Source organism: Salinicoccus jeotgali, assembly GCF_039538805.1.
Taxonomy (GTDB): domain Bacteria; phylum Bacillota; class Bacilli; order Staphylococcales; family Salinicoccaceae; genus Salinicoccus; species Salinicoccus jeotgali.
The window spans coordinates 1-115,343 of the sequence record NZ_BAABCK010000070.1; the positions used below are offsets into that span (position 1 = coordinate 1).

Genomic DNA, 115,343 nt, shown 5'->3' on the forward strand with positions numbered 1-115,343 from the left:
CCTACCCTCAATTCCTGAATCATTTTCAGCTTTTCTTCAAATGAATAATATTTGTCAGTCATAAAAGAACCCCCTCCAGGTTTACAGATGTTTTATTTCATCTGTAAACCTGGAGGGGGTCAAATCACATTGGTGATAAGGCTTTTTTTGTTGTTACTGATATTAACCGATGGAACCTTCCATTTCGAATGAAATCAGGCGGTTCATCTCAACTGCATATTCCATAGGCAGTTCTTTCGTGAATGGTTCGATGAAGCCCATGACAATCATCTCTGTCGCTTCCTCTTCTCCAATTCCGCGGCTCATCAAGTAGAAGAGTTGCTCTTCTGAAACTTTGGAAACTTTAGCCTCATGCTCGAGGGAGATGTTATCGTTTAGGATTTCGTTGTAAGGAATTGTGTCTGATGTAGACTCGTTATCCATGATGAGTGTGTCACACTCGATGTTGGAACGTGCACCAGTGGCTTTTCTTCCAAAGTGGACTTGGCCACGGTAGGACACTTTACCACCTTGCTTTGCAATCGATTTGGAAACGATTGTAGATGATGTGTTAGGCGCCAGGTGAATCATTTTAGCTCCGGCATCCTGCAGTTGTCCTTTACCTGCAAGCGCGATTGAGAGCGTCATTCCGCGTGCACCTTCGCCTTTTAGGAAGACTGAAGGATACTTCATTGTAATCTTAGACCCAATGTTGCCATCTACCCATTCCATCGTACCATTGGCATCGACGAATGTACGTTTCGTAACAAGGTTATACACGTTGTTAGCCCAGTTCTGGATTGTGGTATAACGGCAGTAGGCATCTTTTTTGACGATGATTTCAACAACAGCCGAGTGCAGGGAATTCGTCGTATAGACAGGCGCTGTACAACCTTCTACATAGTGAACGCTTGATCCTTCATCACAGATGATCAGGGTACGTTCAAACTGTCCCATATTTTCAGAGTTGATCCTGAAGTATGCCTGGAGTGGCGTATCGAGTTTAACGCCTGGTGGACAATAGATGAATGAACCACCTGACCATACTGCAGAGTTGAGCGCCGAGAATTTGTTGTCTGTCGGTGGGATGACTGTTGCCCAGTATTCCCTAAAGAGGTCTTCGTTTTCACGGAGTGCGGAATCTGTATCTTTAAAGATTACACCTTTATCTTCCAGATCCTGCTCCATGTTGTGGTAGACCACTTCTGATTCATACTGTGCGGAAACACCCGCAAGGTATTTCTGTTCTGCTTCTGGGATACCCAATTTATCGAAAGTACGTTTGATTTCTTCTGGAACTTCGTCCCATGAACGCTCTGACTGTTCAGAAGGTTTCACGTAGTACGTGATTTCATCAAAGTTCAATTCTGAAAGATCTCCGCCCCATGTCGGCATTGGCATTCTATAGAAATGTTCCAATGATTTGAGACGGAAGTCCAGCATCCATTGCGGTTCTTCTTTCATGTTCGAAATCTCTCTTACTATTTCTTCTGTCAAACCGCGGTCCGAACGGAAAATGGAGACATCTTCATCATGGAAACCGTATTTGTAATCTTCCATTTCTAGTTCTTGTTTAGCCATTCAACTCACTCCTTCTCATAGTTTGCTGTCAGAGGATTTGACGCCTTTTTCAAGGGCCTTCCAAGATAGTGTGGCACATTTGATACGTGCCGGGAATTGGGTGACTCCGGACAGCGCTTCGATATCACCCATATCTTCAGTGATATCATAGTCTTCACCCAACATCATCTTGCTGAATTCATCCCCCATGGCAAGTGCTTCATTGATATTTTTACCGGTGATCGATTCAGTCATCATGGAGGCACTGGCCATTGAAATGGAACAGCCCTCGCCATCAAACTTGACATCCTCGACTATTTCATCGACGACGTTCAACGTAAGACGAATGCGGTCTCCGCATGTTGGGTTGTTCATATCTATCGTCATTGTACCGTTCTCAATGACCCCTTTATTGCGTGGGTTCTTATAGTGGTCCATTATGACTGACCGGTATAGTTGATTCAGGTTATTAAAATTCATAAGAGAAAAACTCCTTCGTACGCTTAAGGCTTTCGATCAAGCTGTCAATCTCTTCTTTCGTGTTGTATATATAGAAACTCGTGCGTGCTGTAGATGATACGCCCAGCCATTTCATAAGTGGCTGCGCGCAATGATGGCCCGCTCTGACTGCAATCCCTTCTGAATCAAGGGCGGTCGCAAGATCATGTGGATGCACATCGGTCAAGTTGAATGTAATCAACCCGGCACGGGAATCCGGACCATAGATTTCTATGCCCTCCAATGACTTCATCCGCGAAAGGGCGTAGTCCGCAAGTTCTTTTTCGTGAGCCAGAATCGTTTCCGGACCGATTTCCCTTATATAGTCGATAGCAGCGGCCAAACCAATTGCTTCAGCAATCATCGGCGTACCAGCTTCGAACTTCACAGGTAAATCTGTCCAAGTGGATGTTCTGAGATCGACGAAATCGATCATATCGCCACCATATTCTATGGGCGGCATTTCGTCAAGGAGTTCACTTTTGCCGTAAAGGACGCCGATACCGGTTGGGCCAAGCATCTTATGCCCGCTGAACGCATAGAAATCAACATCCAGATCCTGTACATCAACCGTCATATGAGGCACTGCCTGCGCACCATCGACTACAATATAGGCACCGTTATTATGGGCCGTTTCAGCGATGCTTTTGATATCGTTGATCGTCCCCAACACATTGGACACATGCGTGACTGCGACAATCTTCGTCTTATCGCCGATAGTGGCTTCGACACTGTCTTTGGTCAATGTGCCGTCCGCTGCCATCGGGATGAAGTTCAGTTCAGCCCCAGTCCGCTTGGCGAGCTCCTGCCATGGGACAATATTAGCGTGGTGTTCCATTTCAGTCACTACAATTTCATCACCCGGTTCAATGATCATATCACCGAAGCTCCGTGCTACAAGATTGATTGCTGCAGTGGTGCCTCTAGTAAAGATAATCTCTTCGAACCGTTTGGCATTGATGAAGGATTTCACTTTCATCCTGGCCTGTTCATAACCTTCAGTTGCATGAGTCCCAAGTGTATGGACACCCCGATGAACATTCGAGTTATATGACTGGTAATATTCGGTCATCGCATCGATGACAACCGACGGTGTCTGACTCGTCGCTGATGTATCCAGGTAGATGAGGTCTTTGCCGTTGACCTGCTGATCAAGGATTGGGAAATCCTTTCTGATATCATTCACGTTCATTCGGGAAAACCCCTTTAAAGCTTATTTTGAAAGTACTTTCAGTTCAATAACATCCCTGAGTTGGTTCTTGACGGATTCTATCGGCAGAGCGCGTACGACTGGATCCAGGAAACCGTGGATAACGAGCCTTTCAGCTTCTCTTCTGGATATGCCACGGCTCATGAGATAGAACATCTGAAGCGGGTCTACACGCCCGACAGATGCCGCATGGCCTGCAGTAACATCATCTTCATCTATCAGGAGAATCGGGTTCGCGTCACCCCTTGCGCGTTCACTCAGCATAAGCACCCTTGATTCCTGCTGTGCATCGCTGCGTGTTGCGCCGTGTTTAATGTACCCTATACCATTGAAGATGCTAGTTGCACTATCTTTCATTACACCATGCTTCAATATATGGCCTTCTGAATCTTTGCCGTAATGGATGATCTGCGAAGTGAAGTTGAGCACCTGTTCTCCGCGGCCAACAACAACAGTCTTCAAATCTGATTTTGAGTTGTCGCCCATCAGATATGTTGTGTTGTCTATGATTGCACTGGAGTCATTCATCTGGCCCAATGCCCAATCTATAAGTGCATCCCTACCGACTATACCACGTCGGTTGTTGTAGCCTGTAAATCCTTCAGTCAGGAAATCGACTGCACCATATGTGACTTTCGCATTATCTTTTGCAATGACTTCAGAAATGATATTGAACTGTTCTTTAGAGTGTTCGACTGTAGACAAATAGTTTTCCACATAAGTCAATTCGGAACCTTCGTCAGCTACAATCAATACATGGTTGAAGAACGATGCTTCTTCATCATCATGAAGGACTACCATCTGTACAGGGTCTTTCACCTGCACATTTTTGGGGATGTATACAAACAATCCGCCATTCAGCATTGCTGCATGGTAAGCTGCGAGTTTATGCTCATCTATCTTAACGCCTTCAGTCATGAAGTATTTTTCAACCAATTCCCTGTGGTTCTCGCTCGCTTCAATTATATTTTCTATAATCACGCCCTGGTCGAGGAGTTCATCAGAAACCTGAAGGAAGGCAGGCGTATTATTGTGCTGAACATAGATGTTTTTAGTATGCTCCTGGTCAAGAAGATTTTTGACCGCTTCAGGCAATTCTTCAAGCGAACTGTAGACATCGCTGTCCACTACGGGCTTGGAGTTCGTGAAGAAGTCCCATCTATTGATTTTGGTCTTATCCGGTTTTGGCATTTCAAGCGCTTCAATTTTATCGAGTGCTTCTTTCTTCTTGCTGATCAGCAGTTCAGACTCACCGCGTTCCTTTGCACGTGAAAGAACTTCATCAGCATTGATAACATATTCATTCAAATCAGTAGCCATGGTCATCCTCCTGTCTTATTCTGCGTCTGCAGCAATTGTTTCATCTTCGATGCCGAGTTCTTCCTTAATCCAGTCGTAACCCTCTTCTTCTAGGCGTTTAGACAACTCTGCGCCGCCTGACTTGACGACACGGCCCTGCATCATTACGTGGACATGGTCGGGCTCGATATAGTTCAACAGACGTTGGTAGTGGGTGATGATCAGCGCACCGAAGTTCTCTCCGCGCATTTCATTGATTCCTTTGGATACAACTTTCAACGCATCGATATCAAGGCCAGAGTCGATTTCATCCAGTATGCCGAATTTCGGTTGGAGCATCATAAGCTGGAGGATTTCGTTGCGTTTTTTCTCACCACCGGAGAAACCTTCGTTAAGGTAGCGTGTGGACATATCCAGATCCATCTCTAGGTGGTTCATGTTCTTGTCCAATTTTTTGATGAACTGCATCAAATTAATCTCATCGCCCTCTTCACGCTGTGCATTGATAGCAGAACGCAGGAAATCAGAGTTGGTTACACCGGAAATCTCTGATGGATATTGCATGCCGAGGAACAGGCCTGCTTGGGCACGTTCGTCCACTTCCATCTCAAGTACGTTTTCACCATCGAGAAGCACCTCGCCTTGAGTCACTTCATACCTTGGGTGACCCATGATCGCCTGGGCAAGCGTGGATTTACCTGTACCGTTTGGCCCCATTACAGCGTGGATTTCACCTTGCTTCAATACGAGATCCACACCTTTGAGAATTTCCTTACCTTCGATTTCAACATGCAGGTCCTTGATTTCTAGAACAGATGCCATTTATATTACCCTCCAACAGATTATTTTATAATTTATTTCTCCTTACTAGTTTATAATAATTCCAATTAATAGTCAAAGACTAGCAAGGGTTTTCCAACACTCCTACATTATAACGTAAACTCCCCCGACTTTAAACCTTTGCACCCTCCCAAACATGTATATGGACAAAAATAGACCCCACGACCGATGCGGGTCGTGGGGGATAAGCAGAATGACTTCTATTTTATGATGTCCAAGGTGAATGGCGGCTTGTAGATTTCCCCTTCATTTGCTTTAATGGCTCCGATTACGATGAATACGTAGAATGCGATGGTCAAAATAGGTCCTAGGATCAGACCAATCAGTATGAATGACGTCAACCAGGCTACAAACATATAGATCGTGTATGAAAGACCGAAGTTGGCCACCACCCTCAATGCCTCTCCCGTCGCCTTATCCTCATCCTTCTTCAACACCCATAGGATGATTGGGCCGATTACTGCAGTAAAAGCCGCAACTAGAAATGAAACCATGACGATGGATTTGTCGAACACTCCCTTTTCTTCGCTGTTCATTTTTACCCCTCCTGTAGACCGTATTTTATTCAGTATACTTTTACCCTTATTCTTAATATATGTAACATCATATGCTTTATACATGTTTCTGCTTCAAAAAAAGTGCTCCATTGAAAATGAGCGGGGCATTTTCTCAATTAAAGAAGCGACAGCCTATGCTGTCGCTACTGTGGCTACTCTGCCGGGATGACTGCTCCTTCATAGTTGTCTTCGATAAATTGTTTGATTTCCTCCCCTTGCAGCACTTCAATCAATTTCTTTATATCATCGCGTCCTGCATCTCCTGAACGTACTGCCACCAAATTCGCATATGGAGAATCGCCCTCTTCAATGGCGATTGAATCATCCACTGGATTCAAGCCTCCGTCAAGCGCAAAATTGGAATTGATGATTACTGCAGGCGCTTCATTATTATTGTACATTTCAACCAACAGTTCTGGTGCTGTCTGATTGTTGAATTCGAAATTCTTTTCATTTTTGGTGATGTCATCAAATGTTGCATCTTCAATATCGATGCCTTCTTCGATTTCGATCAGTCCTGTGTCTACAAAGAATGACAGGAAACGCCCCTCTTCAGCCGGGTTGTTGGAAACGAGGATGGTTGCGCCCTCTGGCAAGTCTTCTAGGGCATCATAGTCTTTCGAATAGACGGCCATAGGTTCTATATGAATGTTCCCTGCACTTTCTAGATCATAATCATGGGAGTCCTTTTCCGTTTTAAGATACGGTGTGTGCTGAAAGTAGTTTGCATCGACTTCCTCATCCGCTAAAAGACGGTTTGGGGTAGTGTAGTCATTGACGATTGAAATATCAAGTTCGATCCCTTCTGATTCAAGCAGACTGGCTGCCTTTTCAAGGATTTCGGCGTGTGGGGCGGGAGAAGCAGCTATCGAGAGTTTTCCGCCAGCCTCTTCAGTTTCTTCTTTTTCACTTGTTTCAGCATTCTCTGCACTTTCCTCGCTGTCATCTGAAACGGCATCTTTGGAACCACCGCATGCTGTCAGGAGAACTGCAAATGCCAGCAGGCTAAAAAACAATAGATATTTTTTCATGATTAATTCCTACTTTCCAAATGTATTTATAATGATGGCTATCTTTTATCCACAGTTTTGGCGGTGAAATCCCCAATGAACTGGATGATAAAAACGATCGCCAATATTATTATCGTTGCGACCAGAGTGACATCACTCTGGCTTCTAGTGAAACCGACCATGTAGGCAAGGTTGCCCAGCCCGCCGGCTCCGATGACTCCTGCAATGGCAGTGGAACCGACCAGCATGATCGCTGTGACTGTGATTCCTGATATCAAAGCCGGCAGAGATTCCGGCAGGAGCACTTTCCTGATGATTGTCCAAGTGCTTGCCCCCATGGACTCCGCTGCTTCAATTACACCTTTGTCAATCTCTTTCAGCGCTATTTCCACAAGCCTTGCATAGAAGGGGGACGCTCCAATGATCAACGCCGGCAGGGCACCTTGGGAGCCCATGATGGTACCCATCAACACTTTAGTGAATGGTATCAGCAATATGATTAATATTATGAACGGTATAGCCCTGAACAAATTGACGAGGAAAGCCGTTACGCCATAAATTGGTGCACTTGCTGCATGCTCTTTCTTGGATGACAAGAATAGGATGATGCCTAGGATCAGGCCGAAGACAAAGGTGAACGCGGTTGAAACTATCGTCATATAGAGAGTTTCCTGTGTAGCCGTCCACACATTCCCCCATCTGACATTCTCAAAAGAAATCATTTCCTGGAATGCTGTCACAAAATCCGTCATTGTTGCTCCACCTCCACTGTTACATCGTGCTCAGCAAGCTCCTCACCAAGAAATCCCAACTTCTCTTCATCTACTTCTATGGCAACGTAGAGGTGACCGTAGGATTCGTTATTGGTCCGTTTGATGTTGCCAGATAATATATTCAAGTCCAAGTTGTATTTTTTGATGACTTGGGAAACGATAGGCGCCTTGGACTGGGACCCGACAAATCCAAGCTTCAAAATCTTGGAAGCTGGGAACATCTCTTTTACCTCTTCAAAAGACAGTGCTGATTCTTCGTCATTGATATCGTCTTTAACAAATCGTTTCGTCACGCTATGTTCAGGGTTCTGGAATAATTTTATAATCGGGCCTGTTTCAACTACCTTACCGTTTTCCATGACAGCACCTCTATCACAGATTTTACGGATCACATGCATTTCATGGGTAATCAGAACAATAGTCAAGTCCATTTCATCCCGAATTCTGACCAGCAGCTCAAGCACCTCATCTGTCGTTTCCGGATCGAGCGCGCTTGTCGCCTCATCACACAGCAGCACTTCCGGACGGTTAGATAATGCACGGGCAATCCCCACCCGTTGCTTCTGGCCCCCAGACAACTGGCTCGGATGATTGTCTTCACGTCCTGTCAGTCCGACCAAAGCAATCAGTTCGGCGACTCTCTTCTCACGCTCCTTTTTTGGCACACCGGCAATTTCAAGCGGAAAACTGATGTTCTCGGCGACCGTCCTCGACCAGAGAAGATTGAAATGCTGAAAAATCATAGAAACTTTCTGACGTTTTCTCCGAAGTGCAGGGCGTGTCATCGAGGTGAGGGCATCTCCACTGATCACCACATCGCCTGAAGTTGGCTGCTCCAGGCCGTTGAGCAGCCGGATCAGTGTGGACTTCCCAGCCCCAGAGTAGCCTATCACCCCAAATATCTCGCCCTGACGGACATGCAGATCTACCCCATCCACTGCTTTTATATCTGCGGCTTTAGTCTTAAATGTCTTGGTCGCTTTTTTTATGTCTATCATCATGCTCCACTCCTGCCTATAAAAATAAGAAAGCCTACTCAAAAAATGAGTAGGCTTCTGGTATGATCCGCAGCCTCTCATCTTCGATCCTAAGATCTAGTGAATTAGCACCTTGTCATAATGACGGTTGCCGTGGCTTCATAGGGCACTTCCCTCCACCACTCTTGATAAGAGTCTTGTTATTCGATTGTTAACCATAATAGCACCAGTCGGTCTAGACGTCAACAAAAAATTCTTCTAATTTTTCAGTTAAATGGGGGACGGATTGAAATGCATAGATTTCTTCCTTCAACTCCCCATTTTTAAAAAGGAGAAGTGCTGGTGCAGAGCGGATCTGATATCTTTCAATCAATTCTTTTTCATAATTCAGATCCACTGCTGTATAGGAAAAACTTTTCATCTCCGCTACTACGTCCAGCATCTTTTCAGCAATCCTGCAATTGGCGCAAATTGGCGCGTAGCAGTAAAGGATGAAAGTGTCTTCAGCTTGAATATGACTGATTATATCGATTTTTTCGGAGGATTTCTTCATTTTCGAACTTACCTTTCATGAGCAGTCTTTCATCGACGTAAAATCCATGATGGGCGAGCAGCATCGCCAGATAATCGAGCGGACACCGGCTCACTTCACCATAATTCGAATCTATATAAACGTGCGTGCCCTCGCTAATATGCCTTTTGAACCACTGCCTGATCTTTCTTCCTTCGTTGTCTGAATCGGTCAGTATATAGACATCAGAGCCATTCGATTCTTCCAGAATGTCATCCAATTTGGAGATTCCCATGGTACCATGCGTACATATTATATGTACAGGTTCCACAAGTACTTCCTTGATGCGGTGCTTATCTGTTTTTCCCTCTACAATGAGTATTTTATCAGAAACATGCACAGCCATCACCTCTGGTTCATGATAGGTTTTAAAAAAACTCTGGACATTGTCCAGAGTTCAAGTGTTCTATGCGTCCACCATTTCATCATAAGCATCCGCATCCATCAGCTTATCGACCTGTGAATCGTCGGAAAGTTCGACAACAAGCATCCAGGCCTCTTCATAAGGAGATTCATTGACGAGTTCAGGGCTATCTTCCAGCTCTTCATTTATTTTTACTACTGTACCACTTACCGGTGCATATAATTCAGATACAGTCTTAACTGATTCTACGCTACCGAATGATTCCCCAACTGTAATATCGTCACCCTCAGCAGGAAGCTCGACGAATACGATGTCCCCGAGTTCTGATTGTGCAAACTCAGTGATGCCGAGTGTTACTTTGCCCTCTTCCACCTTGACCCATTCGTGGTCTTCTGAATACTTGAATTCTTTTGGTGATGCCACAATAAAAACCTCCTTTTTCTTATACATATATATATTCTCACATACTTTGCCATTTAAGCAAGGTTAATCATCCATGTCAAAAGTTCTCCTATACTCTGCCTCTTTAAAACCAAGCAGGATGGTTTCTTCACGATAGAGTAATGGTCGTTTTATGAGCAGCCCGTCCGCCTCCAGCAAGCTAAGCTTCTCATCGTCGGATAAAGTATCAAGGCGCGTCTTAAGATTCAACTCCTTGAATTTTTTCCCACGTGAATTAAAGAATTCGTTCAAACTTTTACCGGATTTCTCAGCCATCTCCGATATTTTTTCTCCAGATGGTGGATTTTTCACGAGATTGATGTCCTCAAAAGGGATATCATTCTCTTTCAAGAAGTTTTTGGCCTTACGGCAAGTCGTACATTTTGGATATCCATACAATATAGTCATCAATTTCCTCCAATAGTTCAATTATAAGATATTTCATTCAAATTTTCCATGGATGTTGGGGTCTGGCATAATTTCATATTATAAAAAAAGATGGTAGACTGAAACATATCGATATATAAAGGAGTATGATTATGAAGCCGATTACTGCATACGATGATTACAGCCAAAAAATTCAAGGTGATGATAAGATCATCATCAAGTTTTTCGCGGACTGGTGTCCGGACTGCACGCGTATGAATATGTTCATCGACCCTATCTTGGAAGAATACAATCACATTGATTGGTATGAGCTGAATCGGGATGATGTGCCTGAAGCTGCAGATGAAAATGATGTCATGGGGATTCCGAGCCTGCTCGTTTTTCAAAATGGCAAGAAGCTCGCCCACCTGCATTCTGCAGATGCCAAGTCGCCTGAATCCGTCCAGGAATTCCTGAAATCAAATATATAATCAAGTAAAGTGCCCTTCCGAGGCACTTTTTTTATTTACCTTCCTCAAACAACCTAAGGTTTTCCTTCAGATCCTCTGCATGAATCTGGCCAGGTGCAGCTTTGTGAAGTATGTAACCGTAGGTCAGGCATGAACCGAAAACTCCGCCGGCCACCCTAGTAATCTTTCCGAGTTCCCCCATGGCGATGCCGACCACCCTGCAATCAAACTGTTGACGGGCATCATGGACTGCACTCAATATGCTGAGGACGTCACGTCCCCCGCCCGGTTGGTAGGCCAGTTTTAAAATGTCTCCTCCGCTTTCGAGCATATCCCGATATGTTGCCATCATTTCGTCAAAGTGGGGAGTGTCCTGAAAGTCATGCTGACTGAGGATGATGCCTATCCCCTTGGATTTTGCACGTGCGACGAGGTTATCGATGATGTCTTCGTACATGAAAAATTCAATATCCACCATATCGATGTTGCAGCGTTCCATCACATCAGCAAGCAGTGATTCATATTCAGCTGCCGTCTTTTGTCCTTTCCCACCTTCTTTCAATGTCCTATAAGTATAAATGATCGGATACCCAGCCATATGACTCGTGATATATTCAACCATCCCTACATGGTCTTCACGGCTCAACGCATCAAATGCATCGCTTCTGATTTCAAGGATATCGAATGCACTGGTATTTCTCCTCGCCGCTTCCATTTCTTCATCAATCATTTTCTTTGAATTACCCGAGAAGGATACAACCACCTTCGGCATTCCTGCTCCGATATCTACACCTTTAATATTCATAGTAATCCCCCACGTATCTTCATTTACTTTATACATTAAATAAAATGGATAAAAATTTCAATTGTATATCCATTTTATTTTTTATTTGTTTGCATCCACACCATAATGGGCACAGTCATAATGAGGTGATATCATGTTGAAAACAAAAAGAGTCTATGATGACCCTTCATCCCAGGACGGAAAACGTATCCTCGTCGATGGGGTATGGCCAAGGGGCATCAAAAAGGAAGATCTCGGCCATGATGAATGGTACAAATCACTCGCTCCTTCAAATGATCTCAGAAAATGGTTCAATCACGATCCGGACAAATGGGAAACGTTCAAGAAAGACTATTTCAAAGAGCTCAAAGAGAACAAAGAGCTCCTCGAAACACTCCAGAAAGAAAGCGATGGCCATAATGTCACACTGCTATACAGTGCAAAAGACACCCAGTACAATCAGGCTGAAGCCATTAAGGAATACGTGGAAAATATGCGATAGGCCCTTTACTGAAGGGTCTATCCTTTTTTATTCAGATTACCAGTAACATATGATGAAATGAACTCCCGATCATCATGCGCCACCATCCCGCCCCGGTAGTTCTGGGGCTCGTTGATGCCTGTCAATAGAATCAGGGTATCTTCATCTGCGTGTTCAATCGCCTGTACAATACCTTCCTGCCTCGAGAATGCAGTGATTATGTTCATATTATTATAACTCTCCGGCAAATGCTTTCTCATCATCTGGACAATCATTTCCTCATCTTCGTAGCCGACTTGTTCTGCTGCCAGGATAAGGTACGGGATATCCTCAGGCAGCATTTCCATGGTCATTTTGATCTTATCCTGTCCCCTTAATCCGATGCCCGTCACCATGACCATCAGATTCTTACCTTTTGCCCGGGCGTATTTTAACGCATTTAATATCGCCTCATTGATGGCAACGGGTGTATGGGCAAAATCCAGTACAAAGTCATAAGATCCTTCCGAAAACAGCTCAAACCGGTGAACCGGTGCCTGGATACCTCTTGAAGCTTCTGTAACAGCAGCGGCAGAAAAACCTGTTTCCACAAGTCCGAAGACTGCAGTAGCTAAATTGATGTAATTATGCTCCCCGATGAATCCCGGTGATACCATATAGCTCGATCCACCGATGCTTAGATTGACGTGATCGAGCTCTGTCTGATAATGATAATAGGTTCCTGGACTCTTGGAAAAGTGTCTTCCTTGACCAGTCAATGCAGCGTACTCCGGTACATCGGCATTTGCAATGACACGTGTACTCCGCTCAGCCAATTTCAACTTCGCTGACAAATATGCCTCTACAGTTCCGTGATACTCGATATGCTCCGGACTGAAATTATTGAATATGGCCATATCATTCCAGATAAAATCAGTACGCTGCTGATCCAGGGCGATTGACGTCGCCTCATAGACAATGTAGTCATAGTCACGGTCGGCAAAATGCTTGATGATCTCAGCAAATTCCAGATGCATTGGTGTAGTTGGAGTAGTATGTCGAAACGGCACTTTCTGATAGGAATCGTCAAATATTCCAAGGGTGCCTACAGTTGCCGTTCTACACCCGAGGTTGGACAGCAGCCTGCCGATGAAATGACTGACCGTCGTCTTGCCGTTCGTACCAGTGACTGCTATATATTTGAGTTTTTTTATAGACTCACCATAAAAAAATTCTGCCATCTTATTCGCGGCTTTCATGAAATCCTCGACATATACTACAGGCACATCCCTGTCGTCAAAACGGCCGACCTCAAAATCTGTGATGATGAAAGCAGGGGTATTGGCTGAAGCAGCATCAAAATAATACGCTGAGGTTGCAGAGTTTTTGAGCATGAACACATGACCCGGTTCAATATCCTGGTACATTGATGTGATCCCTGACACCGACTTCTCCATACTATCCTGCATATTTATACTTTTTAACAATTGTTCTCCTAAAGCATCCACTATTTCATTTATCTTCATCTAAGACCCCTTTGTCCCTTCTATTCACTCATTTTACAACAATACCCCATTTCGTATTGGCAATAAACAGAATTTACTCAATTGAAAGCTGGAAACAGCATTGTGGAATCAAGCAGATATTTCTGTTGATAAAGAATCGCTAATGATTTCAGGTAGTCCAGCATTTCTTCTTCGGTAAGATTACCTGCCTTAAATTCCTTTTTCATGTTTGCATAGCGGTCTCGCTCTGCAACTATACACTCCTTTTTGAAGTATCCCCAAATGTGGTCGAATGCATTCATCATTGACCCTTTGGTCGGGGGAACGGCTACTGCGTCTTCTATCAAGCCCCTCACTTCTGTAATTCCGGCACCTCTCTTTAGTGCTTCCCTTAAACGATTATAATGCTGTTGGCTATGATACATGACCCGATATTTTTCACGGGCCCACAGCCGCTCGGTTTCTCTCCTTTCCTTCATAACGCATCCCTCTCCCTGTATTTTGAGAAAATAAAAGCCTGCAACATATAGTTGACAGGCTTTCAGATGGCTTTTTAAGCCTTCGTTCTACAGCATGGATTATTTGATGATCAAAACTGGCGTGTTTACGCGTTTGGCTATCTTATGGGTGACGTGGCCGAGGACGTGTTTTATATCGCGTTTAGAGCGCTTGTTGCTCATGACTACAACTTCATAATCATTTTCATTTATTTCCTCGAGCAGTTCATGAATAATCCTTCCTGCCTTGAATGTTGTAGTATAGTTCAAACCGAGCTCATCCAACTTCTCCAAAAAAGGCTTCAATTCCTTGATTTTATCTTCGGTGATGTCGTCAAAGTGTTTGCCATGATACTTCACGCTATCTGCCATTTCGCTTTCGGGGATTACATTTAATATTGTGATTTTGGCATCCTCACTGTTGCCCGTGAGTTTCGACAGTTGTTCAGGGACGTTAGTGAACGAGTTTCCAAAATCATATGGAAGCAGGATTTTTTTATACATGTCCATCCACCTTTCTAATCTGAGTCAAACATGACTTCTTTATTATAATTTAACAGTTTTCATCAGATTAATCCAAGCATCACTCGTCTTTATATGAATTTTTTAAATATGTAACAGCCATTTCTGACTAGGATATCCATCATTTAAGAAGAAGTGCATCTGATTGATTAAAAAAATGCTTCTACCTCGTCATGGGTAGAAGCATTTCTTTAGTACATTCCCAAATATGGAGACGGCGGGAGTCGAACCCGCGTCCAGGGACCTCGGCACAACTCTTTCTACGTGTGTAGTCCATTTTTTAATTTCGCATGGCTGTTGGTAATGGACGTACCACAGATCCATGCTAGCCTGATTAATCTCTTCACCGGGTTCTCCAGGCGGAAGAACCAGATGCGTATCCTGTTAAGGTTGAATCATCCAATCAAGACGCACAGGAAACGTCATGGGATGATGCAGTGTGCTCTTAGGCAGCTACTGCGAAATTGTCTTGTTTGCCAGTTATTATAAACTGTGTATCGTTGATGACGGAGCCGAAACCTCCGACACGCTTAAGTTGCTCAAACAGCCCCTGTCGAATCCGGAACGTCCCCGGATTTTAACAGCTCGCCTTCATCAGACGTATACTATATAATACCAGATTCCATACGTTTTTTCAAGAATATCACTTCATGCGATCCTTCAGGGCACGATCTACATCGCGCTTCATCTGTTTACGTTTAAGGTCTTCCCTTTTATCATATTTCTTCTTGCCGCGTCCCACTCCGAGCAGCACCTTACAGAAACCATGCTTGATATACAGTTTCAGTGGAATCAAAGAGTAGCCTGTCTCCTGGAGTTGTCCGGCAAGCTTATCTATCTCCTTTCGTTTGAGCAGCAGCTTGCGCGAGCGGAGTGGGTCATGATTATGCCGGTTCCCTTCTTCATAGGGGGCAATGTGCATGTTATAGACATACATCTCCCCCTTGTATACACGGGCATAGGCATCCTTCAAGTTCGCTGAACCGCGTCGGATGGATTTGATTTCTGTACCCCTGAGCTCTATACCCGCCTCGAGCGTATCTTCTATATGATAGTCATGGCTGGCCTTCCTATTTTGGGCTAATGGTTTATCATGTGTTTTCTTCATGGCTATTTCTTCTTCCTCTTACTGTTTTTTGCGCCTTTATAGAATGGTTTTTTATTGGTCTTACCCTTATCAAAGTGCTTCTTGCCATCTTTATCCTTACCTTTTTTCCCATTTTGTCGACGGTTGCCGGATTCAGATTTCGCTTTAATTTCAACCGGTCTGCCCCTTCTCTCGCGCGGTTGGCGAGCTGGCATTCCAACTATCTTAAAATCAATGAGACGCTCATGAAGATTGACATCCAGCACTTCCACTTCAACGGGATCCCCGATGCGGTATACTGTGCCGGTACGGTCACCGATAAGCGCCATATGGCGTTCTTGGAATTGATAGTGGTCATCCGTCATATGGGAGACGTGGACAAGCCCTTCGATTGTATTTGGAAGTTCAACGAACATGCCGAAATTCATGACGCCTGAAATGACGCCTTCGAAAGTCTCCCCGACATGCTGCACCATATACTCTGCTTTTTTAAGGTCGTCCGTATCTCGCTCTGCTTCCTGTGCCCGGCGTTCCCTGTTTGAAGTATGCTCAGCGATATCAGGAAGCTCTGACTCCATCCGCTTTTGGGTCTTCTGATCCGTCTTACCCTCAATTAGATATTTGCGGATCAGCCGGTGCACAACAAGATCCGGGTAACGTCTGATCGGTGATGTGAAGTGGGTATAGAAATCAGCCGCCAGACCGAAGTGACCCAAGTTATCTTCCGCATAGCGAGCCTGTTGCATCGAGCGGAGCATCAATGTACTGATCACCATTTCTTCAGGTCGTCCTTCGACTTCCTCAACTATCTCCTGCATGGCACGCGGATGGATTTCATTACCTTTACCTTTAACTACAATACCGAAATTCGTGATAAATTCGAAGAACTGGCGCAGTTTCTCTTCTTTTGGATCTTCATGTACCCTGTATAGGAAAGGCACTTCCATCCAATGGAAGTGTTCAGCTACAGTTTCATTGGCAACAAGCATGAACTCTTCAATCATGCGCTCGCCTACTGAACGTGTACGGAGGACAACATCGGACGGCGTACCGTCTGCTGCAACGAGCACTTGTGCTTCATTGAAATCAAAGTCGATGGCGCCACGCTTGTCACGTCGTCCACGCAATATCGAGGCAAGCTCGCGTGCTTTCTTGATCATTGGATAGACGTCAGGAAATTCTGCAATGAGCGCCTGGTCTTCATCATCAAGCATCCGGTTGACTGCATCGTATGTCATACGTCTATCGGAATGAATGACACTCTGGAAAATATCATGGTCCACCACTTTACCACCAGCATCAATCTCCATCCTGCAGCTCATTGTAAGACGGTCTGCACCAGGATTCAGGGAACAGATGCCATTGGACAGACGATGTGGAATCATCGGTATGACCCGATCTACGAGATAGACGCTTGTGCCGCGTTCATAGGCTTCTTTGCCCATCGCCGACGCCTCATCGACATAGTAGCTGACGTCAGCAATGCTGACTGTCAGTTCGTGGTTGCCATTATCCAATTTTTTGACGGCAATTGCGTCATCCAGGTCCTTTGCGTCCGCACCATCTATGGTGATCGTAAATTCATCACGCAAGTCCCGACGACCATCCAACTCATCCTGACTGATGGTATCCGGTGTCGCCTCCGCCTCTTTCATCACTTCTTCAGGGAATTCTATTTCAATTCCATGCTGATAGATTATGGAGAGGATATCGACGCCAGGGTCGTTCTTGTGTCCCAATATTTGAATGACATGCCCTTCTGGCTTGTCCTCACCTTCCCGGTACTTAGTCAGTTCAACAAGAACTTTATGGCCGTCTATGGCACCTAGGTTATGATTTTTTGGGATGAAGACGTCGTCTATCATCTTTTGGGAATCCGGTTCGACGAAACCGAAGTTTTTGCTCGCATGATACTCCCCGACGACTCGAGTTGTACCCCGGGTCAGAATAGTGGTGACCTGACCTTCTTGGTTATCACCTTTTGAATGTTTCTGCACTTCCACCAGCACTGTATCTCCGTCAAGGGCACCATTGATTGAAGTTGGCGGGATGAAAATGTCCTCCATATCCCCTTCTTCAGGACGCAGGAAACCAAACCCACGTTTGTGCATGGAGAGCTTGCCCTTGAGCATGTCGGTTTCACTCATCTTGATATATTTATCTTTTTTCGTCCTGTGAATTTCACCTTCTTCTTCAAGCGCCACAACGGCTTTCACCATTTCCTTGAAGTCGTCTGAGTCATGAGCCGAAAGTTCCTGTTTGAACTCCTCCATCGTCATTGGACGATAATCGTCAGCCTCAATAACATTTAAAATGCGTTCTCGATAGTTACCCATTACTTATCCCCCTATTACTCATTCCAATCCAACTGATCCATGAATGCATGCATATCCTCAAACAGTTGCTGTTTCTCTTTATCGATTGTCAATACATGTCCTGATTCTGGATACCATTCCAGTTTCTTTTCATCATTTTCAACCGAAGTTTCATTAAAGATGATGTTTGCCGAGTCCGGATTGATCATCTCATCCTGTTCCGACTGAGCCACAAATAAAGGTGCATATACATCCGGGAGATGATCACGGACCGCCTGGATCACATCCCGCACCTCGTCCAGCATGCCGGTCGGCCGGAACACCTCCATCTCACCATCTATTTCTTCCTGTGTCTTACCTTCCATCTTCTTGAAGCCTCGTGCATATTCCAAAACGCCCTCATACATTGTTTCACGGTCCTTGAGGTACATCGGACTGCATATGGTGGCGATGCCTACTACATCCCGCACAGTCGCCAATTTCAGCGCATAGACTCCGCCAAGGGATAGCCCTGCTACGAAAATCTTATCGTAGCCTTTAGAGATAAGGAAATCGTAGGCTTCAGTCACTTGCCTCCACCAGATGTGTGGACTTGATTCCAACAGATTTTCAGGAGGCTCCGCATGGCCTTCGTAATGCGGAGCGTAGGAAGTTATGCCGTGTTTTTGGAGATAGCGTCCAAGTTGCCTGACATCTGATGAGTTGCCTGTGAAGCCATGCAGCAACAGGACTGCTTTTTCGCCTTCCTCAAAAAAGAATGGTTCTGGTAATTGTATCTTCATTATTTATACCCTACTTTCTGCACATTAATTTCATTGTACGACAATTTAGGAGCATAGAAAAATAAAAAGAAACCCCCTATCAACAATAGGAGGCCATTATTTCTAATTTAGATATGTGAGCAGCAGCATGATCAGGAAGAACAGTAACGAAAGTATGACTGTTGTCCTATGCAGTACAAGATCCATGCCCCGCGCTTTTTGTTTACCGAATAATTGCTCAGCACCGCCACCGATTGCACCTGAGAGGCCGGCGCTTTTCCCTGACTGTAGCAATACCACTGCAATTAAAGATATACAAACGACAATCAACAATATGACGAGCAGTGTTTGCATGTGGTAATCCCTCCGAATATTAGTAACACAAGCATTTTATCAGATTAAAGAGGGAATTGCAAATGCCATACTAGCTAAAAAGCCTCCCTTAGGTCAAGGGAGGCTTGTGGATTATTTTAGATCCAGATTGTAGAAGGATGCAAGCCCTTCATATTTTGCCGTTTCAAACAGCTCATCTTCAATTCTGAGCAGCTGATTGTATTTGGCGACACGGTCTGTACGTGATGGCGCACCGGTTTTGATTTGTCCTGCATTAACAGCTACCGCAATATCTGCAATCGTAGTATCTTCCGTTTCTCCGGAACGGTGGGAGATGACTGCTGTGTAGCCTGCGCGCTTCGCCATTTCGATTGCTTCGAACGTCTCAGTTAAAGTACCGATCTGGTTGACTTTGATGAGGATGGAGTTTCCGACACCTTCTTCAATTGCACGTGCCAGCTTCTCAGTATTGGTGACGAAAAGATCATCTCCGACCAATTGTACTTTTGAACCGAGTTTTTCAGTAAGGAGTCTAGTACCTTCCCAATCATTCTCATCCAACCCATCTTCGATGGATATTATTGGGTATTTTTCAATCATCTCAGCATACCAATTGACCATATCTTCAGAAGTATAGGATTTGCCTTCTCCTTTTAGTTCATATTTACCTGTTGAGGCGTCGTAGAATTCACTTGAAGCTGCATCCATCGCTAAGCGGATTTCTTCACCTGGCTTATAACCTGCTTTTTCAACCGCTTCAATGATGGTCGACAAAGCCTCTTCATTGGAACCGAGGTTCGGTGCAAAGCCGCCTTCGTCTCCTACACCAGTATTATAGCCTTTTTCACTGAGTACTTTTTTAAGGTTATGGAATATTTCCGTGCCCATGCGTAGTCCTTCCTTGAATGTTTCAGCACCCACAGGCATAATCATGAATTCTTGGATATCCACGTTATTATCTGCGTGCTCGCCTCCATTGATGATATTCATCATTGGCACTGGAAGTTGGACTGCGCTGAATCCGCCTAAATATTTGTAGAGTGGCTGTCCCATAAAGTCAGCAGCTGCTTTTGCTACGGCCATAGAAACGCCTAGAATAGCGTTTGCACCCAATTTACCTTTATTGGTAGTGCCATCAAGGGCAATCATCATTCTGTCGATTGACACTTGTTCAAGGACGCTGAAATCACCCTCTACAAGCTCAGGCCCGATAATTTCATTAACATTTTCAACTGCTTTTTCGACACCTTTGCCAAGGAAACGCGTGTCATCTGCATCCCTCAACTCAACTGCTTCATGCTCTCCTGTTGAAGCACCGGAAGGTACAAGCGCACGGCCAAAGGCACCGCTGTCCGTCAACACTTCGACCTCAACTGTTGGATTCCCTCTTGAATCAAGCATTTCACGTGCATACACATCTATAATTAATGGCATAACGATATCTCCTTTTTAATTGATTTCTTTTTTTATCATTTTCAATCTTACCAGCACAACTTACTCCAAAAGGCTTTTGCCTGTCATTTCTTCCGGCTGTTCCAATCCCATTAATTCAAGTAGGGTCGGCGCCAAGTCAGCCAATCGTCCACTTCTAACCGCAGCATCTTCTTTAGTTACGATTATAGGAACCGGGTTTGTAGTATGGGCAGTCATCGGCTCCCCGTCCAAAGTGATTACTTCGTCCGAGTTGCCGTGATCGGCGGTTATGATGGCTGTACCGCCTTGCGCGATGATTTCATCTACAATAGGTCCTAGACATTCATCCACTGCTTCTATTGCCTTGACCGTCGGCTCCATTTTACCGCTATGACCCACCATGTCAGGATTTGCAAAGTTCATGAGTATAAGGTCAAGGTCTTCTTTTTCGAGTTCTTCAAGGCAACGTTCCTTCACTTCATACGCACTCATTTCAGGTTGGAGATCATAAGTTGCCACTTTAGGAGAATCTACAAGGACTCTGCGTTCTCCTTCAAACTCATCATGCTGTCCACCGCTCATGAAGTACGTTACATGAGGATATTTTTCTGTCTCTGCAATCCTCAGCTGCTTCTTGCCTGCTTTAGACACCACTTCGCCTATCGTGTTGATGATATCTTCTTTTTCAAAGACTACATCTGCATCGACTTGGTCACTGTATTTAGTGAAAGTGACGAATTTCAAATCTTTGATTCTCTTTTCGATATCAAAGCCTATGAATTCCTCATTTGTATATATTTCAGACAACTGGGCTGCGCGATCCGGACGGAAGTTAAAGAAAACGATCGCATCTCCGTCGACCACTCCTTTATCATAGCCTTCTTCTGTCTCGGCAATGATGAATGGTTTGATGAATTCATCGTATTCTTCCTTAGCATAGCTTGCCTGGATTCCTTCTTCGGCTGAAGCAAAACGTGGGGCTTCTCCGTACGTGATGGCATTGTATGCCATTTCTTCACGGTCCCACCGCTTATCCCGGTCCATGGCATAGTACCTGCCACTTACCGTCGCAAATTCTCCAATACCGATCTCCTTAAAACGCTTCTCCGACTCCTGCACATATTCGATTGCCGAATTTTGCACGACGTCGCGTCCATCCAGAAATGCATGTACATATACTTTTTCGACGCCTTTTTTCTTTGCGATTTCAAGTATTGCGAAGAGGTGTTCATAATGCGAGTGTACCCCGCCATCACTAAGCAGACCCATGATATGAAGGGTACTGTCATTAGAGTTTACGTGGTCCATCGTGTCCAGCAGTACCTCATTCTCATAAAAATCCCCGTCTTCAATGGACTTATTGATTCTTGTAAGACTTTGATAGACCACTCGCCCCGCGCCGATATTCAGATGACCGACTTCAGAGTTGCCCATCTGTCCTTCAGGCAGACCTACGTCAAGACCGCAGGCGCTGAGTGCATTATTCGGGTACTTCTCAAAAAAGCGGTCATAGTTCGGCTTATGGGCCGCTTTGACAGCATTACCTTTCACTTCGTCCCTGTTGGCAAAGCCATCAAGTATGATGAGAGCAACTGGTTTAGTCATTTTTAGCACCTTCCAATAGTTGCACAAAAGATTCAGGTTTGAGTGACGCGCCGCCTACAAGAGCGCCATCAATATGCTCCTGTGCCATATACTCTTTTATGTTTTCTGGTTTTACTGAGCCACCGTACTGGATACGGATTGCCTCTGCAGTTTCTTCATCATAAAGTGATGCCATTGTCTGGCGGATTACACCGCACATCTCATTTGCATCGTCGCTTGTCGCGGATTTCCCTGTGCCGATTGCCCAGATAGGTTCGTAGGCGATAACAGAGGTTTTAGCCTGGTCCTTACTTAGACCCTCAAACGCTTTGGCAACTTGCTGTTTCACTTTATCTTCTGCTTTACCGGACTCCCGTTCGTCATCCGTCTCACCACAGCAGATGATCGGCACGATGCCTTTTGAATGGAGCGCATGCGCTTTTTTGTTGATTGCCTCATCAGTTTCATTGAAGTGTTCGCGGCGCTCCGAGTGTCCGATGATCACATAATCGACTCCGAGGTCTTGGAGCATCAATGGGGAAACTTCTCCGGTGAAGGCACCATCATCTTCATAATGGCTATTTTCAGCACCTATGCCGAGCTCCATATCTTTAGCCTTTTCAACGAGCGACGGCAGATGGATGAATGGAGCGCAGATTGCACTCTCCACTTCAGTTTTGTTTGGCAGTTCGCCAAGTGCATCTATAAATGCCTCACCTTCTGAAATGGTTTTATTCATTTTCCAGTTTCCTGCAATAAATGGGGTTCTCATAATATTCCTCCTTGTTTTTTCCTTGTTTTTGTATAAGGCTCTAAACATTACTTCTCGTCAATTACAGACAAGCCTGGCAATTCTTGGCCCTCCAGATACTCGAGTGAAGCGCCGCCGCCTGTTGAGATGTGGGAGAAATCATCAGCATAGCCAAGATCCATTGCTGCAGCTGCGGAATCTCCGCCACCGATGATTGTCTTCGCACCTTCAAGTTCAGCGATCGCCTTGCATATACCAATCGTTCCGTGTGCAAAATTCTCCATTTCAAACACACCCATCGGCCCATTCCATACGACTGTCTTCGCACCTTGCAGTACTTCTTTAAAGGCAGTGATTGTATCCTGACCGATGTCAAGGCCCTCCATGTCGGATGGTATTTCATCGACGCCTACGGTTTTATGTTTGGCATCTGCGGCAAACTCTTCTGCGACGACTACATCCTGTGGCAGAACGATTTTATCTTCTGATTTCTCAAGAAGTTCCTTTGCCATTTCCACTTTATCTTCTTCGAGGAGCGAGCTACCTATTTCTTTGCCTTGCGCTTTCAGGAAGGTGTACGCCATACCACCGCCGATGATTACTTTATCAGCTTTTTCGAGCACATTTTTGATTACGCCAATTTTATCCGAGACTTTGGCACCGCCTAGAATAGCCACGAATGGACGTTCCGGCGAATCGATGGCACCTCCGATGAATTCAATTTCCTTTTGCATGAGGAATCCTGAAACTGTTTCGATATTGGCTCCGATGCCGACGTTTGAAGCATGGCTTCTGTGTGCTGTGCCGAATGCATCATTTACGAAGATATCACCAAGAGAAGCCCAGTATTTACCCAACGACTCATCGTTACCGCTTTCCTTTTTGCCTTCGATATCTTCGAAACGTGTGTTTTCAAACATCAGGACCTCGCCCTCTTTCAAATCATCGATGGCGTCTTCAAGCATTTCACCTCTTGTGTGGGGGATGAAGGTGACATCCTGCTCAAGCAGCTCCGACAACTTATCAGCGACTGGTTTAAGCGTCTTGTCTGTCTTGTCCGCTTCTGTCTTCACTTTTCCCAAGTGAGAGAAAAGGATCACTTTCCCTCCAGCTTCAATGATATGCCTAATCGTAGGCAACGCCTGGACGATACGATTATCATTGGTGATCTCACCTTCTGACATCGGAACGTTCAAATCAGCGCGCAACAATACCTTGCGCCCTTTCAATTCTACATCTTCTACAGTTTTCTTCATGGCTGTGCCTCCTATATTTTCTGCTCATTCCTATTATACCCATACCGATGTATGAATAAAATAAAAACGGGCGGAAAGTCCGCCCGTTCTTCTATGAGTTACTTCTTATTCGTTGCCATGTGATGAAGTGTTCTGACCAATTGGGCAGTATAGGACATTTCATTGTCATACCAAGAAACGGCACGTACAAGCTGTTTTCCGTCTACATCTACAACACGAGTCTGTGTCGTATCGAATAGAGATCCTTCTTTGATACCTATGATATCAGATGAAACAATCTCATCTTCAATGTAGCCGAATGATGGATTCGCCGCATTTTTCATTGCCTGGTTCACTTCTTCAACTGAAACATTTTTGCCGAGTACTGCAGTAACTTCTGTAAGGGAACCTGTCGCAACTGGCACACGCTGAGCGCCGCCGTCGAGTTTACCATCAAGTTCAGGCAACACGAGGCCAATGGCTTTCGCTGCACCCGTAGAGTTCGGGACCACGTTTTCAGCTGCGGCACGTCCACGACGGAAGTCACCTTTAGCATGCGGCCCGTCCAATGTGTTCTGGTCTCCTGTATAAGCGTGGATTGTCGTCATGAGGCCACGCTCAAGACCGAACTCGTCATTGAGTACTTTAACGACAGGGGCAAGACAGTTCGTCGTGCAGGATGCAGCTGATACTATTTCCTCTGAACCGTCAAGCACATCTTCGTTGACACCATAGACGATTGTTTTCATATCGCCTTTGCCTGGAGCTGAAAGCAATACCTTTTTCGCGCCTGCTTCGATATGTTTCCTTGCGTCTTTTTCGTTAGTGAAAAGACCTGTACACTCGAGAACGATATCGATATCCAAGTCTCCCCATGGAAGTTCTGCAGGATCTTTGACGTTGAAGGATTTCACTTCGTTGCCGTTAATTTTCAGCCCACCTTCGATGGCTTCCACATCACCGTCGAAACGCCCTTGAGTTGTATCGTATTTGACCAGGTGTGCCAAGAACTCATCATCTGTGAGATCATTGACTGCCACCAGTTCGATATCTTCATAATTGAGGATTTCCCTGGCTGCGAGCCTACCTATACGTCCAAAACCGTTGATTGCTACTTTAACCATAATTTATGGCCTCCTTGATTTTATATATTGAATTAATCAATCATTCTTCAACAAAAATTCCCCGATGGCTTCATCGATGAACAGAATAGTGTTCTTCGGAGCCACCTTCATATACGCACGGACTGCTTCCTTCTTGCTGCTTCCACCTGCCACTGCAAATATCGCTTTCTTCGATGCAAGGTCTTCCAACTGGATGCCGATGGTTTTGACCTTACGGACGATATCCCCCTCAGCGTTGAAATAGTAGCCAAAGGTTTCACCAACTGCACAATCGGCTTCCAGTCGGGAGAGGGTGGCGGCTTCCACATTTCTGCGACGCGCCATCATGAATGCTTCGCCGATGCCGTGCATGACATAGTCGGAACGGCGGTTGAGCTCGGCAATTTCTTTGATGGATGGCTCATCCTTCAAAGATTCATATGCCGAATCTCCTACACTATCAGGCGCATAGAGGACCCGGTGCTCACCGCCCGTCGCTTTTGCAAGACGGCTTGCAATCGAGTTCGCCTGGTTGCCCACTTCTTCACCAAGTCCACCCCGAGCCGAAACGAATAAAAGTTTCTCCGCTGCTGGTTTCAGATATTGGCTTACATTGGCCATCGTCGAACCACCTGCCACGGAAATGATGGCATTGTCGAAAACCATCTTTTGGAGTTCTTCGGCCATGAGTTGGGAAAGCTCCTGCTGGAGCTCGGGATCCTCATCGGCATCCCCACGGATGATATGGCAACCTTGCAGGTTATATTGCTGCTGAAGCTTAAGGGCCAGCCCGGAACGTCGATCAAGTGTTGTCATGAACGGTGAAAGTTCATCCAATACCTCAATACCCGTTTGGGAAATCGATATTCCTTTTTTATCGATATCGATCAGATCCAAATCATGTAATGCATCGACTTCCTTACGTAAAACCCTCTCGGTCATATTAAGTTGCTTTGCAAGTGGGCGTCGACCTATCGGTTGATAGGTCCTGATTTGTTTCAGGATAGTTGAACGCTTCTGCAATTCCGACACTACTTCCGGTGCGATACGCTTCTGGATGTCTAAAAGTTTTTGCCACATGAGTTTCGATACCTCACCATCATGAGACGTATTGCGTCCCACTCGGGACAAAAATAATTACATTCTAAATATATCATAAATATTCAAGAATGCAATTATTCCGCTTCAGCTATTTTATTGTACCCAAATACTCCTTGAGGTAATCATAGACATAGACAAAATCAATGATGCCTTCTTGAATCACCTGACTTTTATGGCACAAGACCGGGACGCGCATCATGTAGACTTCCTGCAGGGCATCGTCTTCATCGATATCTATCGCCGTCATCTTGACATCGCTATACCTCAATTCAGACAAGGCAAGCTTGATCTGCTCCATCCCTTCATCACAAAGCGGACATCTGTCCCTCGTATAATATACCAATTCGAGCATACTCATACCTCTTTCTTCTTCAATTTCTTCCTGATAGTCTGCAGAACCTGATCCGACATTTCTGTACTGATGATGCCGGTTGCGATCGCCAAGGAAATCAGTGCTGCTTCAAATCCATACTCGAGGGCCATCATATATTCCTGCAGCACAATCTGCCGCATTGAATCGTATGCCATACCTCCTGGAACAAGTGGGATGATTCCGCATGTAATATACAGGATAACAGGCATTTTTTGACTTCTCGAATTCAAGAGTGCCACTGCTGATAGAACGAGGGCGCTGATATAAGATGCAAGAACAAGGTCGACGCCCCCTTCCCTCAATATATAGAACACCATCCAACCGACTGCGCCTGTCAGCCCACATCTGATGATGGCGGCCCTTGGCGCATTGAAAAGTATGCCGAATCCTGCAGAAGCGAAAAAGCTAAGGATGAATTGATACAGATAAATCATCAGCATCCTCCTAGATCATCAAAAATACAAGGCCCACCCCAGCACCGATCGCAATGGCTGTCAGTGCTGCTTCAGTCCCCTTCATGATACCAGCCATCAAATGTCCCCGGATCATTTCGCGTATTGCATTTGTAATGAGGACACCGGGCACGAGCGGCATTACACTGGCGATGATGATGGTATCGAGCATAGTGCCAAAACCCGTATCGACAAAAATTATGGCTGTCAGTGCGATATATAGGGAGGCAAAGAATTCTGTAAAGAATTTGACTTTAGTGTAGCGGAGGATACCCTCCATTATAAAGACTCCCCCTGCGCCACCGACGAAGGCAGCGGGGAGATCGGCCACTACACCATCGAACAGCAGCAGGAACATCATTCCAATGATACCGCCCGATAATATAGTCAGCCAAAATGGAAAAAACCTGCTGTCGTGAATCGCCTCCATCCGGCGCAAAGCCTGATCAAGAGGCATACCGGCGGAAATGCGCCTCGAAAGTTCATTCACTGCCACAACCTTCTCCAAGTTGTTCGCCCTTTCTTCAATACGCAGCGTCTGAGTCAATGCATAATCATTCAAGGAAAAAATAATGACCGTGGGAGTTGCGAAAACTTGAGCATTTTCTATACCGTAACTGGATGCGATTCGCATCATCGTATCCTCTATACGGTAAGTTTCCGCTCCACTTTCCAACAGCATCTTGCCACAATTGATAACGATATAAAAAACATCGCGTACAAAATTTTCGCTAAGGACTTTTTCTGGAGCTTCTATGATCTCAAGTTCGCCACTCACACGGCCACCTCTATTTACACCCCCGGAGAGGATCGAACTCCCATCTCAAGAACCGGAATCTTACGTGTTATCCATTACACCACGGGGGTATGATAAAATTAATATCATTCTTCATAAAGCCTTATTTAGTATAGCAATAAACTTGAATAAATTAAAGGCCTAATTTAATCTTTATACCACAAACGTTTTCTTTTGACCTTATTTGACTAATGTGGTATAAATGAATTAGCCAATTAAGAGTACTATAATATCAGGAGGTAACACAATGAATTTAATCCCTACAGTTATTGAACAGACGAACCGCGGAGAACGCGCCTATGACATCTATTCCAGGTTGCTTAAAGATAGGATCATCATGATTGGTACGGGCATCGATGACAACGTGGCAAACTCCGTTGTCAGCCAGCTGCTTTTCCTGCAAGCTCAAGACCCAGAAAAAGATATCTTCCTCTATATCAACTCTCCTGGCGGCAGTGTGACTGCAGGCATGGCGATCTATGATACAATCCAGCACATCAAACCTGATGTACAGACAATCTGTCTTGGCATGGCCGCTTCAATGGGTTCATTCCTGCTTGCGGCAGGGGCAAAAGGTAAGCGCTTCGCTCTGCCGAACGCTGAAGTGATGATTCACCAGCCACTTGGTGGTGCGCAAGGTCAGGCTACAGAAATTGAAATAGCAGCCAAGCATATATTGAGAACACGCGAAAAACTCAACAAGATCCTTGCGGAGCGCACGGGTCAAACTCTCGATAAGATTGAAACAGATACTGACCGCGACTTCTTTATGACAGCAGAAGAAGCTAAAGAATATGGCTTAGTTGACGACGTAATGGAGCCTGAAAAATTACAGGGCTAAAAATATTGGAAAAGGGATGGAATATTGATTCCATCCCTTTTTTTAATTGCTTCATTTCATAACTCTTGGCAAAATTTTAAATTTCCGGATTATCATCACTACAGACAGGCTATAATGGTATTAAGGAGCGTGATGACATGAATGTATTAATTACAGGTGGATCTGGTTTTGTAGGATCAAGACTGACAAAAATTCTCCAGGAAGAGAATGATCATGTGTATATATTGACGCGGAGTGACAGAAAATCGGAACATCCTTTCGTACACTTCATTAAATACAATCCTGACGACCCGTCAGACGACAGTTGGATGCAGGATTTACCTTTAAAAGTCGATATCATCTATAACCTGGCGGGGGCCTCACTCCAAGAGAAATGGACAGATTCCCACAAAGCAGCCATCTACGAATCCAGAATGAAAGTGACCCGCATGTTGCGGATGTGGGCTGAGCAGGCCGAAATCACACCTCAGGTCCTCGTGAATGCCAGTGCAATCGGCTATTATCCAGTCAGCGAGAATGTCCAATATGATGAAGGTGATGCCTTTGTCGAACACGATTTCCTATCCGAAGTAGTTGTGGCGTGGGAGGCTGAAGCCAGGAAGTTTGAAGCTCTCGGAACCCGTACCGTCTTCACGCGGTTTGGCCTGATCCTCGATAAGGACGAAGGTGCCCTCCCTAAAATGGCCCTGCCATATAAGATGGGCGTGGGCGGCCCCATCGGAAGCGGAAACCAATGGTACAGTTGGATCCATATAGAGGATTTGTTGAATGCGCTGTTGTTCGTGGGCGTGCATTCGGAAATTTCAGGTCCGGTCAATCTTACCGCCCCAATGCCACTCAGACAAAAGCATTTCTCCAAATATTTGAGCACTGCACTCGGAAAACCTGACTTTTTCCATACCCCTTCTTTTCTGATCGAGAAGCTTTTGGGTGAACAGTCCATGCTTATATTGAAAGGCCAGTACGTGCTCCCGGAAGTACTGATGGAAAATGATTATAAATTCCTCTTTCCTACACTGGAAATCGCACTTGAAGATCTATATGAACTATAAAATGAAGAAAGCGTGCACTCTAGTGCACGCTTTCTTCATTAAAAGGTGATTTCTTCACCGCTTCTCACCTGATCCGCTATCTTATCCAGTTTCCTTAGGCGATGATTCACCCCAGACTTCGATATCGGACCTGTCGACATCATCTCCCCCAGCTCCTTTAAGGAAACTTCCTGGTGCTCAACCCTCAATCTTGCGATTTCCCTAAGGCGTTCAGGCAGCTCTTCAAGCCCTATCTCTGAGGCGATGAAATTGATGTTCTCAACTTGACGCATTGCAGCGCTGATTGTTTTGTTCAAGTTTGCTGTTTCACAGTTCACCAGTCGATTCACAGAATTGCGCATATCCCTGACAATCCGTATATCTTCAAATTTCAAAAGTGCCTGGTATCCACCAATCAGGCTAAGGAATTCTGCAATCTTCTCGGCTTCCTTAAGATAGGTGATGTAGCCGCGCTTTCTTTCAATGAATTTCGCATTCAGCTCATAGCCGTTCATCAACTCAGTCAAATTTCTGGCGTGCTCCTCATACAAGGAGAATATCTCCAGATGATAAGCTGAGGTTTCTGGATTATTCACCGAGCCACCGGCAAGGAATGCCCCCCTCAGATAGCTTCTGATGCAGCACTCCCTCTCTTTGATATCTTCACTGATGGCATGTTCAAGCAGACCACCCTTCATGATCTCCAAGTCTTCCAGTACTTTCTTGCTTTCTTTTTTTATCCTTGAAATATATACGTTGTTTTTTTTCAGTTTCATTTTCTTACGGACCAGAAGTTCTATCTCGACTCCGTACGTAGTCCGGATCAATGAGAAAATCCGGCGCGCAATCGCCGCATTCTCAGTCTGTATATTAATGATCCATTGTCCATTGGAATGGCTGAGTGCCCCGTTCATTTTGATGAGCGCTGAAAGCTCACTTTTCATACAGCACGTATCCACTTCGATTCTGGTCAATTCGTTCTTCATCTCAGAAGCAAATGACATGCGATCACGCCCCATTCTATTTTTTCCTATACTGCAACGTACTGATTTCCCTCAGCGCAATATCATAGATCATCTGCGCCAGTATTTTGTTGTTGTGCCGTACTGCACCTTCTTCGTCAATCTGGACAAGGCGGTGGTCTGTCATTACTTCAACTTCCATCTGTTTAAGCCTCTCTCTGTCACTCTCGACGATCTCCATATCATTTTCATGGTAATAATTGGATATGCGGCCTTTGATGTCTTCCTCATTCAAAATAATGAAGTCTGAAATATTCTGGCCGACATGGTGATGGATGGCTTCAAGATGATCTGCAGCGCTGTAATCTATCGTCTCGCCCGCCTGAGTCATGATGTTTGAAATATAGACCTTAATGCCGCGCGCTTTAATTATCGCTTCCTTCATGCCCTCAGGTATGAGGTTGGGGATGATGCTCGTATACAGGCTTCCCGGTCCAAAGACGATGACATCAGAAGATTCGATGGCTTTTATGGCCTCGGGGGTTGCTACAGTATCGTCCGGAATCAGATACATCTCCTCTATCTTCTGTCCAACTTCCGGAATATAGCTCTCCCCGACGATAATCGAGTTGTCAGCCATCCGTGCAGCCAGCTCCGGACTGATATTGGTCGATGGGATGACAGTACCCTTGACATTCAATATCTTGCTTAATTCCTTTACTGCCACAGCAAAATCACCGGTCATATCATACATCGCGGCCAGCATGAGATTGCCGAGCGCATGACCATCGAGTGCATCCTTATTGAAGCGGTAGGAAAAGAGGTTGTCCAATTTCGTCTCCACTTCGCTGAGGGCACTCATCACGTTCCGGATGTCTCCTGGTGCCGGCATATCAATCTTATCCCGGATGAGGCCGGTTGAACCACCGTCATCCGCTACAGAGACAATGGCGGTTATATCCACCGGATATCTTTTCAGGCCTCTGGCTAAAACACTCAAGCCAGTACCGCCCCCGACCACTGTAATCTTAATCTTCTTCATGTTCTACACCTTCTACCGGTGCATCTCTATGGACCGCCCGGATAGTAAAATTAAAGTCTTCACTCAAGTCTTCTGTGAGCTTCTCTACAAGCGTTACAGACCGATGCTTACCACCTGTGCATCCGATGGCGATGACCAGCTGTGCTTTTCCTTCTTTTATATATTGGGGAATCATATATTTAAGGAGATCGTACAGTTTTTTATAGAATTTTTTGGTTTCCTTCCATTTCATGACGTAACTCGAGACCGGTTCGTCCAGTCCTGTAAGCGGCCTCAATGCGTCAATGTAATGGGGATTCGGCAGGAAACGCACATCGAAAACCAAGTCCGCATCGATTGGAACACCATGCTTGAAGCCAAAGCTCAACACGTTTATATTGAAAGCTGGACCGTTATCTCCAGAACATTTTTCAAACATCAGATTCCTTAATTCTTTGGGAGTCATCTCGGTGGTGTCGATGATATGGGAAGCATGCCCCCGCAAGACGCTCAGGAGCTCACGTTCCTTCATGATTGCGTCCAGCAGGACCATCTCCCCATCAAGCGGATGCGCCCGACGGGTTTCTTTATAGCGTGAGACAAGGCGGTTATCGTCTGCATCCAGAAAAATTATTTCCAGTGCAATATCCGGGTGGTCCCTCAGTTGTTCTATTTCGTCGAGAAGCTGATCAAAGAACTCTTTACCCCTGAGATCTATGCCCAAGCCCACTTGCTCCATCTGCCCCTCTGTCGTTTCCATCAATTCCAAAACCTTTTGAAGCAGGATCGGTGGTAGGTTATCGATGCAGAAATAACTCATATCTTCAAGCGCTTCAATGGCCACAGACTTGCCGGCCCCACTCATGCCTGTCACTATACTCAGTTTTTTCATAGATCCACATCCTCTTAAGCGTTATTTGCCTCTTTCAATTAAACCATCTCGCATCTTCTCCCGCAACACTCAGTAAGTTTTCTAGCTGCTTGCCCCTATTAAAAAACCCAGGGTGACATAGCCGACGGCAGTTGGATAAGACATCCGGTTGCCGTCGACCCAAAACCCTGGGGTGGTCTTCTATTTACTTTCCTGCATATCTCCAAGCTTCTCGATATAGTGCTGGGCATTCTGGGCAGCTATACTGCCGTCCCCGGTCGCTGTGACGATCTGACGCAAGGTCTTGTTGCGCACATCTCCAGCTGCAAAGATGCCTGGAACTGATGTTTCCATTTCATCATTGGTGACTACATATCCCATTTCATTCAAGATGTCCAAACCTTCAAATGGTGCAGTCAATGGCTTCATGCCTACATAGACAAAGACACCATCTGCTTCATAATCGTACGTAGAGCCCGTATTCTTATCAAGCAGTGTGACGCTCTTCACTCTGCCGTCACCATTGATGGACTGGATCTCAGTATCCCAGATGAAATCCATCTTGTCGTTCTTGAACGCACGGTCTTGGAGGATTTTTTGAGCACGCAATTGATCGCGCCTATGCACTACAGTTACTTTGCTTGCGAATTTCGTCAGGAAGACCCCTTCTTCTACTGCAGAATCCCCACCGCCGATTACGACGAGTTCCTTCTCCTTAAAGAAAGCGCCATCACATACTGCGCAATAGCTCACGCCGCGGCCGCCGAGTTCTTCTTCGCCCTCGACTCCGACCTTCTTATATTCGGCACCTGTCGTTATGATGACAGTACGCGTGTAGATATCTTCATTGCCCGTTTTAAGCACTTTGACATCTCCCTGATCTTCGATGGATTTGATGTCACCATATTTATATTCGGCACCGAATTTTTGGGAGTGCTCAAACATCTTGGTTGATAATTCAGGACCTGTTATGAAGTCAAATCCTGGAAAGTTCTCAACTTCTTCCGTATTCGCCATCTGACCGCCCGGCATGCCGCGTTCAAGCATCACTGTCTTAAGGTTTGCCCGGGAAGCATAGACAGCAGCTGTCATTCCTGCCGGCCCTGCACCGATGATGACTACGTCATAAATATTTTTTTCTTCAGTCATGGTAAAAACTCCTTTTCCGTATTGTCAGCTGTTAAATATTATAAAGGGATATTTATATTATTTCATCATTTCTGCTCGATATGCCCCAATGCCTTATTCAAGCGGTACAGTGTAGTACCAAATGTCTCGACGAGATATTTTTTGCTGAACTTCCTTTCGCGCTTATGGAAGTACATTGTCGCAGCTGCAAAGGCATCAATATCTTCCAACTCCACTTTCTGCTCATACAGTTCGTGAAATAGTTCTATCCAAGACATCTGGTCCTCTTCATCCGTAAAGCCAGCTTGCGACAGTGCCTCCAGCCCTTTATGCATCCGCCCCAGCCTGACTAGCTTAAGTCCCTGGAAAAGGAATGATATATACAACTTCTCGTAATCTTCCAGATTCTCAATCGTATCCCACACGTCGTGTCCCAGTATGACGTCCCTCGGAACGACATTGTAGATCTTATAGAGACCTAGAAGGCGCCTGTACGGATCGTCATCCTTCAAGTAGGCGGTTTCTATCTCTGATACTTTCTCAGATGCCCTATGGCGGTTCCAAGGGCTATATATTTCCTTTACCTGATGAAACGTCTGCATACGATTCCAGAACACCCTGGATTCTTCGGCACGACCAGTATGATAGCTTGCATGGCTCAATGCATGGAGCAGCTGGAAACTGATGAATGACTGTTTTTTGAATAAAGGATAAAGAAGCTCGTATGACCTTTCGTACTTCTGCAGGAAATTGAGCACGAGCCCCACCTTGAACCGGGCATCATCATCTAATGGTTGCACCACTTCCAACTTTTTAAGGAATTCATTGAATTTATCCTCTTCTCCCGTGTGGTAGTACAAGAGTGTCATATGGCTCAATGCATGCATATCCGTGCGGTCTTCCAGAAATAGCTGCTCCAATAGTTCGTGCGCTTCATCGTAACGGTTCAGAAATAGGAGCGCCATGGCTTTCTGATTTCTGAATTCGCGTTCCTTCCGGATGTCTTCGGGCACTGTAGATAGAAATTCCAGGGCCTCTTCTATCCTGGCGTTCATGAAGAGATGCTGGAACAGATGCTGGGCTGTAAATCTAGCCGCTTCCCGTTCAACTTCTTCTTCATCATGAATACTCACTTCGAACATCTCTTCCAGTTCTTCATCATAGCCGGAGTCCGGCTCATATTTGACATATTGCACACCGAACAGAAACGCCTTATTCGCATCATTATTGATGATATAAAGTTGACTCAATATAAAATAAAATTCAGCATCATACTGATGCTGAATGAATGCGTTGATCAATATATGTTCAGCTTCTGCACCGCGGCCATTTTCAGCAAGCAAGTATGCATACTGGGACAGATATGCCAGATTATTCCGGTCAAGTTCATAGGCTTTCTGAAAGCTCCTAAGCGCCTCCGGTTTTTTATTCTGTTCTGTTTTCTTCAGACCTTGATTAAAATGGAATTCTCCATTCTGATCGAACGGAATCACTTTCCTAGTCATTATCCATACTCCTTATTATAAGCGGATTGCCGTAACCAGCCGAGTGGTCGGGAACATCTTTTGAAACTACGCTTCCCGCTCCTATTACAGCATGATTGCCGATAGTCACCCCCGGCAGAATAGTGACATTTGCGCCCACCATGGTATCATGTCCGATGTAGACATTCCCGAGACGATACTCATCCACGAGATATTCATGAGTCAATATCACTGTATTATACCCGATTATACTGTTTTTGCCAATGTGGATGCGCTCTGGATGCATAAGGTCCGGCATGGCTTTGTAGGCTAGGGAAACGTTCTCCCCAAGCTTCATGCCGAGTCCTTTCCTGTATAGTACATGCTTCCATATGGTCGAGGGACAAAACCGGCCAAGTTCGATTATGATGAAGTTCTTCGCAACTTTTATGCGTGAGACTGTCCTATATAGATGCCATAGCGGATTTATCGCACCCGCCTTGAATTTTTCAAGTTTCCTCATTTGCGTCTTCCTTTATAGATGCCTTGTACCTCCCGGTATTTCGGCAACTTATATTTCATTTCCCTATAGATCCAGACACCCGCTGCCACAACGATCAGAACTATTGAAATCAACTGTGCGGTACGCAGCTGCTCTCCGATCATCAGACTATCTGTACGCATTCCCTCTATGAAGAAACGGCCAATCGAATAATACATCAAGTATAGAAGGATGGTCTGGCCCACTTTCAGTTTTGGACGGAGCATGAGAAGGAGGATGAAGCCTATTATATTCCATGCGGATTCGTATAGGAATGTAGGATGGTAATACGCACCGTCTATAAACATTTGGTTGATGATCCAGTCTGGGAGCATCAAGGATTCGAGGAAGTTTCTGGACACTTCTCCCCCATGCGCCTCCTGGTTCATAAAATTTCCCCAACGGCCTATGGCCTGCCCCAAAATAAGGCTCGGGGCCGCAATGTCCGCCAACTGAAAGAAACTGAAGCCTTTAGCCCGGCAGTAGACGATACCAGCGATGAAGCCACCAATCAATCCTCCATGAATCGCCATACCCCCTTCATTTATCAGCAATATGGAAAATGGATTCTGACTATAGTATTCCCATTGGAAAATAACATAATATAATCTTGCACCTATAATTGAAGCAATGATGATATAGAACATCAAATCCATGAAAAGTCCTTCAGGAAGACCCTTCCGGTCCGCTTCACGGTCTGCTATGTAATACCCAAGCAACATGCCGGCCGCTATGATGATGCCATACCAGTGGATCCCTATCGGGCCGAGTTCAATTGCGATTGGGCTGAACGGCGCGCTATAGATCATCAATCATCCCTCCGTTGATTTGGATTTGACGGTTCAGACGGTCATTGAATTCCTGGGCTGCATCGTACCCCATATACTGCATACGATAATTCATGGCAGCCACTTCAATGATGCCCGCCAGGCTACGCCCCGGACGGATAGGGATGGTCTTTTGGTCGATCTCGGTATTCAAGATCTTCAGCTTCTTCTGATCCAGGCCGAGACGTTCATAAGTTTTTCCCTTTTCCCAGGCTTCCAGGCTCACATTGAGCATGACACGTTTCTCCTCCAGGATACTTCCCGCTCCAAAAAGCGTCATCACATTAATGATGCCGAGGCCGCGTATTTCAAGCAGATTGCGTATGATTGGCGGCGAGGCACCAATCAGTACATTCTTCGACACTTCTTTTATCTCAACGTTATCATCAGCTACGAGCCTATGGCCATTCTTGACAAGTTCCAGCGCCGTCTCGCTTTTTCCGACGCCACTTTCTCCGGTGATTAGAACACCGATTCCGTATATATCCACCAATACACCGTGCATGTTAGTTTCTGGCGCCAAGGCTTTCTCCAGATGATTGGAGATTCTACTCGTAAAATTAGTCGTGTTGTCTTCAGTGACCAATAGGGGAATTCGGCTCTGGTTACACGCTTCTATAAATTCAAGCGGCGGATTCAGATTACGAGTGATGATGATGCAGGGCGTTTCTTTGCGGCATAATTTTTTCGGGCGGTCTTCCCTTTCTTCTTCTGTAAGCATCCTCTCAAAGAATGAAATTTCCGTCATTCCAAGTATCTGTATGCGATCGGAGGAATAATGGGAGAAATAACCTGCCATCTCAAGACCCGGACGCGAGACATCAATATTGGTGATTTCCTTGTTGATGCCATCATTACCCGAAATCAATTTCAGTTGAAATTCATCTATGATCTTTTTTACTGTGAGCATTTGGTCACCTCGGACATTTAATAATTCAACTATAAAGAATCAGGCTGCTCATTTCAATGAAACGGGACTTGAATACAAGGGGCAATTTTTCAATTATATATACAAACACACTACAGCCCGGCACAAATGCCGGGCTGTAGTGTGTTCTTTTTAACTGCGGTGCAGTGTAACACTGCCGAATTTGGTCCCCACTTCAAGCAACAGCGCTTCTTCATCCGTATCGTTAAGCAGCATCAATTCCTTGAACCCGATGTCCTGCGATTTCATGAATCTGACATTCAGGTCCGGAGGATAGTTGATCTGCCCGATGACGGTGCTCAAGCGACCTTCCACAGCACGGGCATGCGGGATATTTATATTGATGCTGCCCATGTTGGCATTAACCGTAGCAGATTCAGTTCCTGGTTCTAAAGAAACATTTACTGAACCATTAGAAGATATTGTAATATCTTTCGCATTCAACTTATCGGTATTGATTGTCCCAAGCATGGAAATCATCTCTATCGTTCCATGGGAACCCGCTTTAACGGTTATATCGCCCCTTGATGTTCTGATGAATGCATTGCTGCTCACTGCATCCTCGAGGGAAATGTTGCCATTCAACAGATCGATCGTGAGATCATTGAAGGATTGGGATTCAATCTGCACATTACCGTTAGATCCTGAAATGATGAGTCGTTTGAGTGTTTCCCGGTTCACCTGAAGTTCAATGTTCACCCGGGCTGTACGAATATCTGAAACGATGAGAAGCTCATCATTCTTGACTTCACAGATGATGTCCTGGAAATAATTACGCTGCTTATCAAGTTTTCTATAGAAAGGAGTCACTTCGAATCTCGCTGTAGTTGAACCGTCTGTCGGCACAACCTTGATATTGCCGTTCGCAATATCGATTGATACGTTCGAATAGTCGTCCTCGACCGTTTCGATGAGACGATTTTTTGAACCTTGTGTAAACATTGCGTCAATGGAACTGTTCTTGACACTGTCGAATGCCTTCTCGAAAGTACGGTAGACTTGGGCAGTCTGCTTCTGCCCTTCCATTTTATTTTTGACTTGATTCAATGCTTCATTTGCCTTTTCAGGGTTTACATACTTCTGAAATTCATCCATGAATTGGTTGAGAATATCCTTCGACCCATTTTTAGTCGAGCGATTCCGATTGGTCCTGTCTTCTTTTGCGTCCTGTACTGGATCATCCTGTTTCTCTTTGGATTCTATAGCTTCCATTAAACGGATTGCTTCTTCTGACGTGATTTTTCCTTCTTCCAACATTTTCAGAATGCGGTTTTTGTTATCCATTTCAATCCCCCTGATGGTTTCTGTCCAACCATTTTTTTAGGTGCTGTCCCGTATAGCTTTTTGGTTCTGCCATTACGTCCTGAATTGAGCCACTGACTACGATGGTGCCTCCCCCATCGCCGCCTTCCGGGCCAAGGTCGATGACATGATCGGCCACTTTTATGACATCTAGGTTATGTTCGATGACAATGACGGTATCCCCATTATTGACAAGACGCTGGATCACGGTGATCAACCTGCCTATATCCTCCGAATGAAGGCCAGTAGTAGGCTCATCCAGTATATACAACGTTTTTCCATCAGAACGCCTGTGCAGTTCGGAAGCGAGTTTGACTCTTTGCGCCTCCCCGCCTGACAATGTCGTAGCAGGCTGACCCAACCGTACATAGCCAAGTCCCACATCAAGCAATGTTTTCATTCTGCGTTTGATCTTTGGAATGTTTTCAAAGAAATAATAAGCTTCTTCCACAGTCATCTGCAGGACATCTGCGATGCTCTTATCTTTGTATTTAACTTCCAGCGTCTCTCTATTATAACGCTTTCCATCGCATACTTCACATGGTACGAATACATCGGGCAGAAAATGCATTTCTATTTTGATGATGCCATCGCCTTTACAGGCTTCACACCTTCCACCTTTGACGTTGAAACTGAACCGTCCTTTTTGATAACCTCGTACTTTTGCCTCGTTCGTCTGGGCAAAGACATCCCTGATTGTATCGAATACACCTGTATAAGTTGCAGGGTTACTGCGGGGTGTACGGCCAATTGGCGACTGATCGATATCGATTATCTTCTCAATGTTTTCTGCGCCTCTTATCTCTTTATGGTCCCCGGGTATTTGTTTTGATTTATACAGCTGAGTATGAAGCCCTTTATAGAGGATTTCATTAATAAGGGTGCTTTTGCCTGACCCCGAGACCCCTGTGACCACATTTAAAACTGACAGAGGAACTTTTACGTTGAGGTTCTTTAAATTGTTCTCTTTGCCTCCACGTACCTCAAGCACCTTTTTCATGTCAGGTTTGCGGTATGCATCCGGTAATAGAATCTCCCTCTTGCCGCTCAAATATTGACCAGTAATCGAGTTGTCATCCTCCATCACTTCGTCCGGTGTGCCCTGAGCCATTATACGACCACCGTGTTCCCCTGCTCCAGGTCCGATATCAATGAGGTGATCACTTGCAAGCATAGTATCTTCATCATGCTCCACCACAATCAGAGTGTTGCCGAGGTCGCGCATATCCTTGAGCGTGTTGATCAGGCGATCGTTATCCCTTTGATGGAGTCCAATGGAAGGCTCATCAAGTATATACAGCACTCCACTGAGCCTTGAGCCAATTTGTGTTGCAAGACGTATGCGCTGTGCTTCCCCCCCGGAGAGGGTACCACTCCGCCTATTCAGAGTCAGATAGTCCAAGCCGACATTATGAAGGAATGAGAGGCGCTCATATATCTCTTTAAGAATGGGTGCAGCAATTTTTCTGTTTTGTTCAGACAGGGAGAGTCCATCAAAGAAATCTATCGCTTCTTTAACGGGCTGATCCACAGCTTGGCCTATATGCCGCCCTTCTATCATTACAGCAAGGGCTTCCGCATTCAGTCGGTACCCTTCACATGTCTTGCATGTGATTTCCCTCATGTATCTGCTCATTACATCCCTTGTGTAATCGGATGGACTCTCCTTGTAGCGCCGTTCTATATTATTTATGATCCCTTCATAAGGCATCTTGCGGTTCCGGACTATACCGTTGTTTTGGGTGAACCTGTAGTTGACCACCTCGCCTTTAGATCCATGCAGTATCAGGTCCTTTTCTTTCTTCTTGAGGTCTTTAAAGGGGATATCCATATCTATACCAAAATGCTCGCAAGTCTGTCTAAGCAAGGTTGGATAATAGTCCGAGCTGATTGGTTGCCAAGGAAGGAGTGCCCCCTCCTTTAATGACAGGTCTGCATCAGGGATTACGAGGCGTTCATCCACTGCCATTTTCATACCCAGGCCATCACAGTCCGGACACGCTCCGTACGGGGCATTGAAGGAGAACAGTCTAGGTTCCATTTCTGATATGGTGAAACCGCATATTGGACAGGAGAAATGTTCGGAGAAATGCATGTCTTCCCCATCGATGACATTGACGGTGATATTCCCTTCTCCTTTTTCAAGTGCAGTCTGCATCGAATCGCTCAAGCGCGCTTCAATGCCTTCGCGGATCGCAAGCCGGTCGACGACGACATCCACATCATGCTTTTTATTTTTGGAGAGTTCGGGTACGGATTCGATGTCATACATTTCCCCATCTACGATGACCCGGGCATACCCTTCTCTAGCCAAATCTTCAAACACCTTTTCATGCAGCCCTTTACGGCCCTTTATGACAGGGGCAAAAAGTTGTACTTTGGTCCTTTCCGGGAGCTCCATGACCCGGTCGACCATCTCCTGAACGGTTTGCGATGTAATTTCGACGCCATGGATCGGACAGTACGGGGTGCCCGCCCTTGCATAAAGCAGCCTGAGGTAATCATATATCTCAGTAATCGTAGATACGGTCGATCTTGGGTTGTTGCTTGTCGTTTTCTGATCGATGGAAATAGCAGGTGACAATCCTTCTATCGAATCTACATCTGGCTTCTCCATCTGTCCCAGGAATTGCCTGGCATAAGAACTTAACGACTCCACATAGCGTCGTTGGCCCTCAGCATATATGGTATCGAATGCCAAAGAAGACTTCCCGGAACCAGACAGTCCAGTCATGACCACCAGGCTGTCCCTTGGGATGTCGACATCGATTCCTTTTAAGTTGTGCTGTCTTGCACCCCTCACACTGATATATTTGTTCTTCAAAATATCACCCTTCTGCTTTCAATTCGAATAGTGCGTCCCTGAGTTCTGAAGCGGTTTCGAAATCGAGATCCTTGGCAGCCTGCTTCATATCTTCTTCAAGCTGGGTCATCAATTTCTCTTTATCTTTTTTCGTCATCTTAGTCTTCTTACCTTTATCCGATCCATCACTTCTGCTTTCTTTCTTCACTTCCACTTCCGCACTGATCGAATCTCGTACTTCTTTCTGTATAGTTTGAGGCGTAATACCGTGCTTTTCATTATATTCAATTTGAATTTCGCGTCGTCTGCCGGTCTCTTCGATGGCGTAGTTCATCGAATCGGTCATTTTATCCCCATATAGGATCACGTGTCCTTCGCTGTTACGGGCTGCACGACCAATCGTCTGAACAAGTGCACGACTCGAGCGCAGGAACCCTTCCTTATCAGCATCCAATATTGCAACCAACGAAACTTCAGGAATATCCAGACCTTCCCGGAGTAGGTTGATTCCAACCAGTACATCGTGGACGCCCATCCTGAGTTCCCTGATTATTTCAATGCGTTCAAGCGTCTTGACTTCGGAATGCAGATATTGAACCTTTATTCCGGATTCTTTTAGATAGGCAGTCAAATCTTCTGACATTTTCTTAGTCAGTGTTGTGATCAGGACACGTTCATTCTTCTCGGTCCGGGTCACAATCTCCTCAAGCAGGTCATCAATCTGGTGTTCCGTCGGTCGGACATCGATAGTAGGGTCCAGCAATCCAGTCGGCCTTATGATTTGCTCGACCATCTTCTCAGTATGCTCCATTTCGTATGGTCCAGGTGTTGCTGAGACATAAAGCAACTGCTGGGTTTTCGCCTCAAATTCTTCAAATTTCAAAGGCCTGTTGTCGAGTGCACTCGGTAATCTGAATCCATGGTCCACTAAAACTTTCTTTCTTGCCTGGTCTCCGTTATACATACCCCTTATCTGCGGCACGCTGACGTGGGACTCATCTATCATGACCAGGAAGTCATCGAAATAATCAAGCAGTGTGTATGGGGTCGAACCCATGGGGCGCAGTGTCAGATGGACAGAATAGTTTTCTATCCCTGAGCAGAAGCCCATCTCCCGCATCATCTCCAAGTCATAGTTCGTCCGCTGTTCGAGGCGCTGCGCCTCAAGCAGCTTGCCATCATCACGCAAAATCTTAAGTTGCTCTTCAAGTTCTTTTTCTATACGGCCAATCGCTACTTTCATCTTTTCCTCGCGTGTGACGAAGTGGGACGCCGGAAATATTGCGATATGTTCGCGCTCTGCCAATACTTCACCAGTCAGATAGTCCACTTCTCTGATGCGGTCTATTTCATCGCCAAAGAATTCAACGCGCACGCATTGCTCATCGCGTGAAGCCGGGAATACTTCGACAATGTCCCCCCGTACCCTGAAAGTACCCCTTCTGAAATCGATATCATTTCGTGAGTACTGGACATCCACGAGCTTGCGTAGGAACTCATTACGGTCCATCTGCATTCCAACCCGTGCACTTACGACCATATCACGGTATTCTTCGGGATTACCGAGACCGTAGATGCAGCTGACAGATGAAATGATGATTACATCGTCGCGCTCAAACAACGCACTGGTTGCAGAGTGCCGTAATTTATCTATTTCATCATTAATCTGTGCATCCTTCTCTATAAAAGTATCCGTCTGAGGGACATACGCTTCAGGTTGATAATAATCATAGTAACTCACAAAATACTCTACCCTGTTATTCGGGAAGAATTCCTTGAACTCACTGTAAAGTTGCCCTGCCAAAGTTTTATTATGTGCAATTATTAAAGTCGGTTTCCCCACTTCTTCAATCACTTTACTCATGGTATATGTTTTCCCGGTACCTGTCGCACCGAGTAGTGTCTGATGTCTATTTCCGGACTTGATCTGTTCTGTAATCTCTTCTATCGCCTTTGGCTGATCGCCTGCAGGCTCGAATTTAGAGACCACTTCGAATTTGGCCATTCATTCTTCCCCCATTAATATGTTCGTAGACTATTTTACAAAATAAAAATAGAAATGGCAAACATTTGTTCGGCATTGGCTAATCGTCTTCCACTTTATCGACTTGGTAAACTTCCACTAGCATGTACCCTAAGACTATCGACAGCGAATCAATGAATATCACCCATTCAGAATGGTAAAAACCACGATAGATGGAGACTCCGAAGATTATGAAGGTTAGGAAGACTGCGACGAACTTGTTGCGTGTCAACCTTGAAAAAAACACCACTGTAAAAGCCGGGACCACCATTGCCATCATGTACCAGTAAAGAGCCATTCATCAGAGCTCCTTTTCCATTATGGCTTCAGTAATATCCATCAGTTCAGTTTTTGGTATGAATCTCTCCCGCAACATATCCGGGAGTATATTTTCAAGAAAGTCCGTTACACATTCCAGATGGGAATACCTTCTGATGGTTAGTAGGGACATTTCGTAGATTTCAAAAAATAGTGGTTCCGGATTACGTTTTTGTATTTCACCGAAGGATTCGTATAATAAGTCAATCTTATCCGCTACAGCCAATATTTCGCCTTCCACCGTACCGTCCTTGCCCTCTTTGAAACGCCTTAAATAAGTTTCCTGATACTCAACAGGAAATTCTTCCAGCACAAATCGCTTGGTCATGCTTTCCTCAACTTCTTTGAAAAGCACATTGAGTTCATCAGAGGCATATTTGACAGGTGTTTTGATGTCGCCTGTGAATATTTCCGGATAATCATGGTTCAATGCCTTTTCATAAAGACTCTTCCAGTCAATATCCGTTCCACTATGTTCTTCAACAGTGCCTAGGTATTGGGCAATTTTAGTCACTTTAAAAGAGTGGGCTGCCACATTATGATCCTGATATTTAAATTTTCCGGGACACCTCACGAGTTTTTCCAAGTCATTTAGACTTTTAAAATATTGGTGGACTCCCATAATTATTCCTCCTTGACGTAGTTGATGTAATCTTGAAGCAGTTTACGTTCGACTTCTCCAACATATGCTCTGATTATTTCTCCTTCAGAATCCACGAAAAATGTCGTAGGCATCAGATGGATATTGAAGGTCTGGAGGGCAGAATCTTCATCAGAAAACTCGTAGACTGGATAGGAGACCTTAAATTCTTCCAGGAATTCATCTCTATTGGATGCCTTGTCGTCTACATTTATTCCGATCATACCGACGGGCTGATCTTTATGCGCCTGATGGAATTCATTCAATTCAGGTGTCTCACGACGGCACGGGTCACACCACGAAGCAAAAAAGTTGACCACCGTCACTTCATTATCTGCTATGATTGCCTTCATTGTTTTCTCGTCATTCCGTACACCCTCCATTTTTTCATCAATGATATTCATGCCCACTGCATGATGGTTGTCCTTACCTTCAGACTCTTCGAGTGTCTTTAAAGATTGTTCTTTCAAGCCTTCTTCTGACATGTTGATGACAGCGGTGACACCTGCTCCAACCGTCAAAAAGAATAAGCCTAATATGATTATGATGACGATGTTTTTAAGTTTCATATTTCAACAAACCTTATTATTTATTTAGATTAGTTTAACATAACTTATAGAGACTTACATTTAATAGAGCGTGCTGAAGTGCATGAAAAAAGGCCAGGACCGAGTCCTGACCTTTTGTTATATGAATTAATATCTGAAGTATCCGTCGATTGAACCGTGCACATAACTTACAGAACGCTGTCCAACACCTTCAGATGGATTCAATGCGTCGACCATTTGGCCATTACCAATGTAGATGCCGACGTGTGAACCGCCATTGAAGAATACAAGATCTCCCGGTTGAGGGTTGGATACTTGTGTGCCTGCTGCCATTTGGCCTGCAGCAGTTCTTGGGAGGTTGACACCTTTAAATGCTTTCATGAACTGTTGGGAAAGGGCTGAACAGTCTACTGCTGTAGAAGTGTTTGCACCATATACATAGCTCTTGCCTGCTGCTACTGAGTGTGCAACAGATGCTGCGTTGCCACCCACATTTGATACTTGCTGACTTTGAGCCTTTTCAGCTTCTTGCTTTTGTGCTTTTGCTTGTTCTGCTTCCCTTTGTTCAATTCTTTGCTGACGTTCTGCTTCAGCTTGCTCAGCTGCGCGTTGTTCCGCTGCCGCCTGTTCTGCTACACGATCTGCTTCAGCTTGTTCTGCCGCACGATCATTGTTTTGTTGCGCTGCCGGTGCAGAAGGTTGCTCTACTGTCTCAGCTTCTGCCGCTTCAGCTTGCTCTGCTGCACGTTGTTCCGCTGCGGCTTGTTCTGCCTCAGCTTGCTCGGCTGCACGATCCGCCTCAGCTTGCGCAACTGCAGAAGATGTTTGATTTTCAACAGTTTCTTCTACTGCTGGTGCTGCCTCAACAACCTCAGTCTGTTCTTCTACAACAGGTGTATCTTCAACAACTTCAGTTTGCTCCTCTACAACAGGTGCAGCTTCAACGACTTCAGTCTGTTCCTCTACAACAGGCGCAGCATTACCAGAGACGATCAATGTTTTACCTGCAAAAATAAGATCGGATGATAGATTATTCCACTCCATGATCTGTTGGTACTCGACATTGAATTTCTGTCCTATTTTAAAGAGAGTATCGCCTGGTTGGATGACGTATGTGCCATCATCAGCCGTCTCGGTTTTTTTAACTTCTTCTTCTTCATCAAGGCTCAGTTGCTCGCCTTCAATAATAAGGTCGCTAGAGAGTCCATTTACTTCTTTAAGCGCAGAAACTGTTGTTCCATGTTCAGTTGCAAGGCCCCAAAGCGTATCTCCACTCTCTACGGTATAATCTGCTGCAGATATATTGCTGGATGCGACACCTGTGAGTGCAGTGACTGTTGCGACTGATAGTAGCGTCTTTTTCATAAGTAAATAAATCCTCCTATTTTTTAAATCTATTGTATATATTTATGTTTATATTTATCCCACTCAGGGTAATTCTGTGTTGTGGTTTAATCTTGAAATGTTTCTTGATGACTACGTTGCACACTATAGCACAGAATATCAGCCATTTGTGCCTTTGTAATACACTTGTAATGTAAAAGAAATCACTGAAATACAGCGTAATATAATGTTAAGCATCAAAAGACCCCTGACTGGAATATTCCAGTCAGGGGTCTTTTACTCATGATTTTATTTTCCAAATGTATATAACAAAATCAATGCACGTTGTCTTCTATGCCGTAATCGACAGCCTATTCACCTGTCTGGCTGGATAACCATTTTACAAGGGCGTCCATCTCTTTTTCATCTGAAACAAGGCCAGCAGGCATACCGTCCCCGCCTTCGTCAATTTGTGTACGTATTTCATCTTCAGACATCTTACTGCCTATATCCGTAAGTGCTGGGCCGGATGCGCCTTCAAGGTTTTCACCGTGACAGCTCATGCAGTTGTTTTGTTCGTATGATTGCTTGGCAAGCTCCGTGTCTCCAGAATCTGCACTGCCTTCCTCCGTGCTGCTTTCTTCCTCAGTACTTGCTTCACCAGTCGATTCCTCTGTGGATTCTTCATCTCCAGAGCCTCCACAGGCACCGAGGACAAGAACCAATGCAAAACTCATAAGTAACCAGAATTTTTTCATTACACTGTCTCCTTTGCAGATATGATATAGACTATATAATTCACTTACCCATCTATGAGAGTGATATAAACATTAATTGAATATTTAAAAACGCCCATACTATAGGGTATGGACGTCGCAACTTAATTTTCATCCATCGTCATGCGCAGGTAGGCATTAATGAAGGGACCAATATCTCCATCCATTACTTTATCGGTATTGCCCACATCCATGTTTGTGCGATGATCCTTTACCATGGAGTATGGGTGGAATACATAGGAGCGGATCTGACTGCCCCATCCTATTTCTTTCTGTTCTCCCTTGATGGCATCCATTTCCGCGCGGCGCTCCTCAAGTTCTTTTTGGTAAAGTTTGGACTTGAGCATATTCATCGCTTGTTCCCGGTTTTTGATCTGGGACCGTTCATTTTGACAAGTCACGACAATTCCGGTTGGATGGTGCGTGATTCTGACAGCTGAATCTGATGTATTGACATGCTGTCCCCCGGCTCCGCTGGAGCGGTACGTATCCACATTGATGTCATCTGGCTTAATTTCAATTTCGATATCCTTATTGTCGAATTGTGGCGTGACTTCGCAGGAGACGAAAGAGGTGTGTCTACGTCCCGATGAATCAAACGGAGATATCCGCACCAGTCGGTGGACTCCCTTTTCCGCTTTTAAAAGTCCATAACTGTTCAATCCTCTGATGAGCAGCGTTACACTTTTAACCCCAGCTTCGTCCCCTGACTGGTAATCAAGTGTCTCTACTTTGAAGCCCTGTTGGTCGGCATACCGTTGATACATCCTGAGCAGCATCTCAGCCCAGTCTTGGGACTCGGTGCCGCCTGCTCCAGGGTGCAGTTCGAGAATAGCATCCAGTTCGTCGTGTTCATTGTTAAGCAGCATATTCAACTCAAATTTGTCGATTTTAGCACGCACCTGATCGACATTTTCTTCGAGCACCTGATACATTTCCTCATCATCTTCTTCTTTGAGCAGCTCGTGGGACACTTCTATATCCTCAACGGCCTCTTCGATGGCATGGAACTCATCTACGACTTTCTTCAAATTGTTGTTCTTATCTATGACTTCCTGTGCCTTCTCCTGATTATCCCAAAAACTTGGGTCTGTCATCTGCTCTTCATACTCTTTGATCTGTGTCTCTTTTTCCTCTAAGTCAAAGAGACCCCCTGAAGTCATCTAATTTACCGTGCATCTCCGTAATGAAGTTCCTGATTTCATGTATTTCCATAATTACCCTTCTTTCTCTTATTTACCATGACAATTCTTATATTTTTTTCCTGACCCGCAAGGACAAGGGTCATTCCGACCCACCCTCATCTCTTTCTTTACCGGTCCTTTTTTGGCTTTTTCCTTACTGTCCCCTGCGTGCATTTCATTTTTTGCAATGACTTGTTCACGCTTGATCTCTTCATCGGACTTGACTTCCGTCTTCATGACATATCGTGCTGTATCGTCCTCAATCGCGACAAGCATATCTTCAAACATCTGCAAGCCTTCATTCTGATATTCCCTAAGAGGGTTGATTTGGCCATATGAGCGCAGATGGATGCCCGTCCTCAGCTGATCCATACTATCTATATGCTCAACCCACTTCTGGTCGATTGTACGCAACATCATCATACGTTCGAATAGTCGCATCTTTTCTGAGCCGAGCTTCTCTTCCTTCGCTGCGAGATCCGTCTGCATTTTTTCCAGGATAAGGGCTGTGATCTCTTCATTTTCACGTCCACGTATTTCGTCAACAGTGATTTCCTCTTCCCATAGATACATATCGGCGACAGTCTGGACAAACTGCTGATAATCTATAAGCTCTTCATCTTCCAGAATATAATAGTCTACGGTGCGTTCGACGGAAGATTCAATCATTCCCATCAGCTGGGCGCGCACATCTTCTTCATCTATCACTTCATTACGTTCTTCGTAGATGATTTCTCTCTGACGGCGCAGCACATCGTCATACTCAAGCAGCTTCTTACGTGCATCGAAGTTGTTGCCTTCTACACGTTTCTGCGCCGATTCGACTGCCCTGGAAATCATTTTGGAAGTCAATTCCTCTTCCGCCATACCCAGTCGCTGCATGGTGTTCTGCATGCGTTCCGACCCGAACCGCCTCATCAGATCGTCTTCTAGGGATAAGTAGAATGTGCTGACTCCAACATCCCCCTGACGGCCTGACCGACCACGCAACTGATCGTCGATGCGGCGGGATTCATGACGTTCTGTCCCTATAACGGCGAGTCCACCCAGTTCAGTCACACCTTCACCGAGCTTGATGTCTGTCCCACGTCCGGCCATATTCGTGGCGATGGTTACAGCACCTTTTTTACCTGCATTGGCGATTATTTCAGCTTCCCGTCCATGATTCTTCGCATTAAGGACATTATGTCTGACTCCTTTTTTGCGGAGCATCTCGGAGAGGTACTCACTTGTCTCTACAGCCACCGTACCTATCAGGACCGGCTGACCTAATCGGTAGCGTTCAACCACTTCTTCTATCACATGCTTGAATTTGAATTCCTTGGTCGAATATATCTTATCAGTGCGGTCAATCCTAGCAAGTGGTTTGTTAGTCGGAATGACAGTTACTTTCATGTTATATATGTTGAGGAATTCCTCTTCTTCGGTCTTGGCTGTACCGGTCATGCCTGAGAGTTTATTGAACTGCCTGAAAAAGTTTTGGAAAGTAATCGATGCCATTGTTTTTGATTCATTTTGGATATCGACGCCCTCTTTAGCTTCGATGGCTTGGTGCAGTCCATCAGAAAATCTGCGTCCTTTCATCTTTCTTCCTGTAAACTGATCGACTATGACGATCTTTTCATCTTCCACCACATAATCGATGTCGTTTTGCATTGAGAAGTGGGCCTTCAACGCCTGATTGATATGGTGCAGAAGGTTAACATGTTTGACATCGTACAGGTTGTCGACTTTAAACCATTTTTCGGCCTTTTCCATACCTTCATCGTTCAATTGGATGTTTTTCGTTTTCACATCATAAGTGAAATCTTCATCCTCCTTCAACATCTTCACGAAAGCGTTGGCTCTGATATATTGTGTATTCGACTGATCAGCTTTACCGGAGATGATCAGTGGTGTACGTGCTTCATCGATTAAAATGGAATCGACTTCATCGATGATCGCATAATTCAGTGTCCGTAGAACACGATCTTTCTTATATGTCACCATGTTATCCCTTAAATAGTCGAATCCAAGTTCATTGTTTGTCGTATATGTTATATCGGCATTGAAAGCTTCCCTTTTTTCTTCACTGTTTTTGGCATTCATGTTTAATCCTACACTCAACCCAAGGAAATTGTAGAGAACGGACATTTCTTCCATCTGGGTGGCGGAAAGATATTCGTTGACAGTGATTACATGAACTCCTTTGCCGGTCAATGCATTCAAATATACTGGCATCGTTGCTGTAAGCGTTTTACCTTCACCAGTTTTCATTTCAGCGATATCGCCTTTATGAAGTGTCATGCCCCCCATAATCTGTACTGGGTACGGCTCAAGTCCAAGCGTCCGTTTTGAAGCTTCTCTGACTGTGGCAAATGCTTCAGGAAGAATTTCATCAAGCATCTTGTCTTCTTTATCATCTTCGACTTCGGAAAGTTTTGCTTTGAATTCATCCGTCTTCGCCTGCAGTTGACTGTCTGACATTTTAGTGAATTCTTCTTTATACGCCTCGACTTTATCTGCGATCTTCTGGAGAGAACGCAACTCCCGTTTATTGCCGTCAAAGACTTTGTCCAAAATACTCATGGATTTCTCTCCTCACTAATTTCACTCTATATTCATTCAATAATAATATCACTAAATAGGCTAAAAATAAAATGAACGAATCAAAAAGGATCCCTGGCCGACTATAGCCAGGGATCCTCTTTAACAAGTCTCAAAAAGCATGCAACCAATCTTTAATTGGTTTCGATAAGACCGTATTTACCGTCTCTACGTTTATAGACAATGCTTGTACCATCAGTTTCCCTATCATTGAAGATGAAGAAATCATGGCCGAGCATATTCATCTGCAGCACTGCTTCTTCCGAATCCATCGGTTTAAGCTGGAATTGCTTTGAACGGACAATTTCAGATGTCTCCTCCGCCTCTTCGTCCTTGCCGTCTGCAGCATCGAGTGTTGCAAGGAAATCCTGCTCCGGATTCTTCTCCCTGAACTTGCGGTTGATTTTAGTCTTATGTTTCCTGATTTGTCTCTCCAGCTTGTCGATGATCAGATCGACGGCTGCGTACAGGTCATCATGGCTTTCTTCAGCCCGCAGAGTCAGGTCTTTCATAGGAATTGTGATTTCAACTTTTGCCTTCTTGTTATTATAGGTCTTGATGTTGACATGAGCGTGTGTATTGGGAGCATTAGTGAAGTAACGTTCCAGTTTGCCCACTTTTTCTTCTATGTGGCTTCTGATGGCGTCTGTTACTTCAATGTTCTCTCCTCGAATTTCACATCTTATCATGATGAAACCCCTCCTTGAGTACGTTATTCTTTCTACTTTCATTATATCAGAATGTTCATGCTTTGGAAAACGTTAACACATCGATTGAGGATGGGGAAATGGTGTAGAGTTTCTCCAGCGCATGGTGCACCGTCATGCCGGTCGTATATATATCATCAACCAGCAGAAGGCGTTGGTCGCGCAATTGACTCCCGTTCAAGACACTGAAAGGATTCTCCCCATTGATTCTCAGCACCTTACTCAGCTCAGACTGTCTGGCCCTATCGGTGGTGGCAAGCGCCTCTTTATAGACTATCCGTTTCTGATCAAGCACCGTTGTCGTCTGATTATATCCACGTTCTCTAAACCGATTTTCGGACAACGGGATGGGGATGACGGCATCGTATCCTCGCAGATCTATATCCAGCAACTCCGCGAGAACTTCTGACAGTGCGTAATCCCCCATGAACTTATATCTATGGAACAGCATTTTAACTGTTTGATTGTATTCCAAGAGGCAAGTAATCTTAGCGGGTGGCGTGAAACGCCGCTTTAGAAAATCACAATCCATGCATTTCTGCCACCCTTCTTCCATCAGGCGGTGACAGAAATCACAGCGCAGGCCGGCACGCCATTCTGTAAGCAGTTCCCGGCAAACGGGACATAGGGGGCGGGGGGTCTTGAAAAGGGTGATTATATCAGGTTCTTCCTGGATGTTTGAATGACAGTACAGGCAGATCATATCCTGACCCTTCCTGAATTGAAGGATTTGAGCATCTTCTGCGCAGCCGTGATGGAAGAAGTCCTATAGGCAGCCATAAAACAAATATTGCCGACAGGATCTGTCCACTTCCTCCCGACCCTCCCGCACATCTGCACAAGGCTCTCTTTGCTGAATCTTTCTGCATGGATGATGATCACATCCAGCCGATCGAACGTCACGCCGCGTTCCAGGATGGTGGTCGTAAAGAGAATATCAGTTTCCCCTGCTCGCATACGGGCCACTTTACCGTCGCGGTCAGGATCAGCACTATACACTGTTTCGATTGTTGGGAATTCGGGCAGCATCAGCTGATGCATCTTTTTCATCAATGCAATATCCGGGAAGAACACCATCACTTTCCTCTCGTCATGCAAGACACGTTCCAGTTCTTTTGTGCAGACGGCGGGTACCTTGTTCCTATGGACGCTCTTTCTAACGTCAATATACCGCATGTATGGTATGGCGAGCTTGTAGCCATGAAAGCGTTCCGGTAGAATTACCACGTTTTCTTTACCGACCTGCCTGATCAGTTGCCGCGATGGGGTCGCCGACATATAAATGATTGATGCCCTCTCCCTGCAAGCCCGGCTGATTGATTGCATGAGCAGTGGGTCTTCCGGCAAGGGGAAAGCATCAGTCTCGTCGACGATGACAAAATCAAAATGATCGATATAGTTATAGAGCTGATGGATGGTACAGACGACGAAGTGATGGTCCCGAACCTGTTTGACGCCATCATACATGAGGCTTATGGCACTGTCCGAAAAGGCCGCCTCCAACCTGATGTACACTTCTTTTACCACATCGATTCTCGGAGAGACGAAGGCAACATTCATCCCGTTCTGCCTTGCCCGTGAAATAGCCGCAAACGTCATCTCAGTCTTGCCTGCACCAGTCACTGCGTATAGGAGCAGATGCTGACGCCTCTCCAAAGCCCCGATGATCCTATCTGAAGCATAAGCCTGCTGCTTCGTCAGTTTGAAATCCAAAATGTACCCGGCGCTATCGAAACAGTCTGGGGGCGTGCTGCAGTATAGTGGTGCCATTGTGTCTGCCCGTCCTAGATTCGCGCATTTCAAGCAGTAGGATACCAGTTTTTCGTGCAAAGGCGATCGATATGTATAAAAATACTGACGTCGTTCATTGCCACAGCGATGACACTTTGGAATGGTGATGTCGACACCTTCTTTTTTATAGGGTATTGTACCTGTCCGCTCCAATATCATTTATTCGCTCCCTTTCCCCATTAAAAAAGACGCAGTAAACAAACTGCGCCTTTTCCCTAATATTCTGTATCCACCTCGAAAGTGGTATAACCCAAGCCCAACGCACCCTCACCAAGATGCGTTGCAATGACAGGGCCAAAATAACTCAATCTAAACGTAATATCCGGATACTCCGAATGGAGCTTCTCCATCCAACGCCTGCCTTCTTCTTCAGCGTTGCTGTGGATGACCACAGCAGTCACCGGTTTACCTTTATGTTTTTCCATTTCCTTCGCAAAAATTTCTTCTACGCGCTTTAACGCCTTCTTTTTAGTCCGTATCTTTTCGAAGGGTACAATCTTCGCATTCTGGAATTCCAGTATCGGCTTGACCTGCAATAGGCTGCCTATCATTGCTTGGGCGTTTGATAGGCGCCCTCCCTTCTGAAGGTTAGTCAATGTGTCTACTACGAAATAAGCATTCGTATGCTTTTTCCGCTTCATATCCTCCAGCCGATCCATCAAACTGTCCAAGGGCATGTCGGCCTTATGCTGAGCCGCATAAAGAGCCATGAAACCCTGTACATAGCAGGCGATCTCTGTGTCGACGGCATGGACCTTGATGCCATCGACGCTCTCTCCGGCCGCCATGGCGTTCTGATAGGTCCCGCTTATCTCACTAGACAGATGCACACTGATTACGTCTGTATACCCCTCACTCCTCAAAGCTTCAAGGAGTAGGATGTAATCGCCTATCGACGGCTGACTTGTACCGGGCAGGTCGGCCATCTTGTTCATCTTTTCAAAGAATGCTCCTGCATCTATATCTTCATCTTCCCTATAGGCTGTATCTTCAATGACTACATTAAGAGGGATGGTCCGGATATCATACTTCTTCTTCAGCCCTTCGGGCAGATAGGACGTAGAGTCCACCACCACCGCTATCTTCATACTCGCCCCTCCAATTCCCGATTCACACTTGATAACAGTTTACTACATTCCAATCGCTTTCGTCCATGTGTTAATATATTTTTAAGAGGTGAAAATGGATGGAACAAGAATATATGAACAGAACCGATGAATCTGTTGAAACCATCATCAATAAATCACGCTTCATCACATACATTTCACGCACCGATACAGAAGAAGCGGCAAAGGCATTCATCGCTTCGATCAAAGCAGAGCATAAGGATGCGACCCATAACTGCAGCGCATACATCATTACAAAGAGTGCGATGATCCAAAAGGCGGACGATGATGGTGAACCTTCAGGCACAGCAGGCGTCCCCATACTGGAAGTGCTGAAACGAGAAGCCCTTTATAATGTCACGGTTGTAGTCACCCGCTACTTCGGCGGTATAAAATTAGGGGCCGGCGGATTGATACGTGCGTACTCCGGAGCTGCAGCCAAAGCAGTGGAGGCAGCAGGTAAAGTCGTCGAAATCGATGTAGTGCCATGCAGAGTGACTATGGATTATACCTATACCAGTAGATTCGAACATACAATCGCTGATACGGATATTGAGATAAAAGACATTGCATATACCGATAAGGTTGCATACCTACTTCATGTGAAGATTGATGATATGGAGTTTTTCCGCACCCGTCTCAAGGAAATCACAAAAGACACTTCCAGCCTGGAAGAGATGGATATCATCCAGGCTGAAAGTGCCGTCAGCTGATTATGGCAGTATGCGATGGAAAATCTTTCTGGCAAAGTTAAGGACCGGCTTCCAGTCACTATCCACCAGATTGATCGCCTCAACGATTATCTCGGTTGTGAGGATCAAGAGCAACGACATGATGATGGCACCGGGTATCGTCGAAAAATAGAGGATGATGCTCGCCCCGGAATAGAGAAGCGCGATGAAATAGATCAACACTACACTTTCAGCATGCGAATACCCAAGATTCTGCAGCCGATGGTGGATGTGGCTACGGTCCGCTTTGACCAGAGATACATTGCTGCGATACCTTCTTAATGCAGCGAAGAACATGTCGATGAAAGGAACTGCGAGAATGATGATCGGGAAGAAAAGTGAGATGAGGGTGATGTTTTTAAAGCCCATCAACGATACCACGCTGATTATGAAACCAAGCAGCATCGCCCCGTTATCACCAAGAAATATCTTCGCCGGATGGAAATTGTAAACCAGAAACCCAATACACGCCCCGATAAGGATTGCACAGATCATCATGACAAAGATATTGCCCTGGAGAATCGTGATGAATGCGATACTTGAAAGAGCGATTACGGAGACTCCTGTAGCGAGCCCATCCAATCCATCTATCAGATTGATCGCATTCAGGATACCGACTATCCAGATGATGGTTATCGGTATGGAAAATACACCGAATTCGATTTCGATGCCGAATGGAGTCACACTGTCGATCACCACATCATAAAATACCGGGACTAGACTTGCTGCAATCTGTCCTACTAGCTTAAGGCCAGGTTTGAGGTCGTATTTATCATCGATGATGCCCACGATTACGATGACGACTCCGCCGAATATGATTGCCTTGTACTCAGCTTCTATCGGACGTGAGATGATGACACCGATAATGAACGATATCAAAATCACCACACCACCAAGGTATGGAATGGGTGTCCGATGGACTTTTCTGTTGTTTGGATAGTCGACAAAACCGAATTTACGACTAACCCATATGAAGAGCGGTGTCAGAATCAATGAAATAAGAAACGAAACCGTCAATAAAAATAGAGTATACATTCCATCACCATCACTAGTTATTTCCAACCCACTATATCATATTAGCCTTCAATTATGTATCGGTCATCCATCTTACTACATATATAATTTTAATTAAACTCAAATTCGTTGTATAATTATCTTAATCAAGAAAAAGGAGATCTAATATGAATAGAACAACAGGCGGGATGCATCCCGTCCTCAAAATATTACTCACTCTGCTCATCATCTCAGTCATCTTATTGATCGGTATTTTTGCTTATGTATATCTGCAGTTGAAAGGTGCTGCAAATGACATGTACGATGATGATTTCACATCAGAAACCTCAGACCTCAGGGAGACGGATGTGAGCTTCAAAGACGGCGACCCCATCTCCGTCGTCCTCTTCGGGACCGATGATGATGAGTCCCGGAATGCAAGCGGTATGGGGCAGCGTTCCGACACCATCATGGTGGTGACGCTCAACCCGAACACCGATGAAGGTCGCATGCTCAGTATACCGAGGGACACACGTACAGAGATCGTAGGCCGTGACACAGTAGAAAAGATCAACCACGCCTATGCCTATGGGGGTCCTGAGATGGCATCCCGTACAGTGGAAAACTTCCTAGATATGCCGATAGACCACTTCCTTTCGATAAATATGGATGGGTTCACCACCATAGTCGATGAACTTGGTGGCATCACGGTTACAAGCGAAGACACCTTCGAACAATCCGGCTACCAGTTTACAGCTGGCGAAACCTATGAGATGGACGGGGATATGGCCCTCGCCTTTTCCAGAAGCCGTAAATCCGAAGGTGCGGGCGGCGACTCGGGAAGACAGAAGAGACAACAGCAAGTAGTTGAAAGCATCGGTCAGGAAATGCTTAGCCTTAAAACAGTAGCGAACCTCGGTTCAATCCTGGATGTCATGGGTGGGAATGTCCGTACCAATATCCCATTCAAGGAGATGAATGCCTTTCGTTCCAACTATCAGAAGGCTGCGCAAAATATAGAACGTCTGACTCTTGAAGGGACGGATCAGAGGCTGGACGATGGTCTATGGTATTTTATTCCTGATGATTCTTCATTTAATTCGACAAGAAACGAATTACGTGAAAATCTAGATCTGGAATAGTTAAGATTTAGGAGGGACAGGCATGCTCATCGATTTCGTACTCAATATATCCATCACGATCAGTGGTATCTACCTGTTCCATCGCCTGCAGTATATCGAGGACCGCAAATTCATGGATTCCGATATTTTCCAGGCGTTGCTGATGACTACCATAGCTGTTCTGCTGTTGATGGTGCCGCTGCACTTGGCGGGGATGACGTTCAGTCTATATTTCATACCTTTGTTGATTCTGGTCAAGTACAGCGCCACCCACCTCATCATCGGCGCTGTCGGGGTCGTCTATCTCTTTCATCATATGATTTTTGATTTTCAATGGCAGATCTATCTGATATTCTTCATCCTCTATTTTTTCATCATGATGATACTGCCCTTCGTCCGTATCCAGAAACTGCAGTCACTGACAGCAACCACCGTCATCTTTACGCTGTTTTATGTAATCAGCATTCATATGTTCGTTCAGCCCCTTACCTTATGGCAGATGCTTCTGTTCATCGGGGCAAGTACGGTGGTGATGTTTACTGCCGTGATGATGTATGAAGATGTAAATGCAATCCTTGCCCTTTTGAAACGGTATGAAGAAGAAGAGTACAAAGATTACCTGACCCAACTCGGCAATGTTAAATCCCTGGATAATGCGGTCACCGAACTCATGGACGAGTCCGATACACTCAGCCTTCTGCTTATTGATATAGACAATTTCAGTCTGATCAACGATAAGTATACCCATACTTCTGGCGATGCCTTGATTAAACAGATGGCCCATCTACTGGATAACCATGTACCAAGTGGCGGTACTTTGTACAGGAGTAGCGGAGAAGAGTTTTCGATGGTGATGAAAGATCTCTCGTTCGACCGTACGGTACGCCTGGCTGAAGCGATTCGCAATAGCGTCGAGCGGGCGCGTTTCCATGTCAGCGAAACTGAGAATGTCCGGTTGACGGTGTCCATAGGCATCGCCTATCAACCCCTGGCCCCGGAAACAAAAGGCAGGTTGTTCAAGGAAGCAGATGATATGCTTCACGCTGCGAAGAAACAGGGAGAGAATAGAGTAATGTTCAATCCATTATAAAAAAACCAGGACATTGTCCTGGTTTTAATCTTCAACGGCAGAAAGACTTTTGAGTGTAATGTTACTATGCGAGTCTTGCCATCTCACTTCTTCATTCTCAAAATAGAATGCCTGAGGCGATTCATGTTTTACGTTGAAGTTTTCTGCAATATAATCGGAGAGATCGCGGTTATTTTGTACGATAAGATAATAGCCGTCCATATCCCTTTCATAATGGAATTTTTGGAACTCTTCGAAGGCTGCTGCTGAAATTGGACACGTACTGCTATGCTTCATGAAGAAAAAACTCTTCTTTTCTTGCAACAACTTTTGAAATGACTCAATCGATGTTGTCTTAGTTATCATTTCATCACCTTCTCATTAACTTCTCATTAAGCTCTTAATAACTTATCATTTATGCTACTATTTGGCAAATCCGATTATGTATTGTGTTATAATGACTTCGATTGGAGGATTCATATGAATAACAAACCACTGAAAAGATGGACATTTTTGGATACTATAAATGCATCACTCTTGATCATCGTCCTTTTGTTCATGCTCGATTTTGAAAACAATGCGACTGTTACAATCATTCTTCTTGCTGTATTCGCTTTTTGGATCGTTACGGTAATCCTGCGGAACATTTTCATTTCAAAGATCGAAAAGGATCCGAACCATCCCATGCATACCAACCAGTCTGAAGAGAATAAGAAATAGAAGACGGGCTTTTAGAGCCCGTCTTCTATTTCTTTCAAGCCTTTCCAGTACTGGTCGTCCAACTGATTGTAAGTGCTCTTATAAGGCAGGATATTCTGGAGCTGAAGTTGTTGGAGTTGCTCGTTATACTCCATAGTCCTCGTGCGTTCCTGATAATATTTTTCGAAACCGTAATACATCTCCAGAGTCAAACTCCTCACCTGCATAGCAATTTCAGTTTCGAGATTCACTTGGTTGAGGGATCGGATGTGCCTATCCACAAGCGGCAATATCACTTCGTTGATGTAGGTGGTCCTATCATCACGCGGTTCATTTTGTTTAAGCTGCTCTGCTTTTCCATCCAGTTCTTCACTGTTTGAATTTATCTGTTCGATTAATTCATCAGTTTCGGTCTCCCCCTCTCCCTTCTGGATGTCTTCAATCACCTGATCGCGCTCTTCCTGATTCTCCATGAACGCCTGGCTTAACTCTATCAATGTCTCATTTGAACGTGCAGATTTATAGTATGTTTCGACATAGCCATTCAACTCATCAACAAATTTTCCCTTCAATTCCAGGCTCTCTTTGTAGGTTTCATGACTCTCCCGTAAATCCTCTTCCGCCACTTCCACTTGCTCCATTTTCATGTTCATCTGTTCAATGAGCGGTTCCACTTCTTCGCTGAGCATGTCATTGAGGGAGGAGAGTTTTTCCAAATCAATCTCCGGATCCCTTGCTGACGTTTCTTCAACCAGAGCTTCAAGGTCGATCTGATTTATTTTATCGTTAAATTCTTCGTCTAATTCATGGATGGTTTCCATGTCACTCATGTATTCTTCATAATTTGCTTGAAGTCCTCTGTCGCAACCGCTTGCCAGCAGGAGTAAAACCATGAAGGTTATGCCTATGATACCTTTTTTCATATGCATGGAGGCCACACTTTCCTATAATTATGGATTCTTACGCTCGCACAACAAATAAAATATAGCACATAATGGAAGTCCCCGCCAATTCCATTGGCAATGTGCGGGCCATTACATTATAATATTATGTAGGTATTTTCTCTTGAAAGGACATATTAAGGTGGATTACAAAAAAATTGCAGAAAATTTAAGTGCTTTACTTGTCAAAGGTACGTTTAAAACCGATGTACCCCTAAAAAAACATACATATACCGAGACTGGCGGAGTAGCAGATTTCTATGTCACTGTATATGATTTTGAGGAGGCTTCCCGCGTCCTTGAATACAGCTACAATAATCGTATCCCGGTCACCTATTTAGGCAATGGTTCAAACATCATTATCCGTGATGGAGGAATCAGAGGCATTGTTCTTAATATGCTTAAGCTGGACTATATAGAAGTCGATGCGGATGTTTTGACGGTCGGCAGTGGTTGCGCCATCATCGATGCCTCAAACTTTGCCAGGGACCATTCGCTGTCAGGCCTCGAGTTTGCATGCGGTATTCCAGGTAGTGTTGGTGGTGCTGTCTATATGAATGCCGGAGCGTATGGCGGAGAAGTGAAAGATTGCCTGTTGGAAGTTACCGTCCTTGATGAGTCTGGTAAAAAGATCGTCCTTCAAAATGGTGAGCTTGAGCTCGGTTACAGGAAAAGCGTCGTGCAGCAAAATGACTATGTAGTAGTGGAAGCAAAGTTTGCATTGAGCACGGGAAACAAGGGTGATATACAAGCTGTCATGGATGATCTTACGGAACGAAGGGAACGGAGGCAACCTTTGGAATATCCTTCCTGCGGCAGTGTCTTCCAGAGACCCCCAGGGAATTTTGCTGGTAAACTTATCCAAGATGCTGGTCTACAGGGCCATCGCATCGGGGGCGTGGAAGTTTCAAAAAAACATGCTGGTTTCATGGTCAACGTCGACAACGGCTCTGCCAGTGACTATGAAGAACTGATAAAACATGTACAAGACAAAGTGTTCAATGAATTCGGTGTCTGGTTGAATCGGGAAGTCCGGATTATCGGCGAACCTGTCTACAGACGATCCAAACGCTATGAACAATAAAAAAAGACCCTTAGGGTCTTTTTTTATTGTTCCAAAGCTTGTTCTACTTCTTCCAGCTGACCAATGGTCGTCATTACGCCACCTGAAGCAAGATACCAAAGTTTCGCATCAAGCTCGACGACCTTATCGTTTTCAATCGCATCAACATTCTGCATGACGGAATTATCCAACACGGAGCCGGATGAAGATTCTCCACCTATGGCACTTCCTCTATCCAGTGCCAAAATAATGCCTGGGTTCTTATCATTGATATATTCATAGCTTATTGCTTGGCCGTGTCCCTTATCGGCAATCTCATCATCGGATGGTTTAATGCCGAGATTGTCATATAGGAAACCATAGCGTCCTCCGGGACCGAATACTGAAAGTTCTCCTTCATTAGCCATGACGAACATCATCGATTTATCAGCATTTTCGGCTTTTTCTTTGACTTCTTCAATTTTTGCATCAAAGTCTTCTATAAGTGCTTCTGCCTCAGAAGATTTATCATAGATCTTGCCGAGCATTTCTGTATAGTGACGGATATCATCGAAGTAGTTCTCACTGGATGGAGAAACATACAGGATTTTAGCATCTGGTGCCGCTTTTTCAAATTCACTGACCATCTGCGAGGTTGCCTGACGAACTGAAATGAGGATCACTTCAGGTTGAAGCTCTGCAATCTTTTCAAAGTTAGGATCTTTCAAAGTCCCCAGATTTTCGTATTTATCATCAGAAAACTTATCGAGTTGATCGGGTATGGTACTTGTCCCCTCACCTTTAGGCAAACCTGCTACACTGTCCGCTTCTCCGAGCTCATCGATTGTAGAGAGTGCACCATAATCGAATACAGCTACACTTTCTGGGTTTTTCGTCACTTCAACCGTTTCGGAAACTTCCTCACTCGCTTCTTCGTCATCGGAAGACTCGTCAGAAATCATATAATTATTCTTGACCTCAACTGTTTCCTTATCTGAACTTGAACCTTCGGCTGCTTCTTCTTCCGATGTTCCTTCAGTATTGCCGCAAGCGGCAAGGATCATGATCATCATGATCGCTAGCAATAAATAAAATTTCTTCATTTCCATTCCTCTTTCCTATGTGTCTTTAGCCCCCACTAAAAACATCCATATATCCGGTAAGAACCCATCACCTCCCTTAATGTCTATGTTCGTATTAGGCACGTGCCTGGTCCTCGATGAAATCATCTACAGTCGCATTCTCATGCTCATCGAAATAGACGCATATCTGCTGTCCATAGATGCATTCTATATTGATATCCATCTCATAGATGTCTTCTAGAACCTCTTTTCTGATGACATCATCTTTTTTACCACTGACTGCGATTTTGCCATCTTTCATTGCAACAATGTTATCTGAATAGCATGAGGCAAAGTTTATATCATGTATTACTATGATTATCGTCTTGTTGCGCTCACGCACCAATCGCCTTAAAATCTGCATTATCTGCACAGAATGCTTCATATCAAGGTTATTGAGGGGTTCATCAAGGAATATATATTCCGTATCTTGGGCAATCGTCATGGCAATGTATACGCGTTGCCTCTGTCCGCCGGACAGCTCATCGATATAACGATCTTCAAAGTCTTCCAATTCCATATAGCTGACGGCTTCATCTATGATTTCATTATCTTTTTGCGTGAGACGACCTTTGGAATAAGGGAAACGACCGAAAGAAATCAGTTCCCTGACAGTAATCTTCAAGTCCATATTATTGGACTGCTTTAGAATTGCAATCTTCTTCGCTAGGGAATCGCTCGGAGCATTGAGTATGTTTTTACCTTCCAGGAGAACTTCTCCACTATCATGGTTCAAAAGACGTGTGACCATGGACAATACTGTACTCTTACCTGCACCGTTGGGGCCTATGAAAGAGGTCACTTTACCCTTGGCAATTGAAACAGATACGTCATTGACTACTTTTTTCTGGCCATAGAATTTGGAAATACCTTTAAGATCGATCATCTTCGACTCTCCTTAAGCATTAATATGATGAAATATACGCCACCTACAAGATTTATGATTACGCTGATCTCGACTGCCTGGTTGAATACATACTGTGTCAAAATCTGTCCGACCAGCAGTGTAATCACTGCAATGAGTGAACTGCCGATAAGCAGATAACGGTGTTTATATGTCTTGAACACCTCGTGGGCCAGGTTTACGACAAGCAAACCAAGGAACATTATAGGACCAACCAGTGCGGTAGATACCGAGACCAATACCGCAATGATGAGAAGCAGCTGGGACACCTTCCTATCATAGTTCACACCCAGGTTTATTGCATGATCACGGCCCAGTGTGATGACATCAAGTGAATGGAAGTCCTTCAGTACTATAAGAAGCATGATCAGCACGATGGCACCGGTAATCCAGAGCAGCTGTTCATTGATTGCATTGAATGAGGCAAACATTGAGCTCTGCAATACGAGGAAGTCATCCGGATTGATGAGCATCTGCATGAATGTCGACAGGCTGCTGAAGAATGTACCCAGGATGATTCCGATTAGCAGCAGCAGGAATACATGGTTCCCTGTCATCTTGAACAGGTACTTGAAGACGAATACAGTAAAGATCACCAACCCGATCATGCTGACCAGATAATTCACGTTGTCGTTCGTAATCAGAGGAGAACGTGCGCCTGCGACAAACACTATTACCGTCTGTATAAATAAATAGACGGAATCGAGCCCCATTATCGATGGAGTCAGGATACGGTTTTTCGTGATAGTCTGAAAGATGACTGTTGATAGGGCAATCGCTATACCCACAATGATCATGGTAGCCACACGGTTTAGACGTGACGGCAATTGATAATAGAGTATATCGAAGTTCAACTGATAGAATGTGTAGAGCCCTGCAATGATGAGTGTTGCAGCTACAAAAATGATGAGTAGCCTGTTGTTCTTTTTATCATGCATTGGATCTCACCCTCCTGAAGACCATAATCAGGAAGATGAAGCTTCCTATGACACCAATCATCAAGCCGATGGAAATTTCATACGGGAAGATGATGATGCGTCCAAGAATGTCACATATCATGACAAAAACGGCTCCAAGCACAGCAGTCAGAAAAATTGTGTTCTTCAGATGATCACCCCGAAATAGTGAAATGATGTTCGGGATAATCAGGCCGAGGAATGGTAACATGCCCACTGTGACCACCACTAATGCTGTGATTACAGCGGTAATAAGCAAGCCAATATTCATCACGCGTTGATAATTGAGCCCAAGGTTTTTTGAAAAGTCGCGACCCATCCCCGCAATTGTAAATTGATTCGCATAATACAATGCAATGATGAGAAAAGGAATGCTTATGTATAATACTTCGTATCGTCCGGAAATGATTATGGAAAAATCACCTTGCAGCCAGCTCGATAATGACTGAATCGAATTCGTCCTCAAGCTCAGGAATGTCGCTACACTGGCGACAACATTACCCAACATCAGACCAATTAATGGAACAAATACCACATCTTTAAATTGGACGCGTTGAATAATCTGCATGAAAAGCATCGTCCCCAAAAGACTGAGTGCCGATGCGAAAATCAGTTTGACGAGCAGACTGGCAGTCGGAAAGAACATCAGAGCCAATAATATACCGAGACGTGCCCAGTCCATAGTACCAGCCGTCGTTGGAGAAACGAACTTATTGCGTGTCAATTGCTGCATAATCAAGCCGGAAACACTGAGTGATGCACCGGAAATGATAATCGCAACTGTTCTCGGCAAGCGGCTTTCCATAATGATATTCTTCTGGTTGTCCGTCAAATCAAACAGATCTCCCGGAGAAAGTTCAACCACCCCGACAAACATCGAGACAATCGAAAGTACTATCAATAATATAATCATGATGTCTAGCCTGAACAGTTTATATATCATTTTAATCCACCTTAATTGATAATGATTATCAGCGATAACCACATGTTCAATTATACACGTCAATGCTTCAATTTCAAGCATTCAAAATCCAATATAATAAAAAAACCACCCGATTGGCATCAGATGGTATCCGGTTGTTTAATTGATTATAATAGTTTCTCCATTCGGTATGTTCTCTTCCCCGTATAGGATGGCCATTATTGTGCTGAGCGCTTCGTGATAAGAGCGCCCCCCTGATTCTTCATAGCGGATGGAAGGTCTGTAGCTTAAGGCGTACACATCCACGTCTTCCCTCCGCAGTTCGGCGGCGGTAGAATGTGTCAATGCCTCGATTGCGCCTGTAACTGTGTAGTAGAGGTTCCTTTCGAAGACATCTTCAAATGACGGTTCAATCACATTGATGATCTTCGCGTCACTCTCGTCCTTCAGCATCGGCCGTAATGTACGGATGCCGAGATAAGTCCCCCATACATGCTCATACATTACCTGGTTGAATTCATCGAATGATACATCATAGACGGAACGGTTTTCCGTAAAGATCCTATGAACCAATACGATGCCATTTAATGTATTGTAATCCTGTTGGATCTCCTCGACCGTCGCTACCCAATCTATCTCTTTCGCCTGTTCCAAAAACACCACTTTGTGCGTGCCCTCAGAACTTTGCTTTAGACCTTCAAAAAGATTTTCCAACTCAGCGTAATCCACCCCCGCCAAAATGACGTTGGCCCCCTCTTGCGCAAGATGCATCGACAGTTCCCTGCCTAAGGGAGTAGCAGCATCCGACACTACATAAGTCTTCTCTTTCAAATTCATCTTTTCCTCCTGATTAAAGCGCCATATCTAGATAAATGCTATCTCTATTGTAAACCTTAAATGGCTGCTTTACAAACTGAAGGATGGCACCTCAGACGGTCTATTCCACCGTCACTTCCTCCTGCGGCATCGTATGAAGACTGAACGCGTCGACGTGCGATATGACTACATAGTCTCCTGGCTCATCAAAAGTATAGTCAATCGTATATGCACCTGCTTCTGAATGTTCCGCTTCAATCTTCTCTATGCTTTCCTCATCTTTTTTGACTTCAAATACAACCTTATCGGCATCTGTCACATTTTCATCATTGGAAGTGACATGCGCGATAAATTCAGCCGTTTCACCAGCTTCCACCGTTCCAGGCACTTCCAAACTGGCTTCCAGTGATTTAATTTCATCACCATTTGAATTTTCATGGCTCATTTCATGATCGTCATCTTCGCCGCCCCCACAGGCGGAAAGCAACAGAACCCCTGAAGTTAATACCGTGAAAAAACCTACTTTCAAATTCATTCGCTACATCTCCTTATTAGTACGTATTTTACAGAGTACCATGGAAAGAAGCGCTCTAGCGCACATAAATATGAACGTTATCTGAAATATATCGGCCCACTCAGGAAGTCTGTGGAATGATTATATTATCTTCTTCATCAAGTTAGCCATCTCAATTGCGCCGAGTGCTGCGTCGGTTCCTTTATTGCCTGCTTTTGTACCGGCCCTCTCCACTGCCTGCTCAATCGTTTCTGTAGTAAGCAGCCCGAACATGACTGGGACACCTGAGGATATAGAAGCGTTTGAAATGCCTTTGGCCGCTTCATTACATACATAGTCATAATGGGTGGTGCTTCCTCGGATTACACATCCCAATGCTACAATCGCATCATATTTCCCCGAGTCGGCCAGGGTCTTGGCGATGAGCGGGATTTCGAAAGCCCCCGGCACATGAAACAGTTCGATGTCTTCAGATTTGATGCCATGGCTGAGCAGAGCACCTTCGGCACCGGTAACGAGGTTGGAAGTGATGAAATCATTGAACCGTCCCGCGACAATCCCGATTTTCAGATCAGTCCCTATCATATTAGCTTCTATTTTATTCATTATCATTTCCTCCTAAAGCATATGTCCAAGCTTCGTTTTTTTGGTCTTCAAGTAATCCTGGTTGATTAGATTCGATTCAACGATATGGCTTTTGTGCTGTACTTTTATCCCTTCAGCCTCAAGCCCCTTTATCTTGCTTGGATTGTTGCTGAATAAAGTGACATGGTCGATGCCCAATTGTCGCAGCATTTCTGCAGCTGCATCATATGTGCGCAGATCCGCATCGAAACCAAGATGCTCATTCGCACTGACTGTGTCATAACCATCTTCTATCAATTCATAGGCCCTCATCTTATTGATCAGACCAATGCCCCGACCTTCTTGTCTCATATATAATATGACGCCATCTTCACGGCTCATGATATTCATGGCCTTTTCGAGCTGCGCACCGCAATCACAGCGAAGGCTACGGAAAACGTCACCGGTCAGGCATTCCGAATGGATTCTGACATTGGTCTTATTGCCTACATTTCCATGTACCAGAGCAAGATGTTCCTGTCCGGTCCCTTTATCGATAAAACCGTAAACTTTAAACGTACCGTATTCGGTAGGCATATTTATGGTCGTCTCCAGAGTGACCGCACCCTTATTTTCAACATGCTTCCTCAATGCCTCAATTGTAATCATCTTGAGGCCATGTTTCCTTTTATATTCAACTAGGTCGTCAACGCGTGCCATCGTACCATCTTCATTCATGATTTCACATATGATGCCGACTTGGGAGGCGCCTGTAAGGCGTGCAAGTTCTACAGAGGCTTCCGTATGTCCCATGCGCTCCCGGACACCCCCTCCTTTCGCTATAAGTGGAAAGACGTGGCCCGGCTTATTGAATTCGGTTGAGTCGACAGTTTTATCGGTCAGGGCCCGGATTGTTCTGAATCGTTCATATGCACTGATTCCAGTTGTAGATGATTTGTGGTCGATGGACGCCGTAAATGCAGTTTTATAAGGATCACTGCTGTCCTCAATCATCAAGGAGAGTCCTGCTTCCTCAGCAATGTCAGCTGAAATCGGCGCACATATCAGTCCGCGTCCGTGAGTGGCCATGAAATTCACTTCAGCCTCGCTGATGAATTCTGCAATGCCTATGAGGTCCCCTTCATTTTCCCGATTCTCGTCGTCTACTGCGATGATCAGTTTCCCAGCCTTAAGGTCCTGTAAAGCCGCTTCAATCGAATCAAACATGGGGCACCTCCTTTCTCGTCGCCTCTCCTGCCTCTAAAGTGCCCCAAGATAATAGATGCTCCACATGCTTCATCAGCATATCTGCCTCTATATTGACGGCACTACCCGGCGCTTTGCTTCCAAGTGTCGTACTGGATTGTGTTTCAGGTATCAGGCTGATGATGACTTCGGAACGGTCGGGCCGCACTCCAAATAATGTCAGACTGATGCCATCTATTGTAATCGACCCTCGATCCAATATATATTTCATCAGCTTCCCAGGACATTGAATATGCATATTAACCGCGCTGCCATCAGTTTCTTTATGCATCACCTTGCCGACACCATCAACATGGCCCGAGACAAAGTGTCCACCGAGTCTCGTGCTCATGGTCAATGCCCGCTCCAGATTCACCATGGTACCTGGTTTTATCGGGCCGAGATTTGTAATCTTTTTGGTCTTGTTGATCATTTCGACTGTGAAACATTCATCATCCAGATGGGTTACAGTCAGACAGACACCATCAATGCTGATGGAGTCACCGATTTTCAAATCATCAAACATGCCTTTCTCTATCATCAGTCGGGTATGCTGTCCTGTATCTTCGACTTCTTCCACTTTGCACACTTGTTCAATTATTCCTGTAAACATATCCTCAAGCCTTTCTATAAGTCAATTTAAGATCAGATTCGAGGCTTTCAACTTTTTCCAGGTCCAGTTGCACAACAGATTCCATTTTTGGAACCTGTGATTGATACAACCCATAACCGGATTCACCAAACAATTTCGGGGCAATATATAAGATGATCCTGTCGTATAATTCTTGTTCTATAAAAGAGGTGAGGGTGCTCGCACCACCTTCTATGAAAAGGGTGGATATCCCTTCTTCGTACAATACTTTCAACACTTCCTCAAGTGGTCTCTCCCCCACTCTGAGATCGCATCGGTCGCTGTATTTCATATTCATTTCATTCGTCGTAAAAATGATCGGCCGGCTATCATGATCGAATATATGCAGATGATCATGCAGCATCCCGTCACCAAGCAGAATGATCGGTACAGGACTGTTCCCTCCCCCGTATACCCGGGCTGTAAGTCGTGGATTATCCCTAAGCAGAGTCGTGCCGCCCACTAGTATGCCGTCGTGGACATGCCTTTCTTCATGGGCATCATACCTTGCGGCCTCTCCCGTTATCCACTTGCTTGTGCCATCACAGAGGGCAAGCTTACCGTCCAGGCTCATGGCGCATTTCAATGTGATTACAGGATACTTCCTCTTCAAATGCGTAAAGAAAGGATGGTAGAAGCTATCTATCTCGGTTTCCTGTTGATGAGCGACTTGAACACCGGTCGCATCCAATACTTCATGTCCTCTTACCTCCACATTCTCATCCTTCGCAGCATAGTACACTTTTTTTATGCCTGCCGCGATTATCGCCTCTGTACAAGGCGGAGTTTTACCATGATGTGAACACGGTTCCAGCGTTACATACATGTCTGAACCTGCAGGGTCTGTATTGCATGCTGCCAGCGCCTGACGCTCAGCATGAGGTTCGCCGTATCCCAAGTGTGCTCCCATGCCGATTATTTTTCCATCCTTCACTATAACTGCACCGACAGCCGGGTTGGTTCCAGTCTGGCCTGAGGTCATTTGGGCAAGTTGTAGCGCCATTTTCATATAATGATTCAATTTCTACCTCCTCAATATAAAAACGCCGATGAATGGATTCATCGGCGCTTAAAGGATTGTATGCAGAAGCAAGCATCCGGATGTGCGCATGTTTGCTGACGCGCATAATCGATGCCTCATTTTAAGGTATGCCAAATAAGCATACTTTAATCAGTATGTTCCACAATTCTCTCTCCCATCCAGACTTTCACTGTCGGCTTCAGATTTCCACTGAATCAGCCACATCAATTATAGATGCAGGTCGCGGGCTCTCACCGCCGGTTGGGAATTTCACCCTGCCCCGAAAGAATGCTTGTATTCAGTTGAAAAACTCTACTACCATCATATGACACACATAGTTTTTGTCAAGCCGCATTACAGAATGTATTGTTTTTATATCGTTTATTATTTGAATATTATCTGTTTTCTGATTATATGTTACTATGGTGGTAATAATCGACATTAAATAATCGTGTCGATTTAATTATGGGGAGGGAGAAAATTGACCGATAACGAAGAATTGGATCGTGCAACTGGAGAAAGGACTGTAAAGAAACTGGATTTCCGTCTGGGACCATTCGGTGCAGCAGTCCCTTTATTGTTTTTTGTAGTGTGGGCAATAACGATCAGTGTAATGCAATTATCATCAGAAGTGGCACTTGTACTGGGAGCAGTAATTGGAGTGACCCTGGGATTGCTCCTGTGCAAAAGCAAATGGGAAGACTATGCCCAAGGATTGTTTGATGGTCTGGCACAACCGGTAGGCCTGATTGCGATGGTGGCCTGGTTCTATGCTGGCATGTTCGCCCAAGTGCTGCAGGTCGGCGGCCTGGTTGAAGGTTTGGTGTGGATTGGTTCTGTGACAGGTGTCGAAGGCGGGCTCTTTGTCGCCCTCACCTTCTTGTTGGCAGCAACTTTCTCGACTGCCGTCGGTACTGGATACGGTACAACTGTTGCTTTCTGTACACTGATGTATCCCGCTGGCGTTGCTGTCGGGGCAGATCCGACATTCATGTTCGCGGCCATTCTGGCTGGAGCAGTATTCGGTGATAACCTCGCACCGGTATCCGATACGACAATTGTTTCTGCAACTACACAGAATGCGGATGTACCCGGGGTTGTCCGCAGTCGCTTCAAATATTCGATTGCTGCAGCGATTCCTGCCGTAATACTGTTTGCCATCTTCGGCGGCGGAGGTGCTTCTACATCTGAACAAGTTTCAACTGCCTCCATATTGGAATCCGTCACGCCGGATGGCCTGATCATGCTGATACCTTTTGCCCTTGTACTTATACTCGCCTTATCCGGTCAACATCTTTTAACGTCTCTCACGTGGGGGATCTTATCAGCCATTCTGCTGGTCTTTACAATAGCCCCTGGGTCACCGGGAGATATTTTAAGCTTTAATTCGGAGTCAGACACAGTCGTTGAAGGAGCGCTAGTTTCAGGGTTGACTGGATATTTTAACATGGCCATACTTATCCTGCTTATAGTTGGTGCAGCGCATCTGATGAGACTCGGCGGAACAATGGCAGCCATAACTGACGGTCTGGTCAAATGGATCAAGAATTCCGTCCGTAGAGCAGAACTTTCCATATGGGCGATAGTTTCCATACTGAACAGCTCAATAACGATCAATACTGCAGCTGAAATTGCTGCTGCCCCATTCGTAAGGGAGATCGGTGAGAAGTATAAAATCCACCGTTACCGCAGGGCGAATATGCTGGATGCAGTGACTTCAGCTTTAGGGTATATTTTCCCGTGGGGCGCGCCCGTCCTATTGGGATGGTCAACGATACAGACAATAAAGAACCAATCATATGATTGGTTGCCTATTGTTGAACCAACAGCAGTGTTTCCATTCGTGTTCCAAGGATGGTTCCTTTTCCTCATTATGCTTTTTGCAGCAATAACAGGATGGGGCTTGAGATATGAAGGGAAAAATGGTGAAGAGGTCAAAGAGAAGCCGGAAGACTAGATATTTCCGCTTCACGATTCCCTCGGTCAAACAAAAAGGCGGCTCGGAGATCTATTGGAATCTCCGAGCCGCTTTCTTATGGATCATTTCAATTTTATTTAGGATATTTTCATTTCACATCATCAAATATAAAATCTTCATCCTGAATTGGCTCAACATTAAGCGCAATCACATAGCCATCACCTTTGACACTGAAGAAGTCATGGTTTTTGGTCGTGGTATCCAGTGCGTTCTCTATAATCGGGTTGAAAGCCTTCTCTTCGAAGTAGGGTTCGAACCCTAGATTGGCGAGTGCCTTATTGGCATTATATTGGATATAATTCAGCACATCTTCAGTCAGGCCAATTTTATCGTACAGTGCTTTTGTATAGGCTTCTTCGTTTGCATAGAGTTCTTTGAGCATTTCGTACATTTCTTTATCAGCACGCTCCTGCTCTTCTGCAGACATATCCCCTTTCATGGATTGGGCATCCAGACCAGTGAATACGCCGTGGATGGATTCATCCAGCAAAATCTTCCTGATGATTTCCCCACTTGTCGTCATACGTCCCTGTCCGGCAAGATACAATGGATAATAGAAGCCGGAATAGAATAGGAACGATTCCAGGAATACGCTCGCGACGCGCGCCATATACTGGTCGTAGACAGAGGCTTCGCTGTTGAATAATTTATGGTAGTAACCTACTATTTTATCTGCCTTGAGCTTAAGATGTTCATTTTCAAGCACCCATTCATCAAGGAGCACATTCGTCTCTTTTGAAGGAAGTAGCGTTGAAAATATATGGGAGTAGGATTTCGCATGAATCTGCTCCATCATACCCATGAAAGAATATACCGCTTTTTTACGGAGATCATCAGTATGAAGCATGATGAGGGGCATGCCATCATCAGCTTGATGGGTATCGAGTCCGGTCAGGCCTGCCAACACCTTTTTGAATGTATCTTTTTCATCTTCCGACATTCCTGCCCATGAAGCCAAATCTTTTGAGACTTTAAACTCCGACTCCACCCACATCTGGGATATATTCTGTCGCCAAAACACATTGGTCATGTCATCTTCTTTGTTCCAGTTAACTGCGATCATTTTAATGACTCCTTTGTCCTTGCTCTCTTATATTGAACAGCTTGTACACTCTTCGACACTGAGTAGTTTATTCCTTGTATAGTACAGGGATTTCAAGCCTTTATGGTGTGCGTATATATAAAGTCTGGCCAATTCTCTAGTCGAAATGTCTGAGTTTACATATAGGATCGTACTGATGCCCTGGTCGATATGCTGTTGGATTGTAGCAATCATGTCGATCAGCTTCATCTGGTCGGTATTGAATGCACTCTTGTAGTACCACATGGTTTCCGGAGACAGGAATGGCATCGGATAGAATGTTTCAGAATTACCGTAGGTACGGCGCTCGATTGAATCTACAATCGGCATGACCGAACTCGTTGCATTCTGGACATATGAAATGCTCTGGGTCGGGGCAATCGCGAGACGATAGGCATGGAATAGACCGTGTTCTACAACCTCATCGCGGAGCGCCGCCCAATCCTGTTGCGTCGGGATATGGATATCAGTGAAAAGTTCTGCCACTTTATCGAATTCAGGTTCCACAACATCGTTGATGTAGCGTTCGAAGTAGGCACCGTTCGCATACTCGGATTTTTCGAAACCTTTGAATGTCTTTTTGCGTTCCTTCGCAATCATCATCGATTTTTCAAGGGAATAGAAGTTAAGCAGCATGAAGAAGACATTCGCAAAATCCCTTGCTTCCGCAGATTCATAATTGATCTTGTTTTTAGCGAGGTAGCCATGTAGGTTCATTGCTCCAAGACCAACGGAATGCAATTCATCATTCGCCTTTTTGACACCTGGCGCATTGGCGATGGCTGTAGAGTCACTCACTACGGTCAGTGCTTCAATGCCATCATGGACTGAATCCCGTACTTTTCCGGACTCCATCACATTGGCGATGTTCAAGGAGCCTAGGTTACATGATATATCTCTGCGTATCTCATCATCTGTACCATAATCATTGATTGTAGACGTTTCCTGCAGCTGGAAAATCTCAGTGCATAGGTTACTGATCTTTATCTGTCCGACATCCTTAAGCGGGTGCACTTTGTTGGCATTATCTTTGAACATGATGTATGGATAACCCGACTGGAGTTGTGTCTGTGCGATTGTATTGAGCATGTCGCGGGCATCGAGTTTGCGTTTTTTGACGTTGTCGTTAGCCACCAGGTCCTCATACATCTCATCAAGATTCATGTCGTCCAATGACTGGCCGTACTCACGCTCTACCGTATGAGGCGCGAACAGATAAAACGGCTGGTTGTCCTGGGCTAGATCAAAGAACTTGGATGGGATGACAAGGCCTGTTGAAATCGTGGCCAAACGCAGATCTTCATCGGCGTTCACCTTTTTCGTGTCCAGGAATTCAGGAAGATCATAATGGAAGATGTTGAGATAGACGGCGCCTGCACCAGGTCTTTGTCCCAACTGGTCTGCATAGCCAAATCCATTCTCCAGTGATTTAGCTACTGGGAGCACCCCTTTAGCTACGCCTTCGATGCCTTTGATCGCTTCGCCGCGTGCCCGGAGTTTGGAGAGGTTAATCGCAACCCCGCCCCCTATTTTAGATAGCTGTTTTGCCGTTGAATCGATATAGTTGATTGAGTTCAGGCTATCGTCGACTTCAAGCAGGAAGCACGAAACCATCTCTCCACGTCTAGCACGTCCTGCGTTCAGGAAGGTCGGCGTTGCCGGTTGATAGCGCTGTTCGATCATCGAGAGGATGAAACGTTTTGCACGCTCCTTATCTCCTTTCGCCAAGTAGAGGCTGACGATCACCACATGTTGCTTATAATCTTCAAGATAATATTTCTTATCATTTGTCTTCATTGTATAGTCTTTGAAAAATTTGCTGGCAGCCATATAGCTTTTAAACTTGAATGGAATATTGTCTGCGTATGCTACGATTTCAAGTACATCTTCATCTGTGTACTCCTGGAATAGATCGTAGTAGAAGTCATTGTCCACCAAATAATGCATCCGTTCCAATTCAGAATCGAAATGAATGGTGTTAACCTTCACTTCCTCCATAAACACTTCAAGTGCTTCCTGGTCCTTGTGCAATTGGTAAAAGCCCGTTTCATCGCGCTTTGTCACTTCGTTGTTCAACTCAATATGATTGAATTTCTGATCGTCCATAACTTTCATATATAGCTCCTGCCTTTCCAAAGAATTCTTCCCTATCTTTTTGGTTTCCGTGCAGTTCAAACTTCATCAGCAAGGGAACATTGTAATTTTCACTTATGTCTTCACCTGCACGTGCAAAATTTTCACCCCAGTTGCGGTTGCCGCTGGATGCGACTGCCCTCATAAGGTCGTTGTTGACTTCAAGGAAGGCTTTCACCTCATTCGGCACGCCACCGAAACCATAGGTGCTGGTTACCAATATAAATGGCTCATGTATGCGTTCATTTTTGTTTGAAGCACGTATCTCATAAGTATCGTAGTCTTCAGCAATTCCAGAACCGTTAATGAAGCGCCTGACGTTTCCGGTCATCGAATAGAATGCAATGATCATGCCACCCCTCCTTTTCATGCTATCATAAAATAAATACAACGAACATAAGTTCGCCTTCATTTAGTTCATGTTGTTATGATTTTACACGTTTAGTGTTTAAGTTAAACACTATATATTGCGCCCAATTAGAATTGAGTACACAATATATACGTATCGCATACCCTATGATGCCATATTGGCATTTAATTTACAATGGCATTAAAAGGAATTTCATTGCGCATAAAATCACTTTAATGACTCCAAAGGCGCATCATAAGTATGTTATACTATATCGGAAATTCTTCTAAATTTTTTTGTGTAAAATTCCAGATTGTAAAACATTGAAATAAAATATAAAGATGGAGTTGGCATAATAATGAACAATACCATAAAAGGCATCATCGCCTTGCTTATTTCTTCACTTGGATTCAGTCTGATGGCCCTTTTTGTAAAATATAGCGGTGATTTGCCTACCGTCCAAAAAGCCTTTTTCAGAAACTTTGTGGCGATGCTCGTCGCCTTGCCCTTTGCATTGTACTACAAAGAAAAACTTTTTGGTCATAGAAAGAACCAAGGGCTTCTACTCCTCAGATCATCTTTCGGGCTGCTCGGTGTTCTGCTGAATTTCTTCGCCATCGATAAGATGGTGCTTAGTGATGCAGACATACTCAATAAGCTGAGTCCATTCTTCACCATCATCCTCTGCGCGATCTTCTTGAAGGAATATATACGCAGATATCAAATGATTTCAATTATTATCGCTTTTGCCGGAGCTATTTTTATTATCAAGCCTTCCCTATCAAGCGAGACGGTATATGCTCTGATTGCTGTGCTTGGTGCTCTATCTGCTGCAGGTGCCTATACTGTTTTGCGTGTCCTTGGCAGCCGGGAAAAATTCTACACTGTAGTATTTTATTTTTCGTTCTTTTCATCGGTCGCCCTGCTCCCGTTCTTCATATGGAATTTTGAACCAATGACCACTGTGCAGTTTTGGCTGCTCGTATCGGCAGGTATATTCGCTGCACTTGGCCAATTTGGGCTTACCATCGCCTACAGTTATGCCCCGGCACGTGAAATATCGATTTTCTTCTATTCTACTATCTTATACACTGCAATCTTCAGCATCATCTTCTTCAATGAAGTTCCGGATATGCTCTCCATAGTCGGTTACATCATCATCTTCGGGGCAAGCTACTACATGTTCATGAAGAACAGACCACCGAAACATTCTAAAATATGACAAGAAACAGCCGGCCCATTGGCCGGCTTATTTATTTTGTCTTCTGCATTTGGCGTTTATAGCTGTTGATTGTCTCAAGAAAATCCGGGCAGTAGTGTTTGAGCTTGTAATTGCCCACTCGATGTATATTTACCATATCCTGCTTGGATTTTGGTGTTTTTTTGGCAAACTCCCGCAACGTATTATCGGTAAATATATCTTCTTCCCGGACGCCATGCTTTTCAGCAAGATGATACCTTGTTTCTGCAAGCTTGGCAAAAAGAAGTTCATTCGGCGAAGATGTGGTACTGATATCGACTTTTTCATTGAAGTGTTTCCTGAAAGGCACAGTGTAGAGAGTGCGTTCACCTTCCAAGACGATGTTGCTCCTTTCAGCAAGTTCGAGTCCACCTGCTTCCACGTGGAGATAGCCCCTGTAGATGAGCTCTTCCAATATATGATTGAGTTCACTCGTCAAATAATGAGCCATGGTGCCGAAAGCAGCTGATTCATCTAATTGAAAGGCAATCACATTTTCTGCCATTTCCCCTCTCAACACTTGTATAGTCTGTTCTTTAGTCATCCTCACAGCATTTTGTGACACAGCCTGCATGACGAGCTTGGCTTCAGCTGTCATGTCATATGTGCGTCCCTTATCTCTGCAGTTTGAACATTGGCCGCATTCGACCACATATTCATCTTCATTGAAATATTTGATGATGAAGCTGCTCAGGCATTTGCTTGTGCGATTATATTGAATCATGCGATCAAGCTTAGCCCTCATGTGATCCTTATACTGATCTGTCGAGTTGGAACGATCTATGAAGAATTGGTGCAGACTGATATCCCGCGGGCTTGAGAGCAGTATACATTCACTCGCTGCTCCGTCTCTTCCGGCACGCCCAATCTCCTGGTAATAGCTCTCCAGATCGCCGGGCAGATTATGGTGGATGATGAATCGTATGTCGGGCTTATCGATTCCCATACCGAAGGCATTCGTTGCTACCGCCAAATCCACTTCCCCATCTATGAACCGTTGCTGATTGCGGTTTCTTTCATCTTTGGCAAGGCCACCGTGATAGATGATATTGTCGACGCCATATTCTTTGAGATGGCCAGACAACTTCTCCACCTCTGCGCGTGTTGCTGCATAGATGATACCCGACTCACCGCTATGGGCCTCGACATAAGTACGGATGAATTGCTCCCGCTGGTAGGTCGGATTGACACTGAGTTGCAGATTATTGCGGGCCACACTTGTCGTATAGACATTCTGGGGAGCAATCTCCAACAATTCCCTTATGTTAGTTTGTACTTCTTCTGTTGCAGTGGCAGTCAATCCCATCGTTACAGCATCCGGTATCAATGATCTCAATACGGGTATGATGTTTTGATAGCTCGGTCTGAAGTCATGCCCCCATTTGGATATGCAGTGCGCTTCATCGAAAGCGACAAGGGACACATCCATGCGTGTAATCATCTGTCTGAAGGCTTCATTATTAAAACGCTCAGGAGCCACATATAGAAATTGATAGGCGCCTGCTTCAAGCCCCTCATTTATATGTTCCACTTCTTGCCTTTTCAAGGTGGAGTTCAGATAGGCAGCCGGAATACCTTGCCTCCTCAGCGCTTCCACCTGATCCTGCATAAGAGATATCAACGGGGAGATGACCAATGTCAATCCTTCGAGCTTCAACCCTGGCACCTGGAAAGTAATCGATTTTCCTGAGCCAGTCGGAAGCACTCCAAGGGTGTTGTTTCCATGCATTACGGATTCTATGATTTCCCTTTGCTTAGGCCTGAAGTTTTCAAATCCAAAATATTGCTTTAGAGTCTTTTCCATTTCCATAATAATACCATTCCCACTTTTTGCCTTGGTTGGCAACCCTTATTTCTGATATATCATTATACCTTATTTTGCATCCCATTTGTTGTAGAACAAGTCTGTTATCTTGTCCGAAGGCAGAAAAAAATCCCAGGCTGCAGCCTGGGCAGAGATCTACATTTTTTCTTTTATCAGTTCTTTTGATAATTTATAGTCAATCGCCTTGAACAGGCTTTTCACCCAAAGGTGATGCGCATATAGATTGGCATGGGCATCTTCTGCAGATATGCATTTGAATTGAATTTTGGATCCCGGACGTTTCTGTACAAGTTTGTGGAGATGATAAGAAGGGATTGTCCCTATGTGCGTTGCTTTAGTGGACGCATCGAAATCGTTCAATGCAAGAAGCGGTTGTTCTTCTGAAATATATACACCGCCCCGAATACCGGCATGTTCCATATTTTGAGGGGACAGATCGATTCTTCTTCCTTCAAGATGGAGTGTGATCCGATACTCTTCGTATTGTACTGTATACTCGCCTGCTTCTAATGCTTCATAGACTGATTCAGGAATATCCGGGCGCTTTACAAGGTGGTATGTATCGGATATATACACTTCAACCAGAGCGTAGGTGTCGACTCCCCAATTCACTTCGTTATGCCTTTTCAACTTATTGAACAGCTCGTCATGTTGCTGTGTATATTCACGGCACATGAGAACCTCATCCCCAGATTTCAAGATATTTGAGCCCTCGACTTTAATTCCACCTGCTACTGCAAGATACACCCTGTTCCCTCGCGTTGCTTCTTGGAATACAAGTTCGTCCCCTTTATCGAATAGGTATATCCGGTTGACGTAGATGCTACGGTCACCTGATTTCGCCATGAATTCCGCTCCGGAGAATGCAATTATAGTCGGTTCGGTGAACTTTATCGTGCCTGGGCGTAACGTCATCTCTATCGTCGGCTGATCGACACGATTCCCCACAAGCTGGTTCGCAAGTCTATGCGCCAGACGGTCGCATGCACCGTTATAGTGATTATTTTGGTCTGAAGGTCCGGGGTCCAAAGTCTGGAGCAACGTCAACATTCCACTATCCTTTATAATCAGACTCATATGGAAATCTCCATCCTTTCGAGAAATTTCTCTGCTTCAATCATGGCTTTGTGGCCAGGCTCTATCGTATTTTCTGCTTCCATGATGATTACGGGTGAATATTGAAAGGTAATCGTATTTGCAGTCGTTGATACTTTCGTCAAATATGCATGCCCCCGATCTTCGAATGAACGAACTACTTGTGTCCGCACCGTCTCACCCAGCGCTTTTTCGCTCTGATAGGTGATGTGGCAATCTCCATTGCAAAAAATCATGGTTGCACCTCCTAAAGTTTTATTTATCCTTGTAGAACATTCCTAATTCATCTGCGACGAAGTCCGTCATGCCGCTGATGATAAGTTGAACCAGCAGAATCGCTATAGTTACTCCGATAAATGCAAAAAGTACGCCGATTATTTTAACATTATTTTCAATCAGATACGTCACAATAAAATGTGTGCCAACTACAATTACAATTATCAATATCATCCATAAAAGGACCATCATGCCTTCACCTCTGAACATCAAGATTGACCTCGACCCATTCCCTTAGGCTATTGATCATATATATTTCAATTTCACCTTGCTCATATCGCCGAATGAACTCATCTAAATCATAATCCCTTTCCGATATGACACCATCGCTGATGAGAGATGTCCGCATGACCCCTTCAAGCAGTCCTGTATCGGCTGAAGGAGTGAAATAGCCATCCTTTTCCACCACAACCAGGTTCCCGAGATTGAACTCTGTGATTTGATGCCTTTTATTATAATACAAAACGAGAGGAAATTCATCGCTCGCCCCTTTATAATGGTGACGTATGGTGGTCTTGTTGGACAAGAAATCATCCGGGCTGTCGATTGCATCATTGTGGATCTTTGCCTGCATGCGCTCCACGGCCCCCATCTCTTCATGGGTGAGCGATGTTTCTCCACTATCATCTATCAGTGCCCGTACTTTAAAGACAGTGCCTTCTGTTAGTGCATGATGCCGCAAATAGGAGGCGAGGGCTTCTTTAAAATCAGGCTGCTTGAAGCCAAGGCTCCTGCTGGAGTGATTTACACGCGCCTCGTGAAAATCTAGCCGCGCTATTTCGCCTGACTCATAACGCATCGTTTCAATCAATTTGTATCTGCCCGCTTCCAAAAAGGCGGTTTTCGCAACAATCTCATCATATTCAGCAACAGGGAGTGAATCATATGTAATACCCCCACCTGCTCCGTATTCAAATTGTCCTTCTCTGATATGCATTGTACGTATCAGGACATTGAACACTTGGCCTCGATCCGGATAGATGATCCCTATTGCTCCACAATAGTAGCCTCGGGGTGTGCTCTCGAGACGGCTGATGATATCGATTGTCGAACGCTTGGGGGCACCTGTGATCGAACCGCACGGGAAGAGGGCATCGATGATATCAGCAGTACGGCATCCTTCCGTGAGCTGGGCTTCGATCTTCGAAGTCATCTGGTAGACCGTCTCATACTGCTCTATTGTAAATAGTTCAGGCACCCTGACACTACCTTTTTCCGCCAACTTTGACAGATCATTGCGAAGCAGGTCGACAATCATCACGTTCTCAGCGCGGTCCTTCTTTGAATGCCTGAGAAAATCATAGCTCTTCTGATCTTCCTGGCGGTCTTTATATCTTCTTGAAGTCCCTTTCATCGGTCGAGCGCTGATTTTGCCATGTGCATCCTTTTCAAAGAACAATTCCGGTGAGCAGCTGACGATCGTGTCTTCATCATGGTGGATAAAAGCAGCGTAGTCTCCATTGTTGCGGGAAGTCAATTGTTCAAACAAAGCGTGCTCGTTCCCTCTGAAGTCCCGTCTTAATCGGGTGGTATAGTTGACTTGATATGTATGTCCGTCCTTGATGTAATTCCTTATTTCTTCGATGTCCCCCTTGATTTTAGAAGGGGAATCGATGAATTCCGGACTCCGCATTGAGTATCCGCCATACTCACCATAGGCGGACTGGAAGACACTCCGTTCTACAGGCGACTCGAACACTCCGATGATGAACGGTCCTCCTTCTTTGGCTTCATAGCTAAGTGACGTGATGATATAGAATCCTTCATCGATGTATTTTTCGATGCTTTGGAGTGCTTCCTGCAACGACATATCTTTCTCTGTAAACACTACTTTTGGATGGGCAAAATAAAGCGGCCGACTACCCGTATTGCCGACTACCCGTATTCCTTTTAAATTTTATATGGACTTGCATTTTCTTCACCTTTCTCCATTTCTTCGATGAAAAGCCTGAACTGCTCAAGACCCCATTCTGAAAGTATTGATTCCGGATGGTACTGCACCCCATAGATCGGCAAACTCTTGTGCCTGATCGCCATGATGTCGCCTTCATCGGTCCACACCGAGACCATGAGCTCTTCTGGCACTTCCCCTAGGCATATCAGCGAATGGTAGCGTGTTACAGAAAAACGTTCAGGCAATCCTTTAAAGAGAGGCCCGCCATCGTGGGAAATTTCAAATGTATGGCCATGGATCGGGCGCGACCCATGCGCCACACTGCCGCCGCACATATGCCAAAGCATCTGATGCCCAAGGCATACGCTGAGAATGGGCAGAGTGTCTCAATACCGTCTGACGAAATCAATAACCTCGGGACGGGCCGCCGGGTGGGAGGGGCCGGGAGAGATGATTATGCCGGCCATGTCTTCCATATCGATGGATTCCAGCATATCTGGTGTGATGGTTATAACTTCGATATCCTGCCTCACCTTTTCCAAATAGTGGATTATATTGTATGTAAACGAATCGTAGTTATCAATCATCAGCAGTTTCATCGGGAGTAAATTCCTTTGCATTTATTTTACACTATTTTAACACACTATCTTTTCTTGCAGAAATCCAAAGATGGTCCCCTCTAAGCTGAAAAAAAGTGTCATGTGTTGTAGAATATATAATAGTATTCCTTTCGAAATACGAAGTAATATGGACTTCACAAATCTAAAAGCGAGAAGGTTGTAATTTTATGGCACATGATAAAAATAAAATATGGACCAGAGATTTTGTACTTATCGTCATCGTAAATTTCTTCATCTTCACTGCCTTCCAGATGACCCTGCCAACATTGCCGCTTTTCGTCAAGGAGATTGGCGCAAGCGATAGATGGGTCGGCCTTGTTGTCGGCATATTCACATTTTCTGCTTTGCTCATCCGTCCGAGCGCAGGCAAAATGCTTGATACGAAGGGCCGCGCCCCGGTCTTTCTGACAGGACTACTGCTATTTGTCCTCTCAATGTTTTCACTGGCCGCAAGTTTTACTATCGCGCTGTTGCTCGCAGTCCGCATCATGCAAGGTGTAGGTTGGGGACTGTCAAGCACGTCAGCCGGCACCATCGCCACAGACCTTGTGCCTAAGAAAAGACGGGGGGAAGGCCTCGGTTACTACGGTCTCAGTGGTAACATCGCACTCGCTTTCGGGCCGGCTCTCGGACTCTTTCTCGTCGACCAGATATCATTCACTCTGCTCTTTTCAATATGTGGGGTTCTCGGACTTACTGCGCTTATCCTTGCAACAAATATCCGCTATCAGAAACCAGAAGCTCCCGACACTTCCATAAAGGAAAAGAGCACCTATGTGCCACGGTTCGATATTGTCGAACGCCAGGCATTGCCCGCAGCTTCGCTCCTATTCTTCATAACTGTAACATTTGGTGGTATTGCTGCATTCCTCCCCGTCTACACTTATGAGCGGGGCTTCGATCCTACATTCATCCAGTTCTATTTTGTCATTTATGCAGCCTTTCTTATGCTATCCCGCATAGTCGCCGGGAAATTGTATGACAAAAAAGGAATTACCATCGTGTTCGTACCAGGTTCACTCGCAATCATTGCTGCCATGATACTCCTTGGCATTATGGCCAATCCGTATTATCTGTTCATTGCTGCAGCATTATACGGCTTCGGGTTCGGCTGTGTGCAGCCTGCCCTACAGGCGTGGGCCGTTAACCGTGCCGACAACAATCGGCGTGGCATGGCCAATGCGACCTTCTTTTCAGCCTTTGATATGGGGGTCGGGCTTGGGGCAATCAGTTATGGATTCATCGCTGAAGCGTTCGGCTACAGCACCATCTATTTCACCAGTGCATTCAGTGTCACATTGTCATTGATACTTTTCCTGTTCATTATGAGGCACTACAGGAAAAAAGACAGGATGGCTGCAGATTAATGTTTGGTCTCGCCAACCCGGGGTATATTCTAACTAGAACGATGCATTATTTAATCTAATAAACTAAAATTAAGCATTATAAGGAGGAAATATCCATGGGTTGGATTATTACATTAATTGTCGGTGGCATCATCGGTTGGCTCGCTGGTCTTATATTAGGTAAAGATGTACCATTCGGCATCATCGGCAACATCATCGCAGGTCTTGTCGGTGCTTCGATTGCAAATGCGCTCGGGCTAAGTTTCGGCCCACAATTGGGTGGCGTCAGCATTCTTGGTGGACTGATTGGCGCAATCATCCTGATTTTGATTGTCTCATTCATCATGAAAGCACTCGGAGGCAATAAAGCATAGTAACACTTATGGAAGATCCCCTGTAACGGCCGTTACAGGGGATCTTTTTCCTCATCTTCAATCAGCCATCTTGACTCTTTCGATTCCACTAGCTGCTTCTGTTCCCGTTCCTCTTTTATACGGTCAAGCTCCATCTGCATCTGTTTGTTTTCAAGAAGGAAATTCTCTTGTTTCAAACGCTCCACTTCCTTCTCCTCCTGCAGTTTCCTTATTTCCATTTTCTCTTTTTTCTGTCTGTGACCGACGTTGATCGCATAAAGTGGAATCGAAAACACTAAGACAACGGGTAATGTCGCTACTATAAATTCTAATATACCCATAGGACCACCACCTTCATTTAAAACCATCTTATCATATACTGACGGTGATTTTATCAATTTAGCAGTCGATCTTGGAATCCGTTGACCCTTTCAATATAATGGAATGAAAGAGGTGGATGTCCATGGAACTGAATGAAATGAATCTATTGAACGCCTATGAACGAGGATTTATCGATCAAGATGCAGAAAAGGTCGCCCATCATCCTCCACAGATGATCATCAATTCAAAAGAAGAAAATGTCCTGTCTTCCATACTCGATGAGATGGAAGGGTGTGATGCATTCTTCATTTCTGTCGCTTTCATCACTGAAGGCGGACTTGCTACATTAAAAACAACGTTGCACGAGCTCGCGAAAAGGAATGTAAGAGGAAAAATCATCACCTCTACCTATTTGAATTTCAATAAACCGAAAGTTTTCAAAGCACTGCTCAATATCCCAAACATAGATGTCAGAATAGCTGATAAACAGGGATTTCACGCAAAAGGATATGTCTTCAGCAATGTAGCCTATTCCTCCCTCTTCATAGGGAGTTCAAATTTGACCGATTCTGCACTTAAAAAGAATTATGAATACAATCTCAAATTGACAAGTCTTGATAATGGGGCAGTCCTAAACCATTTCAGGGATCAATTCGATGACTTATGGAATGAAGCAACTCCTGTTGATGCCACTTGGATCATGGAATATGAGCGCATCCATAAAGAACAAACAGACAAACAGAAAATACTCGAAATTATCGAGGACCGTTCCAAATATCAATACAGGACGTCAGGGGCCGAAGGAATAGTGCCGAATTTCATGCAGCAGGAAGCACTGCATTCCCTCAAACAACTTAGGTCCGAAGGCAATGACAAAGGACTTGTGGTATCCGCTACAGGGACCGGAAAGACGTATCTATCTGCCTTTGATGTAAAGCAATTCCGACCAAAACGTATGCTTTTCTTGGCCCACCGTGAGCAGATTCTTGAAAAAGCCAGACAGGATTTCATGACTCTCTTGGAAGACTCGCCTTCCTCATTCGGCGTATTCAGTGGTAATCAAAAATCAACCCACAGCAAATATCTGTTTGCAACAGTCCAGACCATGTCGAATGAAGATACTCTGGGTCAATTCAATCCAACGGAGTTCGACTATATAATAGTAGATGAAGCACATCGTTCAAGCGCGCGTACATACAGGAGGATCATCAATCACTTTAAACCTTCTTTCCTGCTTGGCATGACAGCAACTCCTGAGAGGACAGATGATAATGAGATCTTTGGTCTATTCGACTACAACATCGCTTATGAAATACGACTCCAAAATGCACTAGAGGAGGAAATACTCGCACCCTTCCATTATTTCGGGGTGACTGATTACGAGACCGAAGGTCTAAAGATCGATGATACAAGCGCGTTGTCGGACCTCACCAACATTGAGCGGATCAGACATCTCCATGAGAAGATCCAATACTATGGATATTCGGGCGAAACGCTTTGTGGGCTGATGTTCGTTTCCAATAAAAAAGAAGCGCAGGAGGTTAGCTACGCACTCAATTTGCTCGGTTATCGTACGATTGCGTTGACTGGAGCTGATGCACAGGACAAACGGAGGGAAGCTGCCAGGAATCTTGAGAATGGTCACCTCGATTACATCGTTACAGTGGATATATTCAATGAAGGAATCGACATCCCTTCGGTCAATCAAGTCGTCATGCTGAGACGGACACAATCAAGCATCATCTTCATCCAACAACTCGGGAGAGGACTCAGGAAACATGATGATAAAGAATATCTTACCGTTATAGACTTCATCGGCAACTATAGAAACAATTATCTGATCCCGATTGCCCTAACAGGAGATAACTCCTATAATAAGGACAATTTGAGACGTTCACTGATTGACCGTACACCCCTTCAAGGAGTTTCGACCATCAATTTCGAATCCGTCGCAAAAGAGAAAATCTATCAAGCCATTAATGCGTCTTCCTTGGACAACTTGAGGCACTTGAAGGAGATGTATATATACCTTAAGAATAAAATCGGAAGGAAACCTACATTAGTGGACTTCTACTATGATAAGGATGTAATCGATCCAATGATCATCCTCAATAAATACAGGCATTATCCGGAATTCCTACAGAAGATCAAAGAAGATGACAGCACTCTGGAGGGCCCGATGGATAAGATGCTGACTTTCCTTTCGGAAGAACTGGCCGGTGGAAAACGCATCGTCGAAATGCACCTTCTAAAAGCCCTCATGTCTGGTCCTGTAGATAAGAATGAATTTCAGATGGAGATGCACAAACAAGGATATTACATGTCTGATGCAGTCATGGATTCTGTCATAAGGGTGTTTACACTCGACTTTTTCAGGCAACAGGATATTTTGAAATATGGTTATCCCCTCATCCATCTGGATAGCGGCTATATATATCCTTCGGAATTATTCGAGTCTGCTCTCCATTCAAAGCTCTTCATGAAGCATTACAGACAAATCATGGAACTTTCCTTATTGAATAGCAATCAGTATGATCAATCTCGACCATTGACCCTTAACCAGAAGTATTCCAGAAAAGACGTCTGCCGTATGCTGAATTGGCAAAAAGATGAAGCTTCTACAATGTACGGCTATAAACAAAAACATGGGACATGTCCGGTATTCATCACCTATCATAAAAATGAGGCGGTGGAAGACACCATTAATTACGACGATGAATTTCTCGACCGTCATACGCTCAAATGGTTCACAAGGAGCAACAGGACATTAGCTTCCAAAGAAATCAAATCCATACTTGATGGCCACCAAAACGGGATGCCGATTCATATATTCGTCAAAAAAGACGATGATGAAGGCACTGCCTTCTATTATCTTGGGAAAAGTCGGATTGATTATCATACTCTAAAGGAAACTGTGATGCCTGGAGCATCCGGCAAACCAGTCGTGACCATGCATATGATAATGGAGTCTCCTGTTGAATATAATATCTATAGATATCTCGACGCGAATGTCGTTAAATAGAACAGCGTCCCCCGTATACGGGGGACGCTGTTCTATTATGCTTCTTCCTCGTCTTCAACGGTACGATTGTGATCTTTCAGGAGCGCCACTTTTTTAATCAGATGGTTATCCATATCAAGGACAATCCATCTATCATCAGCTGTATCTATCGTATCGTCAATCTCGAGGTCGGTATTGATGCTCTGCAGCCAACCACCTATGGTATCAATATCATCACTATCATTGAAGTTCAGATCGAATTGTTCTTCCAAATCATCAATCAATACACGACCGGTGATATGATAGATGTTTTCCTCAACCTTCACAATATCAGGCTGTTCGTCCTCATCAAACTCATCGCGGATTTCCCCGACTATCTCTTCAAGGATGTCTTCCATTGTAATCATCCCGGCTGTGCCACCGTATTCATCGATGATTAACGCGATGTGTACACGCTCGCGCTGCATTCTAACCAGTGCATCGCTGATGCGTGATACCTCTGTAATCATCGGGATTTCATGTATATGATCTGCCGGGGTCACTTCTTCATCGGAAACATGGTTCGTTAAAAATTCCCTGACATTTATGAAGCCGATAATCTGATCTTTATCTCCGCTTTCTTCCGTGATGGGGTAACGCGTGAAGTTGTGCTCCTTGATTGTCGCAATGACGTCATCTATATTCACAGGGTCTGCCATTGTGATCATCTGAGTCCTTGGCACCATGATGTCTTTCGCCAACCTCTCATCAAATGAAAATATATTTTGCATATAGGCGAGTTCAGTCTGGTTTATTTCTCCACTCTGATAACTCTGCGTCATTATAATCTTCAGTTCATCTTCTGAGTGAGCCTGCTCAACCGGCACATCTTTAAGGCCAAAGATCCTGACAAGGAATCTGGCAGCACCGTTCATCAGCCAGATGAATGGTTTCATGATGGTACCAAAAAAAGAAAGGGGGCCGGAAAGGGTAAGCGCCAACTTTTCAGCATACTGGATTGCAATCGTCTTAGGCGCAAGTTGTCCTATGACGATGTTCAGGAATGTGACTATTACAAAGGCCATACCAATGACCAATGGCGTCGTCAATTGACTGGGTATCCCCAGCATTTCGAAAAGGGGTGCCAACACAACAGCAAAAGTCGATTCACCAATCCACCCAAGGGCAAGTGCAGTGACAGTAATACCCAATTGACACGCGGACAGGTAATAATCAAGTTTGCCTGTCATCCTGCGCACACGCTGTGCTTTTTTATCACCCTCCTCAGCCAGTTGTTCAATACGCGACATCCGAGCTTTGACAAGTGCAAATTCAGAGCCCACAAAAAACATTGTGAGCAATATAAGTATTATAAAAAAAATCAAGTTCCATAATGTGGTTATATCCAATTAGTTCCCTTTTTTAAAAGGGATTCACCTCCGGTAATATGTGACTGCAATTCTGCGCGGTATGCTTTTTGAAACTATGTTTCTGCATGGGGCCGGCTTTTCAATGGACATATTACTGTTCAGATTCGTCTTCCCAATTGCAGTCACCTCCCAAAAGTTATAATTATGGTTATTTTACCATACATTATTTTATGATTGCTACCGAACTTCATTCTCTCCCCTTGATTAAGGTACAAGCACCCATAATATTTATATTGAATTCGCATATAATTGCTTGTATAATAACTGAAGGGACACATGATAAACAGAATGGAGGTTGTCTTTAATGACTAAACCCTCTTTGGATAAGCGCCTCTGCTTTAATGTATATAGTCTGCACCACCAGATTAGCCGCTTCTACAATAAATCCGTACTGACAGAAATGGAGATTACTTATCCACAATTTTTGGTTTTGAATATTTTATTGGATAAGGAACAAGTCAACATCAAAATGTTGGCTGAAACATTGCGGCTCGACACTGGAACCATTTCTCCTCTGATAAAGCGGATGGAACGGCTTGGACTTGTACATCGCTTTAGAAATCCCACTGATCAGCGCCTTGTAATTCTAGAACCCACAGAGCATGGCAGAAAAATGGGAAAACAGTTGGAAGAAGCTTTTGAAGCTTTTGATGACGTAATCAACCTGACAACCGAAGAGGAGTCCCTCTTTCTTGAATATATACAGCACGTCAATGTAAGACTTGCTGAAAAAAATGCAGCCCGGAAATGATTCCGGACTGCATTTTTTGTTTGTTCCGACTTATTCATCTTCCCTTGGTAAAGCCGAATCCGATGGTGCCATGACCGGTGTGAACACCTGCCACAGTGACGAGTGGTTCTATAACCAGCTTGACATCCGGCAGACGTGTTTCCAGCCGTTTTCTCCATTCTTCGGTCAAGTCGATGCCACCTGCATATACAATGGCAATTGTACTTACCGATTTCTCTCTGACGTATTCTTCCAATTTTTCCATAACATTATTGATGATTTTCTTTTTTGTGCGGAGCTTTTCTCCAATAACTACTTTTCCATCATCGAATTCAAGCTTCAAATGGATATTCAATACAGAAGCGAGCATCGATTGTGATGCTGATACTCTGCCACTCTTCCTCATTTGGTTGAAACTTTTAGGCAGCAAGTATAATTGAGCACGGTCGGTCATGCTTTGAATTTCCTTTACCACCTCTTCAATTCCTTTGTCAGATTCCTTCGATTCGACAGCATGTTCCACCATCTGCTTCATAGGATAGCTTCCAATACGGGAGTCGATGACATGAAGAGGCTTGTCGATGTTTTCAGAAGCACTCAGCGAACTTTGGTAGGTACCCGTAAGTTCACTGGATGCATGGATTGCGATGACCGAATCAAATGAGTCATCCGCTTCTATTTTCTCATAGATCTCCATGAACTCACCGATTGTCGGCTGTGAAGTTTTAGCACCTTCCCCACTCTGCTTCAGCATATCGTAAATCTCTTCAGTTGTTGCATCAACGCCGTCCCTGTAGGCGACTCCGTCGATGATGACAGACATCGGCAATACGAAGACATCATGTTCTTCTGCATAATCTTTTTCTACACCTGAGGACGAATCCGTCACGATTGCTGTTTTCTTCATCGTCATTTTCCCACTTTCTCTATGAAATAACTCCCATAATTCTATCATGCATATAATTTTATTACTATAAATAATCATTGAAGCGCTGAACAGCTTGATAAACATGACCTTTTTCAGCCATCAGGTCCGAATAGCTGCCTGATTCTATTATACTGCCCTGCTCCATATAATGAATATAGTCAAATTCCTCAAGGCGACTTAAGTCATGTGTACTTACAATTACTGTTGGCTGTGCCAATATTTGATCCCACAGTTTTTGTTTGAGCCTGTCATCTAACCGTGCTGTCGGTTCATCCATAATCCACCATGATTTATCTTCGGCCAACATTCTTATGAAGTGCAGACGCTTTTGTTCCCCTCCTGATAGCCGGCCGGTGAATTCGATGATCTCTTCTGGTGTGTAATATGACATTTCCATCATTTCGAGGTCTTGGATAACTTCTGCTCTAGTCTTTTTCAGATGACCGAAAAGAGTAATATTGTCAATGACTGACGCATTGTAGAAGTCGAGATGTTGGGGCATGATGGAGGCATTTTGAAGTAACGCCTCCTGACTGACTTCCTCAGGGCCATGACTTAGACGGATTGAAGATCCACCTTCAATGATGCGTTCAAGTAAGGTTGTCTTACCGGACCCACTACTGCCGATGATTGCGTGCTTTTCACCACGCCTGAAGTTCGCCGTAATCCCTTTTAGGACATCGACTGAGGCAGTGGCATAACGATAATCAAGCAGCGTCACATCTATTTGGTCGAGGGAGACATCGTTCGTTATTGTCGGTTGTGGTGATGTCTCAGCGTTGAGTACCCCTACCGCTTCCTTGACTGATCTGTACCGGCTTGCAGGTTGCATGACCGGCATGACAAGATCGAAATAGCTGAGTACCAGTAACATGATCATAGGTACAAGGAGTGGCATATCTTCATACAGCCAGAATATGATGAACAGGAGTGCTGCAACCTGAAGCAGTTGGGCGATGAACTGCATTGCAGCGTCCGAGAAGGCAACCTTATCTTCTGTTGCTCTCACCCTAGAGATTTCCTGGGAAATCTCTTTTTTCTTATCTTGCGTCCTCCCTGTCACAAACAAGTCGGTAAAGTCGTGGATATAATGATAGAGACGACCATAGAGCGCGTCTTCAACACCATTCCTGGCACGCAGATCATTCGTCACCCGCTTTTCAAACATTTTCGGTATGGCATAAAGAAGCACCAGTGCCACAACTGTCGACATTATTACAAATACTGCCCCGAAATAGATGGATAGAAGAATCAGGAGCATTGATAACAGCAACGCTACGATATACGGATAGACAATGCGGATATAATAATTTTCGACCTCTTCAAAATACTGGTTCAGCCGCTGTATGAATTTAACGCTATGCGTATCCGCATGATTTTGTATGGCGGTTTTGAAGTAATTCAACCTAAGACGCCCGATGAGCCTGAATGTCGCATCATGCGAGAGTAGACGCTCGATATATTTGAAGGCGCCTTTCATCATCCCGAAAAACTTGATTACTGCAATGATGAGGACGATTATGAAAAATGGCGGGTCGAAGAAACTAAGACTGATCATGTAGCCACTGAGTCCGAACAGGGAGACCCCCACCAGACCACCTGCAAGGCCGAGAAGGATGCTGTAGAAGATGTTTTTCCTTTCACTCTTCAAATATTCCATTACAAAGCCCCTCCCCTTACAATGTTACGGTCAGCGAACGTGTAGTGTGCATCAGCAATGCTGAGCAGTTTTCTACGGTGGACCACCGCTATGATGGCACTCTCATGCTTGATTTCATCCAAGTATGAGAGAACCATCTCTTCCGTCGTTGCATCGAGAAACTCAGTAGGTTCATCCATAATGATGATTTCAGGTTTTCTTATCAGTGCACGCGCCATCTTGAGCCGCACCACTTCCCCGCCTGAGAGGGGGATGTTGTGGTTTACGATTTCAGTATGGATGCCCTGCTCCAGATTGTTCAAGCTCCCCATCAAGTCAAGGCGCTCCAATATACTGATGACGTCTTCTTCGCTGTAACGTCCATCAGAAACATAGTCATAGATGGACGTATCCGAGAAATAGACTTCATCGGATATATATCCGATATCATCCGTATGAAGGTATAAAGCGCCTTCAGCAGGGCGGTGGAGTCCAAGCAACATACGCATGAATGTACTTTTACCGATGCCGGAAGGACCTGTTATGGCAGTGAGCCCTGTTTTCGGCAAGGATAGATTCACATTTTCCAGAAGCGATAGCTCCCCATGGCCCATTGAAACACCCTCGAGTGTCACTGCACTCGTCTGAGCATTGAAAATGCGGTACTCTTCGGTTGGTTCTCCCTGATCGATCAACACTTCGATGCGCTCCAAATGCCCTTGGGCAAGCTTGCCATTATGAAATTCGATGCCGAGTACTTTTAATGCATTATAGAACTCGGGTGCCAGCAGCAACGTGAAAAATGCTGCATAGAATGTAATGCCATCAAAAATTATGATCTGCAGTCCAACTTCAAGAGCAATGAGTCCAATCCCGAGGATCGTAATGAACTCAAGCATTAAAGTGGATTGGAAGGCATATTTTAAAATATTCATCGTTTCTTTTACATAGCCCGAATTAAATGATCTGAGCCTATCGATGACCGTTTGTTGAGATTGTGTGTAGCGTACCGTATCCTTCCCCCTTATCAGGTTGAGGAAAAGCGTACCAAGCTCGTCGAACTGCGTGGCCTGAGCTTCCGATTCATCCTTCGTACGCAATCCTACAAGGATGTAATACAATGGTACGAATGGTGCTGTGAATAACATGATGAAAGCAGCATTTTTATGCACGAAGAATGATGCAATGATAATTACTGCCAGTTTGACAGCAGTCTGTATGACAGTAGGGATGAATACCTTTTCGAAAGGGCGGTATTTCTCCATATGGACAAACACTGCATTGAGCATCGCTTCTGATTGCTTTTTGGTGCCATCACCGATCTTCTCAATCAACTCGGTGGTCAATGCCTCTATACGGCTATTTGCAATTTTAGCCGAGGTCACCCTATAGATCATCAACAGCAATGCATAGACGATGAAGAAAAGGCCGGCCAACGTCATCCCTTTAACAGCTGGAGCTTCCTTTTCCATTACAATTTCCTCAAGCACTAGCGAAAGGTTATGTCCAAACAAGACGAAAGCCGCCACGCCCATGGCTGACATCAGTGTATACAACAGGATATATTTCTTCGGTATGTTCAGCTTCATAATTATCCTTTCCATCGACAAAGAACGTGAAGTCACACTTCACGTTCTTTGTCAGCCACCTATATAGCTCATATTGATCTTATTGCGCTTCCGGCGGTTTTCTGCAGTAATTTCCGTTCTGAGATCTGAGTAGCGGTCATCCCGCTTGTTCCATACCCCAGTCAATATCTCTTCCAATTCCCGGTCGGATACACCTTCTCTAAGATGCTTTTTGACATCAAAACCTTCTACCGCAAAAAGGCAGCCATAGAACTTTCCATCTGAGGATAGTCTGGCACGGGTGCATGTCGAACAGAAGCTTTCAGACACGCTGGTGATGAAACCAAGGTGCGAATCTGCGTCATTATGACGATAGACTTTTGCCACTTCCCCATAGTATGCCGGTTCCAAAGGTTCAATATCAAATTCATTCTCAAGAATTTCCAGTATTTCTTTTTTGGTGACCACTTTGTCAAAATTCCACCCATTATCGTTACCGACATCCATAAATTCTATGAATCTCAACGTTACAGGCATAGTTTTGAAGAAGCGGGCCATTGGCAGGATCTCATGGTCATTCAAGCCTTTTTGCACAACCATATTGATTTTAATCTTAAATCCAAGTGAGATTGCATATTCAATCTGCTCGATTATCCTTGAAGTGCCGATGCCGCGATCGTTGATCTGTCCAAACAATTCGTCATCCATCGCATCAAGGCTGATATTGAGTCTCCTGAGGCCTGCTTCATAAAGTTTCTTGCCATGTTTCTTCAACAATAGACCATTTGTGGTCATACCTATATCTTCAATACCTTCTATATCGTTAAGTCTTTTTATCAATACATCGAGGTCCCGTCTAAGAAGCGGTTCCCCGCCGGTGATCCTCAATTTTTTGACGCCCAGGGACGCGTATATTTTTGCAATGCGTTCAATTTCTTCAAAAGACAAAAGCTCATCTTTCTTCATAAACTCGAAATCATCCCCGAAAATCTCTTTCGGCATGCAATATCTGCATCGGAAATTGCAACGATCAGTCACTGATATCCTCAGATCCCGAATCGGTCTGCCAAATTTATCCGTTATGCTTCCCACCATCGTACCCCTCCTCAGTGAAGGTCCGCTTTTCTATTGATGTTCAAGAAATCTGCTACATCAATGTTATAAAGTGTACTGTTCACTTCGATTGTCTTTCTTTCTGCGAATAGTGCTTTCATGCTTCTTCGGTCTGTCGTCAACAATTCTTCAATGTCTGAAGCGAGACCGTCCCCCTGATAGATGCCAACAAGTGGGTGTAGCCTGTCTCCAGCGCGTGTCACAACGATTGACTGGTCATCAAGAGCAACTTCATGCAGCGTCCTGATCCACTCGGGACTGATGTAGGGCGTGTCACATGAAATGATGAGCAACCGCTTATCCGGATAAGCATCGGCAAATGTATATATGCCAGCAAGCGGCCCCTTATCCTTGAACCTTTCCACATCCACTTTTACCGGCATATCACGAAATCGGCCACTTAATCTTGAATTAGTGCTGACCATGATATCATCGCACACGCCGGATTGCGCCATCGCATCTACTATATGCCGATACATCGGTTTGCCGTCTACTTCAAAGAAAGGCTTATCTTCGCCAAAACGGGTGGAGTTCCCCCCTGCCATAACTATGCCTATAGTGTCTGTCATCCTCCACTCACTGGTGGAATCAGAGCAACCTCATCCGTTTTTGAAAGTATGTGCGTATCCTTAACGAATGATTCGTTGCAGGCCACTTGGAAAACATCCCCTTCGAGCGCGGGATATTGCCTATATACCGTTTCTTTCAACTCTTTGACCGTAGGTTCATTTTTGATGTCCAACGTGATGCGGGTATCCCCAATCTTCTCCTTCAGCCCTGCGAACACCATGATATCCATCATTATTCCTCCTCCACACTTGAATGGTACTGACGCTGATGCCCCATCCATTCTTCACCGTCTTCCCATACTTCTTTTTTCCAGATCGGAACAACTTCCTTAATCCGTTCTATCGCATATTCATTGGCTTGATAACTATCTTTCCGATGTGGGGCACTTGTTACTATGACGACAGCAATATCTGATATTTCAAGCTTGCCCACCCGATGGGCGATCGTTGTAATGACTCCAGGCCAACGCTGTGCAATCTCATCCCCGATTTGGGCCATTTTACTCTCCGCCATAGGTTTATAGGCTTCATACTCCAAGTGGACAGTTCTGGTCCCTTTTGTCCACTCGCGCACGTGACCTGTAAACATGCATACAGCCCCTTGCACTTCATTGACCGTATAACTATGGTACTTGTTGATATCTATTGGTGTATCCACTATTTCATATTGCTTCATATTCCAGAACTCCATTCGTCAAACCATTGCATAACCTTAGCCTCATCATACCTCATATCCGCTTCCATTAAAATATTCCGAATCCCTATTTCACTGACATTAGTGTGTCCATCGGAGAAGGAATAGGTCAGTACTATTTTAGGATACGCTTCCTGTTTGTATCCTTCTATCAATACGACATCCATTGCACCTTCAAATTCTGCCAATTGTTCGGTCAGATCGGGATGTCTCCTTGTCTCAATGGTTATGGACGGGGTATTCAATATCGTCGTATCGGCACCTTCAAGCAAAAATCTCTCCGTATCGGTGCTTCCAGCTTCTTCTTGCAGATGATGGTGCTTTATGACTGCAACTTTCCGCTGCTGCTGTTTCAGCCGCTTTACAAGTTTCAATATCAGGGTGGTCTTTCCGGTGTTCTTGAAACCGGTTATCTGCAGAATCTTCATAGATTGAACTGCCTGGCCCCAGTAGTCATATCAGTCATCATCACCTTGACGGGGTCCCCTTTTTGATACCCTCTTGAACCACCCGGTAAAACGATGATGCCATTGCTTCTCGCAATGGACGTGACCGCATTCGACTTATTGAATCCAGCCGGTCTTGCGTATATGCCTCCAGCTCGATAGTCAATCTCTGCCCTGACGAAACGTGTGAACGGGTTGGCTTTTCTAAAGTCACCGTCAAGTACACCATCTACTACAGGTGCATAGATTTTATCGTGCCCCATCATCTTAAGCAGTGCCGGCCTCGCAAACAGTTCAAATCCTGTGTAGCATGCCGAAGGGTTGCCGCTCAACCCGAAGAGTGGAACTGTTCCCAACATGCTTACTGTTGTGACACTCCCCGGACGCATACCTACTTTATTGAAGAGTTCCTCAGCGCCAAGGGCCTCATACAGTTTGGGCAGGAAATCGTAATCGCCTACGGAAACGCCACCCGTTGTGATTATGGCATCCACTTCATCCAACATATCTTCAACGCGTTCGAGAAGTGTGTCAAAATCGTCCGCTTCCAATGCATACATCTTCCCGGTGATGTTCATCCGCTTCAGTTGGCTCAAGATCATTGGGCCATTTGAATTTCTTATCTTACCTGGACTGAGTGGCTGGTCTATTTCTATCAATTCACTCCCTGTAGCCAAAATGCCGACGACAGGTTGTCTGTAGACCTCTACGTTTTCATAGCCGAATGTCGCCAAAGTCGCTACAGTACCAGGATTGATGAACGTGCCCCGAGGGACGATCACTTCGCCTGGTTGACACTCCTCGCCTTTTATCGCAATATTTTCGCCTGGATTAAACGCTTTCCTTACCGTAAAAGTCCCATCACCCATCTTCGCCTGTTCAAACATGACAACTGCGTCAGCACTTGCCGGTACAGGCGCTCCGGTCATTATACGGAAAGCCTCATTTTCTTTAAGTATATAGTCACTTGTCGAGCCTGCTGGCACTTCTTCTGCCACAGTGAACTCGATTCTATCATCACCTGAAGCCCCTATTGAGTCTTTTGAACGTATCGCAAACCCATCCATCGCGGATTTGTCAAAATGGGGCACCGCCATGGTTGCCTTCAGATCCTCCGCTAAAATGCGCCCATATGCTTCCCTATAGGGAACCGCTTCACTCTTAAGAGGCGTTACTTCAGCAACGGCACGATCCACTGCCTCCAGTACAGGGATCGGCTTACGGTTCAAATTCATATCATCCCTACTTTCATATTATGAATTCTGTTATACTCATTATACTAGAAAGGAAGTTTAAATTGTCGAAATTCACTCATTTCAACCAGGAAGGCAGAGCCCGGATGGTCGATGTATCCGATAAAGAGGTAACGACTCGTACAGCGCTCGCCAAAAGTACGCTTATTGTTTCTAAAGAAATACATGAAGCCATCACAGGAAAGACTGTCGAAAAAGGTGACGTGCTTTCTGTGGCACAAGTTTCCGGCATCATGGCTGCAAAGAACACACATCAGATCATACCGATGTGCCATCCGCTTCCGCTGTCCGGCATAGATATTTCCTTCACTTGGGATTTATCTGATGGCTACGCACTTCATATTGAAGCAACAGTTAAGACTTCCGGCCGCACCGGTGTCGAAATGGAGGCACTGACAGCAGCAAGTGCAGCTGCCCTGACCGTCTACGATATGTGCAAGGCCATCGATAAGGGAATGATCATCCGCGAAACCGCCCTCATCTCGAAGACTGGCGGGAAGTCCGGGGATTACCATATAGACAAGTAAAGCGTGCCATACGGCACGCTTTTATTTGTTCAATTCGTGGACGATATGGTTTAATTCGGGGACAATCAACCGTTCCATCGCCAATCTGACTGCGCCTGTCGATCCCGGCAATGAGAGCAGCACTGCGTTGCCGATGCTTCCGGCTACAGCCCTTGAGAGTATACTTCGTGACCCGATATCCTCCGTAAAGCTAAGCATACGGAAAATTTCTCCGAATCCTTCTATCTCCTTATCAAAAAGGGGGCGCACTGCTTCGATGGTAACATCTCTAGGCGCTATGCCCGTCCCCCCCGTGGTTATGATGGCATCGACGCCGTTATCCAAAAGCTCGTGCACCGCATCCACAATCTCTTGCTGGTCATCTTTGACGATGCTGTACCACTCCGGCTTGATTTCCACATTCATTCCTGAGACGTAATCCATGACAAGGCGTCCGCCTTTATCACTTTCCTTAGTGCGTGTATCGCTGACCGTTATGATGCCCATACGGATTTCGCGATCTATCTCCCCCACTAGACTCATAATGCTCCTCCTATCCGAACAATTGGTTGATAAGGGTCTTCGCGCGATTCATATCATCCAGGCCATGGATTAGGATGCGTCCATTATTGAAGCAGACGAACCTTTGTCCACTATAGTGGAACTCCTGGAAGTACGGCGTGCGGTTTACTTTCATATCCAGCCGAGTCAATGTATGGTTTACAACTTCTTCAGTCAGCCGACCGTCAATCACCTGGACGGTATCACGGCCGCATAGCCGCATGGCATTATCCGTATCCTCTTCTTCAAGTGCCGGATAGACAGGGGCATACCCACATGTCCTACAATCTGAGTCTTTCATTGCGTCAACCTTGTATTTCATATGTTCCATATCCCAGACGTTACCGATCCGTAAGTAATAAGGCGCTTCATATTGGTCTGTAAGCATTTTAATTGCAGTCGTGACCTGTTCGGCCACTGCCATCTGTACTGCAGGCGCGATGATACCGGCAGTGTCACACGTCAATGTGGTACTCGGCAGCACCGGCACCAGACAGCGGTAGCATGGTGTGGCGCGGGGCACAAAACCACAGCTGCTGTAAGAGGCTTCTACACAAGCTGCATAGACCCAAGGCTTCGACGATTTATATGCAACGTCATTGATCAGCAGGCGCGTATCAAAGTTATCTGTCCCGTCCAACAGGATATCTGCCTCCATGGCGAGCTCCGTCAATAGCGGGCCATCGCAATGCGCGATATGTGCATCTACCTCGAGGTCTGGACGGATTGATTGTAGGCGTTCTTTCGCAGCAATTACTTTCGGTTTCTTATCATCTGCATCCTGTTCGGTAAAAAGGGTTTGGCGCTGAAGATTGGAGTGTTCGACATAGTCACGGTCAATCATGATCAGCTTGCCGATACCTGCCCGTGCAAGCAGTTCACTGGAAAGGGAACCGAGCGCCCCGGCCCCAATGATGAGGGCCGTACGTGAGCCGATCAGGCGCTGGCCTTCTGCCCCTATTCTATTAAAAAGCATCTGCCTCGAATATCGTTCCATATCATCCCTCTTATGCAAGTTCATTTTTCTTAAGGTTACTATTCATGTAGAACATTGTAAACAGACTGATGATGCAGAAGACTGACAGCAGGATGAATCCAATTGCATAGCTACCAGTCAAATTGTGTGCCTGATCAATTACAATCGGCGGGAAAAAGCCACCCAGGCCACCCATCATTGCAACGATTCCATTACTGATACCCGCCTGTTTAGAGAAGTATGTCGGCACGAACTTGAAGACAAGTCCATTTCCAATCCCCGCGCATACCGCTGCAAGCAAACTTCCCAGGGTAAACAAGAAGATGAAATTATATGTGAAGGCAAGGAGTAGTCCTGAAACGGTCAAGCCGATAAATACAATGATCAAAGAATGCAGCGCATTGAACCTATCACCGATCAGGCCACCTATTGGTCTAAGAACCGTCGCAATTATAATGAAGACTGCGGTTCTGACACCAGCATCCAAGGTCGTCAGTCCAAACAATGCTTCATCCGTCAGAAATGCCGGTAAGAAGAGTCCGAAAGCGACGAAAGCACCAAATGTAATGAAGTACCATAAGTTGAAGAAATAGAACTTATAGTCGCGCATGACTTCCTTGAATTGCTTGCCGAGAGGCAGACTTACTTTCTTTTCGTTTCTGTCGCCCAATATGAACTGCAGAATGGCAAATAGCGCCAATACTACAAGATATGTCTGGACAGCTGCCTGCCAGCCACCAAATGCGAGGGCCAGTAATGGTGCCCCGAAGCTTGTCACGGCAGTACCGATATTACCCATGGCATATACACCATTGACAAACCCATGCTTTTCTTTCGGATAATACTTTGGAAGACTCGTAACACCCACACTGAAAATCGCTCCACCGACTCCGAGGAACACCGCTGCTATCATAAGGTCCATCGGTGTAGTAGCGATACTCAGATAGAAGACTGGAACCAAAAGGAAAATGAAGCTGAACAGGAACACTAGGCGCGCTCCGATCTTATTGGCCAGTATGCCGAATGGTATGCGCAGGACGGAACCTAGAATCACCGGTAGGGCAACAATCAAAGATTGCTGCGCGGCCGCTTCCGGGATATCTTCGACGATTTCAGGGAAGAGCGGTGCAAGCAATGTCCACACCATGAATCCGGCAAGTAGACTGAATGTGTGGAGAATCAGCTGCTTTTTACCCATTTTCTCATTCATAGGAATCAACCTCTTTTATTTTATATTGTGATTTATTATACATACATAGTATAATTCAAAAACCTCAATATAGTTAAGAAGGGAAAACCCTATATTTACCGGCGGAACCTCACGCCGGCTCAGTGATGAGTGTATTCACTTGTTCAAACAGCACTTCTTCGTCAACTGTTTTCAACATTTTATCTGCCATTTCAAAAAGGACCGATTCCTCTTTCACCATATGTACCATCAGCACTTCATAAGCTTCCATGACGTCTTTCACCATTTCATTCATGCTCTCAAGGGACATTTCGTTCATATCATGCATGGAGTGATGAAAGAAGTGGGCGATATATGAATCTATCTCTGCATGCTCTTCTTCAATCGACATGATCGGTCCCTGCTCCAACCCGATGTATGCACCAAGCATCGGAAAGAAGAATCTTTCTTCCTTCTCCTGATGTCGCTTCAAAGGTTTTTCGAATTCATTCAATTTCTGCCTGAGATCTTTGATGACCATCAGCCCCTCCAACCTGCTTTTAACATCATCATGTTCAAACTTCAGCACCAATTGAAACCAGTCATCCATCAAATACTTCAGATAACGATGCTCGTTTTCCAGCACTCTCAATGCTTTCACTTTAAACTGAAACGCTTCCTGTGCCACTCCATTCCCCTCCATTTAAAAATCCATGAGTTTTTTCTTCATTGCATACTCAACAAGTTCCGGACGTGATGTCAATTCCAGTTTCTCCATGATTCTTGATTTATGTGCCTCAATCGTTTTGACGGAAACAAAAAGCATGCCTGCAATATCTTTGTTTCCATACCCTTTGGCGATTAGTGGTAGGATTTCCAACTCCCTTTTTGTCAGGATGTTGAATGGTTCATTCGAATGCTCCGGATACTGATCATTTTTCAGCAGCCGTTCCATATCTTCATCCATCAGCACTGGATCAATGTACCGTTTACCGTTGTAAATTGTCCTGATTGCTGAAATCAATTCGTCGTCTGGTGAATTCTTCAATATATAACCATGTGCGCCACTTTTGAAAGTATGGGTGATATATTCCTCATCATCATACATGGTCAAAATCAATACTTTGATTTCTGGAAAAGCTTCTGTAATACGACTGGCTGCAAAAAGACCGGACTCTCCCGGTGGCATACTCAAATCCAACAGGAGAACATCCGGTCTAAGCTCATTTACTTTATCAAATGCCTGCCTGCCGTCTGCAGCCGTCCCGATCACTTTCATATCTGGCTGGTAATCGATCAGCATACTGAAGCCTGTGCGGACTACTGCATGATCGTCTGCTATGACTATATTCATTCCAACGCCTCCTTATAAAGGGATCGAACCTGATACTGTCGTGCCATTACCTGGGGCGCTGTCTATGGTCACGTTGCCGTTAACGCTACTTACACGTTCATTCATGCCAAAAAGGCCGAGTCCTGTACCCAGTGGATGGCTATTCAGATCAAACCCGAGTCCTCCGTCACGTATTTCAAAATTGAGGGAGTGGCCTGAGATATCCTCAATCTCGTGCAAATCGACTTCCACGGTCTCTACATCTGCGTACTTCGCTGCATTGAAAATCGCTTCCTGGATAATCCTGTAGACGACTGTCTCCACTTCAGGGTTGAAGCGCTTATTGTGCATATCCAAGTGGCACTCTACAGTCATGCCGTACTGTCTCTCCACCCATTTGAAATGGGTTTTAAGCGCAGCTTCCAGTCCAAGGTCATCGAGACTTGCAGGTCGTAGTTCTACAGAGATGTTTCTGACATAATCCAATAGGCGACTTAAAAACTCTTCCGATTTCTGCATCTTCTCAGTTAATGCATCATGGTCCTCGATATATTTGAACAATCTCATCTCAAGCAATACATTAAGAAGTTCTTGGGTCACCCCATCATGCAAGTCCCTCGAAATCCGTTTTCTTTCATCTTCCTGGGCTTGGATGATGCGTTGTGTCAATCGTTTTTGATGTTCCATCTCTTGTGTTTTAAGTTGTTCAGATAATGGATTCAAAGTAAACACACTGATGCCTTCTTCTGGATCTATGCGCTGAAAGTTGGCGATGAATGGTTCTATACTCCCATCCCTGGTACGCATATACACCTGGAATGTCACCTTTTCGTCCATATGCAGATAACAGTTGTTGCATTCTATACGTCCTTCTCCCACATACATGCCTTGACAATGTGAGCAGATATGCTGAAATTGCGATTTATCATAATCTGTATCGTCCAATGTGCGCGATGCATGAGCATTCATATAGACGATTTCGCCATCTCCATTGACGAAAAGGATCATTTCTTTAGACTGGTGAAACATTGCTTCAAGTAGACCGATCAGATTAGCTTCCTTCATTAGCTACCAACTCTTTCAAAATTTGTTGCCTGAGATGCTTCTCTATATATTCCTTTATCTCCTCGTATTCCTTTTGAGGAAAATACCTTACTTGTCTATTACCCAATAAAACGATACCGATAACTTCTTCGGTATCGTTCCACAGAGGCATTGCAATAAAACTTTTCAGCCGTTCTATTTTGATCATTGGATACTGGAAAACGTCGCTATCCATCTCTATACGCTCGATTGCATCAACAACCAATGATTTTCCTGTTTTCATTACGATGCCCGGGATGCCTTTGCCGCTTCTGAGTTCGATCTTTCTCCAACGGTCATTTGTACTCCCAATATTGTATTTCCATTTTATGCTGTGGCAGCGGTTGCATTCAACATCCGTCAATGCCACTGTATCAAATAGGTATTTCTCTTTTATATCAGTAAGAATTTTTTCCATCTTATCCATATCCCCACTCCATCCCAAGGAGGTCTTTTTTTAAGACTTATGCTTGCGGTAAACAATATAGCTTCTGTTGAAATATAAGAATGGCAAGCTCCATGCATGGACCAACCGCGTGGCCGGCCACAAGGCGAAGATCAGAAAGCCGGTAATGACATGTATCTTGAACGCCAATGGTACATCAGTCATCAGGTTGGCATCAGGAGAGAATACGAATAATCCCCTCAGCCAGATGGAGATGGTCTGCCTGTAGTCAAAATCTACAACTATATTGTTCGTTACAAGAGTAGCATATACTCCCATGAATGTAATGAAAACCAGCAGGAAATTCACAAGGATATCTGACGCCGAACTGAGTCGGCGCACAGATTTATTGGTAACACGGCGCAGTGTCAGCAAAAACATGCCTATCAGCATAACGATGCCGAAAAAACCGCCGACATATAATGCACCGAGATGATATAGGTGGTTAGTTACCCCGATTCCTTCCAACCACCGTGCAGGCACCAACAGTCCTACAACATGACCAAAGAATACCGGAATAACAGAAAAGTGAAAAAGTATACTTCCGATCATCAGATATTTCTTTTCGATGAACTCACTGGATTTGGCCGTCCAGCCGAACTGGTCGATTTTGTACCTCCATATATGTCCCACTATAAAAATTGCGATGCAGAGATAAGGCAGAATAACCCAAAGGAACTGATCAATCATGTTCTACGCCCTCTTTCTCAGACACTTCTACACATGCCTTGAACGTTTCCCTGAGTCCTTTTATCAGGTTGAAATATGGACTCTTGTTTTTTTCAAGGGCTTGAATCAGGTGGTATGTACCATCTTCAAGCACCATGATGAGCAGTGTCATGCTTTCTTTTGCCCGATCATCTCCACGCCAATCAGCAGCATAAAGAAATTCGAGCATCAATGGCAGGTAATCACTCAATTCATTGTCCGGCATTTTCAACCCGAACATTTCATACAATACTTTAAGTTTCGCAAGCATCTGACCCCGTTCTTTCTGCTCCTCGAACTTGAAGTAGGTCATATATAGATTCGTATGCTTATCGAAGTCGAATGTCTGTGTGTAGACTTGTTGTATTTCGTCCAAACTGATTTCATACATATCATCCCAGTATTGCTTGATGAAAGGGTAGGCAGGGTGGCTTTCCGTGAAAGCCCCCTCGAATTCCCTTGGATGAAAGTCAAGTTTTTCCGGGTACGTAAGCTGAGTGGCGAAAAAGCCGAATGCCTGTTTGTAATCATATAGTTTCTCTAGATTAATCACGCCAGATTCCCCCGTAGAAGTTTTCTTCATAAACTTCTCTACCTGATTTCGCCATTGAAGCCTGGGACAATGATGGACCACATCCATCGCAATCCGAACCTCCAAAGCCGAAGCCACTGCTGCCTTGAGCGCGGTATGGGTCCGTATATTGTTCCCGATGTGAAGTCGGGATGACGAAACGATCCTCATATTTCGCAATAGCCAGCAGGCGATACATCATTTTAGTTTCCGTAGCAGTCATTCCAACGCGCTCGAGCCTTGATTCATCGAAGTCTTTCCCGCTTGAGATGGCACGCATATATTGTCTCATCATCGCCATCTTCTGCAGTGCACCTTTTATTGCTTCAGTGTCACCTGCTGTCAGCATATTGGCCAAGTATTGGACTGGAATCCTCATTTCATCAATAGCTGGGAAGATTGCATCTGGATTTTTTATGGAATCCTTACCTTCAAAATAGTTCATGATTGGGCTGAGTGGTGGGCAATACCATACCATAGGCATTGTGCGGTACTCTGGATGAAGCGGAAACGCCAGTTTATATTCAACCGCAAGTTTATATACAGGAGAATTCTGCGCCGCTTCAATCCAATCGTAAGAGATACCATCTTTCTCAGCCTGCTCGATCACTTCCGGGTCGTTAGGATCCAGGAACAGGTCAAGTTGTGCTTCGTAGAGGTCCTTCTCATTTTCCGTAGTTGCAGCTTCGAGTACGCGATCTGCGTCATACAACAGAACTCCCAAATAACGCATTCTGCCTGTGCAAGTTTCGGAACAGACTGTAGGCAACCCTGCTTCAACACGTGGGAAACAGAATGTACATTTCTCTGCTTTATTTGTCTTCCAGTTGAAGTATACCTTCTTATAAGGACAACCAGTCATACAGTAGCGCCATCCGCGGCATGCATCCTGGTCAACCAGAACAATGCCATCTTCGTCACGCTTATACATTGCACCTGAAGGACAGCTTGCCACACAGCTTGGGTTCAGACAGTGTTCACATAACCTCGGAAGGTACATCATGAATGTCTGTTCGAAATTGAATTTGATTTCCTCTTCAATTTTTTCGATGTTCGGATCTCTCGGACCGGTAATGTGTCCGCCTGCCAGATCATCCTCCCAGTTCGGTCCCCATTCAGGATCCATCTTTTCTCCTGAGATGACTGAATGGGCTTTAGCTACAGGACTATGCTCACTTTCTTCTTTAGTAATCAGGTCTTTATAGTTATAAGTCCATGGCTCGTAATACTCCTTCATTTCGGGCATGTCAGGATTGTAGAATATTTTACCAAGGGCAATCTTGGAGAGTTTCGTACCACTTTTAAGTTCCAGACGGCCATTCTTGAGTTTCCAGCCACCTTTGTAATGCTCCTGATCCTCCCAACGTTTCGGATAACCGATTCCGGGTTTAGTCTCAACGTTATTGAACCACATATATTCAGCGCCTGGACGATTCGTCCAAGTACTCTTACAGGTCACACTGCATGTGTGGCAGCCAATACATTTATCAAGGTTCATCACCATTGCAATCTGTGCTTTAATCTTCAAGCCAGTCGACCTCCTTCATTTTTCTTACTGCTACATATTCATCCCTTTGGTTTCCGATAGGGCCGTAATAGTTGAAGCCATAACTGATCTGGGCGTACCCTCCTGCCATCTGTGTCGGCTTCATGTGTATTCTCGTAGGGGCATTATGACTGCCGCCTCGTGTATCCGTAATTTCCGATCCTGGTACTTCTATATGTTTATCCTGCGCATGATACATGAACATCGTACCTTTTGGCATTCTGTGTGAAACGACTGCCCGTGCCGCAACCACTCCGTTACGGTTATAGACTTCCAGCCATTCGTTATCATTGATGTCGTGATCCTCTGCATCAAGCCTTGATATCCACACAGTAGGCCCACCCCTGAAGAGGGTCAGCATATGCAGATTGTCCTGATAGGTTGAGTGGATATTCCATTTGCCGTGTGGTGTCAAGTACCTCAACACCAGACTGTCTACGCCGCCTTTAACCTTTTTGTCACGTGTACCGAATACCATCGGGGGCAATGTTGGTTTGTAGACAGGCAGGGCTTCCCCAAACTGCAGGAACATATCATGATCGATATAGAATGATTGGCGACCAGTCAAAGTACGGAAAGGCACCAGTCGTTCGATATTGGTGGTGAAAGGATTATAGCGTCTGCCCTGTTTATTGGATCCAGGGAAAATTGCCGTCGGAATCACTTCACGAGGTTGTGATGTGATGTTTTTGAATGTAATCTTCTCATTTTTACGGTCTGCTGAAATATCGCGCAATTGGACTCCAGTCTGATTCTCCAGGTCTTCATAAGATTTTTCGGAAACCTCCCCATTTGCACAGGAGGAAACATGAAGTACTACATCAGCAGCACGTCTTGCAGTATCCATCAGCGGATAACCATCTTTTATGGAACCGTCTGTATAGACACCGTTCATCGATTTCAATTCTTCATACTGCTTGCTGACGTCAAACGAAACGCCATGCGCTCCTATCTTGTTCTTAAATCCAGGACCTGCAGTAATGAACTTATCGTATACTTGCGTGAAGTCACGCTCTACAACCTTCATGGCCGGCATGGTTTTGCCCGGTATCGCTTCTATCTCACCCTTCGACCAGTCTTTAATATGGCCGAGAGGCTGTGCAATTTCCTGTTGGGTGTCATGTGCAAGAGGCATTGTGACAAGGTCCCTATGTTTACCCGGCAGTTGTTCCTCTGCCATCGTTGTAAAGCCCCGCGCTATATCTTTGAAGATATTCCAATCAGACTTTGATTCCCACAGTGGATCTACAGCTGGATTGAATGGATGCACAAATGGGTGCATATCGGTACTTGAGATGTCATGTTTCTCATACCATGTGGCGGCCGGCAGTATAATATCTGCATAGATTGGTGTTGCTGTCATCCTGAAATCCAGGGCAACCATCAAATCCAGCTTACCTTCCACATCATCTCGCCATTCAATTTCCTCAGGCATGAATTCATCATTTGGAGAAGCAAGCAGTCCACTTTTTGTACCTAGAAGGTGCTTCATGAAATATTCCTGACCTTTTGCTGAAGAAGAGATAAGGTTTGAACGCCAGACGAACAATGTTTTCGGATGATTTTCCTTGGCGCCCGGATCTTCTATCGCAAATCTCGTTTCTTTGTTCTTCAATTGCTCTACTGCCATATTGATGATTGCTTCATCAGAATCATCACCCGCCGCTGCTGCCTCTTTAGCAAAGTCGAGGCTATTCTTATCAAATTGCGGATAACTCGGCAGCCAACCAAGACGCGCTGCAAGTACGTTATAGTCAGCCGGATGCTTATAGCTGATTGTTTCAGCAGTAGGGGACTGGAGTGTATCCGCCCCAGCTTCTTCATAACGCCATTGTTCAGTTGCGAAATAGAACCAGCTCGTTGCATTCTGCTGGCGTGATGGCCCACCCCAGTCTTTTGCAAATGCTACCTGACCCCATCCTTCAAGTGGCCTTACTTTTTCTTGGCCGACATAATGGGCCCAGCCACCACCATTTTTACCTTGGCAACCACATAGGATGACCAGGTTCAGAATGGCTCTATATATTGTATCTGAATTGAACCAGTGGTTGATGCCTGCTCCCATGATAATCATGGAGCGTCCATCCGTATCCACAGCATTTTGTGCAAATTCACGGGCAATCTGTATAACCAGTGATTGCTTGATTCCCGTCACTTTCTCCTGCCACGCTGGGGAGTAGATGGAAGATGCATCATCATACCCTTTTGCTTCGTGTTCAGTGCCGAAGCGGTTGACGCCATACTGGCTCAGCATAAGGTCGTATATGGTTGCTGCATAGCGCTCTGTGCCGTCTGCCAGGGTCACTTTTCGTGCTGCGATAGGACGGGTGAAAGTACCATTTCCGGCATTATCAAAATATGGATATACAATCTCAATTACTTCCGAGTCCGAACCTTCAACTGTCATCATCGGATCAATCGGGGCTCCATCATCCCTTTCGAGTTTCAGGTTCCATTTTTTGCCTTCTTCCCACCTTTGACCCATCGTACCGTTTGGAGCGATCATTTCGCCGGTATTGCCGTCCAGTATGACCGGTTTCCATTCGGCATGCTCTGACTCAAGACCAATATCACTCTCTCGTAAGAACCGGCCGGCTTTTAAAGTATCCTCGAATTCATCCAACAGGATGAGGAATGGCATGTCTGTAAAACGTTTGGCATAATCGATGAACATTGGTTCTTTTCGTTCATGATAGAATTCATCAAGAATGACATGCGTCATCCCTTGTGCAAGTGCCGCATCCGTTCCTGGATTTGGTGCCAGCCAATTATCGGCGAATTTGACATTCTCTGCATAGTCCGGAGCCACAGATACGATTTTAGTCCCTTTATATCGGACTTCAGTCATAAAGTGTGCGTCCGGCGTACGTGTCAGCGGAACATTTGAACCCCACATCATCAAATAATTGGAGTTATACCAATCTGCAGATTCGGGTACATCAGTCTGGTCCCCCCAGATCTGCGGAGAAGCATTCGGAAGGTCGGCGTACCAGTCATAGAAACTGAGCATCTCTCCTCCAATCAAGGAAATGAACCTTGAACCCGAAGCATAACTGAGCATGCTCATGGCGGGAATCGGAGTGAATCCTGCAATGCGATCCGGTCCATATGTCTTGATTGTGTATATGAGCTGCGCTGCTATGAGCTGCGTGGCGTCTTTCCAGTTGACCCTCACATGACCGCCCATCCCCCTTGCTTGCTTATAGGATTTCGCCTTCTCTTCATCTTCGACAATACTTGCCCACGCTTTCACTGGGTCTTGTTGTTCTTCCAATGCCGTCCGCCAGAGACGCCATAGCTTCCCTCTCATGTAAGGAAATTTTATGCGCATCGGACTATACTCATACCATGAGAACGAAGCGCCACGAGGACATCCTCTTGGTTCATATTCCGGCATGTCGGGCCCGCATGAAGGGTAATCCGTCTGCTGATTCTCCCAAGTTATAATTCCATTTTTGACGAACACCTTCCAGGAACAGGATCCTGTACAGTTTACGCCGTGTGTTGTCCTGACCACTTTGTCGTGACTCCATCGTTGTCTATACATCTTTTCCCATTCGCGACTTTTTTCTTCCAGAATCGACCAGTTACCATTGAACTTCTCAGTAGGCTTGAAAAACTTAAGTCCAAACAAACCATCCATCTGTGCCACTCCCATCAAAATTTCTGCTATTTGATTAATATATCTATATTATCTGGCTAAAGTGCCTATAAAGATATTAGGGAATTTCCTACTTTTGGTTCTTTTGAACTGTATCAAATTGAAATTGAGGATGGTCATACCCCTCAGTCGAATACGAGATGGCTATACAATAGACAAACACGAGGAAATGATAGGTTCAAAAAGCCCCCTGGCCTTTTAGGCCAGGGGGCTTTATCGAATCAGCCGTAATGTTTTTCTCTAACATTCTTGAACAAGATGTTATTTTCCAGGTGAACATGGTCCAATGTATCTTTTTCCAGTTTTTCCATCCGCTGATACACAAAGCGTATAATCCCGGAGTCGCCTTCTTCTGGCGTGAAATCATTCGTCAGATCCCTCACCCGCCAAAAAGCCTCTACCGCGTTCCGATGTTCATCTTCGAGTTCTGTCAAATGAGGTTTTAAAGCCTCTTTCAACTCGGCTGATGGTGTCTCCATGAATTCTTTAAGCATCGGAAATACATTGTCGTCTTCATCCTTCGTATGGTCGAGGAGCGCAGTCTTCAAATTAAGGAAAACAGTTTCCACTTCCTCAAGGGCACGATCTTCTTTGACCATTTTTTCAACATATTCTTCCAATACCGGTAGCTCATCTTTCAAGTCTTCATGATACTTCCGTTGAATATATTTGATGAGACTCTCTTCGTCCATATACTTCACATCAATGCCATCCATATTTTCAGTATCGAATTGATTTATTTCATATAAAAGGTTTTCAAGTGGCAATTGCTGTGCCTCTCCTATGCTCTGCAATGTCCGTCCACCCTCATTGGCAAAATCGACTCTCAGTTTGCGCATCATGTCGCCGGCTTTTGGAACTTCTGTCACAATCTCGCCTATTGTCATCTGTTCTGTTATATTTTTCAACCTGCATTCCTCCCTATTTTATTGTAACCATACCTTTAAAGCACAGCATCTAAACGATTTCTCCAGCAGTTTAATGAAACATCGGCTAGGGTATATTATAATCATCATATATGAAGACCATGGAGGTTGAATCTAATGAATGAAAATGTGAAAAAGGCAGTAACGCTCCTGCCGCTTATCCTCGTCCCTCTCCTAAATGAAAGAAAACGGATTAAGCAGCATCCTGACGTACAAAAACTCGAGGAGAAATCTTCTCATGCTTATCATACTGCAAAGGATAAAAGCGCCAATGCATTGGATACGGTAAAAAATGCTGGGGCCACGACATATACGACTGGCAGGACAGCATTATCAAAAGTTTCCGGGGCAATAGAAGAAAAACGAAGCGAACGCTTATACACCAAAGAAATGAAGCAGTATGAAGACAGTCTGAAAGAAGCAGAAGCCTTGGAATCCCGTTTCCAAAAGGATAAAGAAAAACACCGCAAATCCCGTTTGAAAGAAATCCAAAAGTCCGAAGTCCCTAAAATAATGCAGTCCCAAAATGAAAACAACGATGGTTTATCATACGATTCCGGGGAAGAAGATCCTGTAGCCCCTGAAATAAAAACCGATATGAAATCCAATCCTGATAACTATGGAGTTGCATTGGCATACGAAGATAATCGCGCATCAAATCGATTGATTGCTGATGAAGATGACCAGGATGATGTATACTCTACAGAAGACGGTGGTAATTCTGACCGATCGTCATTGAGAGAGGATGACAATCTACAGGAAGTACCATCCAATAATGAAGGACAGGAGAGATTAGACAACATGAATCAAAATATGAACCACTACATCGAGAAGAATGTCAAAGGACATGAAGAGGAAAATTACGAAAATGGCCCACTCTTCACAAAGCATAAAAATATACTGGACCCAAAACACGCAATCTCAAAATCTTCATCCTCAGCGGACAATCAAGATTCCCTCTTTAATCGCCACCGTACCATGCAGGAAGAAAAGGTGTCTGAAACAGGACGCAGAACTGGTGAACCCAGTTCAATGACAAAATCAAAGAAACAGATGAAGCTTGAGAAGAAAATAGAAAAACAACGTAGGAAACAATATAAATAATTATTCTTACCCTCCACGAGACATGAAAAGGCAGGTGGCACAGTTTGAAGGTAAATAGCGTGACGGTTTTTTGCGGCGCAAGCCAAGGTAAAGGCAATCTTTACAAAGAAAAAGCATTCGAACTGGGAGCAGCATTGGCTGAACGCGACATCACCATCGTGTATGGGGGCGGTGCTGTCGGACTCATGGGGGCTCTTGCTGATGGTTCGTTGTCAAAAGGGGGGACCGTCAAGGGCGTAATCCCAGAATTTCTCGTCAATAGGGAAATGGCCCACCCTGATGTTCAACATATGAGTGTTGTGAAGTCAATGCATGAGAGGAAAGCATTGATGGAAGAAATGGGTGATGCGATCATTACCCTCCCCGGTGGAGTAGGGACTTTGGAAGAGTTTTTCGAAATGTTCACATGGGGTCAGATAGGATTGCATAAAAAACCTATTGGTATCCTTGATATCAATCAATTCTTCGACTCGATCGTCAACCTTTTTGAAAACTTGATTGCCGAGGAGTTCCTGCAAGAAAAGTATTTAACCCAACTGTTCATTTCAGAAGACATAGATGAAATATTGAAAGGTTTTGATGATTTCGAACCTGTTGAAATCAGATCATATGAATCAAAGAGACATCGATGACGACATCGATGTCTCTTTGATTTTATATTGTCATCTTATAAACGATATGTGGTTTCAACGAATGGCCATCTTCTACCAAAGGATGAGAAATTTCTCCGATTTTCTTCATACCAATCTTTTCCATCACGTTTATGGAAGGGCGGTTTTTCTGAGCTGCCAACGCATAAATTTCTTTAATATCTGTATGTCGTTCAGAAAATTTAAGGACTCCAAGCGCAGCTTCCGTTGCAAATCCCTGATTCCAATTTCTTTTTGAAAGTCTCCAGCCAATCTCAATGCAAGGTAGAAATTCCAATCTGAACGGTCCATTTTCTTCGAGAACCTGCATACCAGCAAAGCCGATAAACGCTCCATTATCGCGTCGCTCAATCGCAAAAAGCCCAAACCCTCTGTCCTCTATATCCTTTTGAGCTTCTCTTACAAAATTTTTCGAGTCTTCTTCAGATAATTTACTGGGGAAGTATCTTCTGACATCTGGGTCCTGGTTCATTTTTATAAAAGGATGGATGTCACTATCTTGCCAATCTCGTAGGATAAGCCTTTTGGTTTTTATATATTTCATCCGCTCTCACAACCACTTTCCGTCTATATTATAAGCGTTTGATCTCCTTTATACGGCTGAAGCAATATCACCAAAAAAGAGCAAGCACTGGGCCTACTCGCTGATTTTATCACTCTCATTCTGTTGTGGCGCATCTTCCCTTTTATAGGTGATGAGTTGTACCGTTACCTCAGCTTCATCAAGATTGTAGTCCTCCAAAGATTTTTCCTTCTTGACTGTAAACACTACGTCTACAAAGTCATTTGATTCTTTGAAGTCATACCGGACATTGAATGTCTCAAAATCCTGATCATGATTTGGTTTAGTTGCAACAGAGCGTGATGCATCACCTTTGAAGTCCCGAACCGATAAACCTGTTATCTGTTCCAATTCATGTCCCAGGGATTCAAGGGTCATCTGCTTGCCTTCAATGATATTGAACTTCTCCTCATGCATGTTAAATCTCCTCGCTCTCAAGTATTTACTGTATATATTCCCAAATCAATTGCATTTAATCAGTATCCTCAGCCTCTGTTTTACTTTTAGCCTGAGACTCTGAGTCAGAATCCTGAAGCGCATTGAGTTCTTCTTGCTTCGCCTCTATATTCTCTTTCAACTGGGCATTTTCATTCTTTAGATTTTGCACTTTGTTCTCTATCGACCGATTCTCCTGGTTCACTTCCTCCAGATCTTTTTCAGCCTGACTATCTTCTCCAGAACATCCCGCAATGGAGAACAACATTATGATTGCCATCATACGTTTCATCAAATCACTCTTCTCATCCGTCTATAATCATATCATTTTTTAATATCAATGGTGTATGCCAAGGGAGGGATATTTTTAAAATAGAAGTGCATCAAGCAGGAACCAGACAAGCATCAACACATAGACGACGAGGTTGAAAGCAGCACTCGATACAAAAGCGAGCAATGAACCTACAGAAGCTTTCAATGCTTGGTTGATGTCTTTTGAGTTAAGAAGTTCCACAACGAGCACAAAAACAAACGGGACAAATATGATGCCAAATGGCGGGTAGAGGAACATCCCGATGATGACCCCGGCTATAGAGGCATACTCCCCCCGCTTCGTTCCCCCATATCTTTTAACAAAATAACTGTTTGCAATAAAATCACTGAACAACACCAGAAGTGTCAGTACGAATATGATAAGCCAGAACATCCATGATAACGCTTCTCCGTCTATAGCAAATTGGAATACTAGAAAACCCGCCCAAAACATCAAGATAGAGGGTATAACCGGGAAAACAAGGCCGAGAAAACCCAATATGAATGATGCAATGACGATGAGCCACCAGACGATTTCCATCGAATCTCTCCTTTTTTAATTTCATTTTAACAAAGGCAAGGCAAAAGATACTCCCATTGTCCCATATGAGGCATGGCAATTGCCATGAGAGACTGGATAACATAGCAGTACCACAAAATATAAATTTTCTTTCTTTTACATTAAACTCATCAACTTATCGTTGTTAATTGAACTCTACTCAATCTGCATTCACAAACGTGCGCACTAATTTCAAAAATGCCTCGACTTGCGGAAGTGCCATGACACTCTTATCAAAAGCAATATGGGTATCGCGGGTTATCGCACGTCCTTCATATAATACTTCGTCGATATTGAATTGACTTTTATCGAAATCCTTCAACACTATTTCGGGCAACACCGTCATGCCTATGCCCTCAAGGAGAAGTGCCCGGCAAGT

General features: G+C 44.7%; 119 protein-coding genes, 1 tRNA gene, 1 other RNA gene, 1 pseudogene and 2 riboswitches (1 of these 124 running past the window's edge). Of the genes and pseudogenes, 18 read left to right on the plus strand and 104 right to left on the minus strand.

The features are described from left to right. Positions 1-162: 162 nt before the first annotated feature. The 13 genes from sufB to ABD734_RS11445 all read right to left on the minus strand — a co-directional run bounded on the left by sufB (position 163) and on the right by ABD734_RS11445 (position 10,487). The gene (gene sufB, locus ABD734_RS11385) at positions 163-1,560 is read right to left on the minus strand and encodes a Fe-S cluster assembly protein SufB (protein ID WP_344704417.1); all 1,398 of its coding nucleotides are present in this window, start codon (positions 1,558-1,560) and stop codon (positions 163-165) included. A 15-nt stretch (positions 1,561-1,575) separates the two neighbouring features. After that, a complete protein-coding gene (sufU, locus tag ABD734_RS11390) occupies positions 1,576-2,019 on the minus strand; it encodes a Fe-S cluster assembly sulfur transfer protein SufU (protein WP_344704419.1) in 444 nt (147 codons plus the stop codon). Then, positions 2,009-3,229, minus strand: coding sequence for a cysteine desulfurase (locus tag ABD734_RS11395; RefSeq protein WP_344704421.1), 1,221 nt, complete (start codon positions 3,227-3,229; stop codon positions 2,009-2,011). The genes sufU and ABD734_RS11395 overlap by 11 nt, the downstream gene beginning before the upstream one ends. Before the next feature lie 21 nt (positions 3,230-3,250). After that, positions 3,251-4,567: a Fe-S cluster assembly protein SufD gene (sufD, locus tag ABD734_RS11400; RefSeq protein WP_425568425.1), complete on the minus strand. Its 1,317-nt coding sequence runs from the start codon at positions 4,565-4,567 to the stop codon at positions 3,251-3,253. A 15-nt stretch (positions 4,568-4,582) separates the two neighbouring features. Continuing rightward, the gene (sufC, locus tag ABD734_RS11405) at positions 4,583-5,368 is read right to left on the minus strand and encodes a Fe-S cluster assembly ATPase SufC (protein WP_344704425.1); all 786 of its coding nucleotides are present in this window, start codon (positions 5,366-5,368) and stop codon (positions 4,583-4,585) included. A 218-nt stretch (positions 5,369-5,586) separates the two neighbouring features. Continuing rightward, the gene (locus ABD734_RS11410; RefSeq protein WP_344704427.1) at positions 5,587-5,922 is read right to left on the minus strand and encodes a DUF4870 domain-containing protein; all 336 of its coding nucleotides are present in this window, start codon (positions 5,920-5,922) and stop codon (positions 5,587-5,589) included. Between the two features lie 173 nt (positions 5,923-6,095). Next, on the minus strand, positions 6,096-6,974 hold the full coding sequence (locus ABD734_RS11415) for a MetQ/NlpA family ABC transporter substrate-binding protein (RefSeq protein WP_344704429.1): 879 nt from the start codon (positions 6,972-6,974) through the stop codon (positions 6,096-6,098). 38 nt (positions 6,975-7,012) lie between these two features. Beyond that, positions 7,013-7,705, minus strand: a complete 693-nt coding sequence (locus ABD734_RS11420; protein WP_344704431.1) for a methionine ABC transporter permease — start codon at positions 7,703-7,705, stop codon at positions 7,013-7,015. Further along, entirely contained in the window at positions 7,702-8,724 is a 1,023-nt protein-coding gene (locus ABD734_RS11425) for a methionine ABC transporter ATP-binding protein (protein ID WP_344704653.1), read from the minus strand. Before ABD734_RS11425 ends, ABD734_RS11420 begins: the two co-directional genes overlap by 4 nt. Positions 8,725-8,798: 74 nt before the next feature. Next, a riboswitch (SAM riboswitch) is annotated at positions 8,799-8,898 on the minus strand. A 40-nt stretch (positions 8,899-8,938) separates the two neighbouring features. Beyond that, complete coding sequence (locus ABD734_RS11430; RefSeq protein WP_344704433.1) at positions 8,939-9,256, minus strand: thioredoxin family protein; 318 nt, start codon at positions 9,254-9,256, stop codon at positions 8,939-8,941. Next, positions 9,207-9,620, minus strand: a complete 414-nt coding sequence (locus ABD734_RS11435) for a toprim domain-containing protein (RefSeq protein ID WP_425568427.1) — start codon at positions 9,618-9,620, stop codon at positions 9,207-9,209. Before ABD734_RS11435 ends, ABD734_RS11430 begins: the two co-directional genes overlap by 50 nt. Positions 9,621-9,680: 60 nt before the next feature. Further along, a complete protein-coding gene (gene gcvH, locus ABD734_RS11440; protein WP_425568428.1) occupies positions 9,681-10,088 on the minus strand; it encodes a glycine cleavage system protein GcvH in 408 nt (135 codons plus the stop codon). Between the two features lie 36 nt (positions 10,089-10,124). Beyond that, positions 10,125-10,487, minus strand: a complete 363-nt coding sequence (locus ABD734_RS11445) for a Spx/MgsR family RNA polymerase-binding regulatory protein (RefSeq protein ID WP_344704438.1) — start codon at positions 10,485-10,487, stop codon at positions 10,125-10,127. Between the two features lie 131 nt (positions 10,488-10,618). Here ABD734_RS11445 and ABD734_RS11450 point away from each other — a divergent pair, with 131 nt between their 5' ends. Next, the gene (locus ABD734_RS11450) at positions 10,619-10,936 is read left to right on the plus strand and encodes a thioredoxin family protein (RefSeq protein WP_344704440.1); all 318 of its coding nucleotides are present in this window, start codon (positions 10,619-10,621) and stop codon (positions 10,934-10,936) included. 31 nt (positions 10,937-10,967) lie between these two features. Here ABD734_RS11450 and aroD read toward each other — a convergent pair whose 3' ends face one another. Further along, a complete protein-coding gene (aroD, locus tag ABD734_RS11455) occupies positions 10,968-11,720 on the minus strand; it encodes a type I 3-dehydroquinate dehydratase (protein ID WP_344704442.1) in 753 nt (250 codons plus the stop codon). Positions 11,721-11,853: 133 nt separating this feature from the next. On the opposite strand from aroD, the gene ABD734_RS11460 reads away from it, so the two are divergent. After that, entirely contained in the window at positions 11,854-12,201 is a 348-nt protein-coding gene (locus ABD734_RS11460; protein WP_344704444.1) for a DUF488 domain-containing protein, read from the plus strand. Positions 12,202-12,218: 17 nt separating this feature from the next. Here the strand turns inward: ABD734_RS11460 and ABD734_RS11465 are convergent, their stop codons facing one another. The 18 genes from ABD734_RS11465 to ABD734_RS11550 form a co-directional block, all read right to left on the minus strand. Further along, complete coding sequence (locus ABD734_RS11465) at positions 12,219-13,685, minus strand: Mur ligase family protein (protein WP_344704446.1); 1,467 nt, start codon at positions 13,683-13,685, stop codon at positions 12,219-12,221. Between the two features lie 77 nt (positions 13,686-13,762). After that, positions 13,763-14,143 (minus strand): YbgA family protein, encoded by a 381-nt coding sequence (locus tag ABD734_RS11470; protein WP_344704448.1) that lies wholly within the window; start codon positions 14,141-14,143, stop codon positions 13,763-13,765. Positions 14,144-14,242: 99 nt separating this feature from the next. Then, positions 14,243-14,665, minus strand: a complete 423-nt coding sequence (locus ABD734_RS11475; protein ID WP_344704450.1) for a universal stress protein — start codon at positions 14,663-14,665, stop codon at positions 14,243-14,245. Positions 14,666-14,889: 224 nt separating this feature from the next. Next, positions 14,890-15,255, minus strand: a transfer-messenger RNA (tmRNA) gene (gene ssrA / locus ABD734_RS11480). A 71-nt stretch (positions 15,256-15,326) separates the two neighbouring features. Continuing rightward, positions 15,327-15,797, minus strand: coding sequence for an SsrA-binding protein SmpB (smpB, locus tag ABD734_RS11485; RefSeq protein WP_425568435.1), 471 nt, complete (start codon positions 15,795-15,797; stop codon positions 15,327-15,329). Next, positions 15,794-18,106 carry a ribonuclease R gene (gene rnr / locus ABD734_RS11490; protein WP_344704454.1) on the minus strand — a complete coding sequence of 771 codons (2,313 nt, stop codon included), beginning with the start codon at positions 18,104-18,106 and terminating at the stop codon, positions 15,794-15,796. The genes smpB and rnr overlap by 4 nt, the downstream gene beginning before the upstream one ends. Before the next feature lie 14 nt (positions 18,107-18,120). Beyond that, the gene (locus ABD734_RS11495; protein ID WP_344704456.1) at positions 18,121-18,867 is read right to left on the minus strand and encodes an alpha/beta hydrolase; all 747 of its coding nucleotides are present in this window, start codon (positions 18,865-18,867) and stop codon (positions 18,121-18,123) included. A 102-nt stretch (positions 18,868-18,969) separates the two neighbouring features. After that, on the minus strand, positions 18,970-19,200 hold the full coding sequence (gene secG / locus ABD734_RS11500; RefSeq protein ID WP_344704457.1) for a preprotein translocase subunit SecG: 231 nt from the start codon (positions 19,198-19,200) through the stop codon (positions 18,970-18,972). Positions 19,201-19,311: 111 nt separating this feature from the next. Further along, a complete protein-coding gene (gene eno, locus ABD734_RS11505; RefSeq protein WP_344704459.1) occupies positions 19,312-20,613 on the minus strand; it encodes a phosphopyruvate hydratase in 1,302 nt (433 codons plus the stop codon). 60 nt (positions 20,614-20,673) lie between these two features. Beyond that, positions 20,674-22,197: a 2,3-bisphosphoglycerate-independent phosphoglycerate mutase gene (gpmI, locus tag ABD734_RS11510; RefSeq protein ID WP_344704461.1), complete on the minus strand. Its 1,524-nt coding sequence runs from the start codon at positions 22,195-22,197 to the stop codon at positions 20,674-20,676. Then, complete coding sequence (gene tpiA / locus ABD734_RS11515; RefSeq protein WP_344704463.1) at positions 22,190-22,948, minus strand: triose-phosphate isomerase; 759 nt, start codon at positions 22,946-22,948, stop codon at positions 22,190-22,192. Before tpiA ends, gpmI begins: the two co-directional genes overlap by 8 nt. A 47-nt stretch (positions 22,949-22,995) precedes the next feature. Then, on the minus strand, positions 22,996-24,183 hold the full coding sequence (locus tag ABD734_RS11520) for a phosphoglycerate kinase (RefSeq protein WP_344704465.1): 1,188 nt from the start codon (positions 24,181-24,183) through the stop codon (positions 22,996-22,998). Positions 24,184-24,281: 98 nt separating this feature from the next. Then, the gene (gene gap, locus ABD734_RS11525; protein WP_344704655.1) at positions 24,282-25,289 is read right to left on the minus strand and encodes a type I glyceraldehyde-3-phosphate dehydrogenase; all 1,008 of its coding nucleotides are present in this window, start codon (positions 25,287-25,289) and stop codon (positions 24,282-24,284) included. 33 nt (positions 25,290-25,322) lie between these two features. Next, positions 25,323-26,345 carry a sugar-binding transcriptional regulator gene (locus ABD734_RS11530; RefSeq protein WP_344704467.1) on the minus strand — a complete coding sequence of 341 codons (1,023 nt, stop codon included), beginning with the start codon at positions 26,343-26,345 and terminating at the stop codon, positions 25,323-25,325. 109 nt (positions 26,346-26,454) lie between these two features. Then, positions 26,455-26,718, minus strand: coding sequence for a glutaredoxin family protein (locus tag ABD734_RS11535; RefSeq protein WP_344704469.1), 264 nt, complete (start codon positions 26,716-26,718; stop codon positions 26,455-26,457). A gap of 2 nt (positions 26,719-26,720) precedes the next feature. Then, positions 26,721-27,173, minus strand: a complete 453-nt coding sequence (locus tag ABD734_RS11540) for a threonine/serine exporter family protein (protein ID WP_344704471.1) — start codon at positions 27,171-27,173, stop codon at positions 26,721-26,723. A gap of 10 nt (positions 27,174-27,183) precedes the next feature. Further along, positions 27,184-27,969, minus strand: a complete 786-nt coding sequence (locus tag ABD734_RS11545) for a threonine/serine exporter family protein (RefSeq protein WP_344704472.1) — start codon at positions 27,967-27,969, stop codon at positions 27,184-27,186. Between the two features lie 17 nt (positions 27,970-27,986). Continuing rightward, positions 27,987-28,058: transfer RNA gene (locus tag ABD734_RS11550), tRNA-Arg, on the minus strand. 176 nt (positions 28,059-28,234) lie between these two features. Between ABD734_RS11550 and clpP the strand changes: the two genes are divergently transcribed. After that, complete coding sequence (gene clpP / locus ABD734_RS11555; RefSeq protein WP_344704474.1) at positions 28,235-28,828, plus strand: ATP-dependent Clp endopeptidase proteolytic subunit ClpP; 594 nt, start codon at positions 28,235-28,237, stop codon at positions 28,826-28,828. Between the two features lie 137 nt (positions 28,829-28,965). Further along, positions 28,966-29,880: a TIGR01777 family oxidoreductase gene (locus ABD734_RS11560; protein WP_344704476.1), complete on the plus strand. Its 915-nt coding sequence runs from the start codon at positions 28,966-28,968 to the stop codon at positions 29,878-29,880. A 38-nt stretch (positions 29,881-29,918) separates the two neighbouring features. Here ABD734_RS11560 and whiA read toward each other — a convergent pair whose 3' ends face one another. The 22 genes from whiA to ABD734_RS11670 all read right to left on the minus strand — a co-directional run bounded on the left by whiA (position 29,919) and on the right by ABD734_RS11670 (position 54,689). Beyond that, positions 29,919-30,863, minus strand: coding sequence for a DNA-binding protein WhiA (gene whiA, locus ABD734_RS11565; protein ID WP_344704657.1), 945 nt, complete (start codon positions 30,861-30,863; stop codon positions 29,919-29,921). Between the two features lie 16 nt (positions 30,864-30,879). Beyond that, positions 30,880-31,863 carry a gluconeogenesis factor YvcK family protein gene (locus ABD734_RS11570; protein WP_344704478.1) on the minus strand — a complete coding sequence of 328 codons (984 nt, stop codon included), beginning with the start codon at positions 31,861-31,863 and terminating at the stop codon, positions 30,880-30,882. Next, the gene (gene rapZ, locus ABD734_RS11575; RefSeq protein ID WP_344704480.1) at positions 31,850-32,734 is read right to left on the minus strand and encodes an RNase adapter RapZ; all 885 of its coding nucleotides are present in this window, start codon (positions 32,732-32,734) and stop codon (positions 31,850-31,852) included. The genes ABD734_RS11570 and rapZ overlap by 14 nt, the downstream gene beginning before the upstream one ends. A gap of 180 nt (positions 32,735-32,914) precedes the next feature. Further along, a complete protein-coding gene (gene trxB / locus ABD734_RS11580) occupies positions 32,915-33,862 on the minus strand; it encodes a thioredoxin-disulfide reductase (protein WP_344704482.1) in 948 nt (315 codons plus the stop codon). Positions 33,863-33,927: 65 nt separating this feature from the next. Continuing rightward, positions 33,928-35,346 (minus strand): tetratricopeptide repeat protein, encoded by a 1,419-nt coding sequence (locus ABD734_RS11585; RefSeq protein WP_344704484.1) that lies wholly within the window; start codon positions 35,344-35,346, stop codon positions 33,928-33,930. After that, positions 35,339-35,827: an acyltransferase gene (locus ABD734_RS11590; protein ID WP_344704486.1), complete on the minus strand. Its 489-nt coding sequence runs from the start codon at positions 35,825-35,827 to the stop codon at positions 35,339-35,341. The genes ABD734_RS11585 and ABD734_RS11590 overlap by 8 nt, the downstream gene beginning before the upstream one ends. Beyond that, positions 35,824-36,654, minus strand: a complete 831-nt coding sequence (lgt, locus tag ABD734_RS11595) for a prolipoprotein diacylglyceryl transferase (RefSeq protein ID WP_344704488.1) — start codon at positions 36,652-36,654, stop codon at positions 35,824-35,826. Before lgt ends, ABD734_RS11590 begins: the two co-directional genes overlap by 4 nt. Next, the gene (gene hprK, locus ABD734_RS11600; RefSeq protein ID WP_344704490.1) at positions 36,644-37,582 is read right to left on the minus strand and encodes an HPr(Ser) kinase/phosphatase; all 939 of its coding nucleotides are present in this window, start codon (positions 37,580-37,582) and stop codon (positions 36,644-36,646) included. Before hprK ends, lgt begins: the two co-directional genes overlap by 11 nt. A 150-nt stretch (positions 37,583-37,732) precedes the next feature. After that, positions 37,733-38,884, minus strand: a complete 1,152-nt coding sequence (locus ABD734_RS11605; RefSeq protein WP_344704492.1) for a DUF4097 family beta strand repeat-containing protein — start codon at positions 38,882-38,884, stop codon at positions 37,733-37,735. Between the two features lies 1 nt (position 38,885). Then, on the minus strand, positions 38,886-41,726 hold the full coding sequence (uvrA, locus tag ABD734_RS11610) for an excinuclease ABC subunit UvrA (RefSeq protein ID WP_344704494.1): 2,841 nt from the start codon (positions 41,724-41,726) through the stop codon (positions 38,886-38,888). 4 nt (positions 41,727-41,730) lie between these two features. Continuing rightward, entirely contained in the window at positions 41,731-43,710 is a 1,980-nt protein-coding gene (gene uvrB / locus ABD734_RS11615; protein WP_344704496.1) for an excinuclease ABC subunit UvrB, read from the minus strand. Between the two features lie 79 nt (positions 43,711-43,789). Continuing rightward, positions 43,790-44,026, minus strand: coding sequence for a DUF2198 family protein (locus ABD734_RS11620; protein ID WP_344704498.1), 237 nt, complete (start codon positions 44,024-44,026; stop codon positions 43,790-43,792). Between the two features lie 3 nt (positions 44,027-44,029). After that, positions 44,030-44,668 carry a YfbR-like 5'-deoxynucleotidase gene (locus ABD734_RS11625; protein ID WP_344704500.1) on the minus strand — a complete coding sequence of 213 codons (639 nt, stop codon included), beginning with the start codon at positions 44,666-44,668 and terminating at the stop codon, positions 44,030-44,032. Positions 44,669-44,670: 2 nt separating this feature from the next. Next, a complete protein-coding gene (locus ABD734_RS11630) occupies positions 44,671-45,255 on the minus strand; it encodes a TlpA disulfide reductase family protein (protein WP_344704502.1) in 585 nt (194 codons plus the stop codon). 126 nt (positions 45,256-45,381) lie between these two features. After that, positions 45,382-46,599: a C40 family peptidase gene (locus ABD734_RS11635; RefSeq protein ID WP_344704504.1), complete on the minus strand. Its 1,218-nt coding sequence runs from the start codon at positions 46,597-46,599 to the stop codon at positions 45,382-45,384. A gap of 329 nt (positions 46,600-46,928) precedes the next feature. Further along, the gene (locus ABD734_RS11640; RefSeq protein WP_344704506.1) at positions 46,929-47,315 is read right to left on the minus strand and encodes a c-type cytochrome; all 387 of its coding nucleotides are present in this window, start codon (positions 47,313-47,315) and stop codon (positions 46,929-46,931) included. 122 nt (positions 47,316-47,437) lie between these two features. Further along, positions 47,438-48,548 (minus strand): peptide chain release factor 2 gene (gene prfB / locus ABD734_RS11645; protein ID WP_344704508.1). Its coding sequence is split into 2 segments (ribosomal slippage): positions 47,438-48,475 and positions 48,477-48,548, totalling 1,110 coding nucleotides; the frame shifts between segments, so codons are not numbered across the junction. Positions 48,549-48,565: 17 nt separating this feature from the next. Continuing rightward, positions 48,566-51,085, minus strand: coding sequence for a preprotein translocase subunit SecA (gene secA, locus ABD734_RS11650; protein WP_344704510.1), 2,520 nt, complete (start codon positions 51,083-51,085; stop codon positions 48,566-48,568). A gap of 152 nt (positions 51,086-51,237) precedes the next feature. After that, complete coding sequence (gene hpf / locus ABD734_RS11655) at positions 51,238-51,792, minus strand: ribosome hibernation-promoting factor, HPF/YfiA family (RefSeq protein ID WP_344704512.1); 555 nt, start codon at positions 51,790-51,792, stop codon at positions 51,238-51,240. 55 nt (positions 51,793-51,847) lie between these two features. Continuing rightward, positions 51,848-52,513 (minus strand): ComF family protein, encoded by a 666-nt coding sequence (locus ABD734_RS11660; protein WP_344704514.1) that lies wholly within the window; start codon positions 52,511-52,513, stop codon positions 51,848-51,850. Then, the gene (locus ABD734_RS11665; protein ID WP_344704516.1) at positions 52,510-53,760 is read right to left on the minus strand and encodes a DEAD/DEAH box helicase family protein; all 1,251 of its coding nucleotides are present in this window, start codon (positions 53,758-53,760) and stop codon (positions 52,510-52,512) included. Before ABD734_RS11665 ends, ABD734_RS11660 begins: the two co-directional genes overlap by 4 nt. A 56-nt stretch (positions 53,761-53,816) precedes the next feature. After that, positions 53,817-54,689 carry a DegV family protein gene (locus ABD734_RS11670; RefSeq protein WP_344704518.1) on the minus strand — a complete coding sequence of 291 codons (873 nt, stop codon included), beginning with the start codon at positions 54,687-54,689 and terminating at the stop codon, positions 53,817-53,819. A gap of 98 nt (positions 54,690-54,787) precedes the next feature. Here ABD734_RS11670 and ABD734_RS11675 point away from each other — a divergent pair, with 98 nt between their 5' ends. After that, positions 54,788-55,420, plus strand: coding sequence for a YigZ family protein (locus tag ABD734_RS11675; RefSeq protein ID WP_344704520.1), 633 nt, complete (start codon positions 54,788-54,790; stop codon positions 55,418-55,420). On the opposite strand, the gene ABD734_RS11680 is transcribed toward ABD734_RS11675, so the two are convergent. Beyond that, the gene (locus ABD734_RS11680; RefSeq protein WP_344704522.1) at positions 55,421-56,473 is read right to left on the minus strand and encodes a glycosyltransferase family 4 protein; all 1,053 of its coding nucleotides are present in this window, start codon (positions 56,471-56,473) and stop codon (positions 55,421-55,423) included. 146 nt (positions 56,474-56,619) lie between these two features. On the opposite strand from ABD734_RS11680, the gene ABD734_RS11685 reads away from it, so the two are divergent. Together ABD734_RS11685 and gdpS are read left to right on the plus strand one after the other, a co-directional pair. Further along, positions 56,620-57,573 (plus strand): LCP family glycopolymer transferase, encoded by a 954-nt coding sequence (locus tag ABD734_RS11685; RefSeq protein ID WP_344704524.1) that lies wholly within the window; start codon positions 56,620-56,622, stop codon positions 57,571-57,573. 22 nt (positions 57,574-57,595) lie between these two features. After that, on the plus strand, positions 57,596-58,642 hold the full coding sequence (gene gdpS, locus ABD734_RS11690; protein WP_344704526.1) for a GGDEF domain-containing protein GdpS: 1,047 nt from the start codon (positions 57,596-57,598) through the stop codon (positions 58,640-58,642). 24 nt (positions 58,643-58,666) lie between these two features. Here the strand turns inward: gdpS and ytxJ are convergent, their stop codons facing one another. Continuing rightward, positions 58,667-58,987: a bacillithiol system redox-active protein YtxJ gene (ytxJ, locus tag ABD734_RS11695; RefSeq protein ID WP_344704528.1), complete on the minus strand. Its 321-nt coding sequence runs from the start codon at positions 58,985-58,987 to the stop codon at positions 58,667-58,669. Positions 58,988-59,101: 114 nt separating this feature from the next. Between ytxJ and ABD734_RS11700 the strand changes: the two genes are divergently transcribed. Next, positions 59,102-59,341 carry a hypothetical protein gene (locus ABD734_RS11700; protein WP_344704530.1) on the plus strand — a complete coding sequence of 80 codons (240 nt, stop codon included), beginning with the start codon at positions 59,102-59,104 and terminating at the stop codon, positions 59,339-59,341. 11 nt (positions 59,342-59,352) lie between these two features. Here the strand turns inward: ABD734_RS11700 and ABD734_RS11705 are convergent, their stop codons facing one another. After that, on the minus strand, positions 59,353-60,249 hold the full coding sequence (locus ABD734_RS11705) for an EMYY motif lipoprotein (RefSeq protein ID WP_344704532.1): 897 nt from the start codon (positions 60,247-60,249) through the stop codon (positions 59,353-59,355). 154 nt (positions 60,250-60,403) lie between these two features. On the opposite strand from ABD734_RS11705, the gene murB reads away from it, so the two are divergent. After that, on the plus strand, positions 60,404-61,345 hold the full coding sequence (gene murB / locus ABD734_RS11710) for a UDP-N-acetylmuramate dehydrogenase (RefSeq protein ID WP_344704534.1): 942 nt from the start codon (positions 60,404-60,406) through the stop codon (positions 61,343-61,345). A 23-nt stretch (positions 61,346-61,368) separates the two neighbouring features. Here murB and ABD734_RS11715 read toward each other — a convergent pair whose 3' ends face one another. The 10 genes from ABD734_RS11715 to ribD all read right to left on the minus strand — a co-directional run bounded on the left by ABD734_RS11715 (position 61,369) and on the right by ribD (position 69,997). Continuing rightward, positions 61,369-62,406: a siderophore ABC transporter substrate-binding protein gene (locus ABD734_RS11715; protein WP_344704536.1), complete on the minus strand. Its 1,038-nt coding sequence runs from the start codon at positions 62,404-62,406 to the stop codon at positions 61,369-61,371. 94 nt (positions 62,407-62,500) lie between these two features. Beyond that, positions 62,501-63,310 (minus strand): iron ABC transporter ATP-binding protein, encoded by an 810-nt coding sequence (locus ABD734_RS11720; RefSeq protein ID WP_344704538.1) that lies wholly within the window; start codon positions 63,308-63,310, stop codon positions 62,501-62,503. After that, positions 63,307-64,266 (minus strand): iron chelate uptake ABC transporter family permease subunit, encoded by a 960-nt coding sequence (locus ABD734_RS11725; protein ID WP_344704540.1) that lies wholly within the window; start codon positions 64,264-64,266, stop codon positions 63,307-63,309. Before ABD734_RS11725 ends, ABD734_RS11720 begins: the two co-directional genes overlap by 4 nt. Continuing rightward, on the minus strand, positions 64,259-65,227 hold the full coding sequence (locus ABD734_RS11730) for an ABC transporter permease (RefSeq protein ID WP_344704542.1): 969 nt from the start codon (positions 65,225-65,227) through the stop codon (positions 64,259-64,261). Before ABD734_RS11730 ends, ABD734_RS11725 begins: the two co-directional genes overlap by 8 nt. Before the next feature lie 138 nt (positions 65,228-65,365). After that, positions 65,366-66,043 carry an SDR family oxidoreductase gene (locus ABD734_RS11735; RefSeq protein ID WP_344704544.1) on the minus strand — a complete coding sequence of 226 codons (678 nt, stop codon included), beginning with the start codon at positions 66,041-66,043 and terminating at the stop codon, positions 65,366-65,368. Positions 66,044-66,143: 100 nt separating this feature from the next. Then, positions 66,144-66,557: a FixH family protein gene (locus ABD734_RS11740; RefSeq protein WP_344704546.1), complete on the minus strand. Its 414-nt coding sequence runs from the start codon at positions 66,555-66,557 to the stop codon at positions 66,144-66,146. Positions 66,558-66,677: 120 nt separating this feature from the next. Then, complete coding sequence (gene ribH, locus ABD734_RS11745) at positions 66,678-67,142, minus strand: 6,7-dimethyl-8-ribityllumazine synthase (protein WP_344704548.1); 465 nt, start codon at positions 67,140-67,142, stop codon at positions 66,678-66,680. Positions 67,143-67,154: 12 nt separating this feature from the next. Beyond that, entirely contained in the window at positions 67,155-68,327 is a 1,173-nt protein-coding gene (gene ribB / locus ABD734_RS11750; RefSeq protein WP_344704550.1) for a 3,4-dihydroxy-2-butanone-4-phosphate synthase, read from the minus strand. Further along, complete coding sequence (locus ABD734_RS11755) at positions 68,320-68,958, minus strand: riboflavin synthase (RefSeq protein ID WP_344704552.1); 639 nt, start codon at positions 68,956-68,958, stop codon at positions 68,320-68,322. The genes ribB and ABD734_RS11755 overlap by 8 nt, the downstream gene beginning before the upstream one ends. Positions 68,959-68,962: 4 nt before the next feature. Continuing rightward, positions 68,963-69,997, minus strand: coding sequence for a bifunctional diaminohydroxyphosphoribosylaminopyrimidine deaminase/5-amino-6-(5-phosphoribosylamino)uracil reductase RibD (gene ribD / locus ABD734_RS11760; protein ID WP_344704554.1), 1,035 nt, complete (start codon positions 69,995-69,997; stop codon positions 68,963-68,965). Between the two features lie 163 nt (positions 69,998-70,160). After that, positions 70,161-70,289: riboswitch (FMN riboswitch) on the minus strand. 189 nt (positions 70,290-70,478) lie between these two features. Here ribD and ABD734_RS11765 point away from each other — a divergent pair. After that, a complete protein-coding gene (locus ABD734_RS11765; protein WP_344704556.1) occupies positions 70,479-71,954 on the plus strand; it encodes a Na+/H+ antiporter NhaC family protein in 1,476 nt (491 codons plus the stop codon). 109 nt (positions 71,955-72,063) lie between these two features. Here ABD734_RS11765 and nrdF read toward each other — a convergent pair whose 3' ends face one another. Genes nrdF through nrdI form a run of 3 tightly spaced genes read right to left on the minus strand, consistent with a single transcriptional unit; the run spans position 72,064 to position 75,541 of the window. Next, a complete protein-coding gene (nrdF, locus tag ABD734_RS11770; RefSeq protein ID WP_344704558.1) occupies positions 72,064-73,038 on the minus strand; it encodes a class 1b ribonucleoside-diphosphate reductase subunit beta in 975 nt (324 codons plus the stop codon). 27 nt (positions 73,039-73,065) lie between these two features. After that, positions 73,066-75,171 (minus strand): class 1b ribonucleoside-diphosphate reductase subunit alpha, encoded by a 2,106-nt coding sequence (gene nrdE, locus ABD734_RS11775; protein ID WP_344704560.1) that lies wholly within the window; start codon positions 75,169-75,171, stop codon positions 73,066-73,068. After that, the gene (gene nrdI / locus ABD734_RS11780; protein WP_344704562.1) at positions 75,134-75,541 is read right to left on the minus strand and encodes a class Ib ribonucleoside-diphosphate reductase assembly flavoprotein NrdI; all 408 of its coding nucleotides are present in this window, start codon (positions 75,539-75,541) and stop codon (positions 75,134-75,136) included. The genes nrdE and nrdI overlap by 38 nt, the downstream gene beginning before the upstream one ends. Positions 75,542-75,896: 355 nt before the next feature. On the opposite strand from nrdI, the gene ABD734_RS11785 reads away from it, so the two are divergent. Continuing rightward, on the plus strand, positions 75,897-76,760 hold the full coding sequence (locus ABD734_RS11785) for a DMT family transporter (RefSeq protein WP_344704564.1): 864 nt from the start codon (positions 75,897-75,899) through the stop codon (positions 76,758-76,760). A gap of 31 nt (positions 76,761-76,791) precedes the next feature. On the opposite strand, the gene recQ is transcribed toward ABD734_RS11785, so the two are convergent. The 6 genes and pseudogenes from recQ to ABD734_RS11815 form a co-directional block, all read right to left on the minus strand. Beyond that, positions 76,792-78,582, minus strand: coding sequence for a DNA helicase RecQ (gene recQ / locus ABD734_RS11790; protein ID WP_344704659.1), 1,791 nt, complete (start codon positions 78,580-78,582; stop codon positions 76,792-76,794). 156 nt (positions 78,583-78,738) lie between these two features. Next, positions 78,739-79,680: a 5-oxoprolinase subunit C family protein gene (locus ABD734_RS11795; RefSeq protein ID WP_344704566.1), complete on the minus strand. Its 942-nt coding sequence runs from the start codon at positions 79,678-79,680 to the stop codon at positions 78,739-78,741. Further along, entirely contained in the window at positions 79,677-79,934 is a 258-nt protein-coding gene (locus ABD734_RS11800; protein WP_344704568.1) for a hypothetical protein, read from the minus strand. The genes ABD734_RS11795 and ABD734_RS11800 overlap by 4 nt, the downstream gene beginning before the upstream one ends. Before the next feature lie 19 nt (positions 79,935-79,953). Further along, the gene (locus ABD734_RS11805) at positions 79,954-80,184 is read right to left on the minus strand and encodes a hypothetical protein (RefSeq protein WP_344704570.1); all 231 of its coding nucleotides are present in this window, start codon (positions 80,182-80,184) and stop codon (positions 79,954-79,956) included. Beyond that, positions 80,171-81,784 carry a chorismate-binding protein gene (locus tag ABD734_RS11810; protein WP_344704572.1) on the minus strand — a complete coding sequence of 538 codons (1,614 nt, stop codon included), beginning with the start codon at positions 81,782-81,784 and terminating at the stop codon, positions 80,171-80,173. The genes ABD734_RS11805 and ABD734_RS11810 overlap by 14 nt, the downstream gene beginning before the upstream one ends. Before the next feature lie 80 nt (positions 81,785-81,864). Further along, positions 81,865-82,488, minus strand: a pseudogene (locus ABD734_RS11815) (anthranilate synthase component II). A gap of 167 nt (positions 82,489-82,655) precedes the next feature. Here ABD734_RS11815 and ABD734_RS11820 point away from each other — a divergent pair. Beyond that, on the plus strand, positions 82,656-83,855 hold the full coding sequence (locus ABD734_RS11820; protein WP_344704574.1) for an MFS transporter: 1,200 nt from the start codon (positions 82,656-82,658) through the stop codon (positions 83,853-83,855). A 95-nt stretch (positions 83,856-83,950) separates the two neighbouring features. Continuing rightward, positions 83,951-84,208 (plus strand): GlsB/YeaQ/YmgE family stress response membrane protein, encoded by a 258-nt coding sequence (locus ABD734_RS11825; RefSeq protein WP_344704576.1) that lies wholly within the window; start codon positions 83,951-83,953, stop codon positions 84,206-84,208. A 32-nt stretch (positions 84,209-84,240) separates the two neighbouring features. Here the strand turns inward: ABD734_RS11825 and ABD734_RS11830 are convergent, their stop codons facing one another. Then, entirely contained in the window at positions 84,241-84,528 is a 288-nt protein-coding gene (locus ABD734_RS11830) for a hypothetical protein (RefSeq protein WP_344704578.1), read from the minus strand. A gap of 122 nt (positions 84,529-84,650) precedes the next feature. On the opposite strand from ABD734_RS11830, the gene ABD734_RS11835 reads away from it, so the two are divergent. Next, entirely contained in the window at positions 84,651-87,530 is a 2,880-nt protein-coding gene (locus ABD734_RS11835) for a DEAD/DEAH box helicase (RefSeq protein ID WP_344704580.1), read from the plus strand. Between the two features lie 35 nt (positions 87,531-87,565). Here the strand turns inward: ABD734_RS11835 and ABD734_RS11840 are convergent, their stop codons facing one another. Beyond that, entirely contained in the window at positions 87,566-88,897 is a 1,332-nt protein-coding gene (locus ABD734_RS11840; RefSeq protein ID WP_344704582.1) for a hemolysin family protein, read from the minus strand. 325 nt (positions 88,898-89,222) lie between these two features. On the opposite strand from ABD734_RS11840, the gene ABD734_RS11845 reads away from it, so the two are divergent. Further along, a complete protein-coding gene (locus tag ABD734_RS11845) occupies positions 89,223-89,669 on the plus strand; it encodes a MarR family winged helix-turn-helix transcriptional regulator (protein WP_344704586.1) in 447 nt (148 codons plus the stop codon). Between the two features lie 34 nt (positions 89,670-89,703). Here ABD734_RS11845 and ABD734_RS11850 read toward each other — a convergent pair whose 3' ends face one another. The 9 genes from ABD734_RS11850 to ABD734_RS11890 form a co-directional block, all read right to left on the minus strand. Next, positions 89,704-90,555: a DegV family protein gene (locus tag ABD734_RS11850; RefSeq protein ID WP_344704588.1), complete on the minus strand. Its 852-nt coding sequence runs from the start codon at positions 90,553-90,555 to the stop codon at positions 89,704-89,706. 64 nt (positions 90,556-90,619) lie between these two features. Then, positions 90,620-92,236 (minus strand): ATP-binding cassette domain-containing protein, encoded by a 1,617-nt coding sequence (locus ABD734_RS11855; protein WP_344704590.1) that lies wholly within the window; start codon positions 92,234-92,236, stop codon positions 90,620-90,622. Then, entirely contained in the window at positions 92,236-93,804 is a 1,569-nt protein-coding gene (locus ABD734_RS11860) for an ATP-binding cassette domain-containing protein (protein WP_344704592.1), read from the minus strand. The genes ABD734_RS11855 and ABD734_RS11860 overlap by 1 nt, the downstream gene beginning before the upstream one ends. A 51-nt stretch (positions 93,805-93,855) precedes the next feature. Beyond that, positions 93,856-94,878 (minus strand): GTP 3',8-cyclase MoaA, encoded by a 1,023-nt coding sequence (moaA, locus tag ABD734_RS11865; RefSeq protein ID WP_344704594.1) that lies wholly within the window; start codon positions 94,876-94,878, stop codon positions 93,856-93,858. An 11-nt stretch (positions 94,879-94,889) separates the two neighbouring features. After that, complete coding sequence (gene mobA, locus ABD734_RS11870; RefSeq protein WP_344704596.1) at positions 94,890-95,465, minus strand: molybdenum cofactor guanylyltransferase; 576 nt, start codon at positions 95,463-95,465, stop codon at positions 94,890-94,892. Beyond that, on the minus strand, positions 95,462-95,698 hold the full coding sequence (gene moaD, locus ABD734_RS11875) for a molybdopterin converting factor subunit 1 (protein WP_344704598.1): 237 nt from the start codon (positions 95,696-95,698) through the stop codon (positions 95,462-95,464). Before moaD ends, mobA begins: the two co-directional genes overlap by 4 nt. Continuing rightward, positions 95,698-96,141, minus strand: coding sequence for a molybdenum cofactor biosynthesis protein MoaE (locus tag ABD734_RS11880; RefSeq protein ID WP_344704600.1), 444 nt, complete (start codon positions 96,139-96,141; stop codon positions 95,698-95,700). Before ABD734_RS11880 ends, moaD begins: the two co-directional genes overlap by 1 nt. Then, positions 96,138-96,587, minus strand: a complete 450-nt coding sequence (gene mobB / locus ABD734_RS11885) for a molybdopterin-guanine dinucleotide biosynthesis protein B (RefSeq protein WP_344704601.1) — start codon at positions 96,585-96,587, stop codon at positions 96,138-96,140. The genes ABD734_RS11880 and mobB overlap by 4 nt, the downstream gene beginning before the upstream one ends. Next, complete coding sequence (locus ABD734_RS11890; protein WP_344704602.1) at positions 96,584-97,840, minus strand: molybdopterin molybdotransferase MoeA; 1,257 nt, start codon at positions 97,838-97,840, stop codon at positions 96,584-96,586. Before ABD734_RS11890 ends, mobB begins: the two co-directional genes overlap by 4 nt. A 62-nt stretch (positions 97,841-97,902) precedes the next feature. Here ABD734_RS11890 and moaC point away from each other — a divergent pair, with 62 nt between their 5' ends. Continuing rightward, complete coding sequence (gene moaC, locus ABD734_RS11895; RefSeq protein ID WP_344704604.1) at positions 97,903-98,385, plus strand: cyclic pyranopterin monophosphate synthase MoaC; 483 nt, start codon at positions 97,903-97,905, stop codon at positions 98,383-98,385. Between the two features lie 21 nt (positions 98,386-98,406). Here the strand turns inward: moaC and ABD734_RS11900 are convergent, their stop codons facing one another. The 12 genes from ABD734_RS11900 to ABD734_RS11955 form a co-directional block, all read right to left on the minus strand. Continuing rightward, the gene (locus ABD734_RS11900; RefSeq protein ID WP_344704606.1) at positions 98,407-98,907 is read right to left on the minus strand and encodes a MogA/MoaB family molybdenum cofactor biosynthesis protein; all 501 of its coding nucleotides are present in this window, start codon (positions 98,905-98,907) and stop codon (positions 98,407-98,409) included. A gap of 10 nt (positions 98,908-98,917) precedes the next feature. Further along, complete coding sequence (locus ABD734_RS11905) at positions 98,918-99,922, minus strand: ThiF family adenylyltransferase (RefSeq protein ID WP_344704608.1); 1,005 nt, start codon at positions 99,920-99,922, stop codon at positions 98,918-98,920. 10 nt (positions 99,923-99,932) lie between these two features. Then, positions 99,933-101,111: a nitrate/nitrite transporter gene (locus ABD734_RS11910; RefSeq protein WP_344704610.1), complete on the minus strand. Its 1,179-nt coding sequence runs from the start codon at positions 101,109-101,111 to the stop codon at positions 99,933-99,935. A gap of 109 nt (positions 101,112-101,220) precedes the next feature. Beyond that, positions 101,221-101,757, minus strand: coding sequence for a hemerythrin domain-containing protein (locus ABD734_RS11915; RefSeq protein ID WP_344704612.1), 537 nt, complete (start codon positions 101,755-101,757; stop codon positions 101,221-101,223). 15 nt (positions 101,758-101,772) lie between these two features. Next, positions 101,773-102,423: a response regulator gene (locus ABD734_RS11920; protein WP_344704614.1), complete on the minus strand. Its 651-nt coding sequence runs from the start codon at positions 102,421-102,423 to the stop codon at positions 101,773-101,775. Positions 102,424-102,435: 12 nt separating this feature from the next. Beyond that, positions 102,436-103,467 (minus strand): sensor histidine kinase, encoded by a 1,032-nt coding sequence (locus ABD734_RS11925; protein ID WP_344704616.1) that lies wholly within the window; start codon positions 103,465-103,467, stop codon positions 102,436-102,438. After that, positions 103,454-103,912 (minus strand): GAF domain-containing protein, encoded by a 459-nt coding sequence (locus tag ABD734_RS11930; protein ID WP_344704618.1) that lies wholly within the window; start codon positions 103,910-103,912, stop codon positions 103,454-103,456. Before ABD734_RS11930 ends, ABD734_RS11925 begins: the two co-directional genes overlap by 14 nt. A gap of 30 nt (positions 103,913-103,942) precedes the next feature. Continuing rightward, the gene (gene narI, locus ABD734_RS11935) at positions 103,943-104,620 is read right to left on the minus strand and encodes a respiratory nitrate reductase subunit gamma (protein ID WP_344704621.1); all 678 of its coding nucleotides are present in this window, start codon (positions 104,618-104,620) and stop codon (positions 103,943-103,945) included. Further along, positions 104,613-105,191 (minus strand): nitrate reductase molybdenum cofactor assembly chaperone, encoded by a 579-nt coding sequence (narJ, locus tag ABD734_RS11940; RefSeq protein ID WP_344704623.1) that lies wholly within the window; start codon positions 105,189-105,191, stop codon positions 104,613-104,615. Before narJ ends, narI begins: the two co-directional genes overlap by 8 nt. Beyond that, positions 105,184-106,737 (minus strand): nitrate reductase subunit beta, encoded by a 1,554-nt coding sequence (gene narH, locus ABD734_RS11945; RefSeq protein ID WP_344704625.1) that lies wholly within the window; start codon positions 106,735-106,737, stop codon positions 105,184-105,186. Before narH ends, narJ begins: the two co-directional genes overlap by 8 nt. Further along, entirely contained in the window at positions 106,727-110,398 is a 3,672-nt protein-coding gene (locus ABD734_RS11950; protein ID WP_344704627.1) for a nitrate reductase subunit alpha, read from the minus strand. Before ABD734_RS11950 ends, narH begins: the two co-directional genes overlap by 11 nt. 239 nt (positions 110,399-110,637) lie before the next feature. Then, positions 110,638-111,324: a hemerythrin domain-containing protein gene (locus tag ABD734_RS11955; protein WP_344704629.1), complete on the minus strand. Its 687-nt coding sequence runs from the start codon at positions 111,322-111,324 to the stop codon at positions 110,638-110,640. 135 nt (positions 111,325-111,459) lie between these two features. On the opposite strand from ABD734_RS11955, the gene ABD734_RS11960 reads away from it, so the two are divergent. After that, positions 111,460-112,446 carry a hypothetical protein gene (locus ABD734_RS11960; RefSeq protein WP_344704631.1) on the plus strand — a complete coding sequence of 329 codons (987 nt, stop codon included), beginning with the start codon at positions 111,460-111,462 and terminating at the stop codon, positions 112,444-112,446. 44 nt (positions 112,447-112,490) lie between these two features. Beyond that, positions 112,491-113,078: an LOG family protein gene (locus ABD734_RS11965; protein WP_344704633.1), complete on the plus strand. Its 588-nt coding sequence runs from the start codon at positions 112,491-112,493 to the stop codon at positions 113,076-113,078. A gap of 22 nt (positions 113,079-113,100) precedes the next feature. Here ABD734_RS11965 and ABD734_RS11970 read toward each other — a convergent pair whose 3' ends face one another. From ABD734_RS11970 to ABD734_RS11990, 5 genes are all read right to left on the minus strand, one after another. After that, a complete protein-coding gene (locus ABD734_RS11970) occupies positions 113,101-113,640 on the minus strand; it encodes a GNAT family N-acetyltransferase (protein WP_344704635.1) in 540 nt (179 codons plus the stop codon). Between the two features lie 93 nt (positions 113,641-113,733). Then, positions 113,734-114,075: a hypothetical protein gene (locus tag ABD734_RS11975; protein ID WP_344704637.1), complete on the minus strand. Its 342-nt coding sequence runs from the start codon at positions 114,073-114,075 to the stop codon at positions 113,734-113,736. Between the two features lie 55 nt (positions 114,076-114,130). Then, a complete protein-coding gene (locus ABD734_RS11980) occupies positions 114,131-114,385 on the minus strand; it encodes a hypothetical protein (protein WP_344704639.1) in 255 nt (84 codons plus the stop codon). A gap of 75 nt (positions 114,386-114,460) precedes the next feature. Continuing rightward, entirely contained in the window at positions 114,461-114,946 is a 486-nt protein-coding gene (locus ABD734_RS11985; RefSeq protein WP_344704641.1) for a DUF456 domain-containing protein, read from the minus strand. 178 nt (positions 114,947-115,124) lie between these two features. Continuing rightward, positions 115,125-115,343: the 3' end of a LysR family transcriptional regulator gene (locus ABD734_RS11990; RefSeq protein ID WP_344704643.1), read on the minus strand. The gene runs 639 nt beyond the window's last position; 219 of the gene's 858 nt are visible here — the last part of the coding sequence; its start codon lies off the right edge, out of view; the stop codon is at positions 115,125-115,127.

What these genes read in the sequence shown, in the direction of transcription:
- sufD (WP_425568425.1), bottom strand. Translation starts at nt 4,567, where the DNA reads ATGGCTACTGATTTGAATGAATATGTTATCAATGCTGATGAAGTTCTT.
- ABD734_RS11660 (WP_344704514.1), bottom strand. Translation starts at nt 52,513, where the DNA reads ATGATCTGCCTGTACTGTCATTCAAACATCCAGGAAGAACCTGATATA.
- lgt (WP_344704488.1), bottom strand. Translation starts at nt 36,654, where the DNA reads ATGATCTATAGCGCGCCGTTCAGCCCAATCGCAATTGAACTCGGCCCG.
- ABD734_RS11735 (WP_344704544.1), bottom strand. Translation starts at nt 66,043, where the DNA reads ATGAATTTGAAAGAGAAGACTTATGTAGTGTCGGATGCTGCTACTCCC.
- moaD (WP_344704598.1), bottom strand. Translation starts at nt 95,698, where the DNA reads ATGATGGATATCATGGTGTTCGCAGGGCTGAAGGAGAAGATTGGGGAT.
- ABD734_RS11415 (WP_344704429.1), bottom strand. Translation starts at nt 6,974, where the DNA reads ATGAAAAAATATCTATTGTTTTTTAGCCTGCTGGCATTTGCAGTTCTC.
- ABD734_RS11605 (WP_344704492.1), bottom strand. Translation starts at nt 38,884, where the DNA reads ATGGATAACAAAAACCGCATTCTGAAAATGTTGGAAGAAGGAAAAATC.
- ABD734_RS11395 (WP_344704421.1), bottom strand. Translation starts at nt 3,229, where the DNA reads ATGAACGTGAATGATATCAGAAAGGATTTCCCAATCCTTGATCAGCAG.
- ABD734_RS11720 (WP_344704538.1), bottom strand. Translation starts at nt 63,310, where the DNA reads ATGATCGATCTTAAAGGTATTTCCAAATTCTATGGCCAGAAAAAAGTA.
- trxB (WP_344704482.1), bottom strand. Translation starts at nt 33,862, where the DNA reads ATGACTGAAGAAAAAAATATTTATGACGTAGTCATCATCGGTGCAGGG.
- recQ (WP_344704659.1), bottom strand. Translation starts at nt 78,582, where the DNA reads ATGGAAAAGACTCTAAAGCAATATTTTGGATTTGAAAACTTCAGGCCT.
- ytxJ (WP_344704528.1), bottom strand. Translation starts at nt 58,987, where the DNA reads ATGATAACTAAGACAACATCGATTGAGTCATTTCAAAAGTTGTTGCAA.
- narI (WP_344704621.1), bottom strand. Translation starts at nt 104,620, where the DNA reads ATGATTGATCAGTTCCTTTGGGTTATTCTGCCTTATCTCTGCATCGCA.
- nrdE (WP_344704560.1), bottom strand. Translation starts at nt 75,171, where the DNA reads ATGAAAGTTATGGACGATCAGAAATTCAATCATATTGAGTTGAACAAC.
- ABD734_RS11830 (WP_344704578.1), bottom strand. Translation starts at nt 84,528, where the DNA reads ATGGGTATATTAGAATTTATAGTAGCGACATTACCCGTTGTCTTAGTG.
- ABD734_RS11425 (WP_344704653.1), bottom strand. Translation starts at nt 8,724, where the DNA reads ATGATAGACATAAAAAAAGCGACCAAGACATTTAAGACTAAAGCCGCA.
- ABD734_RS11665 (WP_344704516.1), bottom strand. Translation starts at nt 53,760, where the DNA reads ATGATATTGGAGCGGACAGGTACAATACCCTATAAAAAAGAAGGTGTC.
- ABD734_RS11985 (WP_344704641.1), bottom strand. Translation starts at nt 114,946, where the DNA reads ATGGAAATCGTCTGGTGGCTCATCGTCATTGCATCATTCATATTGGGT.
- ABD734_RS11810 (WP_344704572.1), bottom strand. Translation starts at nt 81,784, where the DNA reads ATGTCGTTGCAGGAAGCACTCCAAAGCATCGAAAAATACATCGATGAA.
- ABD734_RS11670 (WP_344704518.1), bottom strand. Translation starts at nt 54,689, where the DNA reads ATGAAGATAGCGGTGGTGGTGGACTCTACGTCCTATCTGCCCGAAGGG.
- ABD734_RS11560 (WP_344704476.1), top strand. Translation starts at nt 28,966, where the DNA reads ATGAATGTATTAATTACAGGTGGATCTGGTTTTGTAGGATCAAGACTG.
- ABD734_RS11925 (WP_344704616.1), bottom strand. Translation starts at nt 103,467, where the DNA reads ATGAAGGAAGCTAATCTGATCGGTCTACTTGAAGCAATGTTTCACCAG.
- secA (WP_344704510.1), bottom strand. Translation starts at nt 51,085, where the DNA reads ATGAGTATTTTGGACAAAGTCTTTGACGGCAATAAACGGGAGTTGCGT.
- ABD734_RS11715 (WP_344704536.1), bottom strand. Translation starts at nt 62,406, where the DNA reads ATGAAGAAATTTTATTTATTGCTAGCGATCATGATGATCATGATCCTT.
- ABD734_RS11705 (WP_344704532.1), bottom strand. Translation starts at nt 60,249, where the DNA reads ATGCATATGAAAAAAGGTATCATAGGCATAACCTTCATGGTTTTACTC.
- ABD734_RS11445 (WP_344704438.1), bottom strand. Translation starts at nt 10,487, where the DNA reads ATGACTATATTGTATGGATATCCAAAATGTACGACTTGCCGTAAGGCC.
- mobB (WP_344704601.1), bottom strand. Translation starts at nt 96,587, where the DNA reads ATGAAGATTCTGCAGATAACCGGTTTCAAGAACACCGGAAAGACCACC.
- secG (WP_344704457.1), bottom strand. Translation starts at nt 19,200, where the DNA reads ATGCAAACACTGCTCGTCATATTGTTGATTGTCGTTTGTATATCTTTA.
- ABD734_RS11635 (WP_344704504.1), bottom strand. Translation starts at nt 46,599, where the DNA reads ATGAAAAAGACGCTACTATCAGTCGCAACAGTCACTGCACTCACAGGT.
- ABD734_RS11970 (WP_344704635.1), bottom strand. Translation starts at nt 113,640, where the DNA reads ATGAAATATATAAAAACCAAAAGGCTTATCCTACGAGATTGGCAAGAT.
- ABD734_RS11920 (WP_344704614.1), bottom strand. Translation starts at nt 102,423, where the DNA reads ATGAATATAGTCATAGCAGACGATCATGCAGTAGTCCGCACAGGCTTC.
- ABD734_RS11535 (WP_344704469.1), bottom strand. Translation starts at nt 26,718, where the DNA reads ATGCTCGAATTGGTATATTATACGAGGGACAGATGTCCGCTTTGTGAT.
- ABD734_RS11800 (WP_344704568.1), bottom strand. Translation starts at nt 79,934, where the DNA reads ATGATTTTTTGCAATGGAGATTGCCACATCACCTATCAGAGCGAAAAA.
- ABD734_RS11590 (WP_344704486.1), bottom strand. Translation starts at nt 35,827, where the DNA reads ATGAGGAAACTTGAAAAATTCAAGGCGGGTGCGATAAATCCGCTATGG.
- eno (WP_344704459.1), bottom strand. Translation starts at nt 20,613, where the DNA reads ATGCCATTAATTATAGATGTGTATGCACGTGAAATGCTTGATTCAAGA.
- ABD734_RS11740 (WP_344704546.1), bottom strand. Translation starts at nt 66,557, where the DNA reads ATGAATTTGAAAGTAGGTTTTTTCACGGTATTAACTTCAGGGGTTCTG.
- ABD734_RS11960 (WP_344704631.1), top strand. Translation starts at nt 111,460, where the DNA reads ATGAATGAAAATGTGAAAAAGGCAGTAACGCTCCTGCCGCTTATCCTC.
- ABD734_RS11725 (WP_344704540.1), bottom strand. Translation starts at nt 64,266, where the DNA reads ATGCATGATAAAAAGAACAACAGGCTACTCATCATTTTTGTAGCTGCA.
- ABD734_RS11860 (WP_344704592.1), bottom strand. Translation starts at nt 93,804, where the DNA reads ATGAAGCTGAACATACCGAAGAAATATATCCTGTTGTATACACTGATG.
- ABD734_RS11465 (WP_344704446.1), bottom strand. Translation starts at nt 13,685, where the DNA reads ATGAAGATAAATGAAATAGTGGATGCTTTAGGAGAACAATTGTTAAAA.
- ABD734_RS11855 (WP_344704590.1), bottom strand. Translation starts at nt 92,236, where the DNA reads ATGGAATATTTGAAGAGTGAAAGGAAAAACATCTTCTACAGCATCCTT.
- ABD734_RS11700 (WP_344704530.1), top strand. Translation starts at nt 59,102, where the DNA reads ATGAATAACAAACCACTGAAAAGATGGACATTTTTGGATACTATAAAT.
- rnr (WP_344704454.1), bottom strand. Translation starts at nt 18,106, where the DNA reads ATGGGTAACTATCGAGAACGCATTTTAAATGTTATTGAGGCTGACGAT.
- ABD734_RS11470 (WP_344704448.1), bottom strand. Translation starts at nt 14,143, where the DNA reads ATGAAGGAAAGGAGAGAAACCGAGCGGCTGTGGGCCCGTGAAAAATAT.
- nrdI (WP_344704562.1), bottom strand. Translation starts at nt 75,541, where the DNA reads ATGATCATTGCATTCTATTCGATGACCGGAAACGTCAGGCGCTTCATT.
- ABD734_RS11530 (WP_344704467.1), bottom strand. Translation starts at nt 26,345, where the DNA reads ATGTGGCAAAAACTTTTAGACATCCAGAAGCGTATCGCACCGGAAGTA.
- ABD734_RS11795 (WP_344704566.1), bottom strand. Translation starts at nt 79,680, where the DNA reads ATGAGTCTGATTATAAAGGATAGTGGAATGTTGACGTTGCTCCAGACT.
- whiA (WP_344704657.1), bottom strand. Translation starts at nt 30,863, where the DNA reads ATGTCATTTGCTTCTGAGATGAAGAACGAATTGACCAGAATCGAAGTG.
- ABD734_RS11520 (WP_344704465.1), bottom strand. Translation starts at nt 24,183, where the DNA reads ATGAAGAAAACTGTAGAAGATGTAGAATTGAAAGGGCGCAAGGTATTG.
- ABD734_RS11880 (WP_344704600.1), bottom strand. Translation starts at nt 96,141, where the DNA reads ATGAAGCAATATGAAATAGTGGATACACCAATAGATATCAACAAGTAC.
- ABD734_RS11640 (WP_344704506.1), bottom strand. Translation starts at nt 47,315, where the DNA reads ATGAAAAAATTCTGGTTACTTATGAGTTTTGCATTGGTTCTTGTCCTC.
- ABD734_RS11450 (WP_344704440.1), top strand. Translation starts at nt 10,619, where the DNA reads ATGAAGCCGATTACTGCATACGATGATTACAGCCAAAAAATTCAAGGT.
- ABD734_RS11675 (WP_344704520.1), top strand. Translation starts at nt 54,788, where the DNA reads ATGGAACAAGAATATATGAACAGAACCGATGAATCTGTTGAAACCATC.
- ABD734_RS11980 (WP_344704639.1), bottom strand. Translation starts at nt 114,385, where the DNA reads ATGAAACGTATGATGGCAATCATAATGTTGTTCTCCATTGCGGGATGT.
- ABD734_RS11785 (WP_344704564.1), top strand. Translation starts at nt 75,897, where the DNA reads ATGAACAATACCATAAAAGGCATCATCGCCTTGCTTATTTCTTCACTT.
- ABD734_RS11910 (WP_344704610.1), bottom strand. Translation starts at nt 101,111, where the DNA reads ATGAATGAGAAAATGGGTAAAAAGCAGCTGATTCTCCACACATTCAGT.
- nrdF (WP_344704558.1), bottom strand. Translation starts at nt 73,038, where the DNA reads ATGATCGCAGTTAACTGGAACAAAGAAGATGACATGACCAATGTGTTT.
- ABD734_RS11625 (WP_344704500.1), bottom strand. Translation starts at nt 44,668, where the DNA reads ATGGGAGTCCACCAATATTTTAAAAGTCTAAATGACTTGGAAAAACTC.
- ribH (WP_344704548.1), bottom strand. Translation starts at nt 67,142, where the DNA reads ATGAATAAAATAGAAGCTAATATGATAGGGACTGATCTGAAAATCGGG.
- ABD734_RS11430 (WP_344704433.1), bottom strand. Translation starts at nt 9,256, where the DNA reads ATGAAGAAATCCTCCGAAAAAATCGATATAATCAGTCATATTCAAGCT.
- ABD734_RS11950 (WP_344704627.1), bottom strand. Translation starts at nt 110,398, where the DNA reads ATGGATGGTTTGTTTGGACTTAAGTTTTTCAAGCCTACTGAGAAGTTC.
- hpf (WP_344704512.1), bottom strand. Translation starts at nt 51,792, where the DNA reads ATGATAAGATGTGAAATTCGAGGAGAGAACATTGAAGTAACAGACGCC.
- ABD734_RS11420 (WP_344704431.1), bottom strand. Translation starts at nt 7,705, where the DNA reads ATGACGGATTTTGTGACAGCATTCCAGGAAATGATTTCTTTTGAGAAT.
- ABD734_RS11930 (WP_344704618.1), bottom strand. Translation starts at nt 103,912, where the DNA reads ATGGATAAGATGGAAAAAATTCTTACTGATATAAAAGAGAAATACCTA.
- ABD734_RS11850 (WP_344704588.1), bottom strand. Translation starts at nt 90,555, where the DNA reads ATGAAGAAAACAGCAATCGTGACGGATTCGTCCTCAGGTGTAGAAAAA.
- ABD734_RS11845 (WP_344704586.1), top strand. Translation starts at nt 89,223, where the DNA reads ATGACTAAACCCTCTTTGGATAAGCGCCTCTGCTTTAATGTATATAGT.
- ABD734_RS11975 (WP_344704637.1), bottom strand. Translation starts at nt 114,075, where the DNA reads ATGCATGAGGAGAAGTTCAATATCATTGAAGGCAAGCAGATGACCCTT.
- gcvH (WP_425568428.1), bottom strand. Translation starts at nt 10,088, where the DNA reads ATGTATAAGAAAAAGGAGGTTTTTATTGTGGCATCACCAAAAGAATTC.
- tpiA (WP_344704463.1), bottom strand. Translation starts at nt 22,948, where the DNA reads ATGAGAACCCCATTTATTGCAGGAAACTGGAAAATGAATAAAACCATT.
- ABD734_RS11825 (WP_344704576.1), top strand. Translation starts at nt 83,951, where the DNA reads ATGGGTTGGATTATTACATTAATTGTCGGTGGCATCATCGGTTGGCTC.
- ABD734_RS11900 (WP_344704606.1), bottom strand. Translation starts at nt 98,907, where the DNA reads ATGAGTCTAGTGGGGGAGATAGATCGCGAAATCCGTATGGGCATCATA.
- ABD734_RS11680 (WP_344704522.1), bottom strand. Translation starts at nt 56,473, where the DNA reads ATGTATACTCTATTTTTATTGACGGTTTCGTTTCTTATTTCATTGATT.
- ABD734_RS11820 (WP_344704574.1), top strand. Translation starts at nt 82,656, where the DNA reads ATGGCACATGATAAAAATAAAATATGGACCAGAGATTTTGTACTTATC.
- ABD734_RS11410 (WP_344704427.1), bottom strand. Translation starts at nt 5,922, where the DNA reads ATGAACAGCGAAGAAAAGGGAGTGTTCGACAAATCCATCGTCATGGTT.
- uvrB (WP_344704496.1), bottom strand. Translation starts at nt 43,710, where the DNA reads ATGGCCAAATTCGAAGTGGTCTCTAAATTCGAGCCTGCAGGCGATCAG.
- ABD734_RS11585 (WP_344704484.1), bottom strand. Translation starts at nt 35,346, where the DNA reads ATGACTAGGAAAGTGATTCCGTTCGATCAGAATGGAGAATTCCATTTT.
- ABD734_RS11890 (WP_344704602.1), bottom strand. Translation starts at nt 97,840, where the DNA reads ATGAATTTGAACCGTAAGCCGATCCCTGTACTGGAGGCAGTGGATCGT.
- aroD (WP_344704442.1), bottom strand. Translation starts at nt 11,720, where the DNA reads ATGAATATTAAAGGTGTAGATATCGGAGCAGGAATGCCGAAGGTGGTT.
- sufU (WP_344704419.1), bottom strand. Translation starts at nt 2,019, where the DNA reads ATGAATTTTAATAACCTGAATCAACTATACCGGTCAGTCATAATGGAC.
- mobA (WP_344704596.1), bottom strand. Translation starts at nt 95,465, where the DNA reads ATGACAGACACTATAGGCATAGTTATGGCAGGGGGGAACTCCACCCGT.
- ABD734_RS11755 (WP_344704552.1), bottom strand. Translation starts at nt 68,958, where the DNA reads ATGTTTACAGGAATAATTGAACAAGTGTGCAAAGTGGAAGAAGTCGAA.
- ABD734_RS11435 (WP_425568427.1), bottom strand. Translation starts at nt 9,620, where the DNA reads ATGGCTGTGCATGTTTCTGATAAAATACTCATTGTAGAGGGAAAAACA.
- ABD734_RS11805 (WP_344704570.1), bottom strand. Translation starts at nt 80,184, where the DNA reads ATGTTCAGAGGTGAAGGCATGATGGTCCTTTTATGGATGATATTGATA.
- hprK (WP_344704490.1), bottom strand. Translation starts at nt 37,582, where the DNA reads ATGCTCACAGTAAAAAAGATCATAGATGAATTTCAACTGAAATTGATT.
- ABD734_RS11835 (WP_344704580.1), top strand. Translation starts at nt 84,651, where the DNA reads ATGGAACTGAATGAAATGAATCTATTGAACGCCTATGAACGAGGATTT.
- moaA (WP_344704594.1), bottom strand. Translation starts at nt 94,878, where the DNA reads ATGGTGGGAAGCATAACGGATAAATTTGGCAGACCGATTCGGGATCTG.
- ABD734_RS11730 (WP_344704542.1), bottom strand. Translation starts at nt 65,227, where the DNA reads ATGATATATAAACTGTTCAGGCTAGACATCATGATTATATTATTGATA.
- ABD734_RS11475 (WP_344704450.1), bottom strand. Translation starts at nt 14,665, where the DNA reads ATGTATAAAAAAATCCTGCTTCCATATGATTTTGGAAACTCGTTCACT.
- ABD734_RS11620 (WP_344704498.1), bottom strand. Translation starts at nt 44,026, where the DNA reads ATGGCTCTTTACTGGTACATGATGGCAATGGTGGTCCCGGCTTTTACA.
- sufB (WP_344704417.1), bottom strand. Translation starts at nt 1,560, where the DNA reads ATGGCTAAACAAGAACTAGAAATGGAAGATTACAAATACGGTTTCCAT.
- ABD734_RS11495 (WP_344704456.1), bottom strand. Translation starts at nt 18,867, where the DNA reads ATGAAGATACAATTACCAGAACCATTCTTTTTTGAGGAAGGCGAAAAA.
- ABD734_RS11685 (WP_344704524.1), top strand. Translation starts at nt 56,620, where the DNA reads ATGAATAGAACAACAGGCGGGATGCATCCCGTCCTCAAAATATTACTC.
- ABD734_RS11570 (WP_344704478.1), bottom strand. Translation starts at nt 31,863, where the DNA reads ATGAAGAAGATTAAGATTACAGTGGTCGGGGGCGGTACTGGCTTGAGT.
- ABD734_RS11540 (WP_344704471.1), bottom strand. Translation starts at nt 27,173, where the DNA reads ATGATTTATCTGTATCAATTCATCCTTAGCTTTTTCGCTTCTGCAGGA.
- ABD734_RS11905 (WP_344704608.1), bottom strand. Translation starts at nt 99,922, where the DNA reads ATGGAACGATATTCGAGGCAGATGCTTTTTAATAGAATAGGGGCAGAA.
- ribB (WP_344704550.1), bottom strand. Translation starts at nt 68,327, where the DNA reads ATGTTTGATTCGATTGAAGCGGCTTTACAGGACCTTAAGGCTGGGAAA.
- ABD734_RS11460 (WP_344704444.1), top strand. Translation starts at nt 11,854, where the DNA reads ATGTTGAAAACAAAAAGAGTCTATGATGACCCTTCATCCCAGGACGGA.
- clpP (WP_344704474.1), top strand. Translation starts at nt 28,235, where the DNA reads ATGAATTTAATCCCTACAGTTATTGAACAGACGAACCGCGGAGAACGC.
- sufC (WP_344704425.1), bottom strand. Translation starts at nt 5,368, where the DNA reads ATGGCATCTGTTCTAGAAATCAAGGACCTGCATGTTGAAATCGAAGGT.
- gdpS (WP_344704526.1), top strand. Translation starts at nt 57,596, where the DNA reads ATGCTCATCGATTTCGTACTCAATATATCCATCACGATCAGTGGTATC.
- rapZ (WP_344704480.1), bottom strand. Translation starts at nt 32,734, where the DNA reads ATGAAAAAACTGAGTATAGTGACAGGCATGAGTGGGGCCGGCAAGTCT.
- gpmI (WP_344704461.1), bottom strand. Translation starts at nt 22,197, where the DNA reads ATGACTAAACCAGTTGCTCTCATCATACTTGATGGCTTTGCCAACAGG.
- ABD734_RS11630 (WP_344704502.1), bottom strand. Translation starts at nt 45,255, where the DNA reads ATGAAACTTAAAAACATCGTCATCATAATCATATTAGGCTTATTCTTT.